We start from the raw sequence: 114,417 nt of genomic DNA on the forward strand, positions 1-114,417 counted from the left end.
AGAAACCCTAAACTTGGCTCAGCAATTTCAAATGACTATGTGATTTCTCGCATGGTCACTTGTGATGCTGATAATCTTTTTGACTATCAGCCCATACTCACAAGCACCCACACGAATTGCTTGATTCGATTTGTTAAAGAGCGTTTGGTTAAGAACTTTTCGTCTCAACCGAGGCGCGCATTCTACGCTTTCCTCAGAGTCTGTCAAGCGTTTATTTTGAAGTTTTTTACATCCACTTTCTTTCGAAAGCTAACAACTTCAAACACTTACCGCTTGCCTCGAAGCGTTTGTCGCTGCGAGGAGGCGAATAATACGCGCTTTGAAATTAGAGTCAACACCTTGATCTAAAAAACTTTCCAAGCGTGTTTAGTACCCACCTCGCAACTAATGAAAGCGCAGCGGATCTGTAATGAATCCCCCCCCACGGAGCGTAGTGGCCATGAGCGATGCGCAAAACGAGAAAACCCCGGGCTTGTCTGCAGATGAAGAGCAGGAAGTCAGCCACAACCAGCCGCCGCGGGCGGCAGTGCTGCACGAGATCATCCGCTACCAGGGCGACCAGGAGCTGGAGCGTACGCTCGCCGCGCTGTGGTGGTCGGCGCTGGCCGCCGGCTTGTCCATGGGGCTGTCGATGATGGCCATGGGGCTGTTTTACGCCCGCCTGCCGGACGGTGACAGTGCGCAGGTGATTGCCAGCATCGGCTACAGCGCCGGTTTTCTCGCTGTTATCCTGGCACGCCAGCAACTGTTTACCGAAAACACCCTCACCGCCGTGCTGCCAGTGATGACCTCCCCGACCCTGGCCAACTTCGGCCGCCTGTTGCGCCTGTGGGGCGTGGTGTTGCTCGGCAACCTGGCCGGTACCCTACTGGTTGCCTGGGTGATGCTGGAGCTGCCGATCTTTGACAGCAAGACGGATGTGGCCTTCCTCGAGATCGGCCGCAAGGTCATGAAGAACGACATCAGCCAGATGTTTGCCAAAGGCATCGTCTCGGGCTGGATGATCGCCACCATGGTCTGGATGATTCCATCCATGGAGCACGCCAAGATCTGGATCATCCTGCTGATCACCTACCTGATGGCCCTTGGCGACTTCACCCATATAGTAGTGGGTTCAGTCGAGGTGTCTTATCTGGTCTGGGCCGGCGACGAGACCTGGCGCAGTTTCTTGCTGCAATTCGCCTTGCCTACCCTGGCCGGCAATATTATTGGTGGCAGCTTGATCTTCGGCCTGATCAGCCATGCTCAGGTACGCAGTGACAGCGGCAAGCCGCCCTCGCAATTATTGAAAGACCACGAAGCCAGGCCAGCGCGCAGCAGGGACGACAAGCATTGAAGCTTGGCGTGCCGCTGCCGGACCCGCAGAATCTGCGCCGGCAGCATGTGCCTGCAATACCCCAAGCAACAGAAAAGCCTTCGTGCTACCTGCCGGGGATCGGATCTACCGTGAATTGGCTTGCAAGGTCATTTTTCGCCGATGAAACAGTGTTCAACAATATTCACGTGAGTTATGCGATAAAAGGTATACCGGCAGAAGAATGACAACATGATGGAAAACAGCAGCGGCAAAGGCCTTTCATTCGTCAAGCGCATCTACCTGCCGCGCATTATAGGCATGGGCATTGGCCTGCTCAGCGTCATGGCTGGCATGGCGCCGCTGGCGCCGCCTGCGTGGATATGGGGGCTGATGCTGGTCAACGGGCTGCTGTGGCCGCACGTGGCTTACTTTTGGGCCACCCGCTCGCCAGCCCCTTACCAGGCGGAACAGCGCAACTTGCTGCTTGATTCACTGATGGGCGGATTCTGGACCGCCGCCATGCACTTCAATCCCTTGCCGAGCGTGACCGTGCTATCGATGATGACCATGAACAACGTTGCTGCCGGGGGCAAGCGGCTGGTCGTGCGCGGGGCAATGGCCCAACTGGCCGGCATGCTTGTCGCCGTTCTGGTCCTCGGCCCCGGCCTGCAGCTGCATGCAACGCCCCTGCAAGTTTATGCTTGCCTCCCTATGCTGACGCTGTACCCGCTTGCCTTGGGCTGGGTGTGCTACCAGCTGGCGATCAAGCTGGCCGACCACAAACGCCGGCTGAGCGCGCTCAGCCTGACCGACAGCCTGACCGGCCTGCTCAACCATGGTGCCTGGAAAGACCTGCTGCTGCTGAAGTTCCAGGCCTGTAGACAACAACAGGGGCAGGCGGTCATAGCCCTGATCGACATCGACCATTTCAAGACTATCAACGACACCTTCGGCCACGTGGTCGGCGATTGTGTACTGCGTCAGCTCAGTGCCGAACTACGGCGAAATTTGCGCGAGGGCGACCAGGCCGGGCGGTACGGCGGAGACGAGTTTTGCGTGATCCTGCCGGACACAAGCCAAGCCCAGGCCTGCCAAGCCATGGAGCGCCTGCGCGAACGGGTCGCCAACTACCGTAATCCGCAGTTGCCGCACCTGCGCATCAGCCTCAGCATCGGCCTGTCAGCATTCCAGGCTGGCCTGCAATCACCGGAACACTGGCTGGAACAGGCGGACAAGGCACTGTACACCGCCAAGCACGCAGGCCGTGACCAAGTCAATTTTGCCCGCAGCGAGGCTGCCACGCTCAGGCTGGCCTATCCTGATTGAACCCCCTGCCTGACTGCCCGGCGGGAGGCTGCTTGAAGGAGCTGCTCGCGCATGGCCAGGACCGCCAACCTTCCACCCGCAAGCCCTACGCCGCGCTTTCAGGTGCGCCACCTGATTGCCGGTTTCAGCACAGTGTACGGCCTGGCCTGCCTGGTCATCCTCGGCGCCTTGTTCAATATCGCGACCACGCTCGACAAGCAGGAGCGCCAGCGTAGCGCGTTCCATGCGACGCAGGCGCTGGAACAGCGTCTGCTGGCCTCACGCCAGTTTCTGTCCAGCTACGCCGTATGGGATGCGGCCTTCGAGCACCTGGCAGGCCACGCCGACTGGCATTGGGCCTACGAGGAGAAGAATGTAGGTGAATCGTTGTACAGCGCCAGCGGCTACGAAGGGGTGTTCGTGGTGGAAAACGACCGTACCACCTACGCCTTGTTCAAAGGCCAGCCCACCCAGGCAGGCGCCAACACCTATATAGACGCAACGCTCCAGCCGATCCTCGACCAGGCCCGTGCAGCCGCAATTCCCCGCGAGCAGATAACCCGTTTCGTGCTGTTCAATGGCTGGCCGGCGGTACTCAGTGCCGCAGCCATACGCCCGGACCGCGACGTCACCGACAGTGAGGTAAGCCAGGCACCCGTGATGCTGTTCGTCGACCAGTTGACCGAAGAAAAACTGGCACAACTGGGCAAAGGTGCTGGGCTGACCCGCATGCATGTGGAAAAGGAAGATATGCAGCAGCATGACCACCTGCGTATCGACCTGGGTGACACCGGCTATCACCTGTCCTGGAGCAGCCCGCTGCCGGGGCACCAATTGCTGTGGGCGGTAATGCCAGCCCTGTTGAGCGCGCTGCTGATACTTGGCCTGATCATGCTTTACCTGTTCCGCCTGACCTTGCGCAGCTCGCGGGCGATCGGCCTGACGCTTTCGCACTTGCAGCAGAGCAACCAGGCCCTGAAGGCTAGCGAACAGCGTTTTCGCGCAGTGGCCGAGTCGGCATCCGACTGGATCTGGGAAACTGACCGGCAACAGCGCCTGACGTACCTGTCACAGCGCTTTGCCGATGTTACCGGCTACGCGGTGGACGATTGGCTGGGGCACCCGCTCAACCAGTTGCTGGCCTGCGATACCACCCCGCTCTCACCCTGGCTGGACGCCCTGGCCAACGCAGACCCCGAGCAACTGGCCAACCTGCGCTGTACTTACCGCGACCAGAATGGCCAGAACCGCTACTGCAGGATTTCGGCCCGCGCCATCTGGCATGACGACACACCCATCGGTTTTCGTGGCACCGCCAGTGACATCACCGACGAAGTCGACGCCCACGCGCGCATCCAGCACCTGTCGCTGCACGACCCTCTCACTGGGCTGGCCAACCGCAACAAGCTCGCCAGGCACCTGGAGCAGGCCCTGCTGCGGGGCAATGACTCGCCGCCACTGTCACTGCTGTTGCTGGATCTGGACAACTTCAAGCCGATCAACGACTCCCTCGGCCATGCCGCCGGGGATGCCGTGCTGCAGGAAGTGGCGACGCGCCTGCGCGACACCACCCGCGATGGCGACCTGGTCGCACGCCTGGGCGGCGACGAGTTCATTCTGGTCCTCAGCGGCATGGACAACCGCAGCGAAGTCGACCGCTTCTGTGCACGCCTGATCGACCTGCTGCAGCACCCCATCACCTTCGACAGCCAACTGCTGCACGTCGGCGTCAGTATCGGCGTGGCACAGACCCGCACCCAGGGTTTCGATGCCGGCGAACTGATCCGCTGCGCCGACATCGCCCTGTACCAGGCCAAGGCCGATGGCAAGAATACCTGGCGCTACTTCGCCGCCGAAATGAACCAGCAGATCCAGTACCGTCGCCAGTTGGAAAACGACTTGCGCCGGGCATTGCGCAACCAGGAGTTCGAGCTGCACTACCAGCCACGCTACCGCCTCAGCGACCGGCGCATCGTCGCGGTCGAAGCCTTGCTGCGCTGGCAACACCCACAGGAAGGGTTGCTGGGGCCGGATACCTTCATCCCGCTGGCCGAGCAAAGCGACATCATCGTCGCGCTGGGCCGCTGGGTACTGCGCGAAGCCTGCCGCACTGCCCACGACTGGCCCGCCGACATTCTGGTTTCGGTGAACCTGTCGCCTGCGCAGTTCCTGCGCAGCGACGTGGTCGCCGACGTACGCGAGGTCCTGCTGGACACCAGCTTCCCGGCCCAGCGCCTGGAACTGGAAATTACCGAAAACGTGATGCTCAACGACATCGAGGGCGCACTAGGCACCATGCTGTCACTCAAAGAGCTTGGCGTGCGCCTGAATATGGACGATTTCGGCACCGGCTACTCGTCGCTGGGTTATCTGCGTACCTACCCGTTCGACAGCATCAAGATCGACAAACGCTTCATCAAAGGCCTGAACAGCAGCGGCGGTAGAGACCGCGCCGTGGTCCAGGCCATCATCAACCTGGGTGAGGCGATGGGGTTGACGGTAACTGCCGAGGGCGTAGAGAGCGAACAGCAGCTCAAGGCACTGGAGAAAGACCGCTGCCATGAGGTGCAGGGCTTTTACATGAGCCGGCCGCTGGACAGTGCCGGGGTGGCGGCGTTGTTGCACCAGACATCCCATAGCACTGCAAAGCCCTTGTAGGAGCAGCCTTGTGCTGCTCCTACAAGGGCCGGGTTTATTGCTGCACGGTGCGTTCGGCCACGATCTCTGGCAGATCCCGGCGGCGCAGGTAGGCGCGCAGTGGCTCAGCAATGTTCAGGCGGTCATCCACATGCTGCTCCAGCAGCAGCGCCAGCCGCTCACGGCAAAGCGCCATGCGCTGCCCTTGCTCGGGACGCCAGACAAACTCGCTGCAGGGGGTAATGCTGTCGTCGGCCACGTCCATGCCGAACGAGTCCTCGGAAAACCGCACGATATGAACGCCGCGCTTGCCATGAAAACCGACAAAACCTTTGAGCTGGTCGGCGGCGTTGCAGATGTCCTGGGAAGTGATGGCCATGACGTAACCTCGCAATGAAATCGAAAGATACGCACGCCTGGCGGAATCGGTCGCCTCTACCGGGCAACTCGCAAACGGCAGCCTAACGCAAGTGGCAGGCCGTTCGCCAAGGGTTTTCGTGCTTACCCCGCACGCCTTTACCTGCGGCCGGCACCTGGCTCAATGTTCACTTGGTGCAGGGTCGACCTGCGACGCCAGCACCGCCGCCAGCCACTGCATGAACGCTTGAACCCGGCGCGGCACGTGCCGTTGCCGGGCGTACAGCAGTGACACCGGCATGGCCGGGGCCTGGCAGTCTTCCAGTAGCGAAACCAGCTCGCCTCGCTGCAAATGCTCGGCCACACCCACCGCCGGTACCTGGATCAACCCCAGCCCGGCCAGGCAGGCCGCCGAGTACGCCTCGGCGTTGTTGACCGTAACCACACCAGCCATGGCCTGGTATTGCAGCTCACCACCTTGCAGGTATTCGAAACCGGCACTACGCGCCCCCAAGGTACGCACGTAGTGCACCAGTTGGTGCCCCGCCAGTTCCTGCGGCGTCTGCGGCACGCCGTAGCGGGCCAGGTAGGCGGGGCTCGCACAGTTGCGCATGCTCAGTTGCCCGACCGGCCGCGCCACCACATCCAGATCATGCAGGGCACCTATGCGCATCACGCAGTCAAACCCCTCGCGCAGCAAATCAACCTGGCGGTCAGTGCAACTGAGCTCCACCTCCAGCCGCGGAAAGCGCTGCAGAAACTGCGGCAACGCCGGGATGATGACCCGCCGCGCCATCATGGTCGGCAGGTCGATGCGCAGGCGCCCGGCCAGCTCGGCATCGTCGGCGCTGAACAGGCTCTCGATCTCATCCATGCCTGACAGCAGGTCCTTGCTACGCTCGTACAGCAAGGCGCCATCCTGGGTCGCCTGCACCCTGCGGGTAGTACGGTTGAACAGCTGCGTACCCAGCAAGCGCTCCAGTGCCTTTACCTGCTCTGACACGGTCGAGCGTGGCAGCCTCAGGCTCTCGGCAGCCAGGGTGAAGCTGCTGACCTCACTCACCCGCACGAAGGTGCGCAACAACTCCAGCTTGTTCATTTGGGCCTCGGCTATCCGGTTCTGTCGAACAGTATTTCCATTTTTACCGGATTTAACAGCCTCGAGCCGACCAATAAGCTGACCACATCTACCCAGCCTGAGGCTTTGAACATGACGCGCAAAATTGCCCTGATCACTGGCGCCAGCCGCGGCCTTGGCCGTAACGCTGCCGAACACCTGGCCGCACGCGGTATCGATGTAATTGGCACTTACCACAGCAAGGCGGACGAAGCCCAGGCCGTAGTTGCCCGACTGGAGCAGGCCGGGGCGAAAGCGGCCATGCTGCAACTCGACGTCAGCGACAGCAGCAGTTTTGCCAGCTTCGCCGAGCGCCTTGGCAGCACCCTGCAGCAGCACTTTGGCCGCGAGCGTTTTGACTTTCTGGTGAACAATGCCGGGATCGGGCTGAATGTGCCGTACGTCGAAACCAGCGAGGCGCAGTTCGACCAGTTGCTGAATATTCAGCTGAAAGGACCCTTTTTCCTCACCCAGCGCCTGCTGCCCCTGTTGGTCGACAATGGCCGTATCGTCAACATTTCTACCGGCCTGGCGCGCTTTGCGCTGCCGGGGTATGCCGCCTATGCCGCGATGAAGGGCGCAATGGAGGTGCTGACCCGCTACCAGGCCAAGGAACTGGGCGCGCGTGGCATTCGCGTGAACATTCTGGCGCCGGGGGCGATCGAGACCGATTTCGGCGGCGGCGTGGTGCGGGATAACCAGCAGGTGAATGAGTACATTGCCGGCAATACGGCGCTGGGCCGCGTGGGCTTGCCGGATGACATCGGGGCAGCGATTGCGCTGTTGCTGGAAGACGGCAATGGCTGGATTACCGGGCAACGGCTGGAAGTGTCGGGCGGCATGTTCCTATGAGCCTCACGGCACGCTAGGCGATGCGCCGTACCTGTAGGAGCAGCCTTGCGCTGCGAAGAGGCCGGCATGGCCAACACAACTACATTGCCGGTACTGGCCTCTTCGCAGCACCAGGCTGCTCCTACAGGTTAACAAGGCAGCACCATCACTGCTCGCCCCGGTCCTCATGCACCTGCACGCTCGCGGTCATGCCTGCACTCAGCGTCACCCCTTCCGGTACCTGGTCCAGGCGAATCCTTACGGGTATGCGCTGGGCCAACCGCACCCAGTTGAAAGTAGGCTCCACCTCCGGCAGCAACTGGCTGTCGGGGTTACTGTTGCGGTCGGTGATGCCGCGGCTGATGCTTTCCACATGCCCTTGCATGGGTTCGCCGGCGCCCATCAGCCAGACTTTCACCGTGTCTCCCACACGAATACGCGGCAGCTTGGTTTCTTCGAAATAGGCCTGGATATAAAAGGTTGAATCGTCCACCAGGGCCATGACCGATTCCCCGGTGTTCACGTAGTTGCCCTCGGCCAGACGCAGGTTGGTGATATGCCCGCTGCGCGGCGCGCGCACTTCACTGCGCGCCAGGTTGATCTTGGCAACCTGCAACTGCGCTTCGGCCTCATGCAGTTCACCGCGCGCGATAGCAGCATTGATCTGGGCGTTTTCACGCAACTCGGCACTGATCGCCTCTGGCCCCAGGGCGGCGCGCCGGGCGGCCTCACGCTCGCGCAAGCGCAGTTGCTGGGCGCGGGTCTCAGTCACCGCACGTGCCTGGTCGAAGGCAGCCTGAAAGCGCTCGCGGTCGATGTTCATCAACAGGTCACCCGCCTTGACCTGCTGGTTGTCATGGACTTTGAGCTCACGTACCCACCCGGACACGTCAGGGGCAATCACCACCACATCGGCACGCACACGGGCATCGCGGGTCCAGGGCGTAAGCATGTAGTACTGCCACAGCTGGTAGCCGGCCAACACGGCCAAAGCCACCACACACAGCGTCACCAGGGTACGTACGGCCGCACGCATTGAAACACTCCTTTATAAAGCTCCCAGCAGCCTCACCACCAGGAACAACACACAAACGAACAGCGCTGCGTCGAACAACGCTTCATGCCAGATCCAGCGCCCCAACGGCGTCGCCTGCACCACCAGGCGCAGCACGCCGGTGAGCAGCAGGGCCAGCAACACATAAAGCAGAAACGGGCTGAGCAGCACGCCGCCCACTTCCCATTCATGCAACCCCATAGGTGTCCTCCTGCCAGCGGCACCATTTGCCCCAGCTTTTCTGCAATTGCAGCACCGCACCTTCGGCCAGCCGCAGCGGGTCACTGGCAGGCAGCCGGCGCAAGGCGGCTATGAATTGTTCACTGGCAGCGTCCAGGCGATGCCCGCGCCCGGCGCCCGGCCCTTTGGCCAGTACCGCCTCTACCTGCTGCAAATACTCGCGCTCGGCGCGCCCCAAGGGGGCTTGGGCGACCGCCAGGCACATACGCAGATGCACCAGTTCATCACCGATATCCAACCCATGCAGGCCGTCATCCCAGCGCTTGCGCTCGCTTTCGGGCAGCTCGCCAGCCTGCCGGGCCAGTTGCATCAGGCGGTCGGCCATGCGCCCGCCAAACCAGCTGTCGGCACCGCGCAGGTCGCGCCGGGTCAGGCGCACCAGGTCGCTCTGGGTGGCTGCCCGCAGGCGCCGGCCCAGCCAGGCCGGGTGGCGGAACACCAGCAAACGGAAGGCCATTACCGCTGCCGACACCCCTACCAGCATCGCCAGCGCACTGTTTAGCATGGTCGCCACACCAAACTGCATGACGTTGAGCGGGGACACCAGCACAATGAAGTGCAGGCAATAAGACGTTGCAGTGGCCCCGGTACGTGGGTGGGCCATGCCCAATGCGCCGAGAAACAACGGCACGCCCATGCCCAGGCAAAGCATGGCAAAGCTGCTCCATTGCGGCAGCAGGATCTGCCCGACCAGAAACGCCGCGGGTATCGCCAGGAAGATGCCGCGCAGGAAGCTCAGGCCAATCTGCGCGCCGTTCTCGCGGCTGGCGAACAGGCTGCAGACCACGCAGGTCAACACCAGGCCACCCGGCGCCGAAGGCCACGCCGTCGCCAGCCAGAAGCCGCTCATCACCAGAAAGGCCAGTGCGCTGCGTGAACCGAACAGCAATGCCAGGGACCAGTCGCGGTGCACGGCCAGGCCCTGCGACACATCCTTGGGCGCCCTGCCCGCCTCCACATCCTCCAGCGCCTGGCTGGCGGCCATGGCGTAATCCAGCAACAAGGCCATGCGCGCCAGGCAGAAGTGCTCCGCCGAACTGATCTGGTCATCATGGGCCGCATCCCAGATGCGCTGGCGCAGCAGTAACAGGCTGGGCCGGTCGGGCTCGAGCAGCAGCGCGCGCACCTCGTCCAGCCAGTGTGCCAGGTGCGCTGCCTCACGCTCATCCAGATGCTGCCACTGCCGCCGCACCGAGCGCGAGATCCGCAACAGCACCATCAGCTTCTGGCTCAGGCCACGGATCGCGCGGGCTCGCTGGCGACCGCGATTGCCTTCGAACCAGGCATGTTCACGCTGGCTGTCGATAGCAACGATACGCCCCAGGCTCTCCAGCAAGCCTTTGCGTGCCTCGTCTGCCCCGCCAAGCATGGCGCTGGCAGCCTGCAGGCCGTTCTGCCATGCCTGTCGGGCCTGCCCGGCCAATTGCTGCTCCACCCGCATTGGCCAGAGCAACGCACTGCTTGCAGTGGCGCAGAAAATGCCCAGGCAGATCTCGGTACAGCGCGCCACAGCCTGGTCAAAGACCTGCAGCGGGTGGTCGATGGCCGGCAAGGCAATAATCGCGGCAGTGTAGCCAGCCAGCACGAAGGCATAGGCCCAGGCGCTGCGCAGTTGGGTCGAGGCCGCAGTGCACAAGGCCAGCCACAGGGCGAGGGTAAACAGGAACAGCCCAGGGGTCTGGGCGAACAGGCCGATGAACACCACGGACATGACGGTACCGACCAAGGTGCCGGCCAACCGCGCCAGGCCTTTCTGCACCACCATCCCTGACAGCGGCTGGGCGACGATGAAGGCGGTCATCAGTGCCCAGGACGGTTGCTCCAGGCCCCAGCGCATTGCCAGCCACAACGCCAGACCGCCACCGAGCAGGGTCTTGACGGCGAATTTGAGGGCGAGGCTGCTGGGGGCGAACAGGGCCTGAAAGGTGATGGGCACTAGGCGGACCTTGCGAGGGATGGTCGTACTGAAAAGATAGACAATGGTGAGCAGGATAAAGCTCAAACGATTAATTAGCTAGCTAATCATCTTTATTGGGACATTGGTAAGCCTGTGCTGCGAAAGAGCCGGCACCGGCAACACTTAAATCGCAGGCAAAAAAATGGGCGACCGAAGTCGCCCTAAATGCCTTGCGTGCTCGTGTACCGGGAAGGTCAGCGCGGCTTGCGCTTTTTCGAGTCCTTCCAGATGAAAATGCCCAGACCGGCAAAGAAGGCCACCATCAACCCGACCGTTACCACACCGGCGATAACCACGTTGTCGAAGAACATGCGGGCCTCCCCATTCGTTTGCCGTTGTCCGATGGGTGCACGTTAACCAATGTGGGGATGGAGAAAATTGACCAGGGTCAATGGTGCCCGGGGCCGGGCACGCGAGGCGGGTGCAGGGTTGACCTGCGTCAAGTTTCAGCGCTTCTTCGGTTTGCCCTTGGGCTTCTTTTTCTTGCTGGTGCTCAACGGCAGAGCCTGCTCGAACGCGTTGCGCATTTCGTTCAGGCGCTTTTCCTTGAGGTCGTGGACACGCTTGGCGCGTTCGGCATCAAAATCGATGAGGTTGTCTTGGCTCATGGGTGGGCTCGGCGATCAACTGAGGCTTGCATGATGAAGCCAGGCGCAGGCGCTGACCAGCCCCGCGTCAGACTTCGATGTCCACCAGCAGCCCCTGGCGCACGTGCTCGTCCATCAGTGGCGCGACCGGCACGGTGTTGTCGGCATTGACCTCGTCACCTGGCAGGGCACTGTAGCGGTCCTGGCCGCCCTGCTTGCCACGTTGCTGCTGGCGACGCTGCTCATCGCGCAGCAACAACGCCTGCGCCTGCGGGTCGCGCTGTTGCTTGAGATCGATGGCACTTTCGCCGGACGCAGGCTGCGTCGGTACCACCGGCTTGATGTCCGGGGTCGGCTTGACCGGGTCCTGTTGCGAGGTCACCGGGGCGGCACTGAGCGGAATGATTGGCGGCAGCATGGACGTTCTCCTATGCCCCTGTATCGGCAGGCGCGAGTTTACCTTGATGTCATGGACAACAATTACTCGGCTTCGTCGTCAAGGTCGTCGTCGCCTGGCGGGCCGGCTTCGCTCCACGGCCGCTTGTAAACCTGCTGCCAGACGGCATCCATGTGATCGCGAAGCACCTGTGGCGCGGTTTTGAGCGAGGCACTGTCATTGCGCTCACCGCCAATCGGCTCTTCACCCGCCGGGCTGATCAGCGACTGGCCAGTGATGGTGTAGCTGGCCTGCCCTTCACGCATTTCGATGGCGATGTCGTGCGGGTCGATGCCGCCACCACAGAAGGCATGGCTGGCCACCGTAACCTCGGCGATACCGTCCTTGTTCAGGTCGCCGACATCGCTGACGTCGGTATAGAAGTCCACGTCCAGGTCCAGGCCAGGGCAAGTGGTTTCCTGCTCGATCTGCCAGCGTGCCTTGAATGCATCGCTTTCGGCAGTACGCCCGTACAAGGTGGCCTTGAGTACCACTTTGTCCACTTCCTGTTCGCTTTCCGGGTCGCTGGCCTGGCCATCGCTGCGGCTCAACACCAACAGGCCTTCACCGTCGCGGTCACGAAAATGCACGCTCTTGATCGGTGTCTGCACGCCGAGTACTTCAAGCTGTTCCATCGGGATGGCGGGCAAGGCCTCGAAGTTTTTCTGTTCGCAGGCGCTCAGCAGCAGCAAGCTGCCCACGGCCATGGAAGCGCTGATCCAGCGGTGGTTGGCAGGCATGTTGGTCCGGGGCCCTCGTCAGCTGCACGGTGCGAGGCGATGAAACGGCTAGACTGACTTACTTCCTGTTGTCGTTCGGCATCTTTCGGTGCGTTCGCACTTTGGTCTGACCGGCCGATCCGTTAACATAATCGGCTTTTTCATCGCGGGAGTTCAGGCAGTATGGCGCAGCAGTATCAACCGGGGCAACGCTGGATCAGCGACAGCGAAGCAGAGCTCGGCCTGGGTACCATCCTGGCGCAGGATGGCCGCCTGTTGACCGTGCTCTACCCGGCCACTGGCGACACGCGCCAGTATTCCCTGCGCAACGCGCCGCTGACCCGCGTGCGCTTCTCGCCAGGTGACCAGATCACCCACTTCGAGGGCTGGAAGCTGACCGTGCGCGAGGTCGATGACATCGACGGGCTGATGGTCTACCACGGTCTGGACGGGCAAAACCAGCCGCGTACCCTGCCAGAAACCCAGCTGTCGAACTTCATTCAGTTCCGCCTGGCCAGCGACCGGCTGTTCGCCGGCCAGATCGACCCACTGTCGTGGTTCAGCCTGCGCTACAACACCCTGCAGCACACCAGCAAGCAGATGCAGTCGGCGCTGTGGGGCCTGGGCGGCTGCCGCGCGCAACCGATCGCCCACCAGTTGCACATTGCTCGCGAAGTCGCCGACCGCAGCGCCCCGCGGGTATTGCTGGCCGACGAAGTGGGCCTGGGTAAAACCATCGAAGCCGGCCTGGTGATTCATCGCCAGCTGCTGTCAGGCCGCGCCAGCCGCGTGCTGATCCTGGTGCCGGAAAACTTGCAGCACCAGTGGCTGGTGGAAATGCGCCGCCGCTTCAACCTGCAGGTAGCCCTGTTCGATGCCGAGCGCTTTATCGAAAGCGACGCCAGCAACCCGTTCGAGGATGCCCAGCTTGCGCTGGTTGCACTGGAATGGCTGGTCGACGACGAAAAGGCCCAGGACGCACTGTTTGCTGCTGGCTGGGACCTGATGGTAGTCGACGAGGCCCACCACCTGGTCTGGCACGAAGATCAGGTCAGTGCCGAATACGGCCTGGTCGAGCAACTGGCCCAGGTGATCCCGGGCGTGCTGCTGCTCACCGCCACCCCCGAGCAACTTGGCCAGGACAGTCACTTCGCGCGCCTGCGCCTGCTCGACCCTAACCGTTTCCACGACCTGGCGGCCTTCCGCGCCGAGAGCGAGAATTACCGCCCAGTGGCTGAAGCCGTGCAGGAACTGCTCGACGAAGGCCGCCTGTCGCCCGAGGCCCACGCCACCATCCAGGGCTTCCTGGGTGCCGAAGGCGAAGCCCTGCTGGCGGCGGTCAGCGACGGCGACAGCCAGGCCAGCGCACGCCTGATCCGCGAACTGCTGGACCGCCACGGCACCGGTCGCGTCCTGTTCCGTAACACCCGTGCGGCGATCCAGGGCTTCCCTGAGCGCCAGCTGCACCCTTACCCGCTGGCCACACCTGAGCAATACCGCGACCTGCCTGCTGGCGAGCACGCCGAGCTGTACCCGGAAGTTGCCTTCCAGGCCCAGGGCGATGTGGCTGACGACGAGCGCTGGTGGCGTTTCGACCCACGCGTCGACTGGCTGATCGACACGCTGAAGATGCTCAAGCGCACCAAGGTATTGGTGATCTGCGCTCACGCCGAAACCGCCATGGACCTTGAAGACGCCCTGCGCGTGCGCTCCGGCATTCCGGCGTCGGTGTTCCATGAAGGCATGAACATCCTCGAACGCGATCGCGCCGCCGCCTACTTCGCCGACGAAGAGTTCGGTGCGCAAGTGCTTATCTGCTCGGAGATCGGCAGCGAAGGCCGCAACTTCCAGTTCGCCCACCACTTGGTGATGTTCGACCTGCCCGCGCACCCAGACCTGCTCGAACAGCGCATCGGCCGCCTTGACCGGATCGGCCAGAAGCACACCATCCAGCTGCACATCCCGTACCTGCAAGGCAGCCCGCAAGAGCGCCTGTTCCAGTGGTACCACGAGGGCCTTAACGCCTTCCTCAACACCTGCCCCACCGGCAACGCCCTTCAGCACCAGTTCGGCCCGCGCCTGCTGCCGTTGCTTGAAGGTGGCGAGAGCAAGGCCTGGGATACCCTGGTGGCCGACGCCCGCAGTGAGCGCGAGCGCCTGGAAGCCGAACTGCACACTGGCCGCGACCGCCTGCTGGAGCTCAACTCCGGCGGTGCCGGCGAAGGCCAGGCGCTGGTCGAGGCCATTCTCGAGCAGGACGACCAGTTTGCCCTGCCGATCTACATGGAAACCCTGTTCGACGCCTTCGGCATCGACAGCGAAGACCATTCCGAGAACGCACTGATCCTCAAGCCGAGCGAAAAGATGCTCGATGCCAGCTTCCCGCTGGGCGACGACGAAGGCGTGACCATCACCTACGACCGTGCCCAGGCGCTGTCGCGTGAGGACATGCAGTTCCTCACCTGGGAGCACCCGATGGTGCAGGGCGGCATGGACCTGGTGCTGTCCGGTTCGATGGGCAACACCGCCGTGGCACTGATCAAGAACAAGGCACTCAAGCCGGGCACCGTACTGCTCGAATTGCTGTTCGTCAGCGAGGTGGTGGCACCGCGCAGCCTGCAACTGGGCCGCTACCTGCCGCCGGCGGCACTGCGCTGCCTGCTCGACGCCAACGGCAACGACCTGGCCGCCCGCGTGGCCTTCGAAACCCTCAACGAGCAGCTCGAAAGCGTACCGCGCGCCAGCGCCAACAAGTTTGTCCAGGCCCAGCGTGACGTGCTGGCCAAGCGCATCAGTGGCGGTGAAGAGAAGATCATGCCCACTCACGTCGAGCGCGTAGCCGAAGCCCAGCGCCGCCTGGCGGCTGAGGCCGACGAAGAGCTGGCTCGCCTGGTGGCACTGCAAGCGGTCAACCCAAGCGTGCGCGACAGCGAGATCGACGCGCTGCGCAAGCAGCGCGAAGAGGGTCTGGCGATGCTGGACAAGGCTGCCTTGCGCCTGGAAGCCATTCGCGTACTGGTAGCGGGCTGATCTGACACGCCCGCTGGTGGCCTGACCACCATCTGTAGGCGCAGCCTTGTGCTGCGAAGAGGCCGTATGCCCCACAAGATTGTTGTGAGGCATGCGGCCTCTTCGCAGCACAAGGCTGCGCCTACACCTATATGTCCCTCTTTATGCCTGCTGGCGATTGGGTTGATAACCAAATCGTAGAAATCAAACTGCCATTATTCAGGAAGGCTTAAACACCTCTTCCTATACTGCCTCTGGACAGTCTGCACAGGGCTGTAGCGCAGACGAGTGAAAACTCGATCATGGGGCAATCAATGGAATGGCTGGGGCTGCAACTGTTCGCCGACCTTCCGGCATTCGGGCACATCGTTATCGATTGCCGCCATGAACCGTTTCTGGTCCTGCTCGCCTACTTCGTTGCCTGCGCGGCTTGCTTCGCGACCCTGGACATGGCCGAGCGCCAGTCCCACAGCGAAGACCCCACTGCCCACCGACAATGGCACATGCTTGGCGCCTGCTGCCTGGCCGGTGGCATCTGGGCCATGCACTTCATCAGCATGCTGGCCTTCCAGGCACCGATAGAGGTGCACTACGACGTTTCCCTGACCATTCTTTCGCTACTCATCGCCCTGGCCGTCGCCTGGGTGACCATGCGCAGCCTCGACCGCAGCCAGATGCGCGTGCAGCACTTCCTGCAAAGCGCCGTACTGATCGGCATGGGCATTATCCTGATGCACTTTGTCGGCATGGCTGCGATGGACACCGGCGCCCAGCAGTATTACCAGACTGGCCTGCTGCTGGCCTCTGCCACCATTGCCCTGCTCACCGGCCTGGCTGCGTTATACCTGGCCCGGTACTTCAGCAATGGCAGCGGCACCCTGCACCAGGCAATGAAGTACGGCGCCAGTCTGCTGATGGCCGGTGGCATCGTCGCCACCCATTTCACCGCGATGTCGGCCATGACCCTGGTGATCCCGCCCGACACCGCGCTGCGCCTGCCCTCCGCCGACAACAGCCTGCAACTGGGGTTGGGCATCGGCTTCATCACCCTGCTGATCAGTGGCGCCAGCATCAGCGCCGCACTGGCCGACAAGAAGCTGCAGAGCAAGGAGCACGATCTGCGCCGGGTCAACGTGCTGCTCAGCCAACTGGACCAGGCCCGCGCATCGCTGCAGCAGGCCGCGCACTACGATGCCCTGACCAACCTGGTCAACCGCCGTGGCTTCAACCAGGTATTCGAAGAGCGCCTGGCCGAACACCACGCCACTGAAAACCGCCTGGCAGTCATGTTCCTCGACATCGACCACTTCAAGCGCATCAACGACAGCCTTGGCCACGACGCTGGAGACGAACTGCTCAAGGTGATCGCCAGCCACATCAAGGCCGCCACCCGCCATCAGGACCTGGTCGCACGCCTGGGCGGCGACGAGTTTTGCGTGGTCACCAGCCTCAGCAACTGCGACGAAGCGCGCCACCTGGCACAACGCATCATGCAACGGATGAAAGAACCCATCGACCTGGGTGGTCGGCGCATGGTCATGACCACCAGTATTGGCATCAGCATCTTCCCCGACGACGGCACCAGCGCCGAAGAACTGCTCAAACATGCCGACCTGGCCCTTTACCAGTCCAAGGACAGTGGGCGTAACGGCCTGCACTTTTTCAACGAAACCCTGAAAAACCAGGCATCCCTCGCCTTGCAACTCGAAGAAGAACTGCGCATCGCCCTGCTCGAAGAACGTGGGTTGTGCGTGCATTACCAACCCATCTTCGACATGCGCAGCGGGCAGGTGGCCAAGCTCGAGGCCCTGGTGCGCTGGCATCACCCGCAGCACGGCTTGCTGGGGCCCGACCGTTTCATCGGCATTGCCGAAGCCAATGGCCTGATCATCGACCTTGACCTCTGGGTAATGCGCCACGCCTGTGCCGACCTGGCACACCTGCACCGCCACGGTTATGGCGATATCAAGGTGACGGTCAATTGCTCGGCAGTAACCTTGAGCCACGACGAGCTGCCCAACGAAGTGGAGAAAGCGCTGTTCCACACAGGGCTCGCACCCCGGCACCTGGAGCTGGAAGTGACCGAAAATGCCCTGATGGGCGATATCCAGCGTACCGTCAACCTGCTCAAGCGCGTTCGTGCCTTGGGCGTGGCGCTGTCAATCGACGACTTCGGCACTGGCTACTCGTCACTGGCCTACCTCAAGCGCCTGCCGCTGGACGTACTGAAGATCGATCGCAGCTTCCTGCAGGATGTGCCGGGCAGCCAGAAGGATCGCGAGATCGTCCAGGCGATAATCGTCATGGCGCATACCCTGCACTTGCAGGTCGTCAGCGAAGGCGTGGAAACCGCCGAACAGCAGGCTTTCCTTCAAGACCATGGCTGTGACTATCTGCAGGGCTACCTGCTGGGCCGCCCGGTACCGCTGGCCGAGCTACGGCCACTACTGGAGCGGCTGCAGCGTCAAAGCCAGGTACTCATCCCTTGTTGCGGTAAAGTTCTACAAGGGTCGCCGGATCTTTTTGCAAGTAACCCTGGCTACCGTGCAGGCGCATCAATTGCGCGGCGAGGCCGCTGAGCGGCGTCGCCGCCCCCTGCTCACGGGAAAACTTCACTGCGCCATCGAGGTCCTTGAGCAGCGTGCGCACGTGCCACTTGATCGGCTCGAAGCGGCTTTCAGCCATTTGCGGCGCAAGGATCTGCAGCGGCTTGGAATCAGCAAAACCACCGGCCAGCGCTTCGGCGATCAGCGTCGCGTCCACCCCGGATTGCTCGGCCAACGCCACCACTTCGGCAATGACCAGGGCATTGCATGCCACGATCATCTGATTGCAGGCCTTGGTCACCTGCCCCGCCCCCACCGCCCCCATGTGCGTCACACGCTGACCCAGCACCTGCAGCACTGGCCGTGCACGTTCCAGGTCGGCCGCTTCACCGCCAACCATGATCGCCAGGGTACCGGCCTCGGCACCTGGCGTGCCGCCGGACACCGGAGCATCCAGCCAGGCCATGCCACACAGTACCGCGAGCTCGGCGGCCATTTCACGGGTGGCGGTGGGTTCCAGGCTGGAGAAATCGATCAGCAACTGGCCGCTGCGCCCACCCTGGGCAATCCCTTGCTCGCCGAACACCACCTCACGCACCACGGCCGTATCGGCCAGGCACAGCAATACCATATCGCTGCCCTGGCACAGTTCGGCGGGGCTGTTGGCCAGGCGCGCGCCGGCGGCGACCAGCGCGGCGCACTTGTCCGGGCTGCGGTTCCACACGGTCAGCGGGTAGCCAGCCGCTAACAGGCGTCGACACATGGGCAGGCCCATCAGGCCGATGCCGGCAAATCCAAGCGAAGGCAATGCAGTGCTCATGAATGACTCCTGACTATTCGAATTGTTTTCCAGGCTGGCCAGAACGGTGGGCATATTACGCATCCCGTAAACTGTTACCGCCACGCCGAATTGTTACTTACCTCTACCCGCCTTGAACGCCTTCGAGCACCAAAACGGAGCTGCTGCGCATTTTTGCGCACCAAAAAAGATCACGCCTCAACCGGACGCTTCACCTGGATCACGATGAACGGCGAAACCACCACCGCCCAGATCTCTGGATCGCGGCTTTGCAGGTCCAGCGCCTGCTCGGCCGACACCGGCCCAACGGTGCCATCACTACGCCACTTGGCGAAGATTTCGCCGCGATTCTCGGCCATTGCCTCGGCAACGGTGATCAGGTCCAAGCTGGGGTCGACCCAAATCAGGTCACCCTTGGCCCAGAAACGCTCCAGCGCTTTCCACTCGATGATTGCTGTCTCGCCAAGCAATTTGGCATAGAGGGTGCTGGTTTGATCAGTCATGGGTGATATCCGCAAAAATCGGCCAATAAAAAAGGTCGGCATTTTTGCAGAAAAACCCGGTTTCAAATATGTAATTTGGTCGATTGACCCCGAACTTGTGGGGCGGGGTCGCAGATACAGGCAATTTGATGGCGCCTTTTTGTATCTTTCTGTCGAACAAGCGACAACCCAGGAAACAGGCACTTTTTGAACGCTTTTCAAGCGCTCGAACAGCGCTCTACACTGTACCGGTACAGTTCCGGGACATGTTCCGGGGGAAGGTGGGCTTGCGCGTTGGCATGGCCACGCCGCAAATCCCGCCCGGTCTGTAGCCCTGGCCGCCAGGACTATAAGAATTACAACAGAATGAGTGGAGCACTATGATCAAGATTTCCAAGCTGTTCGCCGCAATGGTACTGGCCGGGGTAGCCAGCCATTCGTTTGCCGCCGATACCATCAAGATCGGCATCGCCGGTCCCAAGACGGGTCCTGTGACCCAGTACGGCGACATGCAGTTCATCGGCGCCAAGCAAGCCATCAAGGATATCAACGCCGCGGGCGGCGTCGATGGCAAGATGCTCGAAGCCAAGGAATACGACGACGCATGCGACCCTAAACAGGCCGTGGCAATCGCCAACAAAGTGGTCAACGACGGCGTCAAGTTCGTCATCGGCCACCTGTGCTCCAGCTCTACCCAGCCTGCATCCGACATCTATGAAGACGAAGGCGTGATCATGATCACCCCGGCCGCCACCTCGCCGGAAATCACCGCCCGTGGCTACAAGCTGATCTTCCGCACCATTGGCCTGGACAGCGCCCAGGGCCCGGCCGCCGGCAACTACATCGCCGACCACGTCAAGCCGAAGGTCGTTGCCGTCCTGCACGACAAGCAACAGTACGGTGAAGGCATCGCCACCGCCGTCAAGCAGACCCTGGAAAGCAAGGGTACCAAGGTTGCCGTATTCGAAGGCCTGAACGCGGGTGACAAGGACTTCTCCTCGATCATCCAGAAGCTCAAGCAGAACAATGTCGACTTCGTGTACTACGGCGGCTACCACCCAGAGCTGGGTCTGATCCTGCGCCAGGCACAGGAAAAAGGCCTGAAAGCCAAGTTCATGGGCCCAGAGGGCGTGGGTAACGACTCGATCTCGCAGATCGCCCAGAACGCCTCCGAAGGCCTGCTGGTCACCCTGCCGAAGTCGTTCGATGCCGACCCGGAGAACAAGAAGATCGTCGACGCCATCAAGGCTGACGGCAAGGACCCAAGCGGTCCGTTCGTGTTCCCTGCCTACTCGGCTGTCGAGCTGATCGCACAAGGCATCAAGGCGGCCAAGTCCGAAGATACCGACAAAGTGGCAGCGGCCATCCATGCCGGCTCCTTCAAGACCCCTACCGGCACCCTGTCGTATGACGAGAAAGGCGACCTGAAAGACTTCAAGTTCGTGGTCTACGAATGGCACTTCGGCAAGCCGAAGACCGAAGTCTCCCCTCAGTAACTGCGTGACTAAATAGCTGACTTACGAGCCCACTGTGCGAGCAGTGGGCTTTGTTTTATGAGGTTCATGGGCCCGATCCCCGCGATCCGGGGGCTAGCCCACCTGAAAATCTTAAAACCGTCACCCGCGGTTTCCTGGCATACCCCCGCCAGCGAAATGCAAATCAGGTTTTTAGGAGCGCTGTAATGCCTGAGATCTACCATTTCTTCCAACAACTGGTTAATGGATTGACCATCGGCAGCACCTATGCCTTGATCGCCATCGGCTACACGATGGTGTACGGCATCATTGGCATGATCAACTTCGCTCACGGCGAGGTGTACATGATCGGTTCCTATGTGGCCTTCATCGCCCTCGCGGGCCTGGCCATGATGGGTATCCATTCGCTGCCGATCCTGATGACCGTTGCCTTCGTCGCGACGATCTTCGTCACCAGTGCCTATGGCTACAGTATCGAACGGGTTGCCTACCGCCCCTTGCGCAACAGCAACCGTCTGATCCCGCTGATTTCCGCCATCGGCATGTCGATTTTCCTGCAGAACACCGTCTTGCTTTCGCAAGACTCCAAGGACAAGTCCATCCCCAACCTGATCCCCGGAAGCTTCTCGTTCGGGCCGGGCGGCGCGGAGGAAGTTCTGATCAGCTACATGCAGATCCTGGTGTTCGTGGTCACTCTGGTAGCCATGACCCTGCTCACCCTGTTCATCTCTCGCTCCCGTCTGGGCCGCGCCTGCCGTGCCTGCGCCGAGGACATCAAGATGGCCAACCTGCTGGGCATCAACACCAACAACATCATCGCCCTCACCTTCGTCATCGGTGCCGCCCTGGCCGCCGTAGCGGCCGTGCTGCTGAGCATGCAGTACGGAGTGATCAACCCCAACGCCGGTTTCCTGGTAGGCCTCAAGGCCTTCACCGCGGCGGTGCTGGGTGGCATCGGCAGCATTCCGGGCGCGATGCTCGGCGGGCTGGTGCTGGGCGTGGCCGAAGCGTTTGGCGCCGACATCTTCGGCGACCAGTACAAGGACGTGGTGGCATTCGGCTTGTTGGTGCTTGTCCTGCTATTCCGGCCGACCGGCATCCTGGGCCGCCCGGAGGTTGAAAAAGTATGAACAAAAATCTCAAACAGGCGTTCTTCAGCGCCTTGCTGGTCTGGGCGGTGGCCTTCCCGGTGCTGGGCCTGAAACTGAGCATCGACGGCATCAGCCTGGTCGTGCACAGCCAGGGCTCGTTCACCATCAGCATCATCGCCGTGTGCTCGGTGCTGATGTTCCTGCGCGTGCTGTTCGACAAGCAGTGGAGTTCGGTGATGAACCGCCGCTCGGATCGCAAGCTGATCCCGCCGGCCGTCAGCAATTACCTGACCCTGCCCAAGACCCAGCGCTATGTGATCGTTGGTCTGATCGTTGCGGCACTGGTGTGGCCGTTCTTCGGCTCGCGCGGTGCGGTCGATATCGCCACGCTGATCCTGATCTACGTGTTGCTGGGCCTGGGCCTGAACATCGTGGTCGGCCTGGCGGGCCTGCTCGACCTCGGTTACGTCGGCTTCTACGCCGTCGGCGCCTACAGCTACGCCATGCTCTCGCACTACCTGGGCTGGAGTTTCTGGGTATGTCTGCCGATTGCCGGCCTGATGGCCGCCACCTTCGGCTTCCTGCTTGGCTTCCCGGTGCTGCGCCTGCGCGGTGACTACCTGGCGATCGTGACCCTCGGCTTCGGCGAGATCATCCGCCTGTTCCTGCGCAACCTCACCGACTGGACCGGCGGCCCCAACGGCATCAGCAACATCCCCAAGCCAGAGTTCTTCGGCCTGACCTTCGAACGCCGTGCCGCCGAGGGCATGCAGACCTTCCACGAGTTCTTCGGGCTGGAATACAACTCGATCAACAAGGTCATCTTCCTCTACCTGGTGGCACTGCTGCTGGCCTTGCTGGCACTGTTCGTCATCAACCGCCTGCTGCGCATGCCAATCGGCCGCGCCTGGGAAGCCCTGCGTGAAGACGAGATCGCCTGCCGTGCGCTGGGCCTGAACCCGACCGTGATCAAGCTCTCGGCGTTTACCCTGGGTGCCTGCTTCGCCGGTTTCGCCGGCAGCTTCTTCGCAGCGCGCCAAGGTCTGGTGACGCCGGAGTCGTTCACCTTCATCGAGTCGGCAATCATCCTCGCCATCGTCGTGCTTGGCGGCATGGGCTCACAACTGGGCGTGATCCTCGCGGCCATCGTGATGATCCTGCTGCCCGAGCTGATGCGTGAGTTCAGCGAATACCGGATGCTGATGTTCGGTGCGCTGATGGTGTTGATGATGATCTGGCGTCCGCAAGGCCTGCTGCCTATGCAACGTCCACACATGGAGCTGCGTCGATGAGCCGCGAAATTCTGCAAGTCAGCGGCCTGAGCATGCGCTTCGGCGGCTTGTTGGCGGTCAACGGCGTGGCCCTGACCGTCAAGGAAAAACAGGTGGTGGCGCTGATCGGCCCGAACGGCGCCGGCAAGACCACGGTGTTCAACTGCCTGACCGGGTTCTACAAACCCAGCGGCGGCACCATCCTGCTCGATGGCCAGCCGATCCAGGGCCTGGCCGGCCACCAGATCGCCCGCAAGGGCGTGGTGCGGACCTTCCAGAACGTGCGCCTGTTCAAGGACATGACCGCGCTGGAAAACCTGCTGATCGCCCAGCACCGTCACCTGAACACCAACTTCTTCGCCGGCCTGTTCAAGACCCCGAGCTTCCGCCGCAGCGAGAAGGAGGCCATGGAACGCGCGCAGTACTGGCTGGAAAAGGTCAACCTGACCGAATTCGCCAACCGTACCGCCGGCACCCTCGCCTACGGCCAGCAACGCCGCCTGGAAATCGCCCGCTGCATGATGACCCAGCCGCGCATCATCATGCTCGACGAACCTGCGGCGGGCCTGAACCCGAAGGAAACCGAAGACCTCAAGGCGCTGATCGCCTACCTGCGTGAGTCGCACAACGTCACCGTGCTGCTGATCGAGCACGACATGAAGCTGGTGATGAGCATTTCCGACCATATCGTGGTGATCAACCAGGGCACCCCCCTGGCCCACGGCACACCGGAAGAGATCCGCGACAACCCTGATGTGATCAAAGCCTACCTGGGGGAAGCGTAAAATGCTGAAGTTCGAAAACGTTTCCACCTTCTACGGCAAGATCCAGGCGCTGCACAGCGTCAACGTGGAGATCAACCAGGGCGAGATCGTCACCCTGATCGGCGCCAACGGCGCCGGCAAGTCGACCTTGCTGATGACCCTGTGCGGCTCGCCGCAGGCGCACAGTGGCAGCATCAAGTACCTGGGCGAAGAGCTGGTCGGGCAGCCGTCCTCGCACATCATGCGCAAGAGCATTGCCGTGGTGCCGGAAGGGCGGCGCGTGTTCGCCCGCCTGACCGTCGAGGAAAACCTGGCCATGGGCGGTTTCTTCACCGACAAGGGCGACTACCAGGAGCAGCTGGACAAGGTGTTGCAACTGTTCCCGCGCCTGAAGGAACGTTACATCCAGCGCGGCGGCACCATGTCCGGTGGCGAGCAACAAATGCTTGCCATTGGCCGTGCGCTGATGAGCAAGCCCAAGCTGCTGCTGCTCGACGAACCTTCACTGGGCCTGGCGCCGATCATCATCCAGCAGATCTTCGACATCATCGAACAGCTGCGCCGTGATGGCGTGACGGTGTTCCTGGTGGAGCAGAATGCCAACCAGGCGCTGAAGATCGCCGACCGCGCGTATGTACTGGAGAACGGTCGGGTGGTGATGCAAGGGACGGGTGAAGCACTGCTGACCGACCCAAAGGTGCGCGACGCGTACCTCGGCGGTTAAATGGGAAAGGGCCTTCGGGCCCTTTTTTATGCCTGCCAGAAATGCATTGCCAGTGCCGGCCCTTTCGCGGGTAAACCCGCTCCCACAGGAAACCCACGGCCTTTGGAAACTGAGCAGTACCTGTAGGAGCGGGTTTACCCGCGAAGGCGCCCGCACGGGTAACCATTAACTTGAGATCCACCGCCGGCCTGAGTAACGTGGCCAGCTCTTTACCAAAGATTCCCGGAGTTCGCCCGATGCGCCTCACCCCCACCCTGCTGCTCACTGCCCTGCTGCCCCTGTTCGCCGGCTGCCAGCTCATGGCTGAAGCGCCAAGCGACCCGAACATCGGCACCACGCGCATGCAGGGCGAACTGCGGGCGGCCGGTGGCCAGCTGCTGTTCAAGCCGTGCAGCGAAAACCGCACGTTCGTGATCAACGACGTCGGCGCTACCGGCATCCTGCAGGAGGCCGGCAACCTCGCCAAGGACGCCAACGACAAGCTGTTCGCCGACGTCCGTGGGCGCCTTACCGGCAGCAAGCAGGCCAACAATGATGGCCAGCTGGAAGTACGCCGCCTGTACCGCCTGGAACCTTCCACCCGCGCCTGCGAAGACCCCAACTTCAAGCAGTTGACCCTGCGCGCCAATGGCCACGAGCCGGACTGGGACATCAAGGCCAGCGGCAAGGGCATGGTCCTCAGCCGAGTCGGGCAGGAGCCCCTGCCCTTGCCGTTCCTTGAAGAGGAAGTACCCGGTGGCGGCTTGACCCTCACCAGCGAAGCCAACGGCCAGCACGTGGAACTGTGGGTCGCGCCGCAGCGCTGCGTAGACAGCGCCACTGGCGCGGTCCACCACCTGCGTGCCGAACTGCGCATTGACGGCAAGACCCTGCAGGGCTGCGGCTACTACGGCGGCGCACGCGACAACTGATCGTCGGGCACTTTTAACCTGCCAGTCGGGGCGGCTAACAGCTTATACTTGGCGGTTTGTGTAAAGCCGCCGGCCGCCCATGGCCGGGATACTGGACCCTGCCATGCTACGAATCACCGAACTCAAGCTGCCCCTGGACCATCCCGACGAAGCACTGCGTGAAGCCATCGTCCAGCGCCTGGGCATCCGCGACGAGCAACTGCTCAGCTTCAACCTGTTCAAGCGCAGCTACGATGCGCGCAAGAAGAACAGCGAGTTGCTGTTCATCTACACCATCGACCTCGAAGCCGGCAACGAAGCCGAACTGCTCAGCAAGTTCGCCGACGATCACAACATCGGCCCGGCACCGGACGTGACTTACAAATACGTCGGCCACGCCCCGGCCGACATCCAGGAACGCCCTATCGTGGTCGGCTTCGGCCCCTGCGGCATCTTTGCCGGCCTTTTGCTGGCGCAGATGGGCTTCAAGCCGATCATCCTCGAACGTGGCAAGGAAGTGCGCCAGCGCACCAAGGACACCTGGGGCCTGTGGCGCAAAAGCGTGCTCAACCCCGAGTCCAACGTGCAGTTCGGCGAAGGCGGCGCCGGCACCTTCTCTGACGGCAAGCTGTACAGCCAGATCAAGGACCCGCAGCACCACGGCCGCAAAGTGCTGGAAGAGTTCGTCAAGGCCGGTGCGCCGGACGAGATCCTGTACATCAACAAACCGCACATCGGCACCTTCCGCCTCACCGGCATGGTCGAGCAGATGCGCCAGGACATGATCGCCCTCGGCGCAGAAGTGCGCTTCCAGCAGAAGGTCACCGACCTGCTGGTCGAAGACGGCCAGCTGACCGGTGTGGTGCTGGAGAGTGGCGAACAACTGCACTCGCGCCATGTAGTCCTGGCCCTTGGCCACAGTGCCCGCGACACTTTCCGTATGCTGCATGCCAAAGGCGTCTACATGGAAGCCAAGCCGTTCTCGGTCGGCTTCCGTATCGAGCACCCGCAAACGCTGATCGACAAGGCGCGTCTTGGCAAATACGCCGGCCACCCGAAACTCGGCGCTGCCGACTACAAGCTGGTGTACCACGCCAAGAATGGCCGCTCGGTGTACAGTTTCTGCATGTGCCCGGGTGGCACCGTGGTCGCCGCTACCAGCGAGCCGGGCCGCGTGGTTACCAACGGCATGAGCCAGTACTCACGTAACGAGCGCAACGCCAACTCCGGTATCGTCGTCGGCATTGACCCCGAGCGCGACTACCCGGGCGGCCCGCTGGCCGGTATTGAACTGCAAGAGCGTCTGGAAGCCCACGCCTACGTAATGGGCGGCAGCAACTACCAGGCCCCGGCGCAGCTGGTGGGTGACTTTGTCGCCGGCCGGCCATCGACCGCACTGGGCAGTGTCGAGCCATCCTACAAACCGGGCGTGACCCTGGGTGACCTGGCACCAAGCCTGCCGGACTTCGCCATCGAAGCGATCCGAGAGGCCCTGCCAGCGTTCGACCGGCAGATCAAAGGCTACAACCTGCATGATGCAGTGTTGACCGGGATCGAGACGCGTACCTCGTCGCCCCTGCGGATTACCCGGGGTGAGGACTACCAGAGCCTGAACCTGAAAGGCCTGTTCCCGGCAGGTGAGGGGGCCGGGTATGCGGGCGGCATCCTGTCGGCGGGTGTGGACGGTATTCGTATCGCCGAGGCGGTAGCGCGGGACATGCTCGGCCTGTAATTTTGTATCGCCTGCAAGGGCCCTTTCGCGGGCTGGCCCGCGAAGAGGCCCTGACAGGGATCAGAAATATCCGACCCAAACACCAGCCTTTCCCTCCCCCCTTTCCTCCCATCTGCATCTAGGCTTCACTCAGCCCAGACAGCAACACCATATAACAAAAACGAATATAGTTTTTGTTTGAAAGCATATCGTCACAGGCTAGGGTGTACGCCCGTACCCTTCGTAAACTGCTCATGGAGAGCCTATAGCCCGTGCGTAGCCTGTTTACCCGATTCTTCCAGCTTGAAGCCGCCAGCGGTCTGCTGCTGATCGCCGCCGCCGTTCTGGCCCTGATCATCAACAACTCACCCCTGTCCTATCTGTACAGCGGCCTGCTCGACGTCCCCGTCGCCGTCCAGGTCGGCGCGCTGAATATCGCCAAGCCTTTGTTGCTGTGGATCAATGACGGCCTGATGGCCCTGTTCTTCCTGCTCATTGGCCTGGAGGTCAAACGCGAGGTGGTCGATGGTCACCTGTCCAAGCCCTCCCAGGTGATCCTGCCCGCCACTGCTGCTGTGGGCGGCATGGTGGTGCCGGCGCTCATCTACTGGTTCATCAACCGTGACAACCCGGCGGCCGTGGCCGGCTGGGCGATCCCCACCGCCACCGACATCGCCTTCGCCCTCGGCGTGCTGGCCCTGTTGGGCAAACGCGTACCGGTTTCGCTCAAGCTGTTCCTGATGACCCTGGCGATCATTGACGACCTTGGTGCAATCATCGTCATCGCCCTTTTCTACTCAGGCACCTTGTCGAGCGTATCGCTGCTGCTGGCAGCGGCCTGCCTGGTGGTGCTGATCGCGATGAACCGGCTTGGGGTGGTCAAGCTTGGGCCGTACATGATCGTTGGCCTGATCCTGTGGGTCTGCGTACTCAAGAGCGGCGTGCACGCCACGCTGGCCGGTGTCGCCCTGGCCTTGTGTATCCCGCTGCGTACACGCAACGCCGAGACTTCGCCGCTATTGTCCCTTGAGCATGCCCTGCACCCTTGGGTTGCCTATGCGATCCTGCCGCTGTTTGCCTTCGCCAATGCTGGCGTCTCACTGGCAGGCATGACCGTGGAAAGCTTCACCCACCCGGTGCCGATGGGCATTGCGATTGGCCTGCTGATGGGCAAGACCGTGGGCGTTTTCGGCCTGACTTGGGTAGCGGTCAAGCTGCGCCTGGCAGCGCTGCCTGCGGGTGCTGGCTGGGGGCAGATACTGGGGGTGGCGATACTCTGCGGTATTGGCTTCACCATGAGCCTGTTTGTTGGCTCACTCGCCTTTGCACCAGGCAGCAGTGATTACGCGGGCATGGATCGCATGGGGATCCTTACCGGCTCGTTCTTCGCCGCAGTGATCGGCTACGCCGTTACCGCCCTGGCCAGCCGAAAAAACAGTGCTGGTTGACTTGGCTGAGGCATAAAAAAACCCCGACTGGCAGCCGCCATGTCGGGGTTTTCTTTTGCTGCGCTACGGTCAGTGCGAGACGCGGCTGGTACCGTCAACTGTCATGATGCGCACACGGTCGCCGACGCGGAAGATTTCATTCTCCTGCACGGCCTGCACATAGGCACGCATGCTGCCATCGTCCTCACGCACGGTGATTTCGACGCCTTGGGTACGGGTCAGGCCTTCCTCGGCAGCGGAACCCGCCAGGCCACCGGCCACGGCACCGATCACGGCAGCAACGATGCTGCCACGGCCGCCGCCCACGGCGCTGCCGGCCACGCCACCGACGATGGCGCCAGCGCCACCGCCGATCGGGGTCTTGGTACCCTCGATCTTGACCGGGCGCAGGGATTCGATGGTGCCCATGCGCACGGTTTGCACGCGGCGGGCTTCATCACGGGAGTAGCTGTCACCGGTCAGGCTCGAGGCACAGCCCCCCAGCAGCAACGACATGGTGGTAAAAGTCGCCACCAGCAAAGCGGATTTACGCATGGGTAAAGTCTCCATAATTCAGGTGCTCATTAGACGCTGCACGTTGACGGCTGTCACGGTACAAACGTAATAAAATTGGTTTCATTCAGCCGGGGTACAGCCTGGGCGGTTGTGCCATAGGCTCTTCAATTGAGACCAAGGATAGCCATGGATTACTTCATCGTCGTGGTCACCACCGTTGCGGGGCTTTATTTCCACGGGTGGCTATACGTGCGTATGCGCCGCTGGATGGACCGTGACCTGGCGTTGTCGCTGGCGGGGGCTGACCCTGAAAAGCGTGAGTACATGCTGGAAAGGTTGGCGCAGGCGCGGCAGGAGAAGGTGGGGCGCAAGCAACTGGCAGAGTGGTTGGAGCGGGAGGCGGCGGGGTATCCGGGGTAGTCTGATGGATCACTGGGGCCGCTTTGCGGCCCCAAATGCTCAGGGTGCCAGCCGCTCGCGCAGCCATTGCCCATCCACCAGCCGGTAGTTCAACCGGTCATGCAGGCGGCTCGCCCGCCCCTGCCAGAACTCGATGCGCTCAGGCAACAGGCGATACCCACCCCAATGTTCAGGGCAGTGCGGCTGGGTGTCGGAGAAGCGCGCTTCAGTGGCCTTGACCAAACCTTCCAGCTCTTCACGACCGGCAATCACCCGGCTTTGCGGCGACGCCCAGGCCCCCAGGCGGCTGCCCAGCGGGCGCACCTGGTAGTAGTCGTCCGACTCCTTGGCGGTGACCTTTTCCACTCGCCCTTCGATACGCACCTGGCGCTCCAGCGCCGGCCAGAAGAACGTCATGGCGGCAAAGGGGTTGGCTTGCAGTTGCTGGCCCTTGGCGCTTTCGTAGTTGGTGAAGAAAGTGAAACCCTGCTCGTCGAGCCCCTTCAGCAGCAGTACACGGCAATGCGGGCGGCCTTCGCCGTCCACAGTGGCCAGGGTCATGGCGTTGGCTTCCACGGGTACCTGCTCGGTTTTCACCGCATCGGCAAACCACTGGTGGAACAGGGCAAACGGCTCCCCCGGTGCCTGGGCTTCGGCCAGGCCATCACGGGTGTAGTCGCGGCGCATATCGGCCAGGGATTGGGTCATTGCTGCGTTCCTTGACGATCAGTTGGTCTTCGCAGGGCTGTTGGCAGCTACTTTCTTGTCAGCGGTAGCTTTCTTGGCGACTGGCTTGGCCGGCGCGGCTTTCTTCTTGGCCGTGGTCTTGGCAGGGGCCTTGGCCTTGGCGACGGGTTTCTTCGGCGCAGGCTTCTTTGCTGCTGGCTTGCTGTCGACGGCCTTGGCGGCAGGAGCCTTGGCATCTTGCACCGCAACCATCGAGGCAGGTGCAGGTGCCGGAGTGGCCTGCTGGTACTTGGCCAGCAGCGCGACCATGGTGTTCTGCGGGGTCAGCAGCATTTCCACGCGGCGGTTCAGGGCACGGCCCTCGGGGCTGTCGTTGGCGGCACGTGGCATGACCGAGCCCATGCCCTTGAGGGTCAGGCGGTCACGCTGCAAGCCGCTGAGGCGGAAGATGGCCGACACCGAGGCGGCGCGCTCCAGGCTGAGTTTCTGGTTGGCAGCGCTAGCACCGCTGGTGTCGGCATGGCCCAGTACCAGCACGGCAGTCTTGGGGTCACCTTCGACAGTCTTGGCCACGCGGGTGATCGGGCCGAGGGTCATTGGCAGCAGCATGTTCGGGCGATCGGGGTTATACGAGCTGTCCACCGGCAGGGTGACCGCCAGCACATTGTCGCGGCGCTCCAGTTCCAGCTTGCTGTCCTTGATGGCTTCGCGCAGCTTGGGCTCGTACTCGTCCAGCCAGGCCTGGGTGGCCTTCTGGTCGATCTTCGGCACAACCGGCCCTTTGGCTTGCTTGTCATCACCGCCGAACGGCCACCACCAGCGGCTGGCACTATCGGACTTGGCATCAGCCTTGGCCACGTTTTCAGTGACGGCTGCCTTCACTTCCTGCTCGGCGACCTTGTCCGAACCAAAAGGCCACCAGCTGGAGCCACCTTCCTTGGAGCCGTCCGGGGAATGACTGGCGCAGCCGGTAACGGCGGTCAGGCACAGGGCGAGTGCTAAGGTTTTATGTGAAGACATCAGCGATACACCATGAAATTGAAAGATATTTTGCCAACACACTTGAGGCGTTGGCATTGAGGATAGTCAAAGGGGTGGGGCAATACCCGCATTACCCGATCAAAGGCAGTCGGCAAGGACACGTACCAGATTCTGTGCTCGGGGATCCATGAGCACATACGGGCCGAGGGTATTGACCACGAAACCGAAGGCCACGTCATGCTCCGGGTCGGCAAAACCAACCGAGCCACCGGCCCCTGGGTGGCCGAAGGCACGGGCACCCAGGCCAAAGGTGGCATTGGATACGTCGGGCTGGTCGAGCATGCAGCCCAGGCCAAAGCGGGTCTGGGTGAGCAAGGTGCGGTCCTGTCCGATGCTGTGCTCGCGGGTCAGTTCATCAAGCAGTTCGGATTCGAGCAGGCTGCCGTCCAGCAACCCGGCATAGAAACCCGCCAGGCTGCGGGCATTGCCATGGCCATTGGCCGCTGGCTGTTGCATACGTCGCCATTCCGGTTTGTTGGTGCTGGTCAGGATCGCCGGCGGGTTGGTGAAAGCGCGGGTCGACAGCGCCTCGGGTTCGCGCATCGTCACCTGCAGCAGGCGCTGCGCTGCGGCATCCCCTTGGTTGCCTTTGCCCCGGGCGATATGCGCCACGCGGTAGAACTCCTCATCTGCCAGGCCAACATGAAAGTCCAACCCCAACGGGCGAGCGGTACGGGCCACGATCGAGTCGCCAGGGCCCCGGCCATCGGCGCGGCGAATCAGCTCGCCGATCAGCCAGCCGTAGGTGATGGCGGCATAACCGTGCTCGCGACCCGGCGTCCACCATGGCGTTTCAGCCGCCAGGGCATTGACCATCGTCCCCCATTCATACAGGGCTTCGGCCGGCAACAACTCACGGATGGCCGGCAACCCGGCGCGGTGGCTGAGCAGCTGGCGCAAGGTGATCGACTGTTTACCAGCCTGGGCGAACTCGGGCCAGTAGTTGGCCACAGGGGCATCGAGGGCCAACTTGCCCTCGCCCACCAGTTGCAGGGCGGTGACGGCGGTGAACGTTTTGGTACAGGAGAACAGGTTGGCGATGGTGTCGCTGTGCCAGGCCTGCTGGCCATCCTTGTCGGCACTGCCGGCCCACAGGTCGACGACGGTTTCGCCACCGACCTGGATGCACAGCGCAGCGCCACGCTCCTGGGGATCTTCGAACAGCGCGGCAAAGGCTTCGCGCACGGCTTCGAACTTCAGCTCATAGTGACCCTGGATCTGCACCCGCTGTACTCCGTACGACCATGTCCAAAAAAGGTGTGCATTGTTTCAGTAGTTAGGTGTTTTGCAAACTGGCTTGGGCCAAATGGTCGCGACGAACGGTAGCTTGTGCTCAGGGCGCCTGTTTTTCCAGCTGGGTGCGCAATTGGCCCATCGCCTGCAGGTTGCCCTTGCGTACGGCGTCGACAAAACCCGGGTACGGCACATCGGTGATCGCCACCAGCCCAAGGTGGCCATTCTCGCCGTCAAGTAGCCGACCACTGGCTGGCTGGTCGAGGTATTGGAACCAGTGCGCGCCAACGATCATCGGCTGCGCCAGGGCCGCCTTGAGGAAGTTGCCATAGGCCGGACCGCGGTCTTCTTCCCGCGCCAGCTCCAGCGGCCCCGGCCAGAATGGCCCGCGATCACGCGAGCCGAACTGGAACTCGGACACCAGCACCGGCTTGTCCAGTTCGGCCAGGCGGGCGAAATCGTAGCCGTCCTGTGGCTTGAGGGTATAGAAGTTGAAGCTGAGTACATCGCAGAACTCGGCACAGGCCTTGACCGCCTCCGGCGTGCTGACCGCATAGCGACCACCGAGCAGCAGGTGATTGGGGGCGTGCCACTTCAGTGAGTCGGCAATGGTCTTGAAGTAGGTCTCGGCGAACACTTGCTGGAAGTGCTGGTAGTCGCGCTCGATTTCCGGATGTTCCGGGTCGGGCAGCGGTGCTTCGAAGCCCGGGTCTTCCATGAGTTCCCAGGCGGCCAGTTCGATGCCCCAGGCCTTGGACAGCCCTTGCTGGTTACGGTACTTGTCGCGCAGCTGCTTGAGGAAGGCGCGCTTGGCCGGTACATCGGTGGTCAGGCGCAAAGTGCCGTAGGCCAGGCCATACCGTGCTTTAGGGTCGCTGCCGGGGGCAGCCCAGGCCAGTTCATTGTCGGCGAAGTAGCCGATCAGCCAAGGGTCGTCACGGTGATCTCGGGCAGCAATGGCCACTGCGCGCTCGGTGGCCATGGCAAAACGCGGGTCGAACGGGTCGGGCATGCTGCCCCACCAATCCATGCCAGTGCTGATGCTGGCGTAATCACCCACGATCGACAGCGGCAAGGTGTAGGGCATACGTTTGGCCTGGCCCAGGGCGGGCTCGCTCCAGTTGCCGACCGTGTTGAAACCCCAGGCCTGCAAACGGTCGAGCGCATGCGTTTGCCAGCGGGCAGCGTCCAGTACCTGTGGCGGGCAATTAACGGGCTGCCCTTCAGCGGCCGGCGGGCAGGGTTTGCCGTAGGTACGTTGCAGGTTGGCGGCATAGAAATCGAACCAACGCCCTTGCTTGAAGTTGCGCCCTTGAGACGAGGCATTGCCATCGTCGTTGTTGCCTTCGCCGTAGAATGCGGCCAGCGCATCGCCCTCGCCCGGCAACGCCTTGAACATGCCTTCACGGCCGGCGACGTAGGTACGCCCGCCGTCTGCGGCGACGGCATTCACCCCCAGGGAATAGAACGGGTGGCCCTCCGGCGTTACCAGGTACCAGCGCCCATCACGCTTTTCGGTGCGAAAAAAACCTTTGGCCTCGAACGCCGGCCCGGCCAGCAGCCCGCCATAGCCGTCCAGTTGCTGCCTGCCCCGCTCAGCCAGCCAGCCCTTGAGCTGCTGCTGCTCACGCGTATCGGCCGCCTTGAGCTGCTCGTCATTGGCAACCTTCTCGGGCCAATTGCCGCGAGTGGACTGGCCGTAGGCATCGATCAGATCCTGGTACGCCGCCTTGTAGGCCAGGTCGTCATCCTGGATCCCCACCCGCTCGATCAGCAGGCTCTGCGCCACCTTGGGGTTGGGGATGCTCAGGCTGACCGAGGCCACCTGTTTGAGGTCCACCGCGCCAGCGCTGCTGGTCAGCAGCAAGCGCTGGCCGCCATGGCTCCACGGCATGGGCGGGCCGGCGCGCATGCCCTGGCTCAGCGGCGAGGTGGCCGTCAGCGGCACCATCACGGTTTGCGCGGGACCGGCCGGCAGGTCAATCCGGCTGATCAATGTGCCGCCATCGCTGCCTTGCACCGTGACATCCACTGTCAGCGCCCAGTCCATGCCACTCTGCAGGCGCAAGGTGAGGAACTGCCCGGCGGACCAGTCCCACGCCCCACCTTGCGGGCTCAGCCGCAGGGTCGGCCGCTCGGCCGGGTTGAACACCACACGCCGCAACACCTCGCCTTCGGCCGTCTGCTCGGCGTTGTACTGGGGCATGCCGGCATCCTCGGTTGCCACATTGACCACCGAGGCCGGGCGCACGAAGCTGAACAGCGTCTGCTGCCCAGCCAGCAAGGGCGAGCTGAACAGCAGGGCGAAAACGGCGGGCAGGGTGAGGCGGACCATAAGGCTGGGGCTCTCCTTCAGGCCACTCACGGGCCTTGGACTGAGTAATGTACGACGCGCCGAAGCAAGTGCCCCGGCGGTCAGCAAATCTCCCGCCGGAACGGCGGCAGCGCATTGAGAATAGCCTTGCCATAGCGCTGGGTGACCAGGCGCCGGTCAAGCAAGGTAATGACACCGCGATCCTGCTCGGTACGCAGCAGGCGACCGCAGGCCTGGATCAGCTTCAGCGAGGCGTCGGGTACGGCAATTTCCATGAACGGGTTGCCGCCACGGGCCTCGATCCACTCCGCCAGCGCGGCTTCGACCGGGTCATCGGGCACGGCAAACGGAATTTTGGCAATCACCACATGCTCGCAATAGGCGCCAGGCAGGTCGACACCCTCGGCAAAGCTTGCCAGGCCGAACAGCACGCTGTGCTGGCCATCGTCGACCCGCGCCTTGTGCTTGTTCAGGGTTTCCTGCTTGGACAGGTTGCCCTGGATAAGTACCAGCTTGCGCCAGTCACGGTCCAGGCCATCGAACACGTCCTGCATCTGCTTGCGCGAGGAGAACAGCACCAGTGCGCCGCGGGCATCTTCGACGATGTTCGGCAGCTCGCGGATGATGGCGGCGGTGTGCGCCGCCGCGTCGCGTGGGTCGGCCTTGAGGTCGGGCACCCGCAACAGACCGGCGTCGCCGTGCACGAACGGGCTGGGCACCACACAGGTGACCGCGTCACGCGGCAAACCCGAGCGCATGCGGAAGCGGTCGAATTTACCCAGCGCGGTCAACGTCGCCGAGGTCACCAACGCGCCGTGGGCAACGCTCCACAGGCTGCGGCGAAGCATTTCGGCAGCGAGGATGGGGCTGGCGTTGACTTCGATGTCGAACATCGCACCGCTTTCGGCCAACGTCAGCCAGCGAGCCATGGGCGGGCTGTCTTGCGGGTCTTCGGCGGTAAAGGCTGTCCACAGTTCCCAGTTGCCCTGGGCACGGGTGACCAGGCTGCCGAACAACGGGTACCACTCCTCGGCCTGGTGGCTGGCGATGCCAATGTTGACCTCACCGTCCATGCCTTCCTTGAGCAGGTCGGCCAGACGGGTGAACAGATCGTTGAGGCGGGCAAAACCCTTCTTCAGCTCGATACCCACTTCGCGCAGCTGCTCCGGCACGACGCCGCCTTCGAAGCGATAGCGGGGGCGCTCACGGCCCTCGGTGTCTTCACTGGGACGGAAGTCGGCCACCTGCTCGCAGAGGGTGAACATGAACTGCTGCTGGGTGCGCACTTCCCGCGCCAGCTCTGGGACCTGCTCGATGTACTTGCCCAGATCGCCGGGCAGCGGGTGCTGGGCCAGCAGCTTGGTCAGGTTCTTGGCGGTCTGCTCCAGCCAGTCTGCGGTGGAGCGCAGGCGGGAATAATGGGCGAAGTGGCCGATAGCCTTGTCTGGCAGGTGATGGCCTTCGTCGAACACATACACGGTGTCGCGCGGGTCAGGCAGCACCGCACCGCCGCCCAGGGCCAGGTCGGCCAGCACCATGTCATGGTTGGTAACGATCACGTCGACCTTGCCCATGCCTTCACGGGCCTTGTAGAACACGCACTGCTGGAAATTCGGGCAGTGTCGGCCGGTGCACTGACTATGGTCGGTGGTCAGCCGGGCCCAGTCCTGGTCTTCCAGGGCTTCTGACCAGCTGTCACGGTCGCCGTCCCAGCGGTTGCCGGCAAGCTTCTCGATCATGCTGTTGAACAGCTTCTGGCTGCGCTCGTCGACTTCGATGCGGAAGCCTTCTTCCTCGAACAGCTGAGCGGTAGCCGACTGGGCGTGGCCCTCCTGCAGGAGGATGTCGAGCTTGGACAGGCACAGATAGCGGCCACGGCCTTTGGCCAGGGCGAAGCTGAAATTGAGCCCGCTGTTGCGCATCAGGTCAGGCAGGTCCTTGAAGACGATCTGCTCCTGAAGGGCCACGGTAGCGGTGGCAATCACCAGGCGCTTGCCGGCTGCCTTGGCGGCCGGGATGGCGGCGAGGCTGTAGGCCACCGTCTTGCCGGTACCGGTGCCCGCCTCGACGGCAACCACGGCAGGCTCGCCGGCGCGGCGGCCTTCATCGTCGCAGGCAATGTCGCCCAGTACCTTGGCCACTTCGGCGATCATCAGGCGCTGGCCATAGCGGGGCTTGAGGCTCTTGGCTTCGAGAAAACGCGAGTAGGCGCCCTGGATGGTGGCTTTGAGTTCGTTGCTGATCATGGTCTGCAGGCGCCCGTAGGGCTGGATATATTTTCAGTGTTTCGCATGGGCGGCTATCATACCCCGCTATTGCCCTTTATGCCGCATGGAGATCCGGATGCTCGCCTTTGCCCTGCCCTACACACTGCATGTTCTGGCTGCCCTGGTATGGGTCGGCGGCATGTTCTTCGCCTGGCTGGTGCTGCGCCCGGCAACGGTTGCGGCCCTTGAAGGGCCTGCGCGGCTGCGGCTGTGGGTGGAAGTTTTCCGACGCTTCTTTGGCTGGGTCTGGCTGGCGGTGGCGATCTTGGCGATAAGTGGTATCGGCATGTTGCACTTGCGTTTCAGCGGTTTCGAGACTGCACCGAAGTACGTACAGGTGATGATCGGTGGGGGCATCGTCATGTTTGCCTTGTTCATGCGCATTCAGGCGTTGCTGCTGCCGGAGTTGAAGACGGCGGTCCAAGCCGAGGACTGGCCGACGGGGGCGGCGGTGCTCGGGCGCATTCGGCGGATGGTGGGGGTCAACCTGCTGCTGGGCCTGGCCGTGGTTGCTGTGGCCAGCTCGCGCCTGATGATCTGACAGCTGAGTTATGCGTTGGAGATAGATCGAGCGCCGCGCGGGCGGCGCTCGATCGCATAGGCGCTGCAATTTCCCTGGCGAGAACTTCGCAGCCAAAAAGGTTTACAGGTGTTGCAGAATCAGCTCACCTGCGGCGCCTGCCAGGCCGGGCTGCCCAGGCTGCCCTGGCCGGCCATTGGCGCCAGCATCGGTGCTGTACACCAGGCAACCCTTGCTAGCCCCACCTTTACCCGCCTTCCCCGCCGCCCCGGGCTTGCCTGGGGCGCCACCCTCCAGGCGCACGACAACGCGCTCTTGCGCGAACCCCTGCGGCACGCTGAGGCGGATGCGCCCGCCCGGCGCACCATCGTGCCCGTTGCCGCCGTCATCGCCATTGGCACCACGGCTGGCCTGGCCCCAGGTGCAACCACCCGCCTGCCCGTTGCCACCATCAAGGCCCACATAACCCGGCGCCCCCGCGCCACCACGGGCATCGATCGCCACCCGCTCGGCATCCACTTCAGCCAGTTTCAGGTCCAGGCTGCGGCCTGGCCGAGCTGCCCGCTGATAACTACCCGCCGCTCCGGGGGCACTGAATTCACTGCCTTCACCCAACCTCGCACTACGCGCCTCGATGACCAGGGGGCTGTCGGAGGGTGCAATGGCGATACGCGCATCACGGCCCAGCTCCAGGTGATCGACCGTCAATTGCGCAAGCGAGGCTGGCAGCAGCAGGGTTGCCGCATCGGCGACACGCAGGTGCGTGAAATGCACGCTGGCCGACTTGTCGGGCAGGCGCAGCATGGAATTGGCGGCGACCTCCAGGCTTTCAGCCTGGGCCAAGGGAGCGGCCAACATGGCCAGCAACATCAAATTACGCATTTCGGGGCGCCTCCTGCGCACGGGGAATGGACATGACATGGAAGATACCCGTCAAGAGGATCTGCAAACGGTCGAACCAGCGGTGGCTGCGCCCACGCAAGCTGCCATTGAAGAACAGCACTTCGAGGAGGTGCAAGCTGAACAGGACGATGCCGGCGGCATTGATCAACAGATTGAAGGGCAAAGGTTGTGGCATCAATTGATTGAACAACACCACACCCCAGAAAGCGACCGTCAGGACCTTGCCCAGGCCCAGGATGAACTTCATACCCCGCCCCTATAAATTGTTGTTTTGTCGAGACAGCCCGTTCGAGCGGGCCATGCGACCAACATTAACTGCAATGCCAAGGCAGGCGCCAGCACCGCTCAGTTGAGGTGCAGCTCCACTCGTCGGTTGCGCGCGCGGCCCTCCTCGCTTTCGTTATCAGTGACAGGCTCGCTTTCTCCACGGCCCTGGCTGGTGACCTTGCCCGGTTCCAGGCCCTGGCTGATAAGGTACTCGGCAACGCTGCTGGCACGGCGCTCGGAAAGCGCCTGGTTGTAGCTGTCGGAACCCACGTTGTCGGTGTGTCCGATCACGCTCACCTTGGCGATGGCCGGTGAGTCGAGTTTCGCCACCAGGCCTTGCAGCCGTTGCTGCGCCGCCGAGGTCAGGTCGGCGGAATCGAAGGCAAACATCACCGCGCCGTTGTCATCGAGGATGATCACCTCCGGCGAGGGCTCAGGTACAGTGGCAGGCGGCGCTGCGGGGTACTCCTTCAGCGGGCAACCCATATGGTCGACTGCAGTGTTGGCGGGAGTATCGGGGCAATGATCGCGGCGGTCGAAAATGCCGTCGCCATCTTCGTCACCGTCTTGGGCGTAACAGATCAACCCCCCGGCAATGGCGCCCAGAGCGCCGCCACCTGCGGCCCAAGTGGAGCTTTCAATAGCGCCCAGGCCGCCCCCGACCAGGCCTCCCAGCAGGCTGCAGATGGGCCAGGTCCTTTGGTTGAGCGGCGCGCCACCATCGCTGTGGGTTGCACAGCCCGCGAGCAGGCTGGCAGCCACCAACAGCGGCAGCGCCGCCTTCGACGTCACACTCATGCTGAATGCTCCTGTGTCATTGGCCACGAACGGCTGACCGGCATGAAGACGCGCCCGTGCCACTGCTCAAGGCACGGGCGCACACCATCTACCGCTGGATCTTGATTTCGGTACGGCGGTTCATGGCACGCCCCTCGGCCGTGGCATTGTCAGCCACCGGCTGGGTTTCACCAGCGCCGACCACCGAAACGAAGCTGCTGCGCGGTACACCGCTCTCGACCAGGTAATCGGTCACCGAGTGGGCCCGACGCTCGGACAGTTTCTGGTTGTAGCTATCGGAGCCAACGCTGTCGGTATGGCCGCTGACGCTCAGGCGGGCGGAGGGCGCTTCCTGCTTCAGGCGCGTGGCAATGGTGTTGAGGCGCTCTTTGTCACGGGCGGTCAGGCGTGCAGAATCGAACTCGAAGTGCACATCGCGGATGACGATGACCTCTTCCTTCTGCACCACCACTTCCTCCACCACTGCTACCGGCTCAGGCGGGCAGCCGTTGGCATCGACCTGCACACCACGGGGTGTGCCCGGGCACTTGTCACGGCTGTCCGGCACGCCGTCGCCATCCTCGTCACCATCGCCATGGGCCCAGCAATAGCCCGCCGCCAGGCCACCGCCCAACAACGCACCCCAGCCAGCCCAGCTGGAACTTTCAATAGCGCCCAATGCGGCGCCACCTACACCCCCGACGGCGGCACATTTCGGCCAGTCGGTTTTCTGCAAACCTGCACAACCAGTCAACACACTGGTGAGCAGTACCAGGGGTAACGCTGTGCGTACTATGCTCATTTCATTGCTTCTCCTAGGGGGAATCGGCATAAGGCCGATCTCTGGGAGTAAAGACCGGGCATTCGAACCCTGCCAGCAATAAGCCACGACATGGTCACAAGCCTCTTTGCCCGCACGCCGCAGCCCGCTAGTCTTGGACGACTTGAACGAGGATTGGCAATGACCGACGGTTTTTCCCAACGCACCCCGCAGCAGGCCCTCGCGGCCCTGCTCGAACGCTTCACCCCACAACGCCTGCTGCTGGTCGGCACGCGCTTTCCGGCGCTGGATGCCTTCGCCCAGGCGCACCCCCAGGTGACTATTGCCACTGCAGCCCCGGGCCCGCTGCCGGCCGAACTGGCGGCACAACGCTTTGACCTGGCGGTGCTGGTGGACTGCCTGGAACACCTGCCCAAGCGCACCGGCCTGGAACTGCTCGGCGGCATTCGCAACCTCAATGCCAGCCGGGTCGCGGTGCTGACCGACCTGACCGCCTGCGGCTGGCAAGATACTGACTTCTTTGCCCTGGCCCTGTCGGCCAGCGAGAAATTCCGCCGTGACCAGCAGGTATTGAGCCTGTTCACCTATGATCTACATGACTACAAGCAGGTCCCGGACTGGCTCAACGCCCGGTTCTGGGCCAATCCTGAAAACTTCGGCAAGTACTGGTGGTGATGATGAGTGTCTCGGTCTGCCCTTGCGGCAGTGGCAACCTGCTCGACGCCTGTTGCGGGCATTACCATGCCGGCACCCCGGCACCCGATGCCCAGGCGCTGATGCGCTCACGCTACAGTGCCTACGTGCTGGGCCTGGTCGACTACCTGGTCGCCACCACCCTGCCGGCCCAGCAAGCCGACCTGGACAAAGCCGCCATGGCTGCCTGGAGCGCCCAGAGCACCTGGCTGGGGCTGGAGGTGGAAGGCGCCGAAGTGCTGGGCGGCCAGCCGGAGCACGGGTTTGTCACCTTCACCGCACGCTGGCACGACCAGGATGGCGATCACCAGCACCGTGAACGTTCGGCGTTCGTCCAGCATGCCGGGCGCTGGTACTTCATCGACCCTACGGTCGGGCTGAAGGCCGGGCGTAACGACCCTTGCCCTTGCGCCAGCGGGCAGAAGTTCAAGAAATGCTGCGCCAGTTACGTGGGGAGCTGACCATGATGACCCGCGCCCGTCTGCTAATGCCCTGCACCCTGATGGCATGCCTGGCGTTGCTGGCGGGCTGCGCCAGTTGGGGGGGTGACGACTGGCGCGAGCCCGAAGTGCACCTGATCGAGGTCGAAACGGTCAAGGCCAGGTTGCTGGAGCAAGAGTTCGTGCTGCACGTGCGGGTCGACAACCCCAATGACAGCCGCCTGTTCATCCGCAACCTGTCGTATGCAATACGCCTCAACGACCTGCTGCTGGTACAGGATGAAGCCAGCGTATGGCGCAGCGTGGGCGGGCACGCCCGACGCACCTTCAAGATTACCGCGCGAACCAACCTGTGGCAGCACCTCAAGCCACTGGCCAAGCTGCTCAGAAGCAAGCAGCCGCTGCATTACACCCTGCAGGGCGAGCTGGCGACCGGGCTGCTCATCCATCGGGACCTGCACTTATCGCGCAGTGGTGAGATAATCCCCGGCGATCACATCCCGGAGTAACCCTGCAATGTCCCAACAACCTCACGTTCATGGCCCTGACTGCAACCACGACCATGATCATGACCACCACCACGATCATGGCCATGTACACGGCCCGCATTGCAATCACGGCCACCAGGAGCCGGTACGCAACGCCCTGAAGGACGTTGGCCGTAACGACCCTTGCCCGTGCGGTAGCGAGAAAAAGTTCAAGAAGTGCCACGGCGCCTGATTGACTGGCTCGATTAAAAACCTGCTACGCGGCCTTTCGCCGGGTCGCCCCCAGCAAGTCCTGGTACCAGAGCCCGGCGTCATAGGCGATGGTGACCAGGGTGGTCGCGGCATACCGCGGGTGCTGTGCCATGCGCTGGGCAACAGCGAGGCAGGCTGCGGCGGTATTCCCCACGAAAATGCCACTTTGCATGTAGAACCAGCGCTGTGCGGCCAGCATTTCGGCGTGCTGCACCTGAGCCCGTTCGTCCACCAGCGACCAGTCCATGAAGGGTGGGCAAACACCCACCGCCATGCCTTCAAAGCGATGGTCGGTGAACACGCCCGCCCTTGAATCACAACCGCTGGGGTCGACCAACACCGTCGAAACGTCAAAACCGTGGTCCTTCAGCCCCAGGGTAATACCTGTAAAACTTGCACCAGTGCCGGCGCAGCCGACAAACAGGATTTCCCGCCCAGCCCCGACGTTGGTCAATTGCACGGCCAGTTCGCTGGCCGTCTGGTAACGATGGGCTTCAATGCCCACCGGGTTGTTGAATTGATCGGTATAGAAATAGGACTTGCCCAGCGCGACCTGGTTATCCAGGTGATGCATCACGACATCCTTGGGCGTGGCACCGGCCACCAGCATTTCCTTGCCGATCAGCCTGGCACCAAAACACTCCAGCAAGTCCCGTTTGGTCTGGCTGAAGCCAAGCCCTACCGCCAGCTCCACGGCAACCTGGTATTTGTGGCAGGCCGCCAGCAAGCCGAAACCGAAACTGCCACCGGTTTTTTCGATGACCGTCGTCACACCTGGGATGATGTCGCCATTGCGCAAGGCATGTTCCACGATGAGCCGGGCTGCCCGGTACTTGTGGCTACCGCCTGGGTTGTTCATTTCCAGTTTGGTGTAGATGCGTTCGCTGACGCTGATGAGTTCGCTCATTTGCGGCTACCTTCCATGGAAGTGTGCAGGCAGGCCTTGTTCTGCAGCAGGCCAGCAGTGGCGAAAAGCAAACCGATGCAAAGGGCCATGCAGATGGCGTTGGTGCCATCCCAGCCAACCGTGCTCAGCAACAGTGAAGGGCTGAAGGCACCGACGGTTGCCAATATGGCAATGGCCAAGTCGTTCTTGCCCTGCATCTGCATCGCTGCCGGGCTGTTCTGCAGGGCCTGGGCCAGCAATGCACCGCCGCCCACATAGGTCAGGTTCCAGCCCAGCCCGAGGGCAATCAGCGCCAGGGTCATCATGGCGTAGCTGTGGGACCAGATATTCAGCGCCGAGCATCCGATCAACAGGGCCAAACCGGCACAGATGGTGGTCTTGATGCCCAGCTTCTGGATGATTGCGCCGGTGAAAAACGACGGTGCAAACATGGCTACCACATGCCACTGGATTGCCAGGCGCACGTCAGAGAAGTCCTCATGCATGTGTTTCATGTGCATCGATGCCTGAATCATGAGCAGGTTCATGATCCCGTAGCTCAGTGCCGCCACCGCCATGGCAACTTTCACGGCCGGGCTGAACGGTTCGGCGCGGGGAGTGGCCGATTTTTCCGCGTGCTGACGAGCCTTGGCGGTGCCGGCATCGTTGGGCAGGCAAACGGCAATCATCAGCGAAATCACCGCCAGGCCAACAAACGAGGCATAACACAGCGAAAACAGCGGGTACCCGCCAACGTCCCTGAGCCATTCGGTCAGTGTCGGCCCCACCACTGCGGCAATCACGCCCCCCGCCACAACCAGTGAAAGGGCTTTGGGCTTGAGGCTCTGGGCCAGATTGTCAGTGGCCGCGAAGCGGTTGAAGTTGGCAAAGGCGATATACACGCCCAACGCCGAATGGCTCAACACCAGCAGCTGGAACTGCTGGTACTCCACAGCCAGATAACCGCTGATACCAGAAGCCGCCAAAGGGATCGCCCCCAGCATGAAGGCCTTCTTGCGACCGATACGGCTCATCAACCTGGAGACGGGGTAGGTCGCCAGCATCAGGCACAGGAACTGGAACCCGTAGGGCACGGTGGACCACGCAGCAGCGGGTGCCAAGGCCGCACCGACAATGGCGGCCATGGTCACGGACATGACGGCGGTCGTCAGGTTGATCGACTGTGCGCTGAAGTACAGGTAGGTCCGCCGCGGGAGTGTGCTGTTCATAGTGCAGGCTCGTGATAGGTGGACAGATCGATTTCGGCATCCGGGAACACACAGATCAGCCGCTCTTTGCCCTTGCCCAGGCGTTTGCGCCGCACGGATAGGCGCCCGATGCGACCAGGCGACTCAAGGTGTGTGCCGCCACACGGGATTTCGATGCCGTTGTAGGTCCACAACCGCGCGTCTTCCAGGCCCTGCACCGCGTAGTGCTCGATGGGCGCATTGCAGGCGATCAGCTCATTTGCACGCCGCTCTATCTCAACCACGTCTTCGGCAGTGAAGGCGTCCTCAACCAGAAAATCGAACCGCGCAGAGTCTTCCTTGATGTGGCAGCCGATGGTCCACTGTTTCAATTCTTCTCGCAGGCTGATCGCCGCGGCATACAGGAAGTGACTGGCACTGTGAGACAGCGTCAACCGTTCGCGCCGTTCAGTATCGATAGTGACGCGGGCCGGCATGCCAACGGTGACTTCGTCCAGCAGATGCAAGTCATCAGGGTGCAGGCTGTGAATAATGATGCCGCCCAGTTTTCCGCCCTTGAAACCTTCCAGGCGAATAGGGCTGCCATAAAGTTTTTTTACCCAGACAAAGCGCACGGTACCGATCGGTAGTTCAATGGTGCCGACGTCTGCCTCCTGGCCACCACCTTCTGGATAGGCCACGGTACTTTGCAACTCGATACCGTCACTGTGCACCCGCGTTACTTGCGTACTTGCGCCCGCCAGATACTGGTCTTTGTAATACAGCTTTTCAGTATTGCGTAGCACTTCATAGTTCAGAGCATTCATGATTCCAGTACCACCTGCAATGATGTTTTAACCTGCACCCGGGCAGCCGCAGGTACGTCTTTTGTAACAATGCAGCCAGGCCCTATAAAGGCGCCGTCACCCACATGGATAGCGCCGAGTACACTGGCGAAAGCGCCGATCTGGACCCGGTTGCCGAGGGTTGGATGGCGAGGGCTCGAAGGGTTGTCGCTGATGCCGCGAGCGCCCAGCGTGACGCCGCCCAGCACGTAGCAATCGTCACCAATGGTCGAGGTTTCACCAATGACGGTGCCCATGCCGTGATCGATGATGAAACGCGCACCGATACGGCTGCGGAAATGGATTTCCGCACCCGAGAGCATTTTCCCGCGCCTGGAGATCATCGCGGCCAGGCATTGGCCACCAGCGCCGTAGGTAGAAGCAGTATTGTTATATATCCAATGGGCAAGCCGATAATGCAGAACTGCAGAATAAGAGGTATAGGTCCTTGCAATGAACACCAGGTCACGGCCAGCAGCCGGGTCTTTCTGGGCAAAGGCCTGTAAATCGGCATGCGCCTGTTCTGAAACACTTTCAATCACTGATGTTTGAACAAGTGCCTCGAACTCATCGATTGAGCAGCACTCCAATAACGCCGAGGTCACAAGGTTTTTCACAACTTTGAATGAGGCCAGTTCGTCAGGCACAGGAAGCCTGGCAATGACGGCTGATTGCATGTCCATAATCTGCATGGGCTTGATATCCAGTTATCTGGTCTGCACAGACGTTAAAAGTGCCGCCGTTGCTGGCAGCCGAAAGTTCCGACAAGGGGATAGTGGCATGTACTGGCCATTAGCAAACGAACAGTCGACAAGCATTTCCGTTAACTGTTAGGCTTTTTTTTCTAACGGTTTCGGACCTGCCATGAACCCCTGCAGCCTTCATCACCTGTTAAAACAACGCCTGGATGCAGGCGAATGGTTGCCCGGGCAACGCATGCCCTCCATTCGCAAGCTGACAGCAGCGGTCGACTTCAGTTACCACGACGTGGTATCGGCCTATGCCCAGCTGGTCAGCGAAGGTGTATTGACGGCCTCGCCCGGCCGCGGTTACTTCGTCGCAAACCGCACCCGGCAAACCAGCGTGATCCACGAGCCCGAGTGCATGGCCGGAGACCCGCTGTTCCGTCTGCTGCAAGGCGGCCAGCACTACACCAAACTGGGCAGCGGTTGGTTGCCCCCCGCATGGCGGGACACCGAACTGCTGGCCAAGGCGATTCGGCGCACGGCGCGGCTGGAGCAAAGTTCGCTGGCAGAATATGGCGATATCCAGGGTTACCTGCCCATGCGCAAACAGCTGTGTGTGCACATGAAACGGCTGACCCGTGTCGAAGCCCGCCCCAACCAGTTGCTGACGACGCTAGGCGCTACCCAAGGCCTGGACCTGGTCGCCCGCTTGCTGATCAAGCCAGGCGACCACGTTTTCGTCGATGAGCCGGGCAACGGCAACCTGATCAAGCTGATCCAGCTGGCGGGCGGGCACGTTGTCGGCATCCGGCGGACCCAGGACGGGCCGGACGTGGAGGAAATGAGAAGCCACCTGGCCAGGCACAAGGTCAAGGCGTTTTTCTGCAACAGCACCTTCCACAACCCCACCGGCAGCAACATCAGCCCGCACAACGCCTTCAGCGTGCTGCGCCTGGCAGTGGAGCACGAGTTCTACGTGGTCGAGGATGATGTATATGGCGACTTCAGCCCTGCCGTGCGCCAGACATTCGCCGAACTGGACAACCTTGACCGGGTCATCTACATCGGCAGTTTTTCCAAATGCCTGTCCGCCTCGTTACGCGTGGGCTTCATCGCCTGCTCGCAAGACCTGATAGAACCCCTCACCCGCCTGAAACTGCTGACCTGCGTAGCCGTGCCTGCGTTTTGCGAGCGATTCGTCAACACCATATTGTCGGATGGCACCTATGCCCGGCATATGAAGGATGTGCAGCAGCGCCTGATACGGCAACAAGTTCAGACCCAACGCTTGTTGCTTGAGCGCGGTTGGCAGTTCGAGATCGCGCCGCAAGGGGGCATGTTCCTCTGGGTCTATCACCCGGACCTGCCAGACCTGCAACCTCTGGTACGCAAACTGGAGCAGAACAAGATCCTGCTGATGCCCGGCTCTGCGTTCGCAGTCACCCGTGACTACCGGCGCTATGCGCGCATCAACTGCACGCATTTTTCCGACACGCTGGCAGACCACTTCAACGTTTGAGCCTGCGCAGGTAAATAAACCGACATAGGACCTTGCATGGCGCCTGCGCGCTTACTACCTTAGCGCCTTTCGAAACCCGCCTCGCCTTGCAGGAGCCCTTGTCATGGCCGCCCCCGCCTTTCCTCCCTTACGCCTGCGGTTTGCAACCGCCGCAACGCTGCTCGGTATGCTCGGGCTGGCCGGCTGCCAGACGGGCGGCCACCAGGACAGCGTGCCACCGACCAGCGGCGTGCAGCCACTCAAGGGCCTGGCGCAAAACGTCTCGGTGCGCCGCAACGCGATGGGCGCGCCGCTGATCGAAAGCAGCAGCTTCCATGATGCGCTGTTCAGTCTGGGCTATGTGCACGCCGGCGACCGCATCGAACAGATGGTTGCCATGCGCCTGCTCGCCCAGGGTCGCCTGGCCGAACTGGCCGGCAGCGACGCGCTGGACATCGACCGCCTGATGCGCGCTGCCAACCTCAAGCAGAGCGCCGCCCAGCAATACGCCGACGCATCGCCACGGCTCAAGCGCTTCTTCGAAGTGTATGCACGCGGGGTCAACGCCTACCTGTTCCGCTACCGCGACAAGTTGCCGGCCGGTCTGGCCAACAGTGGCTATCGCCCCGAATACTGGAAGCCTGAGGACTCGGCGCTGATCTTCTGCCTGTACGCGTTCAGCCAGTCGGTGAACCTGCAGGAAGAACTGAGCGCCCTGACCCTGGCAGAGAAGGCCGGCAGTGACAAACTGGCCTGGCTGCTGCCCGGCGCCCCGGATGAGCCACTGGCTCAAGGCGAAGTGGACAAGCTCAAGGGCCTGAACTTGGCCAGCCAGCTGCCGGGCCTTCACGCACTGGCGGCCGCCAGCCAGAAACTGGCCGACCTTGGCCTGCTCGGCAGCCCGGGCTCGGCCAACCTGGCGCTGGGGCCGCAGCGCAGCCGCAGTGGCAAGAGCCTGCTGGCCAGCGACAGCCGTGCCGCCTGGGCCCTGAGCCCGGTGCAAATCCACACTGGCAAGTACCAGGTCGCCGGCCTGTCGTTACCCGGCCTGCCAATCGTGCTGGCCGGCTACAACGGCAAGCTGGCCTGGAGCAGCAGCGCCGTGATGGCCGACAACCAGGACTTGTACCTGGAGCAACTGCGACGTCAGGGCAACCAGCTGAGTTACCTGGCCGATGGCAAATGGCTGCCGGCCCGCGCCCGTAGCGAAACCTTCTTTGTCCGTGGCCAGCGCCCGCTGCGCGAGGTGATGTACGACACTCGCCATGGCACCCTGCTGGCCCAACCCGACAACGCCGGCCTGGGCCTGGCGCTGAACCTGCCGCAGTTCAAGGGCGACCGCAGCCTGGATGCGCTGTTTGACCTGACCCGGGCCAAGAACGTGGAGCGCGCCTTCGACAGTACCCGTGAAGTGACTGCTGCTGCCCTCAATTTCGTCTTCGCCGAACCTGAACACATCGGCTGGCAGGTCAGCGGCCGCTACCCCAATCGCCGTGAAGGCCAGGGCCTGCTGCCCTCGCCCGGCTGGGACGGGCGCTATGACTGGGACGGCTATGCCGACCCGATGCTGCACCCCTACGACCAGGACCCACCTGCCGGCTGGATCGGCCACGCCAACCAGCGCAGCCTGCCGCGAGGCTATGGCATGCAGCTGTCCAGCACCTGGTATTACCCGGAACGCGCTGAGCGCCTGGCCCAGCTGGCCGGCAATGGCCGCCACGACAGCCGCAGCCTGATGGCAATGCAGAACGACCAGGTGACCCTGCTGGCCGGCAAGCTCAAGCAGATGTTCGATGCCCCCGGCATGGCCCAGCCACTGAAGCAGGCGATCGATGCGCTGCCCGCCGCCCAGCGCGACAAGGCCAAAGATGCGCTGGCCCGGCTCAAGGCGTTCGACGGCCGTCTAAGCACGGTGTCGGCTGATGCAGCGCTGTATGAGCTGTTCCTTCAGGAAGTGGCACGACAGACGTTCCTCGACGACCTTGGCCCGGAGTCCGGCCCGGCCTGGCAGGCCTTCGTCAACAATGCACGGTTGTCCTTCTCGGCGCAGGCCGATCACTTGCTCGGTCGCGATGACAGCCCGTTCTGGGATGACCGCAGCACCCCGCAGAAAGAAGACAAGCCCACCATCCTCGCCCGCAGCCTGGCTGGCGCGGTGGATGCCGGCACCGCACAACTGGGCGCAGACCGCCGCGCCTGGCAGTGGGGCAAGCTGCACCAATACCGCTGGCCGGCACCGGCCTATCATGGTTTGGGCGATGCCACCAGCCGTTCGCCGCTGGCGGCAGGCGGCGACCTCACTACCCTGGCCCTCACGCCGTACGCCTGGGGCAGCGACTTCGACACCCGCCTGCCGGCCTCGGCGCGGATGATCGTCGACTTCGGCCAGGCCGAACCTTTGCAGGTGCTGACCAGCAGCGGGCAGTCGGGCAACCCGGCCAGCGCACATTACAGTGACGGGCTGGATGCGTGGTTCAAAGGGCGCTTCATGAACCTGCCGCTACAGCCGCAGAATTTTGGCAGGGCATATGGCAACCCGCGGCTCACGTTGGTGCCCGGCAAATAAACGCCATCGCCTTTTTCGGGGCTGCTTGGCAGCCCCAACCATTCTCGGTCGAACTTCCTCTCTCCAGCATGGCTCCTAACTGGTAACTCCAAACCGGCGCCCATGCCATGGACCTCGTCATCGCCCGCCCCGAAGGCCTCTACTGCCCGCCCGGTGATTTCTACATAGACCCTTGGCGGCCCGTGGACCGCGCCGTGATCACCCATGGCCACGGTGACCATGCACGCACCGGCAATGGCCATTATCTGACAGCCAGCCCCGGCGCCGGCATCCTGCGTAGCCGCCTGGGCCAAGACATCAACTTGCAGACCCTGCCTTACGGCGAGCGCCTGGTACACCATGGCGTGACCCTGAGCCTGCACCCGGCCGGCCATGTGCTGGGCTCGGCGCAGGTGCGCCTGGAGCATCAGGGCCAAGTCTGGGTCGCCTCAGGTGACTATAAGGTTGAGCCCGATGCCACCTGTACTCCCTTCGAACCGGTGCCGTGCCACACCTTCATCACCGAATCCACTTTTGGCCTGCCAATCTACCGCTGGCCCAGCCAGGCCGACATCTTCGCCGGCATCAATGCCTGGTGGCGGGCCAACAGCGAACAGGGCAAGGCCAGCGTGCTGTTTTGCTATGCCTTCGGCAAGGCCCAGCGGATTCTGCATGGGCTGGACCCCAGCCTCGGCCCGATCCTCGTTCATGGCGCCGTTGAACCCCTCAACCGGGTATACCGGGACGCCGGCGTACACCTGCCAGAAACGCGCTATGCCGGCGATATACCGCGCAACGACCCTTTGCTGCGCCAGGCGCTGGTCCTGGCGCCCCCCTCGGCCAGCGGCAGCAGCTGGATGCGCCGCTTCGGCGACTACAGCGATGCGTTCGCCAGTGGCTGGATGCTGCTGCGCGGCACCCGCCGGCGCCGCGGCGTAGACCGGGGCTTCGTGCTCTCGGACCATGCCGACTGGCCCGGCCTGCTGTGGGCCATCGGCCAGACGGGCGCCGAACGGGTGATGGTCACCCACGGCTCGGTCAACGTGCTGGTGCGCTACCTCAACGAGCAAGGCCTTGATGCCCGCGCCTTCGCCACCGAATACGGCGACGAGGACGACGTTATCACTACCGAACCCACACTATGAAAGCCTTCGCCACGTTGTACCTGCGCCTGGATGCGACCACTTCCAGCAACGCCAAGCTAGAGGCGCTGCGCGAGTATTTCGCCAGTGCTCCCGCCGCAGATGCGGCCTGGGCCGTGTACTTTCTGGCCGGCGGACGCCCACGCCAGCTGGTGCCCACTCGCCTGTTGCGCGAACAGGCAATGGCCAGGGCCGGGTTACCGGACTGGCTCTTCGAAGAAAGTTATCAGGCAGTGGGTGACCTGGCCGAAACCATTTCGCTGTTGTTGCCCATCCACGCCGAGGGCAGCGATGAAGGCCTTGCCACCTGGGTGGAGCAGTACTTGCTGCCCCTGCGCGGGCTACCACCAGAGCAGGCTCAACAGCGCCTGCAGCCGCTGTGGGCGCAGCTGGACCGCCCCAGCCTGATGCTGTGCCTGAAACTGATCACTGGCAGTTTTCGCGTAGGCGTGTCCAAGCTGCTGGTCACCCGTGCCCTGGCGCAACTGGCCGGGCTGGACGCCAAACGCGTCGCCCAGCGGATGGTCGGCTACACCGATATCAGCCACCGCCCCACGCCCGCCAGCTATGAAAAGCTGATTGCCGCCGAGTCGGCCGATGAACACAGCCAGCGCGGCGGCCTGCCCTACCCGTTCTTCCTGGCGCACCCGCTGCAAGCGCCAACCGAACAGTTCGACGCACTGCTCGGGCCACCTAGCGCCTGGCAAATCGAGTGGAAATGGGACGGTATCCGCGCCCAGGTGGTCAAACGAGAAGGCCAGCTGTGGGTCTGGTCGCGTGGTGAGGAGCTGGTCACCGATCGCTTCCCCGAGCTGCACAGCCTGGCGCAGACGTTACCCGATGGCGTCGTGCTGGATGGTGAAATCCTGGTATGGAAGCCAGGCGATACCCCCGCTGAACTGGCGGTACAGCCCTTTGCTTTGCTACAGCAGCGCATCGGCCGCAAGACACTGGGCAAGAAATTGCTGAGCGATGCACCGGTGGTACTGCAAGCCTACGACCTGCTGGAGTGGCAAGGCGAGGACTGGCGCAACCGGCCGCAGCACGAACGCCGCCGGCAGCTGGAACAGTTGGTACAAGACCACCCACTGGCCCCGGTGCTGCTTTCGCCCCTGCTCGAAGGCCCCGACTGGGCTGACCTCGCCCGCCAGCGCGAGCAATCACGCAGCCTGGATGTCGAGGGCCTGATGCTCAAGCAGCGTGAAGCCCTGTACGGCGTGGGGCGCACCAAGGACATGGGCACCTGGTGGAAGTGGAAGATCGACCCGTTCAGCGTCGATGCCGTGCTGATCTACGCCCAGCGCGGCCACGGTCGGCGGGCCAGCCTGTACAGCGACTATACCTTTGCCGTGTGGGATGCACCGGCCGGCACACCGGGCCGCGCACTGGTGCCCTTTGCCAAGGCCTACTCCGGCCTCAGTGACGAAGAAATGCGCAAGGTCGACGCCATTATTCGCAAGACCACGGTGGAAACCTTCGGCCCGGTGCGCAGCGTGACGCCGACGCTGGTGTTCGAACTGGGCTTTGAAGGCATCGCTTTATCGAAGCGCCACAAAAGCGGCATCGCCGTGCGCTTTCCACGCATGCTGCGTTGGCGGCTGGACAAGCCGGTGGAAGAGGCGGATGACCTGGCAACCTTGCAGGCATTGCTGGCCTGAGGCAATTCTGGCCCGCGAAGAAGCCAGCGCGATCAACGGAGCGAAAGCGATGCAGGCGCAAGGCCAAAAATTATGCTTCTATCTTTGAGCCGACCCGTGTCAGACCGTATTCGCCACGCATCCAGGACCGCCATGCACCATTCAACCCACGACCTGCTCTCACCCGTTCCGGGCATCACCCGCCAACTGCACAGCTTTCACTTCGGCCCCCGTGGTGGCGGCAAGGTCTATATCCAGGCCTCGCTGCACGCCGACGAGCTGCCAGGCATGCTGGTGGCCTGGCACCTCAAACACCGCTTGATGGCACTTGAACAACAGGGCCGCCTGCAGCGTGAAATCGTCCTGGTACCGGTGGCCAACCCGGTCGGCCTGGAACAAGTGCTGCTGGATGCGCCACTGGGGCGCTTCGAACTGCAAAGCGGCGAAAACTTCAACCGCAACTTCGTCGACCTGTCGGACACCATTGGCGACCAGATCGAAACACACCTGACTCAGGACCCGGTGCATAACGTTGCGCTGATTCGCGAATACCTGCGCCGAGGGCTGGAGGCACACCCGGCCCGCACGCCCCTGCAGGCCCAGCGCCTGATCCTGCAGCGCCTGGCCTGCGACGCCGACATGGTGCTGGACCTGCATTGCGATTTCGAGGCGGTCGAGCACCTGTACACCACGCCCGACGCCTGGCAGCAGATCGAGCCGCTGGCCCGCTACCTGGGCGCCCAGGCCAGCCTGCTGGCCACCGACTCAGGCGGGCAGTCGTTCGACGAATGCTTCAGCCTGGTCTGGTGGCAGTTGCAGCAACGCTTCGGCAAGCGCTTCCCTATCCCGCTGGGCTGCTGCTCGGTGACTGTCGAACTGCGTGGCCAGGCCGATGTCAGCCATGACCTGGCCAGCCAGGATTGCCAGGCGATAATCGACTTCCTGACCCACGCGGGTGTTATCGAGGGCACCAGCCCCGCCTTGCCGGCCTTGCTCAACCCCGCCACTGCGCTGGCTGCTGTCGAGCCGGTGTCGACGCCACTGGGCGGTTTGCTGGTGTATCACGCCAAACCAGGGCAGCACCTGGAAGCCGGTCAGTTGATCGCAGAAATCATCGACCCGCTCAGCGACCGGGTGACCGCCGTACGCAACAGCCAGCCAGGCCTGTTGTACGCCCGCAGCGTGCGGCGCATGGCAACCGCGGGCATGGTCATCGCCCATGTGGCCGGCGAGCAGGTATGCCGCAGCGGCTATCTGCTGGGCAACTGATTCGGTAAAACCATTGCCACTGGCGGCTGGTCTGTAGAAGCACAACCTTGGACGGACCACTGCCTCATGCCCACCGCCACTGACCTTGCCAATGCCTGGTTCGCCAAACGCGGCTGGAAGCCGTTCGCTTTCCAGCGACGTGTCTGGGCAGCCGTGGAACGTGGCGAGTCTGGCCTGTTACATGCCAGTACCGGCGCAGGCAAGACCTACGCCGTATGGCTCGCCGCGCTACGTGCGTTCAAGGCCCTACCACAGGGCCGCCAACCTGTACCGCTGCAGGTGGTATGGGTGACACCCATGCGAGCCCTGGCCGCCGACACTGCCCGTGCCTTGCAAGCGCCCGTTGATGAGCTCGAGCTGCCCTGGAGCATAGGGGTGCGCAGCGGCGACACTGGCAGCGCCGAACGCGCCCGGCAAGCACGGCGCCTGCCCAGTGTACTGGTGACCACCCCCGAAAGCCTCACCTTGCTATTGACCCGGGCACAGGCCCGCGAAGACTTCGCCACGCTGCGCCTGGTGGTGGTGGATGAATGGCACGAACTGTTGGGCAACAAGCGCGGAGTACAACTGCAACTGGCCCTCGCCCGCCTGCGCCGGTGGCACCCCGGGCTGCCCACCTGGGGGCTCTCTGCCACGCTGGGCAACCTGCAACACGCGTTGGAGGTACTCCTGCCACAAGGTGGCCTGCTGGTGCAGGGCCGCCAGGACAAGGCGCTGCAGGTTGATACCCTGCTGCCGGCGGCGATTGACCGCTTCCCCTGGGCCGGGCACATGGGCCTCAAGATGCTCGGGCAGGTCAGCCATGAGATCGACGCCAGTGCCAGTTGCCTGGTATTTACCAACACCCGTGCCCAGGCCGAATTGTGGTACCAGGCCCTGCTTGACGCCCGCCCCGATTGGGCCGGGCTGATTGCCCTGCACCATGCCTCGCTCGCCCGGGACACCCGTGACTGGGTCGAGCGCAGCCTCAAGCAGGGCAGCCTGAAGGCAGTGGTCTGTACGTCCAGCCTGGACCTTGGCGTGGACTTTTTACCGGTGGAGCGGGTGCTGCAGATCGGCTCGGCCAAGGGTATTGCCCGCCTGATGCAGCGGGCCGGTCGCTCCGGTCATGCACCGGGGCGTCGCTCGCGAATAACCCTGGTGCCTACTCACAGCCTGGAACTGGTGGAAGCAGCAGCAGCCCGCCAGGCACTGGCAGCCGGGCACATTGAAGCGCGCTTCTCGCCACGCCTGTGCATGGACGTCCTGGTGCAGCACCTGGTCAGCATGGCCTTGGGCAGTGGTTTTCGCGCAGAACAATTGCTGTCCGAAGTGCGCAGCACCTGGGCGTTCGCCGAGTTGCGCGACAACCAGTGGCAATGGGCATTGGACTTCGTCTGCCACGGCGGAGGCTCACTCAGCGCCTACCCTGATTACCAGCGTGTTGAACGCCAGGAGGACGGCACCTATCGCGTGGCCAGTGAACGCCTGGCGCGCCGTCATCGCATGGGCATCGGCACCATTGTCAGTGATGCCCACCTGCAGTTGAAATACTGGAGCAAGGGCGGCGGGGGCAAAACGCTGGGCAGTGTCGAAGAAGCGTTCATCGCCCGCCTGCGCCCGGGCGATACGCTGGTATTTGGCGGGCGAGTGCTGGAACTGGTACGGGTGGAAAACATGACGGCCTATGTGCGTCGCAGTACTGCGCGCAAGGCTGCGGTGGCGCGCTGGAATGGCGGGCGCATGCCGCTCTCCAGCGAACTGGCCGACGCGCTGGTTGAACAACTCGATGCCGCAGCCCATGAGCGCTTCGAGGGCCCAGAGATGCGCGCGGTGCGCCCGCTGCTGGCGCTACAGGCTCAATGGTCGGCGTTGCCCACGACAGGCACGCTGCTGGCCGAGACGTTCAAATCCCGCCAGGGTTGGCACCTGTTCCTTTACCCGTTTGCCGGGCGCATGGCCAATCTGGGCCTGGCCAACCTGATTGCGTGGCGGGTCAGCCGCGTGCAGCCGCTGTCGGTATCGATTGCCGTCAACGATTATGGGTTCGAGCTGCTCAGCCCTGGCACCGTGGACTGGGCAGCGTACTTGCCACAGGCGCTTGCTACCGAACACCTGCTGGAGGATGTATTGGCCAGCCTGAATGCGGGAGAAATGGCGTTGCGGCGTTTTCGTGAGATCGCCCAGATCGCCGGGCTGGTTTTTGGCGGGTACCCGGCAGCACAGAAAAGTACCCGGCAGATCCAGGCATCCAGTGGGCTGTTCTACGAGGTTTTCCGCAAGCATGACGCTGACAACCTGCTACTGGGCCAGGCGCGGGACGAGGTGCTGAGAGAGGAGCTGGAAATTGACCGGCTGCATCAGCAATTGCTGAAAATGGGCAGCCTGCGCTTGGACCTGCGTATGTTGAAGCGGCCGGGACCGTTGGCATTTGCGTTGCTCGTGGAAGGCATGCGCGAGACGCTGAGCACCGAAAAACTGGCGGACCGTATTGCGCGAATGGTGGCTGAGCTGGAAAGCGCTGCGTCAATGGGCCCGACTGAACCATGAATCATCAGCCCATCACCCACTGTGGCCAAACGCTCTGGCTGCTCCCCGACAAAGCCATCTACTGGCCTGCCCGCCGCGCTCTGCTGGTAGCAGACGTGCACATCGGCAAGGCCGCCAGCTACCGCGCCCTCCATCAGCCGGTACCACGCGGCACCACGCAGGCCACACTCGCGCGGCTTGATAGCCTGCTGGTGGCTTATGACTGTGAGCTGCTGATCATTCTGGGCGATTTTCTGCATGCCCGAACGGCACGCGCTCCGGCGACACTGGCCAAGGTGCATGATTGGCGGGAACGGCATGCAAATCTGCAAATAGTCCTGATACGCGGCAACCATGATCGCAACGCAGGCGATCCCCCCGCTTCGCTGCGCATTGAAGTGCAAGATGAACCTTGGCTACTGGAACCGTTCGCGCTACAGCACGAACCTCAACCACACCCCACCCATCCGGTGCTGGCAGGCCATGTTCACCCGGTCTTCGTCCTGCGCGGCAAGGCTCGCCAACGACTGCGCCTGCCTTGCTTCCTGATCGATGCCCGCGTGAGCCTGCTGCCGGCATTTGGTGAATTCACCGGTGGCTGGGAAATTACGCCAGCCGACGCCAGCAAGATCTACCTGTCTGGCGCGGGGCGCGTCTGGCCGGTGTAAATGCGCTCAGGCGACAGGCGCCGGAGGCGGCTCGTCAGGCAAGGTGGGTTCACCTGGCTCCGTAAGAGGTGTATCGCCTGGCTGCGGGGGCTGTGGCGTATCGGGACCAGGCTGGTGCGGCACGCCCCCCGCCTGCATCGGCAGCGGGTGCGCCAGCAGTGACCAGGGCAACAACCCGACGTGGTTGGGCTGCAGGCCTGCCAGCTTGGCACTGATTGCGGGATGGAGTTTCATTGGCTGCTCCTGACGTAAGCCGATACGCATCATGCGCATCGGCATTACAGCGTTGGAGTGCCAAAGCCACGGGTAATTCCCCGCGTTTGTCGGTTCAGGTACGTGGCAGGGTAACGCCGCGCTGGCCTTGGTATTTGCCGCCACGGTCCTTGTAGGACACTTCACACTCTTCGTCCGACTGCAGGAACAGCATCTGTGCCACGCCTTCGTTGGCGTAGATTTTCGCCGGCAGCGTGGTGGTGTTGGAGAACTCCAGCGTCACGTGGCCCTCCCACTCGGGCTCGAGCGGGGTGACGTTGACGATGATGCCGCAGCGGGCGTAGGTGCTCTTGCCCAGGCAGATGGTCAGCACGTCACGCGGAATGCGGAAATACTCGACAGTGCGGGCCAGGGCGAAGGAGTTCGGCGGGATGATGCACACGTCGCTCTTGATATCGACAAAGCTGCCGGCGTCGAAGTTTTTGGGGTCGACGGTGGCCGAGTTGATATTGGTGAAAACCTTGAATTCGTCGGCGCAGCGCACGTCGTAGCCGTAGCTGGAAACACCGAAGGAAATGACCCGGCTGTCCTGTTCGCCGCGCACCTGGCGCTCGACGAACGGTTCGATCATGCCGTGTTCCTGCGCCATGCGGCGAATCCACTTGTCCGATTTGATGCTCATGGCGGGGGTGTCCTGAAGAGTTGCGTGGTAAAAATCGTGAGGCGCATCTTACCGGTCCCGGCGCGCAGGTTAAAGTTCTATGCCGCATCCCGCGCCGGGCGGAGGCTGCAGCCGCCGTCGATCCGAATTTGCCTAAAGCTTCTCCAGACCATTGGCAGGTTGCGGAAAGTGGGGTAAGGTGACGCCACTGTGCTGCACGTGACACCGAGAATCTCTAGTTTGATGCACGATCCTGATCGGCCCATCGCTGAATTTTCTGCTCTCTTTGCGCTCAGTCCCGGGCAGGGTTTTTCCTGACCGTTATTAAATTGTCCAAGGAGACAGAAAAATGTCCAATCGCCAATCCGGTACCGTTAAGTGGTTCAACGATGAGAAAGGCTACGGCTTCATCACCCCTCAGTCGGGTGACGACCTGTTCGTGCACTTCAAAGCCATCCAAGCTGACGGCTTCAAAACCCTGAAAGAAGGCCAGGCTGTTACTTTCGTCGCTACCCGCGGCCAGAAAGGCATGCAGGCTGAAGAAGTTCAGATCGCCTAAGTCGATCTCGCTTCCTAGCTTTCAAAAAAACCCGCCTTCTGGCGGGTTTTTTTATGCCTGTGCAGGAGCGGCCTTGTGTCGCGAAAGGGGTGCGAAGCACCCCCAAGATAGGTGATCCAACCACATATTGCCGGGGCCGCTTTGCGGCCCTTTCGCGGCACAAGGCCGCTCCCACAGGAAATGCGTCAGTCTTCGCTGATGGTAATGCTCGGCATCGCCGGTGCGGCTGCTTCCTGCAGTACGATGCGTGCACCCACCTGGCGGGCCAGTTCCTGATAGACCATGGCAATCTGGCTTTCCGGCTCGGCAATCGCCGTGGGCTTACCGCTGTCGGCCTGCTCGCGGATCAGCATCGACAACGGCAGCGAGGCCAGCAGGTCGACGCCATACTGGCTCGCCAGCTTCTCACCACCGCCTTCGCCGAACAGATGCTCGGCATGACCACAGTTTGAACAGATATGCACGGCCATGTTCTCGACCACGCCGAGCACCGGGATGTTGACCTTGCGGAACATCTCCACGCCCTTCTTGGCATCCAGCAACGCCAGGTCCTGCGGAGTGGTGACGATCACAGAGCCGGCCACCGGCACTTTCTGCGCCAGCGTCAGCTGGATATCGCCGGTACCCGGCGGCATGTCGATCACCAGGTAATCCAGGTCGTCCCAGGCGGTTTGGGTCACCAGTTGCAGCAGCGCACCGGAGACCATCGGGCCTCGCCAGACCATCGGCGTGTTGTCGTCGGTGAGGAACGCCATGGACATGACTTCCACACCATGGGCCTTGATCGGCACAAACCACTTCTGGTCACGGATCTGTGGGCGGGTGCCTTCAGCAATACCGAACATCACGCCCTGGCTTGGGCCGTAGATGTCGGCATCGAGAATACCCACCCGCGCGCCTTCGCGGGCCAAGGCCAAGGCCAGGTTGGCCGCGGTGGTCGACTTGCCCACCCCACCCTTGCCCGAGGCCACGGCGACGATGTTCTTGACGTTGGCCATGGCCGGTACCTGGGCCTGGGCCTTGTGCGCGGCCACCTGGCAATCGATCGACACCTGGGCGCTGCTGACGCCCTCGAGGTTGCCGATGGCGGTCTGCAGCACCTGGGCCCAGCCGTTCTTGAACAGCCCGGCGGCATACCCCAACTGCAACTGCACGCTGACCTGACCGCCCTGGATATCGATGGCGCGCACGCAACCGGCGCTGACCGGGTCCTGGTTCAGATAGGGGTCGGTGTACTGGCGAAGCACGCCTTCAACGGCGGCACGGGTGACGGCACTCATGGAGACTCCCATTGGCAAACTTGATGTAGAACAGGCGCCTATCCTAACCCGTCAATCGTCAGCAGATGCGCATGCGGGGTGAAATATCTTCGCCAGCCCTTTATAGTGGCCGATCATCCTTATTTTTACCCCGTCGCCAGATAAGTAGCCGAGCCACCATGTCCGAGCCACGTCAGATTCTCGTCACCAGCGCCTTGCCCTATGCCAATGGATCCATCCATCTTGGCCATATGCTCGAGTACATCCAGACAGACATGTGGGTACGCTTCCAGAAAATGCGCGGCAACCAGTGCATCTACGTGTGCGCCGACGACGCCCATGGCTCGGCCATCATGCTGCGCGCCGAAAAAGAAGGCATCACCCCGGAACAGCTGATCGCCAACGTCCAGGCCGAGCACAGCGGCGACTTCGCCGACTTTTTGGTGGAGTTCGACAACTTCCACTCCACCCACAGCGAAGAAAACCGCGAACTGTCGAGCCTGATCTACACGCGCCTGCGTGAAGCCGGGCACATCGCCACCCGTTCGGTAACCCAGTACTTCGACCCGGAAAAGGGCATGTTCCTGGCCGACCGCTTCATCAAGGGCACCTGCCCCAAGTGCGCGGCCGAAGACCAGTACGGCGACAACTGTGAAAAATGCGGCGCGACCTACGCGCCCACCGAGCTGAAGAACCCCAAGTCGGCGATTTCCGGGGCCACCCCGGTACTGCGTGATTCACAGCACTTCTTCTTCAAGCTGCCAGACTTCCAGGCGATGCTGCAGCAGTGGACCCGCAGCGGCACCCTGCAGGACGCCGTGGCCAACAAACTCGCCGAATGGCTGGATTCCGGCCTGCAGGAGTGGGATATCTCCCGTGACGCGCCGTACTTCGGCTTCGAAATCCCGGGCGAACCAGGCAAGTACTTCTACGTATGGCTGGACGCGCCAATCGGCTACATGGCCAGCTTCAAGAACCTGTGCGCACGCCGCCCAGAGCTGGACTTCGACGCCTTCTGGAAAGAAGACTCCAAGGCCGAGCTGTACCACTTTATCGGCAAGGACATCGTCAACTTCCACGCCCTGTTCTGGCCTGCCATGCTCGAAGGCGCCGGTTTCCGCAAGCCGACTGCGGTCAACGTGCACGGCTACCTGACCGTAAACGGCGCCAAGATGTCCAAGTCCCGCGGCACCTTCATCAAGGCCCGCACCTACCTTGACCACCTGCAGCCGGAATACCTGCGTTACTACTACGCAGCCAAGCTGGGCCGTGGCGTCGACGACCTGGACCTGAACCTGGAAGACTTCGTGCAGAAGGTCAACTCCGACCTGGTGGGCAAGGTGGTCAACATCGCCAGCCGCTGCGCCGGGTTCATCCACAAAGGCAATGAAGGCGTGATGGTGGCCGGCGATGCCGCACCTGAGCTGACCGAGGCCTTCCTGGCCGCTGCCCCGTCGATCGCCGAAGCCTACGAAGGCCGCGATTTTGGCCGCGCCATGCGCGAGATCATGGCGCTGGCCGACCGCGCCAACGCCTGGATCGCCGACAAAGCACCGTGGTCGCTGGCCAAGCAGGAAGGCAAGCAGGATGAAGTGCAGGCCATCTGCGCCCAGGGCATCAACCTGTTCCGTCAGCTGGTGATCTTCCTCAAGCCCGTGCTGCCCGTGCTGGCCGCCGACGCCGAGGCCTTCCTCAACGTTGCCCCGCTGGCCTGGAACGACCACCTGTCGCGCCTGGAAAACCACCAGCTGAACCCGTTCAAGGCACTGATGAGCCGCATCGAACCGGCCAAGGTCGAAGCCATGGTCGCAGCCAGCAAGGAAGACCTGCTGGCCGCCGAAGCCAAGGCCCCGGCGGGTAACGGCGAGCTGAGCAAGGACCCACTGTCGACAGAAATCGAATTCGACACCTTCGCTGCCGTTGACCTGCGCGTGGCACTGATCGTCAAGGCCGAAGCGGTGGCAGGTGCCGACAAGCTGCTGCAACTGACCCTGGACATCGGTGACGAGCGCCGTAACGTGTTCTCCGGTATCAAGTCGGCTTACCCTGACCCGTCCAAGCTGGAAGGCCGCCTGACCATGATGGTAGCCAACCTCAAGCCACGGAAGATGCGCTTTGGCGTGTCTGAGGGCATGGTCATGGCGGCCGGCCCTGGCGGTGAAGAAATCTACCTGCTGAGCCCGGACAGCGGCGCCAAGCCAGGCCAGCGCATCAAGTAACAGCCCTGCCCCGGCCTTTGTGCCGGGGCAGTTCCCTCTGCGCCTTGATTGCCGGACAATCACCATGATTCCCGGCTATCGTCATCTCATGAGCGACTACATCCTGGTCCTGATCAGCGCCGCGCTGGTCAATCACCTGTGCCTGCTGCAACCATCAGTCTCCAGGCTGCACCTGCATGTGCATGGCCTGGCCTGCGCGCTATGCATTGCGCTGGGCGTGATCGGTGCTCAGTTGCTGGTGCGAGGGGTGCTTGCTCCATTGCACATCCACGACCTTGCCCTTTTCGTATTGTTGCCCTGGCTGGCGCTGCTCGCCTGGGGCGTGCCATGGCTGCTGGCCAAATGGCGCCCGAACTGGCCCGTAACGGGGTTGCCAGCACTGCTCTTGAGTAACAGCGCAGCGCTGGGGCTGGCGCTGCGGCTGGCCAGCGACGACAGCACCTGGCCAGCCACACTGCTGCTAGGCCTGCTGGGCGGTGGCGGCTTCTGGCTGGCGCTGGCCTTGCTCGCCGACCTGCGCCAGCGCAGTGCCCATGCCGATATCCCCGGCGTACTGCGCGGCCTGCCCATCGAATTGATCGGTGCCGGGGTAATGGCCATGGCGTTTTCCGGTTTCAATGGGTTGTTTGCGCAATGAATACCAGCCCTGACCCGCGACTACGCACCAGCATGGGCCTGGTCTTGCTGGCCTGCGTACCTGGCCTGCTGACGCTGCTGTGGCTCCATGGCTGGGGTTTTCTGGTGAACCTGTTGCTCTGCACCAGCGCCGCCTTGCTGTGCGAAACCCTGCTGCTGGCAATGCGCGGGCAAGCACTGAAGCCGGCGTTAGACGACTGCAGCGCTCTGGTGACCGCTGTGTTGCTGGCGTGCGCACTTCCTACCCTGGCGCCATGGTGGTTGCCGGTGGTCGCCACAAGCGTTGCCATCGGTATCGGCAAACAGGCCTTTGGCGGTGTCGGCCGCAACCTGTTCAACCCGGCCATGGTCGGTTATGCCTTTGTACTGCTGAGCTTCCCGTTGCACATGAACCATTGGCCGGGGCCTGCACCGGGCCTGATGGAAAGCCTGCAGCAGGCATTTGCGGGTAGCGAGCACATTGATGCCTGGGCCAGCCCTACGCTGCTCGATGGCCTGCGCCACAACCGCAGCCTCACCATTGATGAGCTATTCGCCAGTCACCCAGGTTTTGGCAGTATTGGCGGGAGGGAAAGCGAATGGGCCAACCTGGCGTTCCTGCTCGGCGGCCTGTTCCTGCTGCAGCGCAAGGTGATCAGCTGGCATGCGCCCGCGGGCTTGCTGGCAGGGCTGTTCGTGTTCAGTTTGTTGGGCTGGAACGGTTCGGGGTCGGATTCCAATGGCTCACCTTTGCTGCACCTGTTCTCCGGGTCGACCATGCTGGCGGCGTTCTTCATTGCCACCGAGCCCGTCTCCGGCCCAAAAAATGAGTGGGCCAAGCTGGGCTTCGGCTTAGGAGCAGGGCTGCTGATCTACCTGATTCGCACTTGGGGCAGCTACCCGGATGGCACAGCTTTCGCCATCCTGCTGATGAACCTCATGGCACCGAGCCTTGAGCGCCTGGCCCTGCTGCATCAGCAGGCCACCCGATGAGCCGCCTGGCGCGGGATGCAGGCCTGCTGCTGCTAACCGTGGCACTGGCTGTGTCTGTCACACTGGCATGGCGACAATGGACCAGTACTGCCGTCGCCAGCGCCGAGAAGCAACTGCAAAGCCGCCAGCGGCTGGCGGTGCTGCCTGAAGGCAGTTACGACAACCAGCCACTGGACACCCCCCTGGCCATGCCCGCCGCACAGCGGCCAAACAGTCGTATCCTGGCAGCTTACCGCGCAACGCGAGCAGGCGAGCCAACCGCCATCATCCTGATCACCCAAGCCCAAGGGTATGCCGGGCCGATCGTGCTGAGCATTGCCATCGGCACAGACGGCCGCCTGATCGGTAGCCAAGTGGTCGAGCAGCAGGAAACCCCAGGGTTGGGCGCACGCCTGGGAGACCCGCAGGTGCACTGGTTGGGGCAGTTTGCCAACCGTCAGCTGGGCGACCACTGGGCGCTGAAGCGGGACCACGGTGACTTTGACCAACTGGCCGGCGCAACCGTGACTTCACGGGCAGTGATCACAGCGTTGCAGGAAGGCCTGAGCTATTTCGATGAGCAGCGCAACTTGCTGCTGGAGGCCCCCACGCATGAATAGCGTCTACTGGCTGGCCGCAAGCCTTGTGCCCGTGCTTGGCGCCACCGGCACACTGCGAGAGGGCGCCGCCATTGGCGTGTGCGCGATACTGATGAGCACGCTGCACCAATTACTGCTGGCGCCCTTGCGCCAGCGGCTGGCCACCTGGGCGTACATGCTGGCAAGCCTGCTGCTGTTGGCCGCCCTGGCCAGTTGCCTGCAACTGGCCCTGCGTGCGTGGCTACTGCCACTGGCCATTGCCCTGGGCCACTATCCTGCGCTGCTTTGCCTGCAATGCCTGGTTTACGACCACCTGCTACCCAGCCAGGGGCGCTGGCGCCTGCTGGTCAGGCACCTTGGTGCCATGCTTGCCATCTGCCTGCTGCTCGGTGCCAGCCGCCAAGGGTTGGCCCAGTTGGCCGGCCTGCACCTGGCCAGCCTGGCCCCCGGCGCACTGCTACTGCTCGGACTGCTGCTGGCCTTGTACAATCGCCTGCGTCCGGGCCCCGCCCACCCACGTCGTCAAGGAAAGCGCTGATTTCATGAATGCCGCCAAACGCCTGGAGATCTTTCGCAGGCTGCACGAAGACAACCCCGACCCGAAGACCGAACTGGCCTACACCACGCCGTTCGAACTGCTGGTCGCCGTGACGCTGTCCGCGCAATCCACCGACGTCGGCGTCAACAAGGCCACCGCCCGCCTGTTCCCTGTCGCCAACACCCCGGAGGCCATCTATGCCCTGGGCGTTGAGGGCCTGAGCGAATACATCAAGACCATCGGGCTTTACAACAGCAAGGCCAAGAACGTCATCGAAGCCTGCCGCATGCTGATAGAGCAGCACGGCAGCCAGGTGCCGCAGACCCGCGAAGCCCTGGAGGCACTGCCCGGCGTTGGCCGCAAGACCGCCAACGTGGTGCTCAATACTGCATTCCGCCAACCAACCATGGCCGTGGATACCCATATCTTCCGGGTCAGCAACCGCACAGGCATTGCGCCAGGCAAGACGGTGCTGGAGGTAGAGAAGAAACTGGTCAAGTTCGTGCCAAAGGATTACCTGCTCGATGCCCATCACTGGTTGATCCTGCACGGGCGCTATGTCTGCCAGGCACGCAAGCCAAGGTGTGGCAGTTGCCGGATCGAGGACTTGTGCGAATACAAGCATAAGACCAGCGACGATTGAGCCGATAGCTTGAAACCACTCGAGCGATTGAAAAAATCTTTTTTACCGGCGTCTGCTTTCTGGTTATAAGGACGGCCAATGGCCCCTTGGCTTGGAGCGACTCATGAGCACCGATAAAGACGACCTGTCGATCGAAGATGATTTTGTTGCCACAGAAGATGAAGCGGAACCCCAGGTGGAGAGCGCCAAGACCAACCTGAGCAAACGCCGCACCATCGACAACATGCTGGAAGAACGGCGCCTGCAAAAGCAGCTGGCCGATTTCGACTACGACCTGTAGCGCGGCTGCGGAGCACTGGCAAAGCCTCCTGAATGGAGGCTTTGCGGGCCGGCAGTCAGTTGAGCCCTTGCCGCTGCGCCAGCTCGATCAGGTCAACCAGCGACCGCGCATTGAGCTTTAGCAACAGGCGGGACTTGTAGGTGCTGACCGTCTTGTTGCTGAGGAACATGCTGTCGGCAATTTCCTTGTTCGAGCGCCCCCGCGCCAGCTGTTGCAACACCGTCATCTCGCGCGCCGAGAGACGGTTGACCATGTCCGTCTCGCTCCCCCCTCCCCTGCCACGCGACGCATGGAGGGCCTGATTGGGGAAGTAGCTGTAACCCGACAACACGGCCTTGATAGCGCTCAGGAGCTCGGTGAGTTCCTGCTGCTTGCAGACGTAACCCGATGCCCCCGCCTGCATGCAGCGCATCGAGAAGTTGCCGGGAGCCTGCGACGTCAGCACCAGCACCTTGCTGCCTGGGCTGAAAGTGGCCATGCGCGCAATAACCTCCAGGCCATCCAGCCTGGGGATTCCAATGTCGAGCACCACGATATCCGGCAAGTGTTGCCGAGTGAGTTGCAGTGCAGCCACCCCATTGTCGGTCTCCGCCACGACGTCGTACCCATGCCGCTCCATCAGCATGCGCACGGCCAGGCGTATGACCGGATGATCATCCACGATAAGCACTTTATTCATGCGATATCCATTGATTCATTATTTTTGCTTTGGCACGCCACGATAACCGACAGGGCGCCCGATGGCGCGGCGAATTCTCGGCGAAACTCATGAGCAGATGAAACCTACATAAGTTAGAGAAATTTCCTACAAATAACGGCGATAGTTGTAACAACTAAAATCTTTATTCCCAAACTGACGGTAGCATTGGGCTGCAGGTGCGCACCAGTTGAAAACTGACGCTCACTTGAAGAAAGAGCCAATTCGAAAAAGGTGAAAAGTCCGAGCTATCGGGCTATTTGGCGATTATTCCTCGCCCGGAAATCAATCCGGTATTTAGTTGAGCGCAACGGTAGGTAAAGATGGCTAAAACTGCTGGAGACGGCCCAAATGACCCAAGCACAACCTGTCGCCCCGCTGACGATCATTGCCATCTTCGCGGGGATAATCGAAGCCTCTGCCCTTGCCACACTTCCGTTTCTTAGCGAGTCTAGCCAGAAGCTCTACACCTGGTTTCTGGTGGGTTTCCCATTCTTTCTGACTGCGCTGTTCTTCCTGACGCTCAATTTCAACTACAAGTCGTTCTACAGTCCATCATCCGACAGGGCGGCGAACGGCACCACGCTGGCTGAAAATAGCGTGGCCACGCCTGCAATGGCCGACGGTGCCCGCGAAGCAGTTCAAGGGGAGCCTGTCACATTCATGTTTTCCGGCCCCGACGCCAATCGCATGATGGAGCAGCAACTGCTTTCTGCACTTGCCCAACCTCCCCTACCGGCGCGAACCTGGCGCTTTTGCAACCTGGACAGACGTCAATGTGCGCAGCTGTCCATCAGTGCACTTGATGGCCACGTCGTGAACGACGAGCACTGAATGCCCAAACTTTTCTGAGCACATAAAAAACCCCGGCCTAAGCCGGGGTTTTCAAGACACGCGCCAGCAATCAGAGCAGCGAACGGCCCTTGTTGGCAGCAATGCGCATGCGCAAAGCGTTCAGCTTGATAAAGCCGGCAGCGTCCGCCTGGTTGTACGCGCCGCCATCTTCTTCGAAGGTGGCGATGTTGGCATCGAACAGCGAGTCATCCGACTTGCGGCCGACCACGGTGACGTTGCCCTTGTACAGCTTCAGGCGCACTACGCCATTCACGTTGACCTGGGAGGCGTCGATCATCTGCTGCAGCATCAGACGCTCCGGGCTCCACCAGTAACCGGTGTAGATCAGGCTGGCGTACTTCGGCATCAGCTCATCTTTCAGGTGAGCGACTTCGCGGTCCAGGGTGATCGACTCGATGGCACGGTGGGCCTTGAGCATGATGGTACCGCCAGGGGTCTCGTAGCAGCCACGCGACTTCATGCCGACGTAACGGTTCTCGACGATGTCCAGGCGGCCGATGCCGTTGGCACCACCGATACGGTTCAGATCGGCCAGAACGGTGGCTGGGCTCTTGTCGACGCCGTCGATGGCAACGATGTCACCGTTACGGTAGGTCAGCTCGATGTAGGTGGCCTGGTCCGGGGCATTCTCAGGCGAGACGCTCCAGCGCCACATGTCTTCTTCGTGCTCGGTCCAGGTATCTTCCAGGACACCGCCTTCGTAGGAGATGTGCAGCAGGTTGGCGTCCATCGAGTACGGCGACTTCTTCTTGCCGTGGCGCTCGATCGGAATGCCATGCTTTTCGGCGTAGTCCATCAGTTTTTCGCGGGACAGCAGGTCCCACTCACGCCACGGGGCGATAACCTTGACGCCTGGTTTCAGGGCGTATGCACCCAGTTCGAAACGAACCTGGTCGTTGCCTTTGCCAGTAGCGCCATGGGAAATGGCGTCAGCGCCGGTTTCGTTGGCGATTTCGATAAGGCGCTTGGCGATCAGCGGGCGGGCAATGGAAGTACCCAGCAGGTACTCGCCTTCGTAGACGGTGTTGGCGCGGAACATCGGGAACACGAAATCACGCACGAACTCTTCGCGCAGATCGTCGATGTAAATCTCTTTAACACCCATTGCCTGGGCCTTGGCACGGGCCGGCTCGACCTCTTCGCCCTGACCCAGGTCAGCGGTGAAGGTCACCACTTCGCAGTTATAGGTATCCTGCAGCCACTTGAGAATCACCGAAGTATCAAGGCCGCCGGAATACGCCAGTACGACCTTTTTTACGTCCGCCATGCCATCACTCCACGGGGTTGTACGGAAAGGGGTCGATTCTAACGGCCTTGCGGAAAAATTTACAGTGGGGCGACAGCTTCTGACGACAAAGCGACAAGAACTGTCGGAAGGGCGACGGGGGTATGCATGACCATCTCACAGGCGCTGGAAATGTCGTGGCAAACACCTGAAGGCCCCCCCCCGATCTCAGGGTGCCTTCGCCCCCGGCGCGGCAGCAGCCGGGTTGGCTGGTGCTGGGGCGGCAGGCGCCGCTGGCTCAGCCGGTTTTTCCACAGGTTTCTCAACCACCGAAACCCGATCCAGCTCGATGTTTACCCGGCGATTGCGTGCCCGGTTGGCCGCACTGTTGTTCTTCACCAACGGGTACTGCTCGCCATGGAAGCGCACCGTGATCTGTTCTTCAGTCAATCCATGGGCCTTGAAGTAATCAGCCACAGCCAGCGCACGACGGCGCGACAGGTCTCGGTTGGTCAGGCGGTTGCCACTGTTGTCGGAGTGGCCGTCGAGCTCGATGTGGTTCACCGTCGGGTCAGCTTTGATGTAATCCAGGATCACATCCAGCCGTGCACGCGCCGACGCGTCCAGCTCGGTGCCGCCCCCGGGGAAACCCACCTGGGTCTGGCGCACCTGATCATAATTCATAGGCAGCAGCTTGCCGGCACAGACCAGATAGTCGCTGTAGGCCTTGGCGAAGCTGACCGGCAGAACGCGTACCTCAATTGGCCTTCCGGCCTCACCGGTGTAGTTGCGCACCACTGTGCTACGCCCGTCGAGCAAGCCGTTGATCAGGCGGCTGGCCTGGCCTTGGGAAGAACTGAACAGCACACCGGTGCGGGCCATCCGCACGTTGCCCAGGTTGATATCACCCCGCCCAGGCTGCCACGGCGCCGCCGCCGCCAGCAGGCTGGCTGTACCTGCACCCAGTACATTGTTGTCCGAACGTAGCTGAAAAACGGGCTGTTCACCTGCCCGACGCACGAACTCACCGCTACCAAAACCTTCTATCGGCTGGATCAGACGGCACTCGAACGGGTCGCCCTCGACCTTCCAGGCAATATTTTCCATGCGCGTCTGAAAAGTCAGTGCACCGGCCGGCAGGCTGGCGAACAGGGTCAACAGGGTGAGGTAACGCTGGCGCACGGGCGGCTCCACAAATTCTGACGGCTTACCTGCAGGCTATCGGACGCCGGCCGGAAAACTTGATAGCCGTGCTCGCCCCAGGCTTTTCCGGTAGCATTGGGGCTTGAGTTCGACCCGCCTGGAATCCCCAATGTCCGATCGCCTGACCCTCCTGCGCCCCGACGACTGGCACATCCATCTGCGCGATGGTGCCGTCCTGCCCCACACCGTTGGCGACGTGGCGCGCACTTTTGCCCGTGCCATCATCATGCCAAACCTGGTTCCTCCGGTGCGTAATGCCGACGAGGCCAGTGCCTACCGTGAGCGCATCCTGGCCGCCCGCCCTGCCGGCAGCCGCTTCGAGCCGCTGATGGTGCTGTACCTCACCGACCGCACCAGCCCCGAGGATGTCCGCGCGGCCAAGGCCAGCGGCATCGTGTACGCCGCCAAACTGTACCCGGCCGGCGCCACTACCAACTCCGACTCGGGCGTGACCAGCATCGACAACATCTTCCCGGCCATCGAGGCGCTGGCGGAAGTCGGCATGCCACTGTTGGTGCATGGCGAAGTAACCCGCAGCGAGATCGACGTGTTCGACCGCGAGAAGCGCTTCATTGACGAGCACATGCGTCGTCTGGTCGAGCGCTTCCCGACGCTGAAAGTGGTGTTCGAACACATCACCACCGGCGATGCCGCTCAGTTCGTCACCGAGGCCCCGGCCAACGTCGGCGCGACCATCACTGCACAGCACCTGCTGTACAACCGCAACCACATGCTGGTTGGCGGCATTCGCCCGCACTTCTACTGCCTGCCGATCCTCAAGCGCAACACCCATCAGGTGGCGCTGCTGGACGCGGCCACCAGCGGCAACCCGAAGTTCTTCCTGGGCACCGACTCGGCACCGCACGCCCGTCACGCCAAGGAAGCCGCCTGCGGGTGCGCCGGTTGCTACACCGCATACGCGGCCATCGAAATGTACGCCGAAGCGTTCGAACAGCGTAACGCGCTGGACAAGCTCGAAGGCTTTGCCAGCTTGCACGGTCCTGCCTTCTACGGCCTGCCAGCGAACACCGACACCATTACCCTGGTGCGTGAAGAATGGACCGCCCCGGACAGCCTGCCGTTTGGCGAGCAGACCGTGATCCCGCTGCGCGCCGGTGAAAAACTACGTTGGCGCCTGCTGGAGGAAAACGCGTGAGCGAAGACCTCTACGAAGACGACATGGACACCCAGGGCAGCAGCGGTTCGCGCCACCCGATGGCCGAGCGCTTCCGCGGCTACCTGCCGGTGGTGGTGGATGTGGAGACTGGTGGTTTCAACAGCGCCACCGATGCGCTGCTGGAAATTGCCGCCGTCACGATCGGCATGGACGAGAAAGGCTTCCTGTTCCCCGAACACACCTACTTCCACCGAGTGGAACCGTTCGAGGGCGCCAATATCGAAGCCGCCGCACTGGAGTTCACCGGCATCAAGCTGGACCACCCGCTGCGCATGGCTGTTAGCGAGGAAAGCGCGCTGACCGATATCTTCCGCGGTGTACGCAAGGCACTCAAGGCCAATGGCTGCAAGCGGGCGATCCTGGTCGGCCACAACAGCAGCTTCGACCTGGGCTTCCTCAATGCGGCGGTGGCGCGCAACGACCTGAAGCGCAATCCGTTCCACCCGTTTTCGAGCTTCGACACCGCTACCCTCGCGGGCTTGGCGTATGGCCAGACCGTGCTGGCGCGTGCCTGCCAGAGCGCGGACATCGACTTCGACGGGCGTGAGGCGCACTCGGCGCGTTATGACACCGAGAAGACGGCCGAGCTGTTCTGCGGCATCGTCAACCGCTGGAAAGAGATGGGCGGCTGGCGCGACTTCAACGATTGAACTGCAAAAGCATTCGCGGGCATGCCCGCTCCCACAGGTTCACCTTTGCCGTCAGGCATGCAGAGAATCGGTGGGAGTGGGCGCGCCCGCGAAGAGGCCGGCACAGAACGGCATAAAAAAACCGGCCAACGAGGGCCGGTTTTTTTATGCGAGCGGCAATTACAGCTTGCCGGCGTTCTCGCTCAGGTAGGCAGCAACGCCTTCTGGCGAAGCGTTCATGCCTTTGTCGCCTTTTTTCCAGTTGGCAGGGCAGACTTCGCCGTGCTCTTCGTGGAACTGCAGGGCGTCGACCAAGCGCAGCAGCTCGTCCATGTTACGGCCCAGTGGCAGGTCGTTGATGATCTGCGAGCGTACAACACCGTTGGTGTCGATCAGGAAGGCGCCACGGAAGGCCACGCCGCCTTCGGACTCTACGTCGTAGGCTTTGCAGATTTCGTGGGTCATGTCGGCAGCCAGGGTGTACTTCACCTGACCGATGCCGCCGTTGTTGACCGGGGTGTTACGCCAGGCGTTGTGGGTGAAGTGCGAGTCGATCGACACGCCGATCACTTCGACGTTGCGCGCCTGGAAGTCAGGGATGCGGTTGTCCAGGGCGATCAGCTCGGACGGGCAGACGAAGGTGAAGTCCAGCGGGTAGAAGAACACCAGGCCGTACTTGCCCTTGATGGCCGAAGCCAGGTTGAAGCTGTCGACGATCTCGCCATTGCCCAGCACGGCTGGAACGGTGAAATCGGGGGCTTTCTTACCAACGAGTACGCTCATTGTAATCTCCTGATGAGGGTGAAAAACCGTTTGCCGGGCCAGACGGGCTTGCCCGACATCCAACAAAGGCCGACCATCATACACGGCTTCTGATGACAGGCCGAATCCATCAGGCAGACAACCACCGGTCGCTCAAGCACGGCCTTTTCAGAAAGCACTTTGACAAGCATTCTCATTCACATTAAGCTCCCATCCATCGACTCAACCCGCGATGGTCAGCCCTTATGTATGTGTGTCTTTGTGTCGGCGTCACCGACGGACAGATCCGCGATGCGATCTATGAAGGATGCTGCAGTTACAAGGAAGTGCGAGCCGCGACCAATGTCGCAAGCCAGTGTGGCAAATGCGCCTGCCTGGCCAAGGAAGTGGTCCGCGAGACCCTGACCGAGCTGCAGGTCAGCCAGGCAGCCCTGCCCTACCCCGTGGAATTTACCGCAGCCTGAAAGCCCCTGATTCCAAGAACCGGACCCTGTGTCCGGTTTTTTTATGCCTTAAATTCAATAAGTTAGCGCTCCAACGCGGTTCACAAACATTCTTATTCCTATTAATTTTCACTTATTATTCAATAACTTAGGTTTGACACTCTTAAGTATCGGGCTCAAACTTCACTGTATTGGCACACTTCTACAGGGCAGGAACCCGAAATGAAAGGCGACGTAAGCGTCATCCAGCATCTCAACAAGATCCTCGGAAACGAGCTGGTCGCGATCAACCAGTACTTCCTGCACGCACGCATGTATGAAGATTGGGGCCTGAACAAACTCGGCAAGCACGAGTACAAGGAATCCATCGATGAGATGAAGCACGCTGACAAATTGATCAAGCGTATTCTCTTCCTTGAAGGCATCCCCAACGTTCAGGACCTGGGTAAGCTGCTGATCGGCGAGCACACCAAGGAAATGCTCGAGTGCGACCTGAAGCTCGAAAAGAAAGGCTTGGCCGACCTGAAGGCAGCCATTGCCCATTGCGAAACCGCTGGCGACTTCGGCTCGCGTGACATGCTCGAAGATATCCTCGAATCCGAGGAAGAGCATATCGACTGGCTGGAAACCCAACTGGGTCTGATCGACAAGATCGGCATCGAAAATTATCTGCAGTCGCAGATGGGCGAAGAGTAAATATTCGCCCCATAAAAAAACCCGCGATCAGCGGGTTTTTTTATGCTTGCCGGAAAATCAGGCTTCGGAAGCCTTGGCTTTGGCAGCAGCGTCCTTGATCAGGGTCTGCAGCTCGCCGTTCTGGAACATTTCCAGCATGATATCGCTACCGCCAACCAGCTCGCCGGCTACCCACAGCTGCGGGAAGGTCGGCCAGTTGGCATATTTGGGCAGGTTGGCACGGATTTCCGGGTTCTGCAGGATGTCGACGTAGGCGAACTTCTCGCCACAACCCATCACAGCTTGCGATGCCTTGGCCGAGAACCCGCACTGCGGGGCATTCGGCGAGCCTTTCATGTAAAGCAGAATGGTGTTGTTGGCAATCTGCTCTTTGATCGTTTCGATGATATCCATGTAGCACCTCGGCTTAACTTTGCGACGCTGTTGTCGGCACGGTGGCGCATTGTAACGGAAAGCCGAGCAGCGTGCTCGGCCTTACTGTTCCTTACGCGGCCTCCACCTGCACAGGTACGCCATTGAGCGCAGCGTTGCCGGACACCGGGTCGCGAAAGCGCTCGTCGGTCAGGTCGTTGGCACTCACGCCGGCTTGCGCCTGGGCGATCTGCAGGTGCACACCCTGACGAGCATGACCGTAGCCATGGGGCAGGCTGACCACACCGGGCATCATGTCCTCGCAGGCTTGCACCTCGACTTCGAGATCACCCGTACGCGAGCGGATACGCACCCGCTGGCCGTCCTGTAGTTGCCGTTGCTGCAAGTCTTGCGGGTGCATCAACAGCTGATGCCGTGGTTTGCCTTTCACCAGACGGTGGAAATTGTGCATCCACGAGTTGTTGCTACGCACATGGCGGCGGCCGATCAACAGCAGTTCACCCGGTACAGGAGGTGCCAGTTGCGTCAGGCGGCGCAGGTCGTCCAGCAACACCTGGGGTGCGGCTTCGACAGCCTGACTGGCAGTCGCCAGGCGTGCAGCAAGGTTGCTGCGTAAAGGGCCCAGGTCCAGGCCGTGCGGATGATCGTCCAGTGTTGCGAGGGAAAGGCGCCAAGGTGTTGCTTGGCCATAGCGCCCCTTGCGCAAGGCCAGATCGATCATCTGCGCAGGCGCCAAGGTCGGCTTCAATTCAAGCCCGGCACGCCTGGCAAACGCCTGGGCCAGGCCGACGAAGATCTCCCAGTCGTGCAACGCCCCGTCCGGCTTGGCCAGAATCGCCCGGTTGAAGCGGGTGACGTTGCGCACGGCCAGCAAATTGAAGGTGCTGTCATAGTGGTCGTTTTCCAGCGACGACGTGGACGGCAGGATCAGGTCGGCATGGCGCGTGGTTTCGTTGATGTAGAGGTCGATGCTGAGCATGAACTCCAGGCCTTGCAGTGCCGCATCCAGCTGACGGCCGTTAGGCGTGGACAGCACCGGGTTGCCAGCCACTGTCACCAAGGCGCGAACCTGCCCTTCGCCCGGTGTAAGCAGCTCTTCGGCCAGGGCCGCCACAGGCAGCTCGCCGCCGTACTCGGGCAAGCCCGACACCCGGCTCTGCCAGGCGTTGAAATGGCCGCCGGAGGTGGCAGCCACCAGGTCGACAGCGGGCTCGGTGCACAAAGCGCCGCCTTCACGGTCGAGGTTGCCGGTTACCAGGTTGATCAGTTGCACCAGCCAGTGGCAGAGGGTGCCGAAGGCTTGGGTCGAAACGCCCATGCGGCCATAGCACACGGCTTTTTCTGCCGCGGCGAAGTCCCGTGCCAGCTGGCGAATCTGCGTGGCGGCAATACCGCAGTGCGTGCTCATGGCTTCGGCGCTGAACGGTGCAAGCGCTTCGCGCACCTGCTGCAGGCCGTTGATCGGCAAGTGCGAACCTTGCGCCAGGCCTTCCTCGAACAGGGTGTTGAGCAGGCCGCACAACAAGGCCGCATCTCCGCCCGGGCGGATAAACAGGTGGGTATCGGCCATGGCCGCCGTTTCGCTGCGCCGAGGGTCCACCACCACCAGGCGCCCGCCCCGGCCAAGCAGGGCCTTGAGGCGCTTTTCCACATCGGGCACGGTCATGATGCTGCCGTTGGAGGCCAGCGGGTTGCCGCCAAGAATCAGCATGAAGTCGGCGTGGTCGATATCCGGAATCGGCAGCAGCAGGCCATGGCCATACATCAGGTGGCTGACCAGGTGTTGTGGCAGCTGGTCCACCGAGGTGGCCGAGAAACGGTTGCGTGTCTTGAGCAGGCCGAGGAAGTAGTTGCTGTGGGTCATCAAACCGTAGTTGTGCACGCTTGGGTTGCCCTGGTAGACCGCCACGGCATTGCGCCCGTGAGCCTGCTGGACCGCCCACAACTTTTCGGCGGCCAGGGCAAAGGCCTCGTCCCAGCCGATGGCCTGCCAGCGCTCCCCTACCCGCTTGTGGGGCTGGCGCAGGCGGTCAGGGTCGTTCTGGATGTCCTGCAAGGCGACGGCCTTGGGGCAGACGTGGCCACGGCTGAACGGGTCCTGGGGGTCGCCCTTGATCGAGCTGATTAGCGCCTGCCCGTCAGCTTCATGGCTGACTTCGATGTTCAGCCCGCAGATTGCTTCGCACAGGTGACAGGCACGGTGATGCAGGGTCTTGGTCATGGCCGCCTCTGCCTTGTTGTTGTCGAACAGTGACTATGCGCCCGGTCCCAGCCCCCCGCCAGCGCCCTTCGCCGCGTGAATCCACCGACATCAGGCACACGATTTGCGACAGCCATTTGCCAAATTGCCAGCAAGCCCTGTACAACCTCGTGTAGCAAATAAAAAACAGCACAGGCCGCCGGGTGAAGACACCCTTTGCAATCAGGCCGCTGTTCCCCCTTGGCTTCAGGCGACATTTACTTATAGTATTGCGCCTTTCCCTATTTTCGTCCGCCCCGTGCGGCTTACGCCGCAGGTCAATCCCGTTGTCAAAAAAAACCATACGGTCGACCTGCATACCGTTGCAGATAAGGTAGTCAATCATGAGCGCTAGGCACTTTCTCTCCCTGCTGGACTTCACCACCGACGAATTGCTCGGGGTGATCCGCCGCGGCATCGAGCTGAAGGACCTGCGCAAACGAGGCGTGCTGTTCGAGCCCCTGAAGAACCGGGTGCTGGGCATGATCTTCGAGAAATCCTCGACCCGTACCCGCGTGTCGTTCGAGGCTGGCATGATCCAGCTGGGCGGCCAGGCCATCTTCCTGTCGCCACGCGACACCCAGCTGGGCCGTGGCGAGCCGATCGGTGACAGCGCCATCGTGCTGTCGAGCATGGTCGATGTGGTGATGATTCGTACCCACGCCCACAGCACCCTGACCGAGTTCGCCGCCAAATCGCGCGTACCGGTGATCAACGGCCTGTCCGACGAGTCGCACCCGTGCCAACTGCTGGCCGACATGCAGACCTTCCTCGAGCACCGCGGCTCGATCCAGGGCAAGACCGTGACCTGGATCGGCGATGGCTTCAACATGTGCAACTCCTACATCGAGGCCGCCAGGCAGTTCGATTTCCAGCTGCGCATCGCCTGCCCAGAAGGCTACGAGCCGGATCAGCGCTTCATGGCGCTGGGCGGTGACCGCGTACAGATCATCCGTGATGCCAAGGAAGCCGTGCGTGGCGCACACCTTGTGGTTACCGATGTCTGGACTTCCATGGGGCAGGAGGAGGAAACTGCACGGCGCCTGGCGCATTTCGCGCCTTACCAGGTCACCCGCGAACTGCTCGACCTGGCGGCACCCGATGTCCTCTTCATGCACTGCCTGCCCGCCCACCGTGGCGAGGAAATCAGCCAGGACCTGCTCGACGACCCACGTTCGGTCGCCTGGGACGAGGCTGAAAACCGCCTGCATGCACAGAAGGCGCTTCTCGAATTTCTTGTAGAACCGGCTTACCACCACGCATGAGTCAACCCCTACTGCTCAACCTGCGCAACCTCGCCTGCGGCTACGGCGACCAGCGCATCGTCCAGAACCTCAACCTGCACCTGAACGCAGGCGACATCGGTTGCCTGCTGGGTTCATCCGGTTGCGGGAAAACCACCACGCTACGCGCCATTGCAGGTTTCGAACCGGTGCATGAAGGCGAGATCCAGTTGGCCGGCGAGGTCATTTCCCGCGCTGGCTTCACACTGGCCCCGGAAAAGCGCCGCATCGGCATGGTGTTCCAGGACTACGCGCTGTTCCCGCACCTGACCGTGGCGCAGAACATTGCCTTTGGCATCGCCAAGCACCCACGCCAGGCCGCCGTCATCGAAGAGATGCTCGAACTGGTCAAGCTGGGGGGCCTGGGCGGGCGTTACCCGCATGAGCTGTCTGGTGGCCAGCAGCAACGGGTCGCCCTGGCCCGCGCGCTGGCGCCTGAACCGCAGTTGCTGCTGCTCGACGAGCCGTTCTCCAACCTTGACGTGGAGTTGCGTCGGCGCCTGAGCCATGAGGTTCGCGATATCCTCAAAAGCCGTGGCACCAGCGCCATCCTGGTTACCCATGACCAGGAAGAAGCCTTTGCCGTCAGCGATCAGGTCGGTGTGTTCAAGGAGGGGCGCCTGGAGCAGTGGGACACGCCCTACAACCTTTACCACGAACCACAGACGCCGTTCGTGGCCAGCTTCATTGGCCAGGGCTACTTCATCCGTGGCCAGATGAGCAGCCACGAGGCCGTCAATACCGAGCTGGGTGAACTGCGCGGCAACCGTGCCTACATCATGGCGCCCGGCAGTTCGGTGGACGTGCTGCTGCGCCCCGACGATATCGTGCATGCACCCGGCAGCGCGCTGCAGGCGAACATCATCGGCAAGAGCTTCCTGGGGGCATCGACCCTGTACCGCCTGCAATTGCCGACCGGCAGCCAGCTGGAAGCAATCTTCCCTAGCCATAACGACCATGAGGTCGGTGAGGATGTGGGGATTGAGGTGCAAGCTGATCACCTGGTGCTGTTCCCGGTGCCTGGCAGCGTTGCGGCGCAGTTGCCGCAGCAGGAGAATGGCGTGCGTCGGTACAGTTCCGCGACCTGATTGCAGATTCCTGGGCCGCTTTGCGGCCCAGATCTCAGCCTCTGCCGATCCCGGCAAACTTGCCCTGGGTATGCTCGGCCAGCACCGCCGCCGCCAACTCCACTTCCAACCCGCGCCTACCGGCGCTGACATGGATAGTTGCAAAATTTTGCGCCGAGTCATCAATAAAGGTGCGCAGGCGCTTCTTCTGCCCCAACGGGCTGATCCCACCTACCAGATAACCCGTAGCCCGCTGCGCCGCCGCCGGGTCTGCCATCTCGCATTTCTTTACCCCGGCAGCGTGGGCCAAGGCTTTGAGGTCCAGGGTACCCACCACAGGCACCACCGCTACCAGTAACTCCCCTTTCTCGCTGCTCGCCAACAAGGTCTTGAACACTTGCTGCGGGTCCAGGCCAAGCTTTTCCGCTGCCTCCAGACCGTAAGAAGCCGACTTGGGGTCATGCTCATAACTGTGCACACGGTGTTCGGCGCGATGCTTCTTCAACAGGTCTAGGGCGGGGGTCATGCAAAGGCTCCGGTCTGGGACGGCTCGGCGGCTACTTTAGGACAAATCCCACATCCCAGCCAGCGCACCACAATCGCGCGCCTCTAGTACGGGGATCCGCGGCTGATTTTACGGGCCATTTCGTGACTGGTCGTTCACTTTCGACCTTTGACATCAGCGTTTCTTGTCTATATTTTTTCGCATCTGAACAAATGGCGCACTTTTAAGGTGCGTTTCCTGTATCTGCCCGGGGTCAATGGGGATCGACACCGGGCTTTGCTGTCGAGCGCCACGCGCCTCACAACAAAAAAAACGAGGTCATACATGACGACTGCTCTACGCCAACCCACGCTGTCCAGCCAGTGCCTGGCCGAGTTTCTCGGCACTGCCCTGCTCATCTTCTTCGGCACCGGCTGTGTTGCCGCGCTCAAGGTCGCCGGCGCCAGTTTCGGCCTTTGGGAGATCAGCATCATCTGGGGCGTCGGCGTAAGCATGGCGATCTATCTCACGGCCGGCATTTCCGGCGCGCACCTGAACCCGGCGGTGAGCATCGCCCTCACCCTGTTCGCCGGTTTCGACAAGCGCAAGCTGCCCTTCTACGTGCTGGCCCAGGTATGCGGCGCGTTCTGTGGCGCGGCGCTGGTCTACACCCTGTACAGCAATCTGTTCTTCGATTTCGAACAGGCCCATGCGATGTTGCGCGGTAGCGAAGCCAGCCTGGAGCTGGCCTCGGTGTTCTCCACCTACCCGCACCCGTCGCTGTCCACCGGCCACGCGTTCCTGGTTGAAGTAGTCATCACTGCTATCCTGATGGCCGTGATCATGGCCCTGACTGACGACAACAACGGCCTGCCACGTGGCGCCATGGCCCCGCTGCTGATCGGCCTGCTGATCGCGGTGATCGGCAGCGCCATGGGCCCGCTGACCGGTTTTGCCATGAACCCTGCCCGCGATTTCGGGCCAAAACTCATGACCTTCCTGGCCGGTTGGGGTGAAATCGCCTTCACTGGCGGTCGGGACATACCGTATTTCCTGGTTCCGGTGTTCGCACCGATCCTTGGCGCCTGCCTGGGTGCCGCGACCTATCGCGGCCTGATTGCCCGCAACTTGCCAATGGCACCTGCCGCGAACCCTGAGACAAATGACAATCGCCAGGGCGATACTCAAGCCAATTGATGCCGGCAACACGCACAGCCCTGACCTCCTATTCTTGCAAGGCCTACGACCATGACAGACACCCAGGACAAGAACTACATCATCGCCCTGGACCAGGGCACCACCAGTTCGCGTGCCATCATTTTCGACCGCGACGCCAATGTGGTGGGCACCTCCCAGCGCGAGTTCGCCCAGCACTATCCGCAGGCGGGCTGGGTCGAGCACGACCCGATGGAAATCTTCGCCACGCAGAGCGCGACCATGGTCGAGGCCTTGGCACAGGCAGGCATCAGTCATGCCCAGGTCGCCGCAATCGGCATCACCAACCAACGCGAAACCACCGTGGTATGGGACAAGGAAACCGGCCGCCCGGTTTACAACGCCATCGTCTGGCAGTGCCGCCGCAGCACCGAGATCTGCGCCCAGCTCAAGCGTGACGGCCATGAAGACTACATTCGCGAAACCACCGGCCTGGTCACCGACCCATACTTCTCCGGCACCAAGCTGAAGTGGATCCTCGACAATGTCGAGGGCGCTCGCGAACGCGCCGAGCGTGGCGAACTGTTGTTCGGCACCATCGATACCTGGCTTATCTGGAAGTTCTCGGGCGGCAAGGTGCACGTCACCGACTACACCAATGCCTCGCGCACCTTGATGTTCAACATCCATAGCCTGCAGTGGGACGACAAGCTGCTGGAAATCCTCGGCATCCCGCGGCAGATGCTGCCCGAGGTTCGTTCTTCTTCCGAAGTGTACGGCCATACCAAGAGCGGGATTGCCATTGCCGGCATTGCGGGTGACCAGCAGTCGGCACTGTTCGGCCAGATGTGCGTGGAGCCGGGCCAGGCCAAGAACACCTACGGCACTGGCTGCTTCCTGCTGATGAACACCGGCGAACAGGCGGTCAAATCGTCCCACGGCCTGCTCACCACCATCGCCTGCGGCCCGCGCGGCGAGGTGGCCTATGCGCTGGAAGGCGCGGTGTTCAACGGTGGTTCCACCGTGCAGTGGCTGCGTGATGAGCTGAAGATCGTCAACGACGCCCTGGATACCGAGTACTTCGCCAGCAAGGTCAAGGACAGCAACGGCGTCTACCTGGTGCCGGCCTTCACTGGCCTGGGTGCACCGTACTGGGACCCCTATGCCCGTGGTGCGCTGTTCGGCCTGACCCGCGGCGTGAAGGTGGACCACATCATCCGCGCTGCACTGGAGTCGATCGCCTACCAGACCCGCGATGTGCTCGATGCCATGCAACAGGACTGCGGCCAGCGCCTGTCCGAGCTGCGTGTGGACGGTGGCGCGGTGGCCAACAACTTCCTCATGCAGTTCCAGGCCGATATTCTCGGAACGTGCGTAGAACGCCCGCAAATGCGCGAAACCACGGCCTTGGGCGCTGCCTACCTGGCCGGCCTGGCCTGCGGCTTCTGGAGCGGCCTGGACGAACTGCGCGACAAGGCGATCATCGAGCGCGAGTTCAGCCCGCAGCTGGATGAAACGCAGAAAGAGAAGCTGTACGCCGGCTGGAAGAAGGCCGTCGAACGCACCCGTGACTGGGAAGATCACGAGGCGTAAAGCACATGGGGGCCGCCATGCGGCCCCCATCGTCTACTGGCCGTCATCCCCTTCCTACGGCATCATTGCAGAATTTGTCCGGCTGCCCCAAAGGACCGCCCATGAATCTGCCACCCCGCCAACAACAAATCCTCGAACTGGTGCGCGAGCGCGGTTACGTCAGTATCGAAGAAATGGCGCAGCTGTTCGTCGTGACACCCCAGACCATCCGTCGTGATATCAACCAGCTTGCCGAACTCAACCTGCTTCGCCGTTACCACGGTGGCGCGGCGTATGACTCCAGTATCGAGAACACGGCCTACGCCATGCGTGCCGACCAGATGCGCGACGAAAAGCAGCGTATCGCCGACGCCGTGGCCCGGCAGATTCCTGACCATGCCTCGGTGTTCATCAACATCGGCACCACCACCGAATCCATCGCCCGCGCACTGCTCAACCACAACCACCTGAAGGTCATCACCAACAACTTGCACGTGGCGGCGATCCTGGCTGCCAAAGACGATTTCGAAGTGCTGGTGGCGGGTGGCACGGTGCGCCGCGACGGCGGTGTGGTCGGCCAGGCCAGTGTCGACTTCATCAACCAGTTCAAGGTGGATTTCGCCCTGGTGGGTATCAGCGGCATCGACGAGGACGGCAGCCTGCTCGACTTCGACTACCAGGAAGTGCGGGTATCCCAGGCGATCATCGCCAATGCCCGGCAAGTGATCCTTGCCGCGGACTCCAGCAAATTCGGACGCAACGCCATGGTGCGTCTGGGCTCGATCAGCTTGGTCGACTGCCTGGTGACTGACCAGGCGCCTACCCCTACCCTCACTCAGTTGCTGAACCAGTACAAGATCCGCCTCGAGGTGGTTTGAGGGCTGACGGGTGCTTGTCGCAACATTTTTGGCGCCTGTGAGATCGTGCGCCGCGCGGGCGGCGCTCGATCTCACAGGCGCCACAACTATTCCGGCATGCACCCGCCAACCTCAAACCATACAGCCGAAATTTTCGAAAATGTTCACTTTATTGTCATCCAATCAGTTTTTTCTATAAAGACTGACTGGCGACGGGCTTTCTGTTGCGCTAGTATTTTCGGAAACGAACATCAATGTTCATATTCGATGTGAACAGCCTCAGGAGGCCTTGCCCGTGTCCCAGCCCGTTTCGTCCCAGCCACCACTCGCTGACTGCTATGACCTCGCCGTGATCGGCGGTGGCATCAATGGCGTGGGCATCGCTGCCGACGCCGCCGGGCGCGGCTTGAAGGTGTTCCTTTGCGAAAAGGACGATCTGGCGCAGCACACCTCGTCGGCCAGCAGCAAGCTGATTCACGGTGGCTTGCGCTACTTGGAGCACTACGAGTTCCGCCTTGTGCGCGAAGCCTTGGCTGAACGCGAAGTGCTGCTGGCCAAGGCACCGCACATCGTCAAACCGATGCGTTTCGTTCTACCCCATCGCCCACACCTGCGCCCGGCCTGGATGATTCGCGCCGGCCTGTTCCTGTATGACCACCTGGGCAAACGCAAGCGCCTGGGGGCCTCGCGCAGCCTGCGCTTTGTCCCGGGTTACCCGCTCAAGCCGGCGATCACCCGCGGCTTCGAATACGCCGACTGTGCAGTGGACGACGCGCGGCTGGTGGTGCTCAATGCCATGGCCGCCCGTGAGCATGGCGCGCACATCCATACCCGCACCCGCTGCCTGCGCGCAGAGCGCGTAGACGGCGTATGGCAGGTCGAATTGCAGCATGCCGATGGCACCCTGCAGAGCATTCGTGCTCGCGCCCTGGTCAACGCCGCCGGCCCATGGGTCGCCAGTTTCATCAAGGACGACCTCAAGCTCGATGCGCCGTACGGCATCCGCCTGATTCAGGGCAGCCACATCATCGTGCCGCGCCTGTACGAAGGGGAACATGCCTTCATCCTGCAGAACGAAGACCAGCGCATTGTCTTCTGTATCCCTTACCTGGACCGGTTCACCCTGATAGGCACCACTGACCGCGAGTACAGCGGCGACCCTGCCAAGGTGGCGATCACCGAACAGGAAACCGACTACCTGTTGAAAGTGGTCAACGCGCACTTCAATCATCAACTCAGCCACGGTGATATCCTGCACACCTACTCCGGCGTGCGCCCGCTGTGCAACGATGAATCCGACAACCCGTCTGCCGTCACACGTGACTACACCCTCGCGCTTAGCGCAGCGTCTGGCGAGGCGCCATTGCTGTCGGTGTTTGGCGGCAAGCTGACCACCTATCGCAAGCTGGCGGAGTCGGCCATGAGCGAACTCAAGCCGTTCTTCAGCCAGATGGGCAAAAGCTGGACTGCCGACGCACCATTGCCCGGCGGTGAAGACATGAGCACGCCCCAGGCATTGGTCGAAGCGCTGCTGGCACGGCATCAATGGCTGGCAGGGGACATCGCCAAACGCTGGGCGGTGACCTATGGCAGCCGCACCTGGCAACTGCTGGACGGCGCACAGGGCCCGGAAGACCTGGGCCAGGCCATGGGGGGTGGCTTGTTCACCCGCGAAGTCGACTACCTGCGTGCGACCGAGTGGGCCGTCACCGCCCAGGACATCCTGTGGCGGCGCAGCAAACTTGGCCTGTTCACCAGCCCCAGCGAGCAGCGGGCACTGGCCGATTACCTGGCTCAAGGCGACGCCCGCAGCAACGCCGCCTGAACCGCCCGGGCGACCGCCAGCCGGTCGCCCCCTCCCCTTAGGCTTCCCGCTGGTACGCCTCACGGGCCAATTCCAGGTACAGTTCGCGCTCTTGGGCATTGAGCGACTCCATCAACGCAGCGGCGCGCTCCAGATAGCGCTGCTCGCCCGCTTCTGCGACCTCGCGCTCGGCCTGCTCCAACTGTTCATGAAAGGGAGCAGCCAGCGCTTCGAAGCGCTCCAGGTAACGGGTACGCACATGCTCTTGCCAGAAATCGCGCTCCGCCAGTGCGCGGCTGAGCACCTCGATGTTCTCTCCCGCCAGCACTTCAGCGCCCGCACGCCGTACCTGGGTTGCCGTCACACGGCTGTGTTCGGGGTAATTCATGTGCCCAGGTTGCGCTGGCAGCCCAAGCCGCTCAGCCAGGTTGACGCGGTAGGCGAGGTAAACCTCGATATCATCCACGGCAGCGTAAGGGTCACGGCGCAGCTCCTGAATATGCCGGGCGGCGATGCTGTCCACCTGATCCAGGCGATACAGGGAACGCCCCAGGGGCAGCAATGCCTGTTCGGCCTGGATGGCAGAACCGTTACCGGGCGAACTCAGGGCAATGTGGGCCCTGACTTCCAGCTGACTGAGAATCAGCAGCAGCCGGTCCTCACAGGTCCGGCGCCCTTGGGTCTGCCAGAACACGGCTTCGCGTACGTCGGTGTTGTCGGTACACAGCTCCAGAATCCGCCATACCCTTGCTCGGTAATAGCGCGGGTGTTCGATGAAGTCGTCAGAGCCGGCGAAATCTGCCAGAAAACGAAACAGGTCTGCCGACTGCGGCTCCTCGGCCAGCTGGGTCCAGATCTGCATGCGCCGGGTGCGTACCGCCTCGCTTGCACTTCCCAGCCATTCCTCAAACGTGCCGACATCGGCAACGGCATGATGATAGGAGCTGCTGCGGTTGACCGGCGAATCGCTGAGGCTACTGGCAATCGACGCCTCGCTCGCTTCGTCCAGAGGGTTGTCATGCAACGACAGGCGTTGCAGACGGGCGCCCAGTGTGCGCAGATGCCCGGTGACCTGGCGGATCTGGTTTTCCCGCATGTCCACCAGGCCACGCCACGGCATCGCAGCTTCATCGGGCAAGGTTTGCAGCCCGGTTGCGCGCAGCGATACCTCACGCAAGTGGCGCAAGCTTGAAAGGTCAGGCACCTGACCCAACGGGTTGTAGTTCAGGTCGAGCACCTGGAGTGACGTGAGGCTGGCCAGCCTTTGGCTGCCTGGGGTATCGACGATGATCTGGTTACCCGCCAGATGCAGGCTGCGCAGGCCGGTAAACTGCTCCAGGCCAACCGGCAAACGGGTCAACTGGTTGTTGCGCAAGTCGAGTTCGCGAAGGTGAGTGAACCTGCGCAGAAAATCCTCTTCGATCTGCTCAAGGGCCATATTGCGCAACGTCAGGCGCCGAACATGGCCAAAGTCGATGTCCGCCGGCAAGCTCGGCAGGCTGCCCACTTCTTCGCCGTCGATATGCAGTGAAAAATCGTCACCGGCGAGGCCAGCGGTCTTGCGCCGCCAGGTCCGCCGTATCTGGTTGGCCACACGTTGCCTGCGCAGGCCGTCCATGAAGCTCACGCGCTGGCGTTGCCAGGTGTCCAGCGCCTCGCGCAAACTGTGCAGCTGCCGCTGAAGCTGGCTGAGGTGGTCCCACAGGCCCACCCCGCGGTCCGCAAGATTGCGCAGATAAGCGTCCAGCTGTGCGTCAGTCAAGGTCGGGAAAATGTCATGGATGCCGCTACGGATTGCCCGCCGGCTGCTTTCGCCCCCTCCACTGAGTGCATAACCGACGCGGCTGTCGATTCGCAGCGGCGGACGATAGCGTTCTGCAATAGGCGTCAGCCCCATCAACTTCGCCGTTCTTTCCCGATCCGCACTGGCCAGACGCGCAATCCGGTCGCCGAGTTCATGCGCCGTGAGCTGGCTTGCGCCAAGCATGGCCTGCTGCCCCGCGTCCAGCGTGTGGATCAGGCATGGCAGAAGGCCCTGGCCCAGTACCGGGGCGTGGGCATCGGCCAATTGATAACCCTGTTCGGTGTGGATGATGGTTCTGATATCAGTTGCGTTGACGTCCCCGCTGGCGGTTACCAGACGCCCCCCCGCCTCACCCAGGCGCAACTCGATACGCATCGAAGCCGGCCAAGGGGCCCGATGAGCAATCCATCCCAGTATCACACGCTGGGTATCGGCATTTACCGCTCCTTCGTGCTCGAATCCCATCAACGCACGGTCCACCCGGCTCTCGCGCAAGAACCAGCGGGCACGCTCGGCCAAGACCAGCGGCACCCGGCCACTGTCCAGCAAGGCCTTGATCTGTGCCCCACTGGCCAAGGCAAGGATCTCTTCGACGCCACGCACCGACAAGCCGGGGAAGACCTTGATCAGCGAAGCCCCCGCAACCGATGCCTTATCTTGCCCGGCGGCCAGCTCTCGTTCGAATGCGCGCCCCTGCAGATGAGGCTCAGACGCATGGAGCTCGTAGCGTTCATGGGCATCGCGCAGGCGCGCAGGGCCGGGCTCACCTTGCAGGTGCAAATGGCGCAACTGCTCGTGATCCAGGCCGGTGATACGCAGGAGCGTTTCAGCCTGTTGGTCAGGGATTTGCGCCAGGGCGCCGTCAAACCTGCGCATCAGCGCACCACCACCCTCCAGATAATGAGCAGAAGGCGGCCAGTGCGCCAGCCTGGCCCGGCCCTCGCCCTCGTGTAGGGGCCTCAACGCATCGACAAAGGGCACACGTTCGAGCACACGGCTTACGCCCACATGCACAGCGCCCACCACGGCGCCGGCCGCCAGGTTCTGCGCCACGCCCATGAGGTGATCGAGCGCCCCCTGACGGTCGCCGAGGCGCCAGTCCTCATAGCCTTTGTACACCTCGCTGACCACATCCACCGCTGCCACGGCGAACATCACCTCGCCCAGTACCGGAATGAACAGTGCCGCCAGATTCAGTGTATCGAGCCCTGCACTCTTGAGGACCTCCAGCCGCTCATGGCGCTCGATAGCGGCCTCGTCAGCGGTCGGCACCGCCAGGATTCTTGCATCATCGAGCATCTTGTCTACCTGCAAGCCACGCAGGTAGGCAAAAAGCGGTGTCTCGATGGCGAAATGCCGTCCATCCAGAACCGCGGGTGCCTGCGCACTGCTCGCCGCGATCAAGCGCTCAAGGGTTGCCGTGAAGGTCGGCCTGTCCCGTTCGCTGATGAAGCGACTGAAAAACCAGCGGTAGTGGGGCGCGCGCATGCGCTTGGCCAGCCACAGGTAAAAAGCCTCCCAGGAAGCGTGCTTGGCCACCGCTCGCTGCGGGTCCAGGGGGATCCAGCTGACGATGCCTTCCAGCGGCCCGTCAGCGTGTTCGCGCAACTCCAGCGTGACCACCCCATGGATACGCTTGCCCAGCAGGTACAACTGACGCGGTGTGACAACGCCAGTGACCGCAGGCACGACAGGTTTGGCGGCGAACACAGGCAACAAGCGCAGGTAGTCGACCTCGTCCAGCTCGGACTTGATGCGGGCCATGCGCACCGCAACATCCATCTTCGCCCGCAAGCTCTCTTCAAGCATGCGCTGCACCGCTTCCCGGGCCAGGTTTTCAGGCGCTGGCGGCCGGCTTTTCGGGAACAGCTGGGCGCGCAACTTTTGCTGGTACTGCCCACCGATATCGAGTTTCCGGCAGCAGCGGGCAAACGCCTCATAGGTCAGCGCCAGCTTGCTCCCCTGCGCGTCCTGCAGGTGGGCACGCCGCATGAATGACGGCACGGTATCGGCTTCGTGGAAGTTGTGCAGCGCGGCCGTGAGTAAAGGTTGCACGCTGTAGAGCGTGCGCCAAGGCGTATGCAGGCGGGGCGCAGCGCTGGGCATCGGCACATCATCCTCGATGTACACCCGCATGCTGCGCACATCGACGTCGGCCAGCCCCTCGGCGCGCAATGCCGGCTCGAGCACCTGTGTGGCAAAGGCCTCCAGGCTGGGTATGCTGGCCAGCGTTTCCTTTACACGTTCGGCTGCTGCCTGCTGAGTGCGCAGCGCCCGGTGCAAGGTCAACAGAAGGTCGGCATCGGCCGTTTTCAACCAATCCGCCATCTGGCGGGCAATGAAGGCGTCGACGGAATCAGAAGGTATCGGGATCACGGACACGGCAGGAGCTCCACAAGATGAAGCTGCAAGCTCAACAGCTCGCCTTAAGTGGCGGGTGTTACTTAATGCTGGCGCACCGCGGTCAGAGCGCCGGCATTCGTTCGGATAGCCGAACGCGATACCGCCCCTCGTTCGGTAACCCGACAACAGAAGAATGCTCAAAAACCTTCATACAGGGTTCATGCCCAGGCTTTGCGCGGGGTTATGATCATTGGCAGGGCTTGGCACGACTCATGCTCTACACTTGGTAGCCGAATGCACTCGCTTCTTGCTGTATTCGTTGAACGAAAGAGTCCGCCAACGGCTCCATAAAAAAAACAAACACGTCGAGGAAAATTTGATGCGTATCGTTCGTCAATTGCTGGGCGCCGCCATCGCGGCCGCTGTGATCGCTTCGCCGGCCATGGCCGAAGAACTGACTGGCACCCTGAAGAAGATCAAGGAATCGGGCACCATCACCCTGGGCCACCGCGACTCCTCCATCCCGTTTTCCTACCTGGCCGGCAAACCCGAGCCCGTGGGCTACTCGCATGACATCCAGCTGGCTGTCGTCGACGCCCTGAAGAAGCAACTGGGTACGGACATCAAGGTCCGTTACAACCTGGTAACCTCCCAGACCCGCATCCCGCTGGTGCAGAACGGCACCGTCGACCTTGAGTGCGGCTCCACCACCAACAACGTCGAGCGCCAGCAACAAGTCGGCTTCTCGGTCGGCATCTTCGAAGTCGGTACCCGCCTGTTGACCAAGGTCAAGGACGGTCAACCTGCATACAAAGACTTCCCGGACCTGGCCGGCAAGAACGTGGTGACCACCGCCGGTACCACCTCCGAGCGCATCCTCAAGGCGATGAACGCCGACAAGCAAATGAAGATGAACGTGATTTCCGCCAAGGACCACGGTGAAGCCTTCAACATGCTCGAAAGCGGCCGCGCCGTGGCCTTCATGATGGACGATGCGCTGCTGGCCGGTGAAATGGCCAAGGCACGCAAGCCATCCGACTGGGTCATCACCGGTACCCCGCAGTCGTACGAAATTTACGGCTGCATGGTGCGCAAGGAAGATGAGGCGTTCAAGAAAGCGGTCGACGACGCCATCGTGGGCTACTTCAAATCGGGCGAAGTCAACAAGAGCTACGACAAGTGGTTCAATCAGCCGATCCCGCCTAAAGGCCTGAACCTGCAGTTCCCGATGAGCGACGAGCTGAAAAAGCTGATCGCCGAGCCGACCGACAAGGCTGCGGACGAGAAGAAGTCCTGATCCTCAGATAGTGGCCTGGTGCTCAACAGCACGAATCAATTCTGCAGGCCACTCATTAGTGTCTAACCTTTCATCCGAGGGCGCCAAGCGCCCCCGGATGCTCGAAGGTGCCCGTGAAACAACCGTCTGAGGGGAAATCCCGATGAATTACAACTGGGACTGGGGCGTGTTCTTCAAGTCCACCGGCGTGGGCAGCGAAACCTATCTGGACTGGTACATCACCGGCCTGGGCTGGACCATCGCCATCGCCATCACCGCCTGGATCATTGCGCTGCTGCTGGGGTCACTCCTCGGTGTCATGCGTACCGTGCCGAACCGTCTGGTATCGGGCATCGCTACCGCCTATGTGGAACTGTTCCGCAACGTGCCACTGCTGGTGCAGCTGTTCATCTGGTACTTCCTGGTGCCGGACCTGCTGCCGGAAGGCTTGCAGGAATGGTTCAAGCAGGACCTCAACCCGACTACCTCGGCGCTGATCAGCGTGGTCGTCTGCCTGGGCCTGTTCACCGCCGCCCGCGTCTGTGAACAGGTACGTACCGGTATCCAGGCGCTGCCCAAAGGCCAGGAAGCCGCCGCACGCGCCATGGGCTTCAGCCTCCCGCAGATCTACAACAATGTGCTGCTGCCGCAGGCTTACCGGATCATCATTCCGCCGCTCACCTCCGAGTTCCTCAACGTCTTCAAGAACTCCTCGGTGGCATCGCTGATCGGCCTGATGGAACTGCTGGCGCAAACCAAGCAGACCGCCGAGTTCTCCGCCAACCTGTTCGAGGCGTTCACCCTGGCCACGCTGATCTACTTCACCCTGAACATGGGCCTGATGCTGCTGATGCGCATGGTCGAGAAGAAAGTCGCCGTGCCTGGCCTGATTTCCGTGGGAGGCAAGTAAATGGACATGGATTTCAGCGAAATCATCCCGGCCCTGCCAGCCCTCTGGGAAGGTATGGTCATGACCCTGCAGCTGATGGTCATGGGCGTTGTCGGCGGTATCGCACTGGGCACCATCCTGGCGCTGATGCGCCTGTCGTCGAGCAAGCTGCTGTCACGTGTGGCAGGTGCCTACGTCAACTACTTCCGCTCGATCCCGCTGCTGCTGGTGATCACCTGGTTCTACCTGGCGGTGCCGTTCGTGCTGCGGTGGATTACCGGCGAAGACACGCCAGTGGGTGCGTTCACCTCTTGCGTGGTAGCCTTCATGATGTTCGAGGCGGCGTACTTCTGCGAGATCGTGCGTGCCGGCGTGCAGTCGATTTCCAAAGGCCAGATGGGCGCCGCGCAAGCGCTGGGCATGAACTACGCGCAGACCATGCGCCTGATCATCCTGCCCCAGGCCTTCCGCAAGATGACCCCGTTGCTGCTGCAACAGAGCATCATCCTCTTCCAGGACACCTCGCTGGTATACACCGTGGGCCTGGTGGACTTCCTCAACTCGGCACGTTCCAACGGCGATATCATCGGGCGCTCCCATGAGTTCCTGATCTTCGCCGGCGTCGTCTACTTCATCATCAGCTTCTCCGCTTCGTGGCTGGTCAAGCGCCTGCAAAAAAGGATCACCGTATGATTTCCATCAAGAACGTCAACAAGTGGTACGGCGACTTCCAGGTACTGACCGATTGCAGCACCGAGGTCAAGAAAGGTGAGGTGGTGGTAGTCTGCGGCCCGTCGGGCTCGGGCAAGTCCACCCTGATCAAGTGCGTCAACGCGCTGGAGCCGTTCCAGAAGGGCGACATCGTGGTCGACGGCACGTCGATCTCCGACCCGAAGACCAACCTGCCGAAGCTGCGTTCGCGGGTGGGCATGGTGTTCCAGCACTTCGAACTGTTCCCGCACCTGACCATCACCGAGAACCTGACCATTGCGCAGCGCAAGGTGCTGGGCCGCAGCGAGGCAGAAGCCACCCAAAAGGGCCTGGCCCTGCTCGACCGTGTAGGGCTCAGCGCCCACGCCAAGAAGCACCCCGGCCAACTCTCCGGCGGGCAGCAGCAACGCGTGGCCATCGCCCGCGCCTTGGCAATGGACCCGGTCGTCATGCTGTTCGACGAACCCACCTCGGCACTGGACCCGGAAATGGTCAGCGAGGTGCTGGACGTGATGGTGCAACTGGCCCACGAAGGCATGACCATGATGTGCGTGACCCACGAGATGGGCTTTGCCCGCAAGGTCGCCAACCGGGTCATCTTCATGGACAAGGGCAGCATCATCGAAGACTGCACCAAGGAAGAGTTCTTCGGCGATCAGAGTGCCCGCGACCAGCGCACCCAGCACTTCCTCAGCAAGATCCTGCAGCACTAATCCGGCCACTGCATCCGCTGCCACGGGACCCACCGGGCAGCGGATGCTGGTCGTGACAAGGCCACTGTGATGAAATGCGACCCCTCGCTACTGCTCCCTGCCAAGCCTGCCGTGAATTCCCGCCTGATCCGACAATTGCTGTTACCGCCACTGATCATTCTGCTGATGGTCGGCCTGGGAATGGCTGGCTACCTGATCAGCGAGAGCAACGGCATCCGCACCCTCAGCGAAAACGGCGAGCGCCAGCTGGAGCTGCACGCGCGTACGGTCGAAAGCGAAATCAGCAAATATACCTACCTGCCCAGCCTGCTCGAGCTGGAAGACAGCGTTTCACACCTGCTCACCGAGCCGGACGGCGGCTCGCGCCAAACGGTCAATGAATACCTTGAGGGGCTAAATCGGCGCAGCCGCAGCCGCGCCATCTTCGTCCTCGACACCAATGGCCGGGTACAGGCCACCAGCAACTGGCGCGACGCCGACTCGTTTCTCGGTGAAGACCTGTCGTTCCGCGCCTACTTTCAGACGGCTGTGCGCGGCGAACCCGGGCGTTTCTACGGCATCGGCAGTACCACGGGCGAAGCCGGCTATTACTTGGCCCATGGGCTTGAAGAACACGGCAAGATCATTGGCGTGGCGGTGATCAAGGTGCGTCTGGATACGCTCGAGGAGCGCTGGCAGCGTGCCCGCCTGGAGGCATTCGTCAGCGACGAGAACGGCATCATCATCCTCTCCAGTGACCCGGCCCGACGCCTGAAGTCGGTGCGCCCGCTGACCCCGCAAATCAAGGAGCGCCTGGCGCGCAGCCTGCAATACTACTGGTGGCCGCTCAACGAACTGCAGCCACTGGCCCGGGAAACCCTGGCCGATGGCGTGGAAAAGCTGACCTTTCCGGCCAACAGTGAAACCGCGCACGGCAAGCAGCACGAAGTCGCCTACCTGGCCCAGACCCGGCGCCTGGCCGATACACCCTGGCACTTCACCCTGCTGACCCCGCTGCAGGACCTGCGCCGCGAATCCATGGTGCAGGGCGTCCTGGTGGGCGTAGCCTTTGCCTTGCTGGCCATACTCGGCATCGCCTGGAACGAGCGGCGCAAGGTCATTGCCACCCGCCTGGCGGCCCGCGAAGCACTTGAGGCAGCCAACAACCAGCTGGAGCGACGCATTGCCGAACGCACGGCAGACCTGCGCGCCAGCAACGAACGCCTGAAAGGCCAGATTCGCGAGCGCAGGCATGCCGAGCAGACCCTGCGCCACGCCCAGGATGAGCTGGTGCAGGCTGGCAAGCTGGCCGCCATCGGGCAGATGTCCACCAGCATTGCCCATGAACTGAACCAGCCGCTGGCCGCGCTGCGCACGTTGTCTGGCAACACCGTGCGCTTCCTCGAACGCGGGGCGCTGGAAACGGCCAGTACCAACCTGCGTACCATGAACGACCTGATCGACCGCATGGGGCGCATCACCGCCAGCCTGCGCTCGTTCGCCCGGCGCAGTGACGACAGCGGCCAGGCCTCACTGGCCAAGGCGGTAGAGGCCACCTTGCAGGTGTTGGCCAACCGCATCAGCGCCTGCCATTTGCAGTTGCATCACCAGTTCGAGGACCAGCAACTGGCCATCGACCAGACCCGCCTGGAGCAGATTCTGGTCAACCTGATCGGCAACGCCCTCGATGCCATGGCCGCACAACCGTTGCCCGAGCTGTGGCTGGAGGGCGAGCTGCAGGGTGACAAGTACCGCTTGCAGGTGCGCGACAATGGCCACGGCATCGACGCTGAGGCGCGCAAGCACCTGTTCGAACCTTTCTTCACCACCAAACCGGGCGAACATGGCCTGGGCCTGGGTCTGACCCTGTCGGCGAGCCTTGCCGCCGCCGCCAAGGGCAGCCTCAATGTCGAGCACCCCGCCACTGGCGGCACGGCCTTCGTCCTGGCCCTGCCCCTGGTCACCCCTCCTAGCGAACCGGCAGAGCAACCATGAACCAAGCGCCACTTACCGTCCTGATCGTTGAAGACGACCCGCATGTGCTGCTCGGCTGCCAGCAGGCACTGGCCCTGGAGGACATCGCCTGCGAGGGCGTGGGCAGCGCCGAGCAAGCGCTGGAACGCATCGGCGACGATTTCGCCGGCATCGTCGTCAGCGATATCCGCCTGCCGGGCATCGATGGCCTGGAACTGCTCAACCGCCTGAAGGCCCGCGACCGCAGCCTGCCGGTGGTGTTGATTACCGGTCACGGTGACATCGACATGGCGGTCGGTGCCATGCGCAATGGCGCCTACGACTTCATGGAAAAACCGTTCTCCCCCGAACGCCTGGTCGACGTGGTGCGCCGCGCCCTCGAACATCGCGGGCTGTCACGCGAGGTGGTGGCCCTGCGCCGTCAACTGGCCGAGCAGAGCAGCCTGGAGGGGCGCATCATTGGTCGTTCGCCGGCCATGGAACACTTGCGCGAACTGATCGCCAACGTCGCCGATACCTCGGCCAACGTGCTGATCGAAGGCGAGACCGGTACCGGCAAGGAGCTGGTCGCCCGCTGCCTGCACGATTTCAGCCGGCGCCAGGGCCAGCCCTTTGTAGCGCTGAACTGTGGCGGCCTGCCGGAAAACCTGTTCGAGAGCGAGATTTTCGGCCACGAGGCCAACGCCTTCACTGGCGCCGGCAAACGCCGTATCGGCAAGATCGAACACGCCAACGGAGGCACGCTGTTCCTCGATGAAGTGGAAAGCATGCCGATCAACCTGCAGATCAAGCTGCTGCGCGTACTGCAGGAACGCACGCTGGAGCGGCTGGGCTCGAACCAGAGCATCCCGGTGGACTGCCGGGTGATTGCAGCGACCAAGGCCGACCTCGATAGCATGGGCCAGAGCGGCCAGTTCCGCAGCGACCTGTACTACCGGCTGAACGTGGTAACCCTGGAGCTGCCTCCCCTGCGCGAGCGCCGTGAAGACATCACGCAGTTGTTCGAACACTTCCTCCAGCAGTCAGCCCTGCGCTTCGACCGTGAAGCACCGATGCTGGATAGCCAGATCCTGTCACGCCTGATGGCCCACGACTGGCCGGGCAACGTGCGCGAGTTGCGCAACGTGGCCGAACGCTATGCCCTGGGCCTGCCGGCGTTCAAAAAGGGCCCCAGCGGCGGTGCCAGCCAGGGCCTGGGCTTTGCCGAGGCAGTGGAAGCGTTCGAGCGCAACCTGCTCAGCGATGCACTGCAACGCACGGGCGGCAACCTGAGCCAGGCCAGCCAGGAGCTGGGCATGGCCAAGACCACGCTGTTCGACAAAGTGAAAAAGTACGGCCTCGGCTGACCTCAACCCAACCTGGAAAAAAAACGTGGACCTGGTATTCAAAGCTGCGCTCGGTGCTGGCGTGGTGCTGCTGCTGGCGGTGCTGTCGAAAACGCGCAACTACTACATCGCAGGGCTGGTGCCGCTGTTTCCCACCTTTGCCCTGATTGCCCACTACATCGTTGGCAAGGGGCGCAGCATTGCCGACTTGAAGGCCACCATCCTGTTCGGCATGTGGTCGATCATTCCCTATTTCGTGTACCTGGCAACCCTGTATGTGCTGGTCGACCGCCTGCGCCTGGAGACGTCGATGGCCCTGGCCACGGTAGCGTGGCTGATGGCCGCGACCGTGCTGGTGACCTTGTGGGTGCGGATGCACTGATCAAAATGCGCGCTGGCTGCTTCGCGGAGTCAGAGCCCGGCGATGTGCGTGACCTCTTGCCTGTGCGCCTGCAAATAAGGCAATACCGCCCCCAGCAGCGGCGCCTTGAACGGCTCCTGAAAGCGGTGCGCCAACCCAGGTATCAGGCGCAACTGGCTGCCCTGGATATGCGCCGCCAGGTGCACGCCGTGCATCACCGGCAACAACGGGTCGGCCGTGCCATGCACCACCAGCGTCGGCACACGAAGCTGGTTCAAAAGCTCGACGCGGCTGGGCTCGGCCAGTATCGCCATGATCTGGCGCTTGGCCCCGTCCGGGTTGAACGCCCGGTCATAGGCGACCGCCGCCTGGCGCAGCAATACCGCGCGGTCGTCCCGCACCTCGGGGCTGCCTAAAGCCGCCAGCAGGTCGGCCTGCTGCTCGATGGCCACTTCGCGGTTCGGCGCGCTACGCCGGGCCAGCAGTTGCACCAGCGCCGGGGCCGGCGCAGGCAGCCCCGCGGCCCCTGAACTGGACATGACCAATGTCAGGCTGCGCACGCGCTCGGGGGCCATGGCTGCCAGATGCTGGGCGATCATGCCGCCCATGCTCACGCCCAAGACATGAAACTGGCGTACACCCAATGCGTCCATCAGGCGCAAGCCGTCATCGGCCATATCCGTCAGCGTATAGGGCGCCGCCACCGGCAGGCCCAGCTTGTAGCGCAACAGCTCGACCGTCAGGTTGGCCGACGGTGGCACCTGGTTCCAGCGTGACAGGCCGACATCGCGGTTGTCGTAGCGGATCACCCGAAAGCCTTGGCGGCACAGGGCCTCGACCACATCGTCCGGCCAATGAATCAGCTGCCCGCCCAGGCCCATCACCAGCAGCAAGGCCGGGTCACGCTGCGCCCCGACGCTCTGGTACACCAGGCTGACGGCGCCCAGCTCGGCACGCTGCACCGGCACATGGGCGTCACAATGCTGTTCGGCGAAACTCGCCGGTACGCTGAACATGAAGAAAAGAAAAAGCCAAAAAGCCCGCATGAAAGAAACACCAGAATGCAGATCCCCAGTAGAGCGCGAGTCTGATGAATTCTGTTCGATCGCGCTGCCACAGTTCGGTGACAGTTTCATGACTCCCGCCAGGCGGTGCATCCAAATGCCCAGTCGACAGCCGCGCCAACATGAGGGAAACTCAACTCACCCCCTGTTTCTTTAAATTTCAACCCCGGAGTCAGCAGTGCTGGAGATCCGCCACCTGAAAACCCTTCATGCCCTGCGCGAAGCCGACAGCCTGGTGGAGGCCGCCGAGCGCCTGCACCTGACCCAGTCGGCGCTATCGCACCAGTTCAAGGAACTGGAAGAACGCCTGGGCCTGCCCCTGTTCGTGCGCAAGACCAAGCCGATCCGCTTCACCAGTGCCGGGCTTCGCCTGCTGCAACTGGCCGATGCCACCCTGCCGCTGCTGCGCGGCGCCGAGCGCGACATCGCGCGCCTGGCCGGCGGCACTGCCGGGCGCCTGCACATGGCCATCGAATGCCATAGCTGCTTCCAGTGGCTGATGCCAACCATCGACCAGTTCCGCGACGCCTGGCCGGAGGTGGAGCTGGACCTGGCCTCCGGCTTTGCCTTCGCCCCATTGCCGGCCCTGGCCCGCGGCGACCTGGACCTGGTGGTGACCTCCGACCCGGTGGACCTGGCAGGCATCACGTATGTGCCACTGTTCACCTATGAGGCAATGCTGGCGGTGGCCAACCAGCACCCGCTGGCCAGCAAGCCTTACATGGTGCCGCAAGATCTGCTCGACCAGACGCTGATCACCTACCCGGTGGAGCGCGACCGCCTGGACATCTTCACCCGCTTCCTGGAGCCGGCCGACATCGAGCCGGCCGCCGTACGCACCTCGGAGCTGACGGTAATGATGATGCAGCTGGTAGCCAGCGGCCGCGGGGTATGCGGCATGCCGCACTGGGCACTGCACGAGTACAGCTCGCGCGGCTATGTGAAGGGCAAACGCCTGGGTGAGAAAGGCCTGTTCGCCACCCTTTATGCGGCCGTGCGCACCGACATGCTCGATGCGCCTTACATGCGCGACTTTTTGCTGACCGCCAAAGACACCTCGTTCGCCACCCTCGATGGGGTCAGCGCGGTGCGTTGAGCGCCTGGCGGTACAGCGGCAGGATCAGGTCGCGGGTCAGCGGCGCCAGTGGCATGACGGGCGCCTGGTCAGCGGCCAGCCAGACAACCTCTTCGATCTCCGCAGCCGGGACCACGGCTGCGGCGCTGTCGACACGAAACAACTCGGCCTGCACTTCGAAGCCAGGCTCGTTGGCGGCTGGGGCACTGAACTGGCCCAGGTGCACGGCCTGGGCCGGGTCGATGTGCAAGCCCAGCTCCTCGTTCAACTCGCGCACCAGTGCCTGCACCGGCGTTTCACCGGCATCGATCTTGCCGCCTGGCTGCATGAAAGCCCCGGTGCCGCGCTTGCGCACCAGCAGGGTTCGGCCCTGAGGGTCGATCAGCAGGGCGGCGGCGATGCGGATTATGTTCGGCATGGATCAGCTCACTCAAGAAATCAAAGAAGGTATCGCCTGCGCTTGCCGGCGATAGGGCCAGCGCAGGCAACATAGCATCCGCGACGAACGGCCCCTTGCCAACCCGCCGCATACACTCCATAACCAACACATGAACCTGCCCGCCAAACACCACCCGGTGCTCGCGCTGTTCCACCCTGCCGTGCGCACCTGGTTCCGTCGCCATTTCGCCACGGTCACTGAAGCCCAGGCACAGGCCTGGCCGCTGATCCATGCGGGCCAGTCGATGTTACTGGCCGCGCCGACCGGTTCGGGCAAAACCCTCAGTGCTTTCCTGGCGGTGCTCGACGAGCTGTTCCGTGAAGGCCTGGAGCACCTAGGTGAGCTGCCCGCGCAAACCCAGGTGATCTACGTTTCACCGCTGAAGGCCCTGTCGAATGATATTCGCCTGAACCTCCAGGCCCCGCTCGAAGGCATCAGCCTGGCCCTCACAGACCAGGGCCTGAACGCCCCACACATCACCACAGCCGTGCGCACGGGCGACACGCCACAAAAGGAACGTGCTGCCATGCGCAAGCTGGCCCCGCACATTCTGGTGACAACCCCCGAATCGCTGTACGTGTTGATGGGCTCGGCTTCGGGCCGTGAAGGCCTGGCCAACGTGCACACGGTAATCGTCGACGAAATTCACGCATTGGCCGGCAACAAGCGTGGCGCCCACCTGGCGCTTACCCTCGAACGCCTGCAAGCCTTGTGCAAACGGCCACTGCGGCGTATCGGCCTGTCCGCCACGCAACGCCCGGTCGAGCGGGTGGCACAGTTTCTGGTCGGTAGCGGGCGCCCCTGCGCCATCGTCGATGTAGGCCATGCGCGCGAACGCGATCTGGCCATCGAAGTGCCGCCGGTGCCACTTGGCGCGGTAATGGCCAACGATGTCTGGGGCCTGGTCTACGACCGCTTGGCCACCCTCGCCCGCGAACACCGCACCACGCTCGTATTCGTCAACACCCGGCGCCTTGCCGAGCGCATCACCCGTCACCTCAGCGACCGGCTGGGCAAGGAGGCGGTCGCCGCGCACCATGGCAGCCTGTCCAAGGAGCTGCGCCTGGGTGCAGAGCAGCGGCTCAAGCGCGGCCATTTGCAGGTGCTGGTCGCCACCGCTTCGCTGGAGCTGGGCATTGATATCGGCGATATCGACCTGGTGTGCCAGATCGCCTCGCCAGGTTCGATTGCCGCCTTCCTGCAACGGGTTGGCCGCGCCGGCCACCAGGTGGACGGCGTGCCCAAGGGGCGCCTGTTCGCCACCTCACGCGATGACCTGATCGAATGCGTGGCCCTGCTGGACTGCGTGCGCCAAGGCGAACTGGACGAGCTGCACATACCCCGGGCACCGCTGGACGTGCTGGCCCAGCAGATCGTGGCCGAAGCCAGTAACCAGGATTGGCACGAACAAGCCCTGTTCGACTGCTTGCGCCAGGCCACGCCCTACACCGAGCTCGACCAGCGCCACTACCAGGCGCTGCTCAGCATGCTCGCCGAGGGCTACAACGGCCGCCAGGGCATCCGCAGCGCCTATTTGCACCGCGATGCGGTCAGCGGCACCTTGCGCGGCCGTCGCGGCAGCCAACTGACGGCATTGACCAGCGGCGGCACCATCCCTGACAACGCCGACTACACCGTACTGCTGGAACCACAGGCAATGAACATTGGCAGCGTCAATGAAGACTTTGCCGTGGAGAGCATTGCCGGCGATATCTTCCAGCTGGGCAACGCCTCCTATCGCATTCTGCGCGTCGAGGCGGGCCGCGTACGGGTGGAAGATGCCCATGGCCTGCCGCCGACCATTCCGTTCTGGCTGGGTGAAGCGCCCGGGCGCAGCAACGAGCTGTCTGCCGCCGTGGCGCGGCTGCAGGCACGGGTCGACCAGCAACTGGCCCAGGCTGACGGCGACATGGTCGAGGTACTGGCATGGTTGCAGGCTACCTTCGAACTGGACGAAGACAGCGCCAGCCAGTTGCTCGACTACCTGGCCCGCACCCGCGAGGTGCTTGGCGCCCTGCCCTCGCAGGACACGCTGGTGATGGAGCGCTTTTTCGATGAGTCCGGCGGGACCCAGCTGATCATCCATTCGCCCTACGGCAGCCGCATCAACCGCGCGTGGGGCCTGGCCCTGCGCAAACGCTTCTGCCGCACCTTCAATTTCGAGCTGCAGGCTGCCGCCAGCGAGGATGCCATCGTGCTGTCGCTGTCGACCAGCCACAGTTTCGCGCTGGACGAGGTGTGGCGTTACCTCAATAGCCGCAGTGCCGAGCAGATCCTCGTCCAGGCGGTGCTGGATGCGCCGCTGTTTGGCGTACGCTGGCGCTGGAACGCCGGCGTTGCAATGGCCCTCCCGCGCTTCGTGGGCGGGCGCAAGGTCGCGCCACAGATCCAGCGCATGAAGAGCGAAGACTTGGTGGCCGCTGTGTTCCCAGACCAGATCGCCTGCCTGGAAAACATTGCCGGCGAGCGGCAGATACCCGATCACCCGCTGGTCGAACAAACCCTGGACGACTGCCTGCATGAGGCGATGGACAGCGAAGGTTGGCTGGCCCTGTTGCGACGCATGGAAAGCGGGGCGGTACGTCTGCTGTGCCGCGACCTGCCCGCGCCTTCGCCACTGGCCTCTGCCATTCTCAATGCCAGGCCGTACGCTTTTCTGGACGATGCCCCGCTGGAAGAACGGCGCACCCAGGCAGTACTCAACCGACGCTGGAGCGAAGTGCACAGTGGCGACGACCTGGGCGCGCTGGACGCTGATGCCATCGCCGCCGTCGCGGCAGAAGCCTGGCCACAGCCAGGCAATGCAGACGAAATGCACGAAGCGCTGATGGGCCTGGGCGCCATCAGCCAAGCGGAAGTGCAGGGCAATGCCAGCTGGGACCTGTTGCTCAGGCAACTGGCCCAAAATGGTCGGGCCTTGCGCCTGGCGGACGAAAAGCTGTGGTTGGCGCGTGAGCGACTGGGCCTGCTGCAGAGCGTGTATCCGGACGCTGTGCTGGAACCTGCCTTGCAGATGCTGCCTGGGTTCGATCAGGCCCCCGAGCCGGACCTTGCCCTGACTGAACTGTTACGTGCCCGTCTGAGTGGCCATGGCCCCAGCACCGCGCCACAGATAGCCGCACCGCTTGGCAAGCCGTTGCCAGCCGTCGAGCAGGCACTGGCCCGCCTGGAAGCCGAAGGCTATGTGCTGCGCGGGCATTTCAGCCCTGGTGCAACCGACCTGCAGTGGTGCGAACGCCATTTGCTGGCGCGCATTCATCGCTACACCGTGAAACGCCTGCGCCGGGAGATCGAACCGGTCAGCCTCCAGGACTTCATGCGCTTTCTGTTCGACTGGCAGCACTTGGCACCTGACGAGCGCTTGCGTGGTCCGCAGGCGCTGGCCGAAGTGCTGGGCCAGTTGCAGGGGTTTCCCAGCGCCGCCGGGGCGTGGGAGGCGGAACTGCTGCCTTCGCGCATCAAGGACTACAGCCCCCACTGGCTCGACGATGCCTGCCGCAGCGGCCAGTTTGCCTGGAGCCGGCTGGCGGCAACTTTGGCGAGCAGCACCCTATCAAGTACCCCACTGGTGCTGCTGCCGCGCGACCAGCTGAACACATGGCGCAGCCTGGCGCCCGCCCCAACGGTGGATGCCCTTGGCCTGCGTGCGCAACGTGTGCACGAAGCGCTTAAAACCGAGGGGGCGCTGTTCTTCGATGAACTGGCGCATGAGGCACGTCTGCTGCCCAGCGAACTGGAAACTGCGCTGCAGGAGCTGGTGGGTTCGGGCCTGGTCGGTGCGGACAGTTTCACCGGCTTACGCAGCCTGATCACCCCTGCAGCCAAGCGCAGCTCGCGTAACAGCCGCCGTGGCCACCCGCCGCTTTCCAGCAGCATGGCGCATGCCGGGCGCTGGGCACTGCTGCGCCGCAGCGCTACGCCACCGGATCAAGACCAGCGCCTGGAGTACATCGCCCGCACCCTGCTGCGCCGCTATGGCGTGATCTGCTGGCGGCTGCTGGAGCGCGAGAGTGATGTACTGCCGCCCTGGCGTGAACTGCTGCGCTGCTATCACCGGCTGGAGGCGCGTGGCGAGATCCGTGGTGGGCGCTTCATTGCCGGGCTGGCGGGTGAACAGTTCGCCTTGCCGGAGGCGGTGGGGTTGCTGCGGCAGGTGCGCCGCCGCGACCCGGACGGGACGTTGCTGGTAGTGAGTGGCAATGACCCGCTGAACCTGACCGGCTCGTTGCTGCCCGGGGCGAAAGTGCCAGCGGTGAGTGGTAACCGCTTGTTGTATCGCGACGGGGTACCGGTGGCGGTACGGGTGGCCGGGCGTTACTCGTATCTGGTCGAGGCGCCCGCACAAGAGCAGGAAATCTGGCGGCAGAAACTGCTGCGTGACAAGCACTGAGCGTTAGCGGCTGTACCGGCCCTATCGCCGGCAAGCCAGCTCCCACAAAGATGTCACTTCGCTCGAAGCTGGTGATGACCTGTAGGAGCTGGCTTGCCGGCGATAGGGCCGGTACAGCCAGTACATAACTTGGCGAGAATGATTTTCGCTACCCCGATTTTAATTTGCAGGGCCCTGCAACTTGGCTATGGTCGGGGTTTGCCCCCAGGCCCTGAGCCTGACCGCGCCATCGCAAGGACCCTGTATGAGCCTGTCACTCCTCAGTCGCTATGCCTTCTTCGCAGCCTGTGTGCTGTTCACCCTGGCGAGCTTGCCCTTCACCCACCACGAATGGTTGTGGCCGTTCACCCTGACCACGGGCATCCTCAGCCTGATCGGCTTGTTCGACCTGCTGCAGCAACGCCATGCCGTACGCCGCAACTACCCGATCCTGGGCAACATCCGCTATCTGGTCGAGGCCATTCGCCCGGAAATCCGCCAGTACTTGCTGGAGTCCGACAGCGACGCCCTGCCATTCTCCCGCGCTCAGCGCTCGTTGGTGTACGCCCGGGCCAAGAACGAAGCCTCGGACAAACCGTTCGGCACCCTGATAGACGTATACGAGTCTGGTTTCGAGTTCATCGGCCACTCCATGCGCCCGGCGCCGCTGGCCGACCCAAGCAGCTTCCGCGTCATCGTCGGCGGGCCGCAGTGCAGCCAGCCGTACTCGGCCTCGATCTTCAACATTTCGGCCATGAGCTTCGGCTCGCTCAGCGCCAATGCCATCCGCGCCCTCAACCAGGGCGCCAAGCTGGGCAACTTCCACCATGACACCGGCGAAGGCAGTATCAGCCCTTATCACCGCGAGCATGGCGGCGACCTGGTCTGGGAACTGGGCAGCGGCTACTTCGGTTGCCGCACGCCGGACGGGCGTTTCGACCCCGAACGCTTCGCCGCCCAGGCGCGCAGCCCGCAGGTGCGCATGATCGAAATCAAGATGAGCCAGGGCGCCAAGCCCGGCCACGGCGGCATCCTGCCCAAACACAAGGTAACCCAAGAGATTGCCGAGACCCGAGGCGTGCTGATGGGCGAAGACTGCATCTCGCCGTCGCGCCACAGCGCTTTCTCCACGCCGATCGAGATGATGCAGTTCATTGCCCAGCTGCGTGAGCTGTCCGGCGGCAAACCAGTCGGCTTCAAGTTCTGCCTGGGCCACCCGTGGGAGTTCATGGGCATCGCCAAGGCCATGCTGGAAACCGGCATCCTGCCCGACTTCATCGTCGTCGATGGCAAGGAAGGCGGCACCGGCGCCGCACCGGTAGAGTTCACCGACCATATCGGTGTGCCGCTGCGCGAAGGCCTGCTGTTCGTGCACAACACGCTGGTTGGCCTGAACCTGCGTGACAAGATCAAGCTCGGGGCCAGCGGCAAGATCGTCAGCGCCTTCGACATCGCCAGCGTGCTGGCCATTGGTGCTGACTGGGCCAACTCGGCGCGTGGCTTCATGTTCGCCATTGGCTGCATCCAGTCGCAGAGCTGCCACACCAACAAGTGCCCCACCGGCGTGGCCACGCAAGACCCACTGCGCCAGCGCGCTCTGGTGGTGCCGGACAAGGCCCAACGGGTGCTGAACTTCCACCACAACACCTTGCGTGCCCTGGCCGAAATGCTCGCGGCGGCGGGCCTGGACCACCCGGCGCAGCTGGAAGCCAAGCACCTGGTGCGGCGCGTCTCGGCCACCGAGATCAAGTTGTTCTCGCAGATGCATGTGTTCTTGAAACCGGGCGAGTTGCTGACCGGCGAGGTGAACGGGCAGTTCTATTCACGCATGTGGCAACTGGCCCGGGCCGACAGCTTTGAGCCACACAGCGAAGTGGCTGCCTGATAGAGCCCTGGGGCTGCTACGCAGCCAGATCGCGACACAAGGCCGCTCCTGCAGAAATACGCGATCTCCTGTAGGAGCGGCCTTGCGCCGCGATGGGCCGCAAAGCGGCCCCAGAGGTTTCAGATCAGGAAGCAGTACTGGCCACACCTTGTACGTCTTTCGGCGCCAGACGGAACGCGTAGTACAGCACGGTCAGCAGCACCAGGAACGCCGGGCCAATGTACAGGGCCACACGGGTATCCTCGAAGTACGCCATCAAGCCAACCACCAGCACCAGGAAACCCAGCGCCAGGTAGGAGCTCAGCGGCCACAGCCACATGCGGTACTTCAGTGCCTTGCGCTCAGCAGTGGAAAGACCGGCACGGAACTTGAGCTGCGCCAGCAGGATCATCACCCAGGTCCAGATTGCACCGAAGGTGGCAATCGACGTTACCCAGACAAACACTTTTTCCGGCACCAGGTAGTTGGCCAGCACGCCCAGCAGTAGCGCGCCGATCGACAGCAGCAGTGCATTGCGCGGTACGCCATTCTTCGAGGTACGGGCAAAGGCGGCAGGGGCCTGGCCGTTTTGTGCCAGGCTGTAGAGCATGCGCCCGGTGCTGAAAATCCCGCCGTTGCACGACGACAGTGCCGCGGTGATGACCACGAAGTTGATGATGCCGGCGGCGGTCTTGATGCCGAGGCGCTCGAAGGTCATGACGAACGGGCTACCCTGGCTGCCAATTTCGTTCCACGGGTAGATCGACAGGATCACGAACAACGCACCGACGTAGAACAGCAGGATGCGCCAGAACACCGAGCCAATGGCCTGTGGGATGGTCTTTTGCGGGTTGCGTGCTTCGCCGGCGGTCAAACCGATCATTTCCACACCCAGGTAGGCGAACATCACCATCTGCAGCGACATCAGCACGCCGGTCACGCCATTCGGCATGAAGCCGCCGTTGCTCCACAGGTTGGAGACACCTACAGCCACACCGTCATTGCCGAAGCCGAAGGCAATGACACCGATGCCGCCAAGGACCATGGCGATGATGGTGACAATCTTGATCAGGGCGAACCAGAACTCGAATTCACCAAAGGCCTTCACCGCTACCAGGTTAACGGCGCCCATGCTACCCAAGGCTGCCAGGGCCCAGATCCAGCGGGGCACGTCGGGGAACCAGATACCCATGTAGATGGCTACTGCAGTAATTTCGGCGACACAGGTCACCAACCAGAGGAACCAGTAGTTCCACCCGGTGAGGAAGCCCGCCAGCGGGCCGAGGTAGTCTTGGGCATAGCGGCTGAACGACCCGGCGACCGGGTTATGCACGGCCATTTCGCCAAGGGCGCGCATGATCACCAGGATGGCCAAGCCACCGATGATGTAGGACAGCATGATGGCAGGGCCGGCCATTTCGATGGCTTTGGCCGAACCGAGGAAAAGACCGACGCCGATACAGGCGCCCAGCGCCATCAGGCGGATGTGCCGTTCGCCCAGTTCACGCTTGAGCGGGCCGCCTTCATTGGCCTGGCCATGGGCAGAGTGGTTGCCGACTGGCATAGCAATACAACCTCATTTTGTTATTGGATTTGACCTTCGTGCAGCACCGGCCAGGCCGATAGGCGTGGCGTCTGCTTGCCAGGCTGGCTTCGTGGGCCGGCCCGTGTGCCGGGGTAGAGCGCCCGGCAGGGCGAAGGGGCCGAGCAGTATAGGAAGACCGTTGCAGGGTTTTTCGCTGTATATACAGGAATAATCAGCAAGTTTTCTCGCCCGTGCAGCGGCCCGGAAAACTGCCCCGGCACCATAGCAACATCTCGGGGTCAAAAAACCCACACCAAAGCCGCATAGCCCTACCCGCTTTTCTCCACCTCCTACAAATTTTTCACCTCACCCGCTCAACGTCTAAGCTTCAGACAAGCAAGACGAAAACACCTGGCCGGATTGAAGACTATGGGCGCACTGTGGCAATCGGAACCAAGCAGAACGGAAGCACCCGAGATACCTCCGGCCGAGACGCCCCAACCGAAGCCCCCCCGTCAGCGTCGGCTTTGGTGGCGGCTGATCATCCTCATCCTGCTGGTGGCGCTGGTAGCCATCGGCTTCGCTGCGTATGACGAATTCCGCACCTCCGAACTGCAATCGCGCGAGTTCAGCAAACTGGCCGCTACGCTGACCTACTCGCTGGAGCCTGGCCCTAGTGACGCCATCATCTACCCCGGTGAAGGGCCGTTCGACAAACGACTGGGCTACAGCGCTCTGGGCGAATTCCTGCCACGCCTGCTCAAGCGCGATTACCTGATCACTGAACAGGTGAGGTTCTCCCCTGCGCTAATGAACTACGTCGATCATGGGCTGTTCGCGCCCTATATCGAGAAAATTCAGGCCGGCCTGTCGATCACTGACTGCCGCGGCGACACGCTGTACCAGTACAACTATCCACAGCACCTGTACCCGAACTTTGCCGCGATCCCGCCGGTGATGGTCAACAGCCTGTTGTTCATCGAGAACCGCGACCTGCTCGATACCCAGGACCCGCGCAACAACCCCGCCGTGGACTGGCCACGCTTTGCCAAAGCCGCCTACAGCCAGGTGGCCAAGTACCTGGCTTTGCCTGGTCAGTCTGCGGGCGGCAGCACGTTGGCCACGCAACTGGAAAAGTACCGCCACTCACCGGACGGCCTGACCGTGTCGGGTGCCGAGAAAATCCGACAGATGATTTCTGCCAGCGTGCGCGCCTACCGGGGCGGCCCGGATACCACCGAAGCACGCCAGCGCATCGTGCGCGACTACCTCAACAGTGTGCCGCTGTCGGCCGTGCCCGGGCACGGCGAAGTACACGGCATGGCCGAAGGCTTGCGGGTGTGGTACGGCGCCGACTTCGACCAGGTCAACCTGGCGCTGAATTCCACCGCCACTGACGCCGAAAGCATGGCCACACGCGGCCTTGCCCTGCGCCAGGTGCTGTCGCTGATGATTGCCCAGCGCCGCCCGTCCCACTACCTGTCCAAGGGCCGGGTCGAGCTGGCCGAACTCACCGATTCGCACATCCGCGTGCTCGCCGCAAACAATGTGATAGAGCAGCCACTGGCCGAAGCCGCACTGGCCAGCAAAGCGGTCTATCGCGACTGGGTAGCGCAGCCAACCATCGTGCCGATCGTCACCAACAAGGGCATCAGCCTGGCGCGTAACCGGCTGGCAGCCATGCTCAACCGCCCGCTGTATGATCTCGACCGCCTCGATGTGTCGGCCACCAGTACCCTGCAGGCCGACCTGCAACTGCAGGTCAGCCAGTACCTGAAAAACCTTGCCGACCCCGAGTTTGCCGCGCAGATGGGGCTGATCGGCGAGCGCCTGCTCACCACCAAGACCACCGACCAGGTGAGCTACAGCTTCACCTTGTTTGAGCGCACGGCCGACGGCTCGCGAGTACGGGTGCAGACCGACAGCACCAACCAGCCCTTCGACATCAACGAAGGCAGCAAGCTGGAGCTGGGCTCCACCGCCAAGTTGCGGGTGCTGACCACATACCTGGAGATCATCGCCGAACTGCACGACAAGTACGCCGGCAAGCCCGCTGCCGAGTTGAAGAAGGTCGAAGTCGCCGAACTCGACCGCATTACCCAGTGGTCGCTGGAATGGCTGGCGCAGAACAGCAAGAACCAGAGCCTGGACGCCATGCTCGACGCCGCGCTGGAGCGCAAATACTCCGCCAATACCGGTGAAGCCTTTTTCACAGGCGGCGGCATGCACGTGTTCAACAACTTCCGCAAGGAAGACAACAGCCGCAACCCGACACTCAAGGATGCCCTACGCGAATCGATCAACCTGCCGTTCATCCGCCTGATGCGCGACCTGGTGCGCTACGTGACCTACCAGCAGCCGTACAACCGCGTGCCGCTGCTCAAGGACGACGCCGACCCTCGCCGCCAGGAATACCTGGCCCGCTTCGCCGACAAGGAAGGCACCAACTACCTGATGCGCTTCTGGAAGAAATACCAGCGCAAAACCTCGCAGCAGCGCCTGGACACCTTCCTGGACAGCATGCGCGTGACCCCACAGCGGCTGGCAGCGGTGCACCGCTACCTGTTCCCTGAAGCAGGGCAGGAAACCTTCAATGCCTTCGTACGTGCCCACCTCAAGGGCGACAAGGCTGCCTTGGGCAAGTTGACCGACGGCCGCCTGTCAGAGATGTACGATGCCTATGGCCCCGGTAAATACGACCTGCCCGACCAGGGCTACATTGCCAAGGTCCACCCGCTGGACCTTTGGCTGCTCGGCTACCTGCTGAAGAACCCGAGCTCGACCTTGACCGAAATGGTCAACGCCAGCCGTTTCGAGCGCCAAGAGGTGTACAGCTGGCTGTTCAAGAGCCGCTACCAAGGGGCCCGCGATAGCCGCATCCGCACCATGGTGGAGATCGAAGCCTTCCTCGACATCCACCAGCGCTGGAAGCGCGTTGGCTATCCATTCGACCACCTCGTGCCCTCGCTGGCCACCGCGATCGGCAGTTCGGGCGACCGTCCTGCCGCCCTGTCCGAACTGGTCGGCATCATCCAGAACGACGGCATACGCCTGCCTACCCTGCGCATCGACACCCTGCACTTTGCAGCCAATACACCTTATGAGACCAAGTTGATCACCGACCCGGACCGGGGCGTGCGGATTCTGCCCGTGGAAGTGGCGCGCGCACTGAAAGGCGCCATGTCGCAGGTGGTGGATGCAGGCACGGCGCGGCGTATTTCCGGCAGTTTCAAGCTGCAGGACGGTACACCACTGGTGATGGGGGGCAAGACCGGTACCGGTGACAACCGCATTGAAAGCTTCGGCGCCGGTGGCAGGCTGATTGGCTCGCGCTCGCTGAACCGTACAGCCACCTTTGTGTTCTTCCTTGGCGACAACCACTTCGGCACCCTCACCGCCTTCGTGCCGGGGCGCTCGGCAGAGGCATTCAAATTCACCTCGGCGCTGCCGGTGCAGGTTCTCAAAGGCATGGCCCCGATTCTCATGCCGTACCTGCAGCCGGGTAATCCGAATGAGTGCAAACCGCCACAGGTGGCCGTGAACACACCGACTGCGGCAGGGAACGTATCGAATGACTAGATGATAATCATCAGCATCCAGAGGCTTGTCTTTAGATATATCTTGAGTAATATCTTACGATATATCGCAAACGACGGAGCCCTGTCCCCATGCGCGAACACACCCCCCATGATCCCTTCGAGCGGCGCCCCGGCCGCGGCGAGCGCGGTCCACGCGTCTTCGCCCCCGGTGACCTCAAGCTGCTGATGCTGGACCTGCTCGCAGACCAGCCCGGCCACGGTTACGACCTTATCCGCCAGATCGAAAACCTGTTCGACGGCAGCTACAGCCCTAGCCCCGGGGTGATCTACCCCACGCTGAATTTTCTAGAAGAGGCCGAGTTGATCAGTGGCCAGGTGCAAGGCAGCAAACGCCTCTATGCCATCACCGACGCCGGGCGCAGCGCCCTGGCCGAGCAGGCTGTCGCCCTGGACGGCGTGCGCATGCGCATCGAGGTCAGCAAACGCGCCCTGCGCGGCCACGACCGCCCGCCAGAAATCCATGAAGCAGTCGGCAACCTGCGCCACGCACTGCACATGCACAGCGGCCGCTGGACACCGGAAGAGATCCAACGGGTCCGCGACTTGCTCAACCATACCGCCAAGGCCATCGCCTCCGGGCCGGCCGAACCTGTCAGGGAGGCTTCCCATGAGTGACACCATCCACCGCGTCAACCACCAGATCCGCCAACGCCGTTTGCAGGTACTGCGGGTCACCGAACTGACCCCACGCATGCGCCGCATCACCCTCGGCGGTGCCGAACTGCAGGGTTTCACCAGCGTGGGCAGTGATGACCATATCAAGCTGCTGTTCGCCGAAACGCCGGAGCAACAGCAGGCCATCGAGGCCCGTAATATGGGCCGGGACGGTGGCGCACGGCCGACCATGCGCGAGTACACGCCACGGCGCATCGACCTGGTGGCCAATGAACTGGACATCGACTTCGTACTGCACGGTGATGGCCCCGCCTCCATCTGGGCCGCCCAGGCCGCGCCTGGGCAAACCCTGGACATCGCTGGGCCACGAGCATCAATGGTGGTGCCGGATATTTTCGACAGCTACCTGCTGATCGGTGACGAAACCGCCATTCCGGCGATTGGTCGGCGGTTGGACGAACTGCCGGCTGGCCGCCAGGTGCTGGCGGTGATCCAGATCGAAGACGAGCAGGAGCGCCAGCCGCTGCCGAGCAAGTCACAAGTCGAAGTCATCTGGGTGCGTCGCCAGCAAGAAGATTTGCTGGAACTGTTGAAGAATCTGACCTTGCCGCAAGGTCGGTTGTACGGCTGGGTGGCGCTGGAAAAAGCCCTGACCCGCCAGGCCAAGGCGCTATTGCTGGAAAAAGGGGTGCCGGAGGATGCGCTGAAGGCAGCGGCCTACTGGCGTGCCGACGGGACTGCGGACGACGAGTGATCTTGGTTACCTGTACTGGCCCTATCGCCGGCAAGCCGGCTCCCACAGTTATTGCACAGCCCATGAAGGCTATGGGGTACCTGTAGGAGCTGGCTTGCCGGCGATAGGGCCAGTGCACGCTAAGCGAATCTGTTCGACCCGCGCCACTTATCCAGCCCCAGCAACACCAGCCCTATCCCCCAGAACCCCGCCAGCACCCCCAGGGCATTGAGCATCACCTGCCCATACCCCAGGCTCGCCACATCGATGAACGGGTAGGCATACACGCCAATCTCGCTCCCCCGCCACAGCGCGTAGGCGAAGTACACCGCCGGGTAAATCGCCCACACCGCCAAGTGCCAAAGCCTCAGGCTGCCCTTGGGCACCTCCCACCACCAGTACACGGCATAAAGCACCGGCATCACGTCGTGCAGCAACTCGTCCGCCAGCCATTGCCAGCCCTGCGGTTGCCACAAGTGACGCAGCAACAGGCTGTAGGCCAGCGCCACCAGCACGATGCTGGCAGCCACCGCAGTACTCACCGACGGCGACAGGAAAAAACGCCTGACTCGGCCTTCACGACCGAACGCCGCATAACTGACCACCGCCGCCACCAAGGTATTGGTCAGCACGGTGAAATAGCCGAACACGTTGATCAGGCCGCCAATCAGGCTGGCCTGTTCCTGCCAGCGCGCCAGCAGCACCAGGTATACCTGCACGGTCAGGCCGAACCAGCCGAGCACGGCGATGCTGGTCAGCCAGGGGCGACGCGGCATATCAGGCCTGGCGCTGCAGCTTCACGTACAACTGCTCGACCTTTTCCCGCGCCCACGGTGTCTTGCGCAAAAAGGCCAGGCTCGACTTGATGCTGGGGTTGCTCTTGAAGCAACGCACATCGATGCGTTCGGCCAGGCCCTGCCATTGGTAGTGCGCCACCAGCTCGGTGAGGATCTGTTCAAGGGTCTTGCCGTGCAGCGCGTTGTGTTGGGCCGTGCTCATGCTGTGCTCCGTTGGAAAGATGCGCACCTTACACGAGTGTAGTGGCGGACGGGATCCGTCAAGTCGACAGAAAAACTGCTGGCCAGGCGTAAAACCTCTGTGCTGAAATAGTTATGTTATGTTGTAACACTAAAAAAGCATCTGCCAAGGAACGCCCCATCGCCATGTTGTACCCAACGCTTCGTCTCTCCCCCCTTGCCGTCGCGCTCTGGCTGGCTGCATCGCCCAGCCAGGCCGTGGAACTCGAACCACAGGTAATTACCGCCAATCCGCTGGGCAACCGCCAGCTGACCGCCCCCAGCACCGTGCTCGAAGGCGACAACCTGCTGCAACAACAGCACGGCAGCCTCGGTGAAACCCTGAACAAGCAGCCCGGGGTCGCCTCTACCTGGTTCGGCCCTGGCGCCAGCCGCCCGGTGATCCGCGGCCTGGACGGCGACCGCATCCGCATCCTGCGCAATGGCGTCGGCGCCCTGGATGCCTCATCGCTGTCCTATGACCACGCCGTGCCGCTGGACCCGGTTACCGTCGAGCGCGTCGAGATCGTCCGTGGCCCGGCCGCCCTGCTCTACGGCGGCAACGCCATCGGTGGCGTGGTCAATACCTTCGACAACCGCATCCCGGACGCACCGATCGAAGGCATCCACGGTGCCGGCGAGCTGCGCTACGGTGGCGCCGACACCACCCGCAGCAGCGCCGGCAAATTGGAGGCGGGCAACGGTGCCTTCGCCCTGCATCTCGATGCCAACAGCCGCCAATTCAACGACCTGCGCATCCCCGGCTACGCCCGCAGCGCCAAGGTACGTGACGCCGATGAGCCCGGCAGCAAACACCGCCTGGAAAACAGCGACGGCCGCCAAGATGGCGGTGCCGTCGGTGGCGCCTATCACTGGGATCACGGTTACGCCGGCCTGTCTTATAGCCGCTACGACAGCAATTACGGCTCGGTGGCCGAATCCGGTGTGCGCCTGGACATGAAACAGGACCACTACGCCTTCGCCTCCGAACTGCGTGACCTGGATGGCCCGTTCAGCTCCGTCAAGATCGATGCTGGCTATACCGACTACGAACACAGCGAGATCGAAGAAGGCGAGGTGCACACCACCTTCAAGAACAAGGGCTACGAAGCCCGTATCGAAGCCCGCCACCAACCGCTCGGGCCGGTGGAGGGGGTGATCGGTGCTCAGGTCAGCCGCAACGAATTTTCCGCCCTGGGCGAAGAGGCTTTTGTCCCACACACCCATACCAACAGCCTCGCGCTGTTCATGCTGGAGCAATGGCAGGCCACACAGCGGCTGAACCTGAGCCTGGGCGCACGCGTGGAGCACACTCGGGTAGACCCTGACGCCAAAGGCAACGAAAACTTCGTCGATGCCGACAGCGCCAGCAGCTTCAACGCCTTCAGCCTGTCATCAGGTGCGGTGTACCAGCTCGACCCGATCTGGTCGCTGGCCGCCAACCTCGGCTACACCGAGCGCGCCCCGACGTTCTACGAGCTGTACGCCAATGGCGCGCACGTGGCCACCGGCGCTTTTGAAGTTGGCGACGCCAGCCTGAACAAGGAAAAGGCCATCTCTGCCGACCTGGCGCTGCGCTTCGACAATGGCACCCACAAAGGCAGTGTCGGGGTGTTCTACAGCCACTTTCGCAACTACATCGGGCTGATCGGCACCGGCAACCTGCGCGAGGGCGGGCATGATCACGACCATGGCGAGGACGACCACGATCACGACCATGACCATGACCACGACGGTTTCCCGGAATACCAGTACCAGGGCGTGCGGGCGCGCTTTTACGGCATCGAGGCCCAGGACCGCTGGCAACTGGTCGAGAACCGTTACGGCAGCTTCGCGCTGGAGTTGTCTGGTGACTACACCCGGGCCAAGAACCTCGACAGCGGCGAACCGCTGCCACGCATCGCCCCGCTGCGCCTGAACAGCGGCCTGGTGTGGGAACTGGACCGCTGGCAGGCGCGGGTCGATGTCCAGCATGCCGCGTCGCAGCACCGCAAACCGGCCAACGAAACCAGCACCGATGGCTACACCACACTGGGTGCAAGCATTGGCTACCGCTTCGAAGTTGGCCAGAGCCAGTGGTTGGCGTTTGTGCGCGGCGAAAACCTGACCGACCAGACCGTGCGTTATGCCAGCTCGATCCTGCGCGATATCGCGCCGGCGCCGGGGCGTAGTGTCGAAGTGGGGTTGCGTACCACCTTCTGAAATCGCGGGGCGCTTTGCGCCCCTCTTCAGGCTATTGTTACCCGCTGAACAACAATCCCCTGCGACAATTTGTCTTTTTTTCTTACAACTTCCGCTATATCCTGCCCGCCTGAAGCTGAATCGCTTCACTGAAACCATCCTGTCGCCATATCCATTGAAGGGCACGCCCTTCGATGCGCTTGCCGTTTTTTCAATAATCAAAAAGATAGCGCTATCTCATGCTCCAACTGCCCAAAACCTGTTACATCGGCCTTGCCCTCAGCGCCTTGGCGACACCCGCCGCCGCCA

At 62.5% G+C, this 114,417-nt stretch carries 104 protein-coding genes (1 of these 104 only partly in view); 63 read left to right on the plus strand and 41 right to left on the minus strand.

The window, feature by feature from the left end; all coding sequences use genetic code 11:
- The first annotated feature begins 439 nt into the window (after nt 1-439).
- The 4 genes from CKW35_RS11300 to CKW35_RS11310 are packed head-to-tail and all read left to right on the plus strand — an operon-like array spanning nt 440 to nt 5,260.
- Complete coding sequence (locus tag CKW35_RS11300; RefSeq protein ID WP_016488707.1) at nt 440-1,336, plus strand: formate/nitrite transporter family protein; 897 nt, start codon at nt 440-442, stop codon at nt 1,334-1,336.
- On the plus strand, nt 1,333-1,542 hold the full coding sequence (locus CKW35_RS27865; RefSeq protein WP_143499775.1) for a hypothetical protein: 210 nt from the start codon (nt 1,333-1,335) through the stop codon (nt 1,540-1,542). The genes CKW35_RS11300 and CKW35_RS27865 overlap by 4 nt, the downstream gene beginning before the upstream one ends.
- A 7-nt stretch (nt 1,543-1,549) precedes the next feature.
- Nucleotides 1,550-2,623 carry a diguanylate cyclase gene (locus tag CKW35_RS11305; RefSeq protein ID WP_024717439.1) on the plus strand — a complete coding sequence of 358 codons (1,074 nt, stop codon included), beginning with the start codon at nt 1,550-1,552 and terminating at the stop codon, nt 2,621-2,623.
- Between the two features lie 51 nt (nt 2,624-2,674).
- A complete protein-coding gene (locus CKW35_RS11310) occupies nt 2,675-5,260 on the plus strand; it encodes an EAL domain-containing protein (protein ID WP_016488709.1) in 2,586 nt (861 codons plus the stop codon).
- Nucleotides 5,261-5,294: 34 nt separating this feature from the next.
- On the opposite strand, the gene CKW35_RS11315 is transcribed toward CKW35_RS11310, so the two are convergent.
- Together CKW35_RS11315 and CKW35_RS11320 are read right to left on the minus strand one after the other, a co-directional pair.
- The gene (locus CKW35_RS11315) at nt 5,295-5,618 is read right to left on the minus strand and encodes a DUF2025 family protein (RefSeq protein WP_016488710.1); all 324 of its coding nucleotides are present in this window, start codon (nt 5,616-5,618) and stop codon (nt 5,295-5,297) included.
- Between the two features lie 159 nt (nt 5,619-5,777).
- Nucleotides 5,778-6,695: a LysR family transcriptional regulator gene (locus CKW35_RS11320; protein ID WP_016488711.1), complete on the minus strand. Its 918-nt coding sequence runs from the start codon at nt 6,693-6,695 to the stop codon at nt 5,778-5,780.
- Nucleotides 6,696-6,806: 111 nt separating this feature from the next.
- On the opposite strand from CKW35_RS11320, the gene CKW35_RS11325 reads away from it, so the two are divergent.
- Nucleotides 6,807-7,565: an SDR family NAD(P)-dependent oxidoreductase gene (locus CKW35_RS11325; RefSeq protein ID WP_024717440.1), complete on the plus strand. Its 759-nt coding sequence runs from the start codon at nt 6,807-6,809 to the stop codon at nt 7,563-7,565.
- 145 nt (nt 7,566-7,710) lie between these two features.
- Here CKW35_RS11325 and CKW35_RS11335 read toward each other — a convergent pair whose 3' ends face one another.
- The 7 genes from CKW35_RS11335 to CKW35_RS11360 all read right to left on the minus strand — a co-directional run bounded on the left by CKW35_RS11335 (nt 7,711) and on the right by CKW35_RS11360 (nt 12,558).
- Nucleotides 7,711-8,580 (minus strand): HlyD family secretion protein, encoded by an 870-nt coding sequence (locus tag CKW35_RS11335; RefSeq protein ID WP_095115954.1) that lies wholly within the window; start codon nt 8,578-8,580, stop codon nt 7,711-7,713.
- A gap of 12 nt (nt 8,581-8,592) precedes the next feature.
- Nucleotides 8,593-8,799, minus strand: coding sequence for a DUF1656 domain-containing protein (locus tag CKW35_RS11340; protein ID WP_016488714.1), 207 nt, complete (start codon nt 8,797-8,799; stop codon nt 8,593-8,595).
- The gene (locus tag CKW35_RS11345; RefSeq protein WP_095115956.1) at nt 8,786-10,774 is read right to left on the minus strand and encodes an FUSC family protein; all 1,989 of its coding nucleotides are present in this window, start codon (nt 10,772-10,774) and stop codon (nt 8,786-8,788) included. Before CKW35_RS11345 ends, CKW35_RS11340 begins: the two co-directional genes overlap by 14 nt.
- A 215-nt stretch (nt 10,775-10,989) precedes the next feature.
- Complete coding sequence (gene ccoM, locus CKW35_RS28760; protein ID WP_016488716.1) at nt 10,990-11,106, minus strand: cytochrome c oxidase subunit CcoM; 117 nt, start codon at nt 11,104-11,106, stop codon at nt 10,990-10,992.
- Nucleotides 11,107-11,241: 135 nt separating this feature from the next.
- Nucleotides 11,242-11,403: a hypothetical protein gene (locus CKW35_RS28380; protein WP_003254864.1), complete on the minus strand. Its 162-nt coding sequence runs from the start codon at nt 11,401-11,403 to the stop codon at nt 11,242-11,244.
- Nucleotides 11,404-11,470: 67 nt separating this feature from the next.
- Entirely contained in the window at nt 11,471-11,800 is a 330-nt protein-coding gene (locus tag CKW35_RS11355; protein WP_016488718.1) for a hypothetical protein, read from the minus strand.
- Nucleotides 11,801-11,862: 62 nt separating this feature from the next.
- The gene (locus CKW35_RS11360; RefSeq protein WP_016488719.1) at nt 11,863-12,558 is read right to left on the minus strand and encodes a M949_RS01915 family surface polysaccharide biosynthesis protein; all 696 of its coding nucleotides are present in this window, start codon (nt 12,556-12,558) and stop codon (nt 11,863-11,865) included.
- 162 nt (nt 12,559-12,720) lie between these two features.
- Here CKW35_RS11360 and rapA point away from each other — a divergent pair, with 162 nt between their 5' ends.
- Nucleotides 12,721-15,567 (plus strand): RNA polymerase-associated protein RapA, encoded by a 2,847-nt coding sequence (gene rapA / locus CKW35_RS11365; RefSeq protein WP_016488720.1) that lies wholly within the window; start codon nt 12,721-12,723, stop codon nt 15,565-15,567.
- A 293-nt stretch (nt 15,568-15,860) separates the two neighbouring features.
- On the plus strand, nt 15,861-18,125 hold the full coding sequence (locus tag CKW35_RS11370; RefSeq protein WP_016488721.1) for a bifunctional diguanylate cyclase/phosphodiesterase: 2,265 nt from the start codon (nt 15,861-15,863) through the stop codon (nt 18,123-18,125).
- Here CKW35_RS11370 and CKW35_RS11375 read toward each other — a convergent pair.
- Together CKW35_RS11375 and CKW35_RS11380 are read right to left on the minus strand one after the other, a co-directional pair.
- Nucleotides 18,025-18,912 carry an NAD(P)-dependent oxidoreductase gene (locus tag CKW35_RS11375; protein WP_023048581.1) on the minus strand — a complete coding sequence of 296 codons (888 nt, stop codon included), beginning with the start codon at nt 18,910-18,912 and terminating at the stop codon, nt 18,025-18,027. The two genes, CKW35_RS11370 and CKW35_RS11375, sit on opposite strands and share 101 nt — an antisense overlap.
- A 170-nt stretch (nt 18,913-19,082) precedes the next feature.
- Entirely contained in the window at nt 19,083-19,394 is a 312-nt protein-coding gene (locus tag CKW35_RS11380) for a DUF2288 domain-containing protein (protein WP_016488723.1), read from the minus strand.
- Between CKW35_RS11380 and CKW35_RS28265 the strand changes: the two genes are divergently transcribed.
- From CKW35_RS28265 to nhaA, 9 genes are all read left to right on the plus strand, one after another.
- Nucleotides 19,393-19,584, plus strand: a complete 192-nt coding sequence (locus CKW35_RS28265; protein ID WP_158248153.1) for a hypothetical protein — start codon at nt 19,393-19,395, stop codon at nt 19,582-19,584. The two genes, CKW35_RS11380 and CKW35_RS28265, sit on opposite strands and share 2 nt — an antisense overlap.
- A 169-nt stretch (nt 19,585-19,753) precedes the next feature.
- A complete protein-coding gene (locus CKW35_RS11390) occupies nt 19,754-20,869 on the plus strand; it encodes a branched-chain amino acid ABC transporter substrate-binding protein (protein WP_060520058.1) in 1,116 nt (371 codons plus the stop codon).
- 185 nt (nt 20,870-21,054) lie between these two features.
- Nucleotides 21,055-21,978: a high-affinity branched-chain amino acid ABC transporter permease LivH gene (gene livH, locus CKW35_RS11395; protein ID WP_008097482.1), complete on the plus strand. Its 924-nt coding sequence runs from the start codon at nt 21,055-21,057 to the stop codon at nt 21,976-21,978.
- Nucleotides 21,975-23,231 carry a high-affinity branched-chain amino acid ABC transporter permease LivM gene (locus CKW35_RS11400; protein ID WP_016488726.1) on the plus strand — a complete coding sequence of 419 codons (1,257 nt, stop codon included), beginning with the start codon at nt 21,975-21,977 and terminating at the stop codon, nt 23,229-23,231. Before livH ends, CKW35_RS11400 begins: the two co-directional genes overlap by 4 nt.
- Complete coding sequence (gene livG, locus CKW35_RS11405; RefSeq protein ID WP_016488727.1) at nt 23,228-23,995, plus strand: high-affinity branched-chain amino acid ABC transporter ATP-binding protein LivG; 768 nt, start codon at nt 23,228-23,230, stop codon at nt 23,993-23,995. The genes CKW35_RS11400 and livG overlap by 4 nt, the downstream gene beginning before the upstream one ends.
- A 1-nt stretch (nt 23,996) precedes the next feature.
- Entirely contained in the window at nt 23,997-24,698 is a 702-nt protein-coding gene (locus tag CKW35_RS11410; RefSeq protein WP_003254879.1) for an ABC transporter ATP-binding protein, read from the plus strand.
- A gap of 236 nt (nt 24,699-24,934) precedes the next feature.
- Nucleotides 24,935-25,609 carry a COG3650 family protein gene (locus CKW35_RS11415; RefSeq protein ID WP_016488728.1) on the plus strand — a complete coding sequence of 225 codons (675 nt, stop codon included), beginning with the start codon at nt 24,935-24,937 and terminating at the stop codon, nt 25,607-25,609.
- Between the two features lie 103 nt (nt 25,610-25,712).
- Nucleotides 25,713-27,320, plus strand: a complete 1,608-nt coding sequence (locus CKW35_RS11420) for an NAD(P)/FAD-dependent oxidoreductase (protein ID WP_095115958.1) — start codon at nt 25,713-25,715, stop codon at nt 27,318-27,320.
- A 251-nt stretch (nt 27,321-27,571) separates the two neighbouring features.
- Complete coding sequence (nhaA, locus tag CKW35_RS11425; RefSeq protein ID WP_016488730.1) at nt 27,572-28,747, plus strand: Na+/H+ antiporter NhaA; 1,176 nt, start codon at nt 27,572-27,574, stop codon at nt 28,745-28,747.
- Nucleotides 28,748-28,816: 69 nt separating this feature from the next.
- Here the strand turns inward: nhaA and CKW35_RS11430 are convergent, their stop codons facing one another.
- Nucleotides 28,817-29,281 (minus strand): glycine zipper 2TM domain-containing protein, encoded by a 465-nt coding sequence (locus CKW35_RS11430; protein ID WP_009684613.1) that lies wholly within the window; start codon nt 29,279-29,281, stop codon nt 28,817-28,819.
- A 147-nt stretch (nt 29,282-29,428) separates the two neighbouring features.
- On the opposite strand from CKW35_RS11430, the gene CKW35_RS11435 reads away from it, so the two are divergent.
- Nucleotides 29,429-29,662, plus strand: a complete 234-nt coding sequence (locus CKW35_RS11435) for a hypothetical protein (RefSeq protein ID WP_016488731.1) — start codon at nt 29,429-29,431, stop codon at nt 29,660-29,662.
- A gap of 39 nt (nt 29,663-29,701) precedes the next feature.
- Here the strand turns inward: CKW35_RS11435 and pdxH are convergent, their stop codons facing one another.
- The 5 genes from pdxH to dinG all read right to left on the minus strand — a co-directional run bounded on the left by pdxH (nt 29,702) and on the right by dinG (nt 37,162).
- Nucleotides 29,702-30,349, minus strand: coding sequence for a pyridoxamine 5'-phosphate oxidase (gene pdxH, locus CKW35_RS11440; protein WP_016488732.1), 648 nt, complete (start codon nt 30,347-30,349; stop codon nt 29,702-29,704).
- An 18-nt stretch (nt 30,350-30,367) separates the two neighbouring features.
- On the minus strand, nt 30,368-31,348 hold the full coding sequence (locus CKW35_RS11445) for an OmpA family protein (protein ID WP_016488733.1): 981 nt from the start codon (nt 31,346-31,348) through the stop codon (nt 30,368-30,370).
- A gap of 99 nt (nt 31,349-31,447) precedes the next feature.
- Nucleotides 31,448-32,593 (minus strand): serine hydrolase domain-containing protein, encoded by a 1,146-nt coding sequence (locus CKW35_RS11450; protein WP_095115960.1) that lies wholly within the window; start codon nt 32,591-32,593, stop codon nt 31,448-31,450.
- A 109-nt stretch (nt 32,594-32,702) separates the two neighbouring features.
- Nucleotides 32,703-34,937 (minus strand): beta-galactosidase, encoded by a 2,235-nt coding sequence (locus CKW35_RS11455; RefSeq protein WP_095115962.1) that lies wholly within the window; start codon nt 34,935-34,937, stop codon nt 32,703-32,705.
- Nucleotides 34,938-35,017: 80 nt separating this feature from the next.
- Entirely contained in the window at nt 35,018-37,162 is a 2,145-nt protein-coding gene (gene dinG / locus CKW35_RS11460) for an ATP-dependent DNA helicase DinG (protein WP_060520043.1), read from the minus strand.
- A 97-nt stretch (nt 37,163-37,259) separates the two neighbouring features.
- On the opposite strand from dinG, the gene CKW35_RS11465 reads away from it, so the two are divergent.
- Entirely contained in the window at nt 37,260-37,724 is a 465-nt protein-coding gene (locus CKW35_RS11465) for a CopD family protein (protein WP_016488737.1), read from the plus strand.
- 102 nt (nt 37,725-37,826) lie between these two features.
- Here CKW35_RS11465 and CKW35_RS11470 read toward each other — a convergent pair whose 3' ends face one another.
- From CKW35_RS11470 to CKW35_RS11485, 4 genes are all read right to left on the minus strand, one after another.
- On the minus strand, nt 37,827-38,585 hold the full coding sequence (locus CKW35_RS11470) for a collagen-like triple helix repeat-containing protein (RefSeq protein WP_070086457.1): 759 nt from the start codon (nt 38,583-38,585) through the stop codon (nt 37,827-37,829).
- Nucleotides 38,578-38,853: a DUF1145 domain-containing protein gene (locus tag CKW35_RS11475; RefSeq protein WP_016488739.1), complete on the minus strand. Its 276-nt coding sequence runs from the start codon at nt 38,851-38,853 to the stop codon at nt 38,578-38,580. Before CKW35_RS11475 ends, CKW35_RS11470 begins: the two co-directional genes overlap by 8 nt.
- Nucleotides 38,854-38,951: 98 nt before the next feature.
- Entirely contained in the window at nt 38,952-39,671 is a 720-nt protein-coding gene (locus CKW35_RS11480) for an OmpA family protein (RefSeq protein ID WP_060520039.1), read from the minus strand.
- Between the two features lie 88 nt (nt 39,672-39,759).
- Nucleotides 39,760-40,452 (minus strand): OmpA family protein, encoded by a 693-nt coding sequence (locus CKW35_RS11485; protein ID WP_016488741.1) that lies wholly within the window; start codon nt 40,450-40,452, stop codon nt 39,760-39,762.
- A 159-nt stretch (nt 40,453-40,611) separates the two neighbouring features.
- Here CKW35_RS11485 and CKW35_RS11490 point away from each other — a divergent pair, with 159 nt between their 5' ends.
- The 4 genes from CKW35_RS11490 to CKW35_RS11505 are packed head-to-tail and all read left to right on the plus strand — an operon-like array spanning nt 40,612 to nt 42,284.
- The gene (locus CKW35_RS11490) at nt 40,612-41,106 is read left to right on the plus strand and encodes a DUF6231 family protein (protein WP_024717443.1); all 495 of its coding nucleotides are present in this window, start codon (nt 40,612-40,614) and stop codon (nt 41,104-41,106) included.
- Nucleotides 41,107-41,108: 2 nt separating this feature from the next.
- Entirely contained in the window at nt 41,109-41,585 is a 477-nt protein-coding gene (locus tag CKW35_RS11495) for a YchJ family protein (RefSeq protein ID WP_016488750.1), read from the plus strand.
- Nucleotides 41,586-41,587: 2 nt separating this feature from the next.
- A complete protein-coding gene (locus tag CKW35_RS11500) occupies nt 41,588-42,073 on the plus strand; it encodes an LEA type 2 family protein (RefSeq protein WP_031312595.1) in 486 nt (161 codons plus the stop codon).
- A 7-nt stretch (nt 42,074-42,080) separates the two neighbouring features.
- Nucleotides 42,081-42,284, plus strand: a complete 204-nt coding sequence (locus CKW35_RS11505) for an SEC-C metal-binding domain-containing protein (RefSeq protein WP_019471879.1) — start codon at nt 42,081-42,083, stop codon at nt 42,282-42,284.
- A gap of 24 nt (nt 42,285-42,308) precedes the next feature.
- Here the strand turns inward: CKW35_RS11505 and CKW35_RS11510 are convergent, their stop codons facing one another.
- From CKW35_RS11510 to CKW35_RS11525, 4 genes are read right to left on the minus strand one after another with little or no spacing between them, the layout of a single operon-like run.
- On the minus strand, nt 42,309-43,211 hold the full coding sequence (locus CKW35_RS11510; protein ID WP_016488753.1) for a pyridoxal-phosphate dependent enzyme: 903 nt from the start codon (nt 43,209-43,211) through the stop codon (nt 42,309-42,311).
- Nucleotides 43,208-44,419 (minus strand): MFS transporter, encoded by a 1,212-nt coding sequence (locus tag CKW35_RS11515; RefSeq protein ID WP_016488754.1) that lies wholly within the window; start codon nt 44,417-44,419, stop codon nt 43,208-43,210. The genes CKW35_RS11510 and CKW35_RS11515 overlap by 4 nt, the downstream gene beginning before the upstream one ends.
- Nucleotides 44,416-45,204, minus strand: a complete 789-nt coding sequence (locus tag CKW35_RS11520; RefSeq protein ID WP_016488755.1) for an alanyl-tRNA editing protein — start codon at nt 45,202-45,204, stop codon at nt 44,416-44,418. The genes CKW35_RS11515 and CKW35_RS11520 overlap by 4 nt, the downstream gene beginning before the upstream one ends.
- Nucleotides 45,201-45,914, minus strand: coding sequence for a serine O-acetyltransferase (locus CKW35_RS11525; RefSeq protein ID WP_023049356.1), 714 nt, complete (start codon nt 45,912-45,914; stop codon nt 45,201-45,203). The genes CKW35_RS11520 and CKW35_RS11525 overlap by 4 nt, the downstream gene beginning before the upstream one ends.
- A gap of 172 nt (nt 45,915-46,086) precedes the next feature.
- Here CKW35_RS11525 and CKW35_RS11530 point away from each other — a divergent pair, with 172 nt between their 5' ends.
- From CKW35_RS11530 to pdeM, 7 genes are all read left to right on the plus strand, one after another.
- Nucleotides 46,087-47,427 (plus strand): PLP-dependent aminotransferase family protein, encoded by a 1,341-nt coding sequence (locus tag CKW35_RS11530; protein WP_016488757.1) that lies wholly within the window; start codon nt 46,087-46,089, stop codon nt 47,425-47,427.
- A 103-nt stretch (nt 47,428-47,530) separates the two neighbouring features.
- Nucleotides 47,531-49,972, plus strand: a complete 2,442-nt coding sequence (locus CKW35_RS11535; RefSeq protein ID WP_060520036.1) for a penicillin acylase family protein — start codon at nt 47,531-47,533, stop codon at nt 49,970-49,972.
- 107 nt (nt 49,973-50,079) lie between these two features.
- Nucleotides 50,080-51,096: a ligase-associated DNA damage response exonuclease gene (locus CKW35_RS11540; protein ID WP_016488759.1), complete on the plus strand. Its 1,017-nt coding sequence runs from the start codon at nt 50,080-50,082 to the stop codon at nt 51,094-51,096.
- Nucleotides 51,093-52,751 (plus strand): ATP-dependent DNA ligase, encoded by a 1,659-nt coding sequence (locus CKW35_RS11545; protein WP_095115964.1) that lies wholly within the window; start codon nt 51,093-51,095, stop codon nt 52,749-52,751. The genes CKW35_RS11540 and CKW35_RS11545 overlap by 4 nt, the downstream gene beginning before the upstream one ends.
- Nucleotides 52,752-52,883: 132 nt before the next feature.
- Nucleotides 52,884-53,999, plus strand: a complete 1,116-nt coding sequence (locus tag CKW35_RS11550) for a succinylglutamate desuccinylase/aspartoacylase family protein (RefSeq protein ID WP_024717445.1) — start codon at nt 52,884-52,886, stop codon at nt 53,997-53,999.
- Between the two features lie 66 nt (nt 54,000-54,065).
- Nucleotides 54,066-56,528: a ligase-associated DNA damage response DEXH box helicase gene (locus CKW35_RS11555; RefSeq protein ID WP_095115966.1), complete on the plus strand. Its 2,463-nt coding sequence runs from the start codon at nt 54,066-54,068 to the stop codon at nt 56,526-56,528.
- Entirely contained in the window at nt 56,525-57,175 is a 651-nt protein-coding gene (gene pdeM, locus CKW35_RS11560) for a ligase-associated DNA damage response endonuclease PdeM (protein WP_095115968.1), read from the plus strand. The genes CKW35_RS11555 and pdeM overlap by 4 nt, the downstream gene beginning before the upstream one ends.
- A gap of 6 nt (nt 57,176-57,181) precedes the next feature.
- On the opposite strand, the gene CKW35_RS11565 is transcribed toward pdeM, so the two are convergent.
- Both CKW35_RS11565 and dcd read right to left on the minus strand, forming a co-directional pair.
- Nucleotides 57,182-57,409, minus strand: a complete 228-nt coding sequence (locus tag CKW35_RS11565; protein WP_016488764.1) for a hypothetical protein — start codon at nt 57,407-57,409, stop codon at nt 57,182-57,184.
- A gap of 94 nt (nt 57,410-57,503) precedes the next feature.
- Nucleotides 57,504-58,070, minus strand: a complete 567-nt coding sequence (dcd, locus tag CKW35_RS11570; protein WP_003258001.1) for a dCTP deaminase — start codon at nt 58,068-58,070, stop codon at nt 57,504-57,506.
- Nucleotides 58,071-58,398: 328 nt separating this feature from the next.
- On the opposite strand from dcd, the gene CKW35_RS11575 reads away from it, so the two are divergent.
- The gene (locus tag CKW35_RS11575; protein ID WP_016488765.1) at nt 58,399-58,608 is read left to right on the plus strand and encodes a cold-shock protein; all 210 of its coding nucleotides are present in this window, start codon (nt 58,399-58,401) and stop codon (nt 58,606-58,608) included.
- A 185-nt stretch (nt 58,609-58,793) separates the two neighbouring features.
- Here CKW35_RS11575 and apbC read toward each other — a convergent pair whose 3' ends face one another.
- Nucleotides 58,794-59,888 (minus strand): iron-sulfur cluster carrier protein ApbC, encoded by a 1,095-nt coding sequence (gene apbC, locus CKW35_RS11580; protein WP_016488766.1) that lies wholly within the window; start codon nt 59,886-59,888, stop codon nt 58,794-58,796.
- Between the two features lie 158 nt (nt 59,889-60,046).
- Between apbC and metG the strand changes: the two genes are divergently transcribed.
- From metG to CKW35_RS28385, 7 genes are all read left to right on the plus strand, one after another.
- Nucleotides 60,047-62,086, plus strand: coding sequence for a methionine--tRNA ligase (gene metG, locus CKW35_RS11585; RefSeq protein WP_095115970.1), 2,040 nt, complete (start codon nt 60,047-60,049; stop codon nt 62,084-62,086).
- 88 nt (nt 62,087-62,174) lie between these two features.
- Complete coding sequence (locus tag CKW35_RS11590; protein ID WP_060520019.1) at nt 62,175-62,723, plus strand: Rnf-Nqr domain containing protein; 549 nt, start codon at nt 62,175-62,177, stop codon at nt 62,721-62,723.
- Nucleotides 62,720-63,694 (plus strand): RnfABCDGE type electron transport complex subunit D, encoded by a 975-nt coding sequence (locus CKW35_RS11595; protein ID WP_023048366.1) that lies wholly within the window; start codon nt 62,720-62,722, stop codon nt 63,692-63,694. The genes CKW35_RS11590 and CKW35_RS11595 overlap by 4 nt, the downstream gene beginning before the upstream one ends.
- Nucleotides 63,691-64,293: an RnfABCDGE type electron transport complex subunit G gene (locus CKW35_RS11600; RefSeq protein WP_016488770.1), complete on the plus strand. Its 603-nt coding sequence runs from the start codon at nt 63,691-63,693 to the stop codon at nt 64,291-64,293. Before CKW35_RS11595 ends, CKW35_RS11600 begins: the two co-directional genes overlap by 4 nt.
- Nucleotides 64,286-64,810, plus strand: a complete 525-nt coding sequence (locus CKW35_RS11605; RefSeq protein WP_016488771.1) for an Rnf-Nqr domain containing protein — start codon at nt 64,286-64,288, stop codon at nt 64,808-64,810. Before CKW35_RS11600 ends, CKW35_RS11605 begins: the two co-directional genes overlap by 8 nt.
- Before the next feature lie 4 nt (nt 64,811-64,814).
- Complete coding sequence (gene nth, locus CKW35_RS11610) at nt 64,815-65,453, plus strand: endonuclease III (RefSeq protein ID WP_016488772.1); 639 nt, start codon at nt 64,815-64,817, stop codon at nt 65,451-65,453.
- Between the two features lie 103 nt (nt 65,454-65,556).
- Complete coding sequence (locus CKW35_RS28385) at nt 65,557-65,733, plus strand: PA3496 family putative envelope integrity protein (protein WP_016498218.1); 177 nt, start codon at nt 65,557-65,559, stop codon at nt 65,731-65,733.
- 55 nt (nt 65,734-65,788) lie between these two features.
- Here the strand turns inward: CKW35_RS28385 and CKW35_RS11620 are convergent, their stop codons facing one another.
- Nucleotides 65,789-66,412, minus strand: a complete 624-nt coding sequence (locus CKW35_RS11620) for a response regulator transcription factor (protein ID WP_016488774.1) — start codon at nt 66,410-66,412, stop codon at nt 65,789-65,791.
- Between the two features lie 369 nt (nt 66,413-66,781).
- Here CKW35_RS11620 and CKW35_RS11625 point away from each other — a divergent pair, with 369 nt between their 5' ends.
- On the plus strand, nt 66,782-67,264 hold the full coding sequence (locus CKW35_RS11625; RefSeq protein WP_016488775.1) for a hypothetical protein: 483 nt from the start codon (nt 66,782-66,784) through the stop codon (nt 67,262-67,264).
- 70 nt (nt 67,265-67,334) lie between these two features.
- On the opposite strand, the gene CKW35_RS11630 is transcribed toward CKW35_RS11625, so the two are convergent.
- A complete protein-coding gene (locus CKW35_RS11630; RefSeq protein WP_016488776.1) occupies nt 67,335-68,552 on the minus strand; it encodes an argininosuccinate synthase in 1,218 nt (405 codons plus the stop codon).
- Nucleotides 68,553-68,738: 186 nt separating this feature from the next.
- On the minus strand, nt 68,739-69,692 hold the full coding sequence (locus CKW35_RS11635; protein ID WP_016488777.1) for an OmpA family protein: 954 nt from the start codon (nt 69,690-69,692) through the stop codon (nt 68,739-68,741).
- 130 nt (nt 69,693-69,822) lie between these two features.
- Here CKW35_RS11635 and pyrC point away from each other — a divergent pair, with 130 nt between their 5' ends.
- Both pyrC and rnt read left to right on the plus strand, forming a co-directional pair.
- Nucleotides 69,823-70,869, plus strand: a complete 1,047-nt coding sequence (gene pyrC, locus CKW35_RS11640) for a dihydroorotase (protein ID WP_016488778.1) — start codon at nt 69,823-69,825, stop codon at nt 70,867-70,869.
- Between the two features lie 23 nt (nt 70,870-70,892).
- Nucleotides 70,893-71,540 carry a ribonuclease T gene (gene rnt / locus CKW35_RS11645; protein WP_217435874.1) on the plus strand — a complete coding sequence of 216 codons (648 nt, stop codon included), beginning with the start codon at nt 70,893-70,895 and terminating at the stop codon, nt 71,538-71,540.
- Between the two features lie 159 nt (nt 71,541-71,699).
- Here rnt and CKW35_RS11650 read toward each other — a convergent pair whose 3' ends face one another.
- The gene (locus tag CKW35_RS11650; RefSeq protein ID WP_012273884.1) at nt 71,700-72,302 is read right to left on the minus strand and encodes a peroxiredoxin; all 603 of its coding nucleotides are present in this window, start codon (nt 72,300-72,302) and stop codon (nt 71,700-71,702) included.
- A 224-nt stretch (nt 72,303-72,526) separates the two neighbouring features.
- Between CKW35_RS11650 and CKW35_RS11655 the strand changes: the two genes are divergently transcribed.
- Nucleotides 72,527-72,745, plus strand: a complete 219-nt coding sequence (locus CKW35_RS11655) for a bacterioferritin-associated ferredoxin (RefSeq protein ID WP_016488781.1) — start codon at nt 72,527-72,529, stop codon at nt 72,743-72,745.
- A 201-nt stretch (nt 72,746-72,946) separates the two neighbouring features.
- A complete protein-coding gene (gene bfr, locus CKW35_RS11660; protein WP_016488782.1) occupies nt 72,947-73,420 on the plus strand; it encodes a bacterioferritin in 474 nt (157 codons plus the stop codon).
- Nucleotides 73,421-73,477: 57 nt separating this feature from the next.
- Here the strand turns inward: bfr and grxD are convergent, their stop codons facing one another.
- Complete coding sequence (gene grxD, locus CKW35_RS11665; protein ID WP_016488783.1) at nt 73,478-73,813, minus strand: Grx4 family monothiol glutaredoxin; 336 nt, start codon at nt 73,811-73,813, stop codon at nt 73,478-73,480.
- A 91-nt stretch (nt 73,814-73,904) separates the two neighbouring features.
- The gene (locus tag CKW35_RS11670) at nt 73,905-76,013 is read right to left on the minus strand and encodes a molybdopterin-dependent oxidoreductase (RefSeq protein ID WP_060520013.1); all 2,109 of its coding nucleotides are present in this window, start codon (nt 76,011-76,013) and stop codon (nt 73,905-73,907) included.
- A 362-nt stretch (nt 76,014-76,375) separates the two neighbouring features.
- Here CKW35_RS11670 and argF point away from each other — a divergent pair, with 362 nt between their 5' ends.
- A complete protein-coding gene (gene argF / locus CKW35_RS11675) occupies nt 76,376-77,296 on the plus strand; it encodes an ornithine carbamoyltransferase (RefSeq protein ID WP_016488785.1) in 921 nt (306 codons plus the stop codon).
- Nucleotides 77,293-78,402 carry an ABC transporter ATP-binding protein gene (locus CKW35_RS11680; protein WP_016488786.1) on the plus strand — a complete coding sequence of 370 codons (1,110 nt, stop codon included), beginning with the start codon at nt 77,293-77,295 and terminating at the stop codon, nt 78,400-78,402. The genes argF and CKW35_RS11680 overlap by 4 nt, the downstream gene beginning before the upstream one ends.
- Nucleotides 78,403-78,436: 34 nt before the next feature.
- Here the strand turns inward: CKW35_RS11680 and ybaK are convergent, their stop codons facing one another.
- Nucleotides 78,437-78,907, minus strand: a complete 471-nt coding sequence (gene ybaK, locus CKW35_RS11685; protein ID WP_016488787.1) for a Cys-tRNA(Pro) deacylase — start codon at nt 78,905-78,907, stop codon at nt 78,437-78,439.
- Between the two features lie 303 nt (nt 78,908-79,210).
- Here ybaK and CKW35_RS11690 point away from each other — a divergent pair, with 303 nt between their 5' ends.
- The 4 genes from CKW35_RS11690 to glpD all read left to right on the plus strand — a co-directional run bounded on the left by CKW35_RS11690 (nt 79,211) and on the right by glpD (nt 84,274).
- Nucleotides 79,211-80,062, plus strand: a complete 852-nt coding sequence (locus CKW35_RS11690) for an MIP/aquaporin family protein (protein WP_095115972.1) — start codon at nt 79,211-79,213, stop codon at nt 80,060-80,062.
- A 51-nt stretch (nt 80,063-80,113) separates the two neighbouring features.
- Complete coding sequence (gene glpK, locus CKW35_RS11695) at nt 80,114-81,613, plus strand: glycerol kinase GlpK (RefSeq protein WP_016488789.1); 1,500 nt, start codon at nt 80,114-80,116, stop codon at nt 81,611-81,613.
- A gap of 101 nt (nt 81,614-81,714) precedes the next feature.
- Nucleotides 81,715-82,470, plus strand: coding sequence for a DNA-binding transcriptional repressor GlpR (glpR, locus tag CKW35_RS11700; protein ID WP_016488790.1), 756 nt, complete (start codon nt 81,715-81,717; stop codon nt 82,468-82,470).
- Nucleotides 82,471-82,744: 274 nt separating this feature from the next.
- Nucleotides 82,745-84,274: a glycerol-3-phosphate dehydrogenase gene (gene glpD, locus CKW35_RS11705; protein ID WP_095115974.1), complete on the plus strand. Its 1,530-nt coding sequence runs from the start codon at nt 82,745-82,747 to the stop codon at nt 84,272-84,274.
- A gap of 37 nt (nt 84,275-84,311) precedes the next feature.
- Here the strand turns inward: glpD and CKW35_RS11710 are convergent, their stop codons facing one another.
- Complete coding sequence (locus CKW35_RS11710; protein ID WP_070086454.1) at nt 84,312-88,439, minus strand: NEL-type E3 ubiquitin ligase domain-containing protein; 4,128 nt, start codon at nt 88,437-88,439, stop codon at nt 84,312-84,314.
- Between the two features lie 340 nt (nt 88,440-88,779).
- Here CKW35_RS11710 and CKW35_RS11715 point away from each other — a divergent pair, with 340 nt between their 5' ends.
- The 7 genes from CKW35_RS11715 (at nt 88,780) to CKW35_RS11745 (ending at nt 95,649) form a co-directional block, all read left to right on the plus strand.
- A complete protein-coding gene (locus CKW35_RS11715; RefSeq protein WP_016488793.1) occupies nt 88,780-89,697 on the plus strand; it encodes a glutamate/aspartate ABC transporter substrate-binding protein in 918 nt (305 codons plus the stop codon).
- A 142-nt stretch (nt 89,698-89,839) separates the two neighbouring features.
- Nucleotides 89,840-90,586, plus strand: a complete 747-nt coding sequence (locus tag CKW35_RS11720) for an amino acid ABC transporter permease (protein WP_016488794.1) — start codon at nt 89,840-89,842, stop codon at nt 90,584-90,586.
- On the plus strand, nt 90,587-91,258 hold the full coding sequence (locus CKW35_RS11725; RefSeq protein WP_016488795.1) for an amino acid ABC transporter permease: 672 nt from the start codon (nt 90,587-90,589) through the stop codon (nt 91,256-91,258). It begins immediately after the preceding gene.
- Entirely contained in the window at nt 91,255-91,989 is a 735-nt protein-coding gene (locus CKW35_RS11730) for an amino acid ABC transporter ATP-binding protein (protein ID WP_016488796.1), read from the plus strand. Before CKW35_RS11725 ends, CKW35_RS11730 begins: the two co-directional genes overlap by 4 nt.
- Before the next feature lie 69 nt (nt 91,990-92,058).
- Entirely contained in the window at nt 92,059-93,963 is a 1,905-nt protein-coding gene (locus CKW35_RS11735) for an ATP-binding protein (RefSeq protein WP_016488797.1), read from the plus strand.
- The gene (locus CKW35_RS11740) at nt 93,960-95,288 is read left to right on the plus strand and encodes a sigma-54 dependent transcriptional regulator (protein WP_016488798.1); all 1,329 of its coding nucleotides are present in this window, start codon (nt 93,960-93,962) and stop codon (nt 95,286-95,288) included. The genes CKW35_RS11735 and CKW35_RS11740 overlap by 4 nt, the downstream gene beginning before the upstream one ends.
- A gap of 25 nt (nt 95,289-95,313) precedes the next feature.
- Nucleotides 95,314-95,649 (plus strand): GlpM family protein, encoded by a 336-nt coding sequence (locus CKW35_RS11745; protein ID WP_016488799.1) that lies wholly within the window; start codon nt 95,314-95,316, stop codon nt 95,647-95,649.
- A gap of 29 nt (nt 95,650-95,678) precedes the next feature.
- Here CKW35_RS11745 and CKW35_RS11750 read toward each other — a convergent pair whose 3' ends face one another.
- A complete protein-coding gene (locus CKW35_RS11750; protein WP_016488800.1) occupies nt 95,679-96,674 on the minus strand; it encodes an alpha/beta fold hydrolase in 996 nt (331 codons plus the stop codon).
- A gap of 196 nt (nt 96,675-96,870) precedes the next feature.
- Between CKW35_RS11750 and metR the strand changes: the two genes are divergently transcribed.
- The gene (metR, locus tag CKW35_RS11755; RefSeq protein ID WP_016488801.1) at nt 96,871-97,788 is read left to right on the plus strand and encodes a transcriptional regulator MetR; all 918 of its coding nucleotides are present in this window, start codon (nt 96,871-96,873) and stop codon (nt 97,786-97,788) included.
- Here metR and CKW35_RS11760 read toward each other — a convergent pair.
- Nucleotides 97,772-98,185: an NUDIX domain-containing protein gene (locus tag CKW35_RS11760; protein WP_023047129.1), complete on the minus strand. Its 414-nt coding sequence runs from the start codon at nt 98,183-98,185 to the stop codon at nt 97,772-97,774. The two genes, metR and CKW35_RS11760, sit on opposite strands and share 17 nt — an antisense overlap.
- Nucleotides 98,186-98,315: 130 nt before the next feature.
- Between CKW35_RS11760 and CKW35_RS11765 the strand changes: the two genes are divergently transcribed.
- On the plus strand, nt 98,316-102,596 hold the full coding sequence (locus CKW35_RS11765; protein WP_095115976.1) for a DEAD/DEAH box helicase: 4,281 nt from the start codon (nt 98,316-98,318) through the stop codon (nt 102,594-102,596).
- Between the two features lie 244 nt (nt 102,597-102,840).
- Nucleotides 102,841-104,460: an FMN-binding glutamate synthase family protein gene (locus CKW35_RS11770; protein ID WP_016488804.1), complete on the plus strand. Its 1,620-nt coding sequence runs from the start codon at nt 102,841-102,843 to the stop codon at nt 104,458-104,460.
- Nucleotides 104,461-104,584: 124 nt separating this feature from the next.
- On the opposite strand, the gene CKW35_RS11775 is transcribed toward CKW35_RS11770, so the two are convergent.
- Complete coding sequence (locus tag CKW35_RS11775) at nt 104,585-106,003, minus strand: amino acid permease (RefSeq protein ID WP_016488805.1); 1,419 nt, start codon at nt 106,001-106,003, stop codon at nt 104,585-104,587.
- A gap of 390 nt (nt 106,004-106,393) precedes the next feature.
- Here CKW35_RS11775 and CKW35_RS11780 point away from each other — a divergent pair, with 390 nt between their 5' ends.
- The 3 genes from CKW35_RS11780 (at nt 106,394) to CKW35_RS11790 (ending at nt 110,932) form a co-directional block, all read left to right on the plus strand.
- Complete coding sequence (locus CKW35_RS11780) at nt 106,394-109,543, plus strand: transglycosylase domain-containing protein (RefSeq protein ID WP_095115978.1); 3,150 nt, start codon at nt 106,394-106,396, stop codon at nt 109,541-109,543.
- 89 nt (nt 109,544-109,632) lie between these two features.
- Nucleotides 109,633-110,178, plus strand: a complete 546-nt coding sequence (locus tag CKW35_RS11785) for a PadR family transcriptional regulator (RefSeq protein ID WP_016488807.1) — start codon at nt 109,633-109,635, stop codon at nt 110,176-110,178.
- Entirely contained in the window at nt 110,171-110,932 is a 762-nt protein-coding gene (locus CKW35_RS11790; protein WP_095115980.1) for a siderophore-interacting protein, read from the plus strand. The genes CKW35_RS11785 and CKW35_RS11790 overlap by 8 nt, the downstream gene beginning before the upstream one ends.
- Nucleotides 110,933-111,051: 119 nt before the next feature.
- On the opposite strand, the gene CKW35_RS11795 is transcribed toward CKW35_RS11790, so the two are convergent.
- Nucleotides 111,052-111,687 (minus strand): Pr6Pr family membrane protein, encoded by a 636-nt coding sequence (locus CKW35_RS11795; RefSeq protein ID WP_016488809.1) that lies wholly within the window; start codon nt 111,685-111,687, stop codon nt 111,052-111,054.
- Between the two features lies 1 nt (nt 111,688).
- Nucleotides 111,689-111,910 carry a VF530 family DNA-binding protein gene (locus CKW35_RS11800; RefSeq protein ID WP_016488810.1) on the minus strand — a complete coding sequence of 74 codons (222 nt, stop codon included), beginning with the start codon at nt 111,908-111,910 and terminating at the stop codon, nt 111,689-111,691.
- Nucleotides 111,911-112,074: 164 nt separating this feature from the next.
- On the opposite strand from CKW35_RS11800, the gene CKW35_RS11805 reads away from it, so the two are divergent.
- Complete coding sequence (locus tag CKW35_RS11805) at nt 112,075-114,129, plus strand: TonB-dependent receptor (protein WP_016488811.1); 2,055 nt, start codon at nt 112,075-112,077, stop codon at nt 114,127-114,129.
- A gap of 218 nt (nt 114,130-114,347) precedes the next feature.
- Nucleotides 114,348-114,417 carry the start of a carbohydrate porin gene (locus CKW35_RS11810; protein ID WP_023047125.1) on the plus strand. It continues 1,265 nt past the right edge of the window, so 70 of the gene's 1,335 nt are visible here — the first part of the coding sequence; its start codon is at nt 114,348-114,350; its stop codon lies beyond the right edge, outside the window.

Source organism: Pseudomonas sp. Irchel 3F3 (assembly GCF_900187545.1).
In the GTDB taxonomy this organism is placed as follows: Bacteria; Pseudomonadota; Gammaproteobacteria; order Pseudomonadales; family Pseudomonadaceae; genus Aquipseudomonas; species Aquipseudomonas fortuita.

Coding starts and splice junctions, on each gene's coding strand:
- pdxH (WP_016488732.1), bottom strand. CDS start 30,349: ATGACCCAATCCCTGGCCGATATGCGCCGCGACTACACCCGTGATGGC.
- CKW35_RS11600 (WP_016488770.1), top strand. CDS start 63,691: ATGAGCCGCCTGGCGCGGGATGCAGGCCTGCTGCTGCTAACCGTGGCA.
- livH (WP_008097482.1), top strand. CDS start 21,055: ATGCCTGAGATCTACCATTTCTTCCAACAACTGGTTAATGGATTGACC.
- glpR (WP_016488790.1), top strand. CDS start 81,715: ATGAATCTGCCACCCCGCCAACAACAAATCCTCGAACTGGTGCGCGAG.
- CKW35_RS11400 (WP_016488726.1), top strand. CDS start 21,975: ATGAACAAAAATCTCAAACAGGCGTTCTTCAGCGCCTTGCTGGTCTGG.
- CKW35_RS11525 (WP_023049356.1), bottom strand. CDS start 45,914: ATGCAGATTATGGACATGCAATCAGCCGTCATTGCCAGGCTTCCTGTG.
- CKW35_RS11420 (WP_095115958.1), top strand. CDS start 25,713: ATGCTACGAATCACCGAACTCAAGCTGCCCCTGGACCATCCCGACGAA.
- CKW35_RS11520 (WP_016488755.1), bottom strand. CDS start 45,204: ATGAATGCTCTGAACTATGAAGTGCTACGCAATACTGAAAAGCTGTAT.
- grxD (WP_016488783.1), bottom strand. CDS start 73,813: ATGGATATCATCGAAACGATCAAAGAGCAGATTGCCAACAACACCATT.
- CKW35_RS11785 (WP_016488807.1), top strand. CDS start 109,633: ATGCGCGAACACACCCCCCATGATCCCTTCGAGCGGCGCCCCGGCCGC.
- CKW35_RS11575 (WP_016488765.1), top strand. CDS start 58,399: ATGTCCAATCGCCAATCCGGTACCGTTAAGTGGTTCAACGATGAGAAA.
- CKW35_RS11500 (WP_031312595.1), top strand. CDS start 41,588: ATGATGACCCGCGCCCGTCTGCTAATGCCCTGCACCCTGATGGCATGC.
- CKW35_RS11490 (WP_024717443.1), top strand. CDS start 40,612: ATGACCGACGGTTTTTCCCAACGCACCCCGCAGCAGGCCCTCGCGGCC.
- CKW35_RS11340 (WP_016488714.1), bottom strand. CDS start 8,799: ATGGGGTTGCATGAATGGGAAGTGGGCGGCGTGCTGCTCAGCCCGTTT.
- CKW35_RS11415 (WP_016488728.1), top strand. CDS start 24,935: ATGCGCCTCACCCCCACCCTGCTGCTCACTGCCCTGCTGCCCCTGTTC.
- CKW35_RS11655 (WP_016488781.1), top strand. CDS start 72,527: ATGTATGTGTGTCTTTGTGTCGGCGTCACCGACGGACAGATCCGCGAT.
- CKW35_RS11590 (WP_060520019.1), top strand. CDS start 62,175: ATGAGCGACTACATCCTGGTCCTGATCAGCGCCGCGCTGGTCAATCAC.
- CKW35_RS11725 (WP_016488795.1), top strand. CDS start 90,587: ATGGACATGGATTTCAGCGAAATCATCCCGGCCCTGCCAGCCCTCTGG.
- CKW35_RS11605 (WP_016488771.1), top strand. CDS start 64,286: ATGAATAGCGTCTACTGGCTGGCCGCAAGCCTTGTGCCCGTGCTTGGC.
- CKW35_RS11545 (WP_095115964.1), top strand. CDS start 51,093: ATGAAAGCCTTCGCCACGTTGTACCTGCGCCTGGATGCGACCACTTCC.
- CKW35_RS11360 (WP_016488719.1), bottom strand. CDS start 12,558: ATGCCTGCCAACCACCGCTGGATCAGCGCTTCCATGGCCGTGGGCAGC.
- CKW35_RS11455 (WP_095115962.1), bottom strand. CDS start 34,937: ATGGTCCGCCTCACCCTGCCCGCCGTTTTCGCCCTGCTGTTCAGCTCG.
- CKW35_RS11775 (WP_016488805.1), bottom strand. CDS start 106,003: ATGCCAGTCGGCAACCACTCTGCCCATGGCCAGGCCAATGAAGGCGGC.
- nth (WP_016488772.1), top strand. CDS start 64,815: ATGAATGCCGCCAAACGCCTGGAGATCTTTCGCAGGCTGCACGAAGAC.
- CKW35_RS11625 (WP_016488775.1), top strand. CDS start 66,782: ATGACCCAAGCACAACCTGTCGCCCCGCTGACGATCATTGCCATCTTC.
- CKW35_RS11475 (WP_016488739.1), bottom strand. CDS start 38,853: ATGAAGTTCATCCTGGGCCTGGGCAAGGTCCTGACGGTCGCTTTCTGG.
- CKW35_RS11410 (WP_003254879.1), top strand. CDS start 23,997: ATGCTGAAGTTCGAAAACGTTTCCACCTTCTACGGCAAGATCCAGGCG.
- livG (WP_016488727.1), top strand. CDS start 23,228: ATGAGCCGCGAAATTCTGCAAGTCAGCGGCCTGAGCATGCGCTTCGGC.
- CKW35_RS11760 (WP_023047129.1), bottom strand. CDS start 98,185: ATGCCGAACATAATCCGCATCGCCGCCGCCCTGCTGATCGACCCTCAG.
- CKW35_RS11495 (WP_016488750.1), top strand. CDS start 41,109: ATGAGTGTCTCGGTCTGCCCTTGCGGCAGTGGCAACCTGCTCGACGCC.
- CKW35_RS11550 (WP_024717445.1), top strand. CDS start 52,884: ATGCACCATTCAACCCACGACCTGCTCTCACCCGTTCCGGGCATCACC.
- CKW35_RS11515 (WP_016488754.1), bottom strand. CDS start 44,419: ATGAACAGCACACTCCCGCGGCGGACCTACCTGTACTTCAGCGCACAG.
- CKW35_RS11735 (WP_016488797.1), top strand. CDS start 92,059: ATGAAATGCGACCCCTCGCTACTGCTCCCTGCCAAGCCTGCCGTGAAT.
- CKW35_RS11470 (WP_070086457.1), bottom strand. CDS start 38,585: ATGCGTAATTTGATGTTGCTGGCCATGTTGGCCGCTCCCTTGGCCCAG.
- CKW35_RS11765 (WP_095115976.1), top strand. CDS start 98,316: ATGAACCTGCCCGCCAAACACCACCCGGTGCTCGCGCTGTTCCACCCT.
- CKW35_RS28385 (WP_016498218.1), top strand. CDS start 65,557: ATGAGCACCGATAAAGACGACCTGTCGATCGAAGATGATTTTGTTGCC.
- CKW35_RS11595 (WP_023048366.1), top strand. CDS start 62,720: ATGAATACCAGCCCTGACCCGCGACTACGCACCAGCATGGGCCTGGTC.
- CKW35_RS11730 (WP_016488796.1), top strand. CDS start 91,255: ATGATTTCCATCAAGAACGTCAACAAGTGGTACGGCGACTTCCAGGTA.
- CKW35_RS11670 (WP_060520013.1), bottom strand. CDS start 76,013: ATGACCAAGACCCTGCATCACCGTGCCTGTCACCTGTGCGAAGCAATC.
- CKW35_RS11715 (WP_016488793.1), top strand. CDS start 88,780: ATGCGTATCGTTCGTCAATTGCTGGGCGCCGCCATCGCGGCCGCTGTG.
- CKW35_RS11465 (WP_016488737.1), top strand. CDS start 37,260: ATGCTCGCCTTTGCCCTGCCCTACACACTGCATGTTCTGGCTGCCCTG.
- CKW35_RS11445 (WP_016488733.1), bottom strand. CDS start 31,348: ATGTCTTCACATAAAACCTTAGCACTCGCCCTGTGCCTGACCGCCGTT.
- CKW35_RS11335 (WP_095115954.1), bottom strand. CDS start 8,580: ATGCGTGCGGCCGTACGTACCCTGGTGACGCTGTGTGTGGTGGCTTTG.
- CKW35_RS11650 (WP_012273884.1), bottom strand. CDS start 72,302: ATGAGCGTACTCGTTGGTAAGAAAGCCCCCGATTTCACCGTTCCAGCC.
- CKW35_RS11505 (WP_019471879.1), top strand. CDS start 42,081: ATGTCCCAACAACCTCACGTTCATGGCCCTGACTGCAACCACGACCAT.
- CKW35_RS11535 (WP_060520036.1), top strand. CDS start 47,531: ATGGCCGCCCCCGCCTTTCCTCCCTTACGCCTGCGGTTTGCAACCGCC.
- CKW35_RS11630 (WP_016488776.1), bottom strand. CDS start 68,552: ATGGCGGACGTAAAAAAGGTCGTACTGGCGTATTCCGGCGGCCTTGAT.
- ccoM (WP_016488716.1), bottom strand. CDS start 11,106: ATGTTCTTCGACAACGTGGTTATCGCCGGTGTGGTAACGGTCGGGTTG.
- CKW35_RS11315 (WP_016488710.1), bottom strand. CDS start 5,618: ATGGCCATCACTTCCCAGGACATCTGCAACGCCGCCGACCAGCTCAAA.
- dcd (WP_003258001.1), bottom strand. CDS start 58,070: ATGAGCATCAAATCGGACAAGTGGATTCGCCGCATGGCGCAGGAACAC.
- CKW35_RS11750 (WP_016488800.1), bottom strand. CDS start 96,674: ATGCGGGCTTTTTGGCTTTTTCTTTTCTTCATGTTCAGCGTACCGGCG.
- apbC (WP_016488766.1), bottom strand. CDS start 59,888: ATGAGTGCCGTCACCCGTGCCGCCGTTGAAGGCGTGCTTCGCCAGTAC.
- CKW35_RS11805 (WP_016488811.1), top strand. CDS start 112,075: ATGTTGTACCCAACGCTTCGTCTCTCCCCCCTTGCCGTCGCGCTCTGG.
- ybaK (WP_016488787.1), bottom strand. CDS start 78,907: ATGACCCCCGCCCTAGACCTGTTGAAGAAGCATCGCGCCGAACACCGT.
- CKW35_RS11555 (WP_095115966.1), top strand. CDS start 54,066: ATGCCCACCGCCACTGACCTTGCCAATGCCTGGTTCGCCAAACGCGGC.
- CKW35_RS11780 (WP_095115978.1), top strand. CDS start 106,394: ATGGGCGCACTGTGGCAATCGGAACCAAGCAGAACGGAAGCACCCGAG.
- CKW35_RS28265 (WP_158248153.1), top strand. CDS start 19,393: ATGGGTGATATCCGCAAAAATCGGCCAATAAAAAAGGTCGGCATTTTT.
- CKW35_RS11540 (WP_016488759.1), top strand. CDS start 50,080: ATGGACCTCGTCATCGCCCGCCCCGAAGGCCTCTACTGCCCGCCCGGT.
- CKW35_RS11530 (WP_016488757.1), top strand. CDS start 46,087: ATGAACCCCTGCAGCCTTCATCACCTGTTAAAACAACGCCTGGATGCA.
- pdeM (WP_095115968.1), top strand. CDS start 56,525: ATGAATCATCAGCCCATCACCCACTGTGGCCAAACGCTCTGGCTGCTC.
- CKW35_RS11680 (WP_016488786.1), top strand. CDS start 77,293: ATGAGTCAACCCCTACTGCTCAACCTGCGCAACCTCGCCTGCGGCTAC.
- CKW35_RS11310 (WP_016488709.1), top strand. CDS start 2,675: ATGGCCAGGACCGCCAACCTTCCACCCGCAAGCCCTACGCCGCGCTTT.
- CKW35_RS11800 (WP_016488810.1), bottom strand. CDS start 111,910: ATGAGCACGGCCCAACACAACGCGCTGCACGGCAAGACCCTTGAACAG.
- CKW35_RS11325 (WP_024717440.1), top strand. CDS start 6,807: ATGACGCGCAAAATTGCCCTGATCACTGGCGCCAGCCGCGGCCTTGGC.
- CKW35_RS11795 (WP_016488809.1), bottom strand. CDS start 111,687: ATGCCGCGTCGCCCCTGGCTGACCAGCATCGCCGTGCTCGGCTGGTTC.
- CKW35_RS11565 (WP_016488764.1), bottom strand. CDS start 57,409: ATGAAACTCCATCCCGCAATCAGTGCCAAGCTGGCAGGCCTGCAGCCC.
- CKW35_RS11435 (WP_016488731.1), top strand. CDS start 29,429: ATGGATTACTTCATCGTCGTGGTCACCACCGTTGCGGGGCTTTATTTC.
- CKW35_RS11370 (WP_016488721.1), top strand. CDS start 15,861: ATGGAATGGCTGGGGCTGCAACTGTTCGCCGACCTTCCGGCATTCGGG.
- CKW35_RS11720 (WP_016488794.1), top strand. CDS start 89,840: ATGAATTACAACTGGGACTGGGGCGTGTTCTTCAAGTCCACCGGCGTG.
- glpK (WP_016488789.1), top strand. CDS start 80,114: ATGACAGACACCCAGGACAAGAACTACATCATCGCCCTGGACCAGGGC.
- CKW35_RS28380 (WP_003254864.1), bottom strand. CDS start 11,403: ATGAGCCAAGACAACCTCATCGATTTTGATGCCGAACGCGCCAAGCGT.
- CKW35_RS11485 (WP_016488741.1), bottom strand. CDS start 40,452: ATGAGCATAGTACGCACAGCGTTACCCCTGGTACTGCTCACCAGTGTG.
- CKW35_RS11380 (WP_016488723.1), bottom strand. CDS start 19,394: ATGACTGATCAAACCAGCACCCTCTATGCCAAATTGCTTGGCGAGACA.
- CKW35_RS11430 (WP_009684613.1), bottom strand. CDS start 29,281: ATGCGTAAATCCGCTTTGCTGGTGGCGACTTTTACCACCATGTCGTTG.
- rapA (WP_016488720.1), top strand. CDS start 12,721: ATGGCGCAGCAGTATCAACCGGGGCAACGCTGGATCAGCGACAGCGAA.
- CKW35_RS11390 (WP_060520058.1), top strand. CDS start 19,754: ATGATCAAGATTTCCAAGCTGTTCGCCGCAATGGTACTGGCCGGGGTA.
- bfr (WP_016488782.1), top strand. CDS start 72,947: ATGAAAGGCGACGTAAGCGTCATCCAGCATCTCAACAAGATCCTCGGA.
- CKW35_RS11305 (WP_024717439.1), top strand. CDS start 1,550: ATGGAAAACAGCAGCGGCAAAGGCCTTTCATTCGTCAAGCGCATCTAC.
- CKW35_RS11510 (WP_016488753.1), bottom strand. CDS start 43,211: ATGAGCGAACTCATCAGCGTCAGCGAACGCATCTACACCAAACTGGAA.
- CKW35_RS11375 (WP_023048581.1), bottom strand. CDS start 18,912: ATGAGCACTGCATTGCCTTCGCTTGGATTTGCCGGCATCGGCCTGATG.
- CKW35_RS11480 (WP_060520039.1), bottom strand. CDS start 39,671: ATGAGTGTGACGTCGAAGGCGGCGCTGCCGCTGTTGGTGGCTGCCAGC.
- metG (WP_095115970.1), top strand. CDS start 60,047: ATGTCCGAGCCACGTCAGATTCTCGTCACCAGCGCCTTGCCCTATGCC.
- CKW35_RS11320 (WP_016488711.1), bottom strand. CDS start 6,695: ATGAACAAGCTGGAGTTGTTGCGCACCTTCGTGCGGGTGAGTGAGGTC.
- CKW35_RS11740 (WP_016488798.1), top strand. CDS start 93,960: ATGAACCAAGCGCCACTTACCGTCCTGATCGTTGAAGACGACCCGCAT.
- pyrC (WP_016488778.1), top strand. CDS start 69,823: ATGTCCGATCGCCTGACCCTCCTGCGCCCCGACGACTGGCACATCCAT.
- CKW35_RS11620 (WP_016488774.1), bottom strand. CDS start 66,412: ATGAATAAAGTGCTTATCGTGGATGATCATCCGGTCATACGCCTGGCC.
- CKW35_RS11300 (WP_016488707.1), top strand. CDS start 440: ATGAGCGATGCGCAAAACGAGAAAACCCCGGGCTTGTCTGCAGATGAA.
- rnt (WP_217435874.1), top strand. CDS start 70,893: ATGGACACCCAGGGCAGCAGCGGTTCGCGCCACCCGATGGCCGAGCGC.
- CKW35_RS11770 (WP_016488804.1), top strand. CDS start 102,841: ATGAGCCTGTCACTCCTCAGTCGCTATGCCTTCTTCGCAGCCTGTGTG.
- dinG (WP_060520043.1), bottom strand. CDS start 37,162: ATGATCAGCAACGAACTCAAAGCCACCATCCAGGGCGCCTACTCGCGT.
- CKW35_RS11355 (WP_016488718.1), bottom strand. CDS start 11,800: ATGCTGCCGCCAATCATTCCGCTCAGTGCCGCCCCGGTGACCTCGCAA.
- CKW35_RS11790 (WP_095115980.1), top strand. CDS start 110,171: ATGAGTGACACCATCCACCGCGTCAACCACCAGATCCGCCAACGCCGT.
- argF (WP_016488785.1), top strand. CDS start 76,376: ATGAGCGCTAGGCACTTTCTCTCCCTGCTGGACTTCACCACCGACGAA.
- CKW35_RS11690 (WP_095115972.1), top strand. CDS start 79,211: ATGACGACTGCTCTACGCCAACCCACGCTGTCCAGCCAGTGCCTGGCC.